The organism is Chryseobacterium vrystaatense, assembly GCF_000737765.1.
GTDB lineage: Bacteria > Bacteroidota > Bacteroidia > Flavobacteriales > Weeksellaceae > Chryseobacterium > Chryseobacterium vrystaatense.
Map to the genome: position 1 here is coordinate 115,344 of NZ_JPRI01000003.1, position 115,343 is coordinate 230,686.

The 115,343-nt window shown below is 36.9% G+C and carries 103 protein-coding genes (2 of these 103 cut by a window edge); 62 read left to right on the forward strand and 41 right to left on the reverse strand.

Features of this window, described 5'->3' with window-relative positions:
* The 5 genes from IW16_RS09795 to IW16_RS09815 all read left to right on the forward strand — a co-directional run.
* A protein-coding gene (locus tag IW16_RS09795) for a T9SS type A sorting domain-containing protein (RefSeq protein WP_034743129.1) crosses the window boundary here: on the forward strand, positions 1-152 show its 3' end. It extends 1,270 nt beyond the left edge of the window; the window shows 152 of its 1,422 coding nt (coding positions 1,271-1,422); its start codon lies off the left edge, out of view; its stop codon occupies positions 150-152.
* Positions 153-292: 140 nt separating this feature from the next.
* A complete protein-coding gene (locus IW16_RS09800; RefSeq protein ID WP_034743131.1) occupies positions 293-1,720 on the forward strand; it encodes a T9SS type A sorting domain-containing protein in 1,428 nt (475 codons plus the stop codon).
* A 531-nt stretch (positions 1,721-2,251) separates the two neighbouring features.
* Positions 2,252-4,879 carry a T9SS-dependent M36 family metallopeptidase gene (locus tag IW16_RS09805; RefSeq protein ID WP_051890076.1) on the forward strand — a complete coding sequence of 876 codons (2,628 nt, stop codon included), beginning with the start codon at positions 2,252-2,254 and terminating at the stop codon, positions 4,877-4,879.
* 128 nt (positions 4,880-5,007) lie between these two features.
* Complete coding sequence (locus IW16_RS09810; RefSeq protein WP_034744173.1) at positions 5,008-5,988, forward strand: EamA family transporter; 981 nt, start codon at positions 5,008-5,010, stop codon at positions 5,986-5,988.
* 85 nt (positions 5,989-6,073) lie between these two features.
* Entirely contained in the window at positions 6,074-7,069 is a 996-nt protein-coding gene (locus IW16_RS09815) for an alpha/beta fold hydrolase (protein ID WP_034743137.1), read from the forward strand.
* A gap of 113 nt (positions 7,070-7,182) precedes the next feature.
* Here the strand turns inward: IW16_RS09815 and rplS are convergent, their stop codons facing one another.
* Positions 7,183-7,539 (reverse strand): 50S ribosomal protein L19, encoded by a 357-nt coding sequence (gene rplS / locus IW16_RS09820; RefSeq protein ID WP_034704964.1) that lies wholly within the window; start codon positions 7,537-7,539, stop codon positions 7,183-7,185.
* 291 nt (positions 7,540-7,830) lie between these two features.
* Here rplS and IW16_RS09825 point away from each other — a divergent pair, with 291 nt between their 5' ends.
* Positions 7,831-10,569 (forward strand): fibronectin type III domain-containing protein, encoded by a 2,739-nt coding sequence (locus tag IW16_RS09825; protein WP_034743140.1) that lies wholly within the window; start codon positions 7,831-7,833, stop codon positions 10,567-10,569.
* Between the two features lie 107 nt (positions 10,570-10,676).
* Here IW16_RS09825 and IW16_RS09830 read toward each other — a convergent pair whose 3' ends face one another.
* From IW16_RS09830 to IW16_RS09845, 3 genes are all read right to left on the reverse strand, one after another.
* Complete coding sequence (locus tag IW16_RS09830) at positions 10,677-11,363, reverse strand: DUF3667 domain-containing protein (RefSeq protein ID WP_034743143.1); 687 nt, start codon at positions 11,361-11,363, stop codon at positions 10,677-10,679.
* Positions 11,364-11,617: 254 nt separating this feature from the next.
* A complete protein-coding gene (locus IW16_RS09840; RefSeq protein ID WP_034743148.1) occupies positions 11,618-13,141 on the reverse strand; it encodes a hypothetical protein in 1,524 nt (507 codons plus the stop codon).
* A 320-nt stretch (positions 13,142-13,461) separates the two neighbouring features.
* The gene (locus IW16_RS09845; protein WP_034743151.1) at positions 13,462-13,959 is read right to left on the reverse strand and encodes a DoxX family membrane protein; all 498 of its coding nucleotides are present in this window, start codon (positions 13,957-13,959) and stop codon (positions 13,462-13,464) included.
* 159 nt (positions 13,960-14,118) lie between these two features.
* Between IW16_RS09845 and IW16_RS09850 the strand changes: the two genes are divergently transcribed.
* Positions 14,119-14,820, forward strand: a complete 702-nt coding sequence (locus IW16_RS09850; RefSeq protein WP_034743154.1) for a CoA transferase subunit A — start codon at positions 14,119-14,121, stop codon at positions 14,818-14,820.
* A gap of 64 nt (positions 14,821-14,884) precedes the next feature.
* On the opposite strand, the gene IW16_RS09855 is transcribed toward IW16_RS09850, so the two are convergent.
* The gene (locus IW16_RS09855; protein WP_034743158.1) at positions 14,885-16,687 is read right to left on the reverse strand and encodes an ABC transporter ATP-binding protein; all 1,803 of its coding nucleotides are present in this window, start codon (positions 16,685-16,687) and stop codon (positions 14,885-14,887) included.
* Between the two features lie 279 nt (positions 16,688-16,966).
* Here IW16_RS09855 and IW16_RS09860 point away from each other — a divergent pair, with 279 nt between their 5' ends.
* Positions 16,967-17,620 carry a CoA transferase subunit B gene (locus IW16_RS09860; RefSeq protein WP_034743161.1) on the forward strand — a complete coding sequence of 218 codons (654 nt, stop codon included), beginning with the start codon at positions 16,967-16,969 and terminating at the stop codon, positions 17,618-17,620.
* Positions 17,621-17,975: 355 nt separating this feature from the next.
* On the opposite strand, the gene IW16_RS09865 is transcribed toward IW16_RS09860, so the two are convergent.
* A complete protein-coding gene (locus IW16_RS09865; RefSeq protein ID WP_034743164.1) occupies positions 17,976-18,794 on the reverse strand; it encodes a DUF4197 domain-containing protein in 819 nt (272 codons plus the stop codon).
* A gap of 47 nt (positions 18,795-18,841) precedes the next feature.
* Here IW16_RS09865 and IW16_RS09870 point away from each other — a divergent pair, with 47 nt between their 5' ends.
* The 8 genes from IW16_RS09870 (at position 18,842) to IW16_RS09905 (ending at position 28,142) form a co-directional block, all read left to right on the forward strand.
* Positions 18,842-21,166, forward strand: a complete 2,325-nt coding sequence (locus IW16_RS09870; RefSeq protein ID WP_316931918.1) for a beta-N-acetylhexosaminidase — start codon at positions 18,842-18,844, stop codon at positions 21,164-21,166.
* A 21-nt stretch (positions 21,167-21,187) separates the two neighbouring features.
* Positions 21,188-21,811 carry a Crp/Fnr family transcriptional regulator gene (locus IW16_RS09875; RefSeq protein WP_034743167.1) on the forward strand — a complete coding sequence of 208 codons (624 nt, stop codon included), beginning with the start codon at positions 21,188-21,190 and terminating at the stop codon, positions 21,809-21,811.
* A gap of 166 nt (positions 21,812-21,977) precedes the next feature.
* Complete coding sequence (locus IW16_RS09880) at positions 21,978-22,541, forward strand: YeeE/YedE family protein (protein WP_034743169.1); 564 nt, start codon at positions 21,978-21,980, stop codon at positions 22,539-22,541.
* A 21-nt stretch (positions 22,542-22,562) separates the two neighbouring features.
* Positions 22,563-23,048 (forward strand): DUF6691 family protein, encoded by a 486-nt coding sequence (locus IW16_RS09885; RefSeq protein ID WP_034743172.1) that lies wholly within the window; start codon positions 22,563-22,565, stop codon positions 23,046-23,048.
* Positions 23,049-23,148: 100 nt separating this feature from the next.
* A complete protein-coding gene (locus IW16_RS09890) occupies positions 23,149-24,141 on the forward strand; it encodes an isoaspartyl peptidase/L-asparaginase family protein (protein WP_034743176.1) in 993 nt (330 codons plus the stop codon).
* 101 nt (positions 24,142-24,242) lie between these two features.
* Positions 24,243-24,905: a copper homeostasis protein CutC gene (locus tag IW16_RS09895; RefSeq protein WP_034743178.1), complete on the forward strand. Its 663-nt coding sequence runs from the start codon at positions 24,243-24,245 to the stop codon at positions 24,903-24,905.
* 374 nt (positions 24,906-25,279) lie between these two features.
* A complete protein-coding gene (locus IW16_RS09900) occupies positions 25,280-25,666 on the forward strand; it encodes a GxxExxY protein (protein WP_034743180.1) in 387 nt (128 codons plus the stop codon).
* Positions 25,659-28,142, forward strand: coding sequence for a beta-mannosidase (locus IW16_RS09905; RefSeq protein WP_034743183.1), 2,484 nt, complete (start codon positions 25,659-25,661; stop codon positions 28,140-28,142). Before IW16_RS09900 ends, IW16_RS09905 begins: the two co-directional genes overlap by 8 nt.
* A gap of 244 nt (positions 28,143-28,386) precedes the next feature.
* Here the strand turns inward: IW16_RS09905 and IW16_RS09910 are convergent, their stop codons facing one another.
* Positions 28,387-29,262: a C1 family peptidase gene (locus tag IW16_RS09910; protein WP_051890078.1), complete on the reverse strand. Its 876-nt coding sequence runs from the start codon at positions 29,260-29,262 to the stop codon at positions 28,387-28,389.
* 275 nt (positions 29,263-29,537) lie between these two features.
* On the opposite strand from IW16_RS09910, the gene IW16_RS09915 reads away from it, so the two are divergent.
* The 6 genes from IW16_RS09915 (at position 29,538) to IW16_RS09940 (ending at position 39,738) form a co-directional block, all read left to right on the forward strand.
* Positions 29,538-30,446, forward strand: coding sequence for an AEC family transporter (locus tag IW16_RS09915; RefSeq protein WP_034743185.1), 909 nt, complete (start codon positions 29,538-29,540; stop codon positions 30,444-30,446).
* Positions 30,447-30,793: 347 nt separating this feature from the next.
* On the forward strand, positions 30,794-33,241 hold the full coding sequence (gene priA / locus IW16_RS09920; RefSeq protein ID WP_034743188.1) for a replication restart helicase PriA: 2,448 nt from the start codon (positions 30,794-30,796) through the stop codon (positions 33,239-33,241).
* Between the two features lie 159 nt (positions 33,242-33,400).
* Positions 33,401-34,870 carry a D-alanyl-D-alanine carboxypeptidase/D-alanyl-D-alanine endopeptidase gene (dacB, locus tag IW16_RS09925; protein WP_051890080.1) on the forward strand — a complete coding sequence of 490 codons (1,470 nt, stop codon included), beginning with the start codon at positions 33,401-33,403 and terminating at the stop codon, positions 34,868-34,870.
* 84 nt (positions 34,871-34,954) lie between these two features.
* Complete coding sequence (locus IW16_RS09930) at positions 34,955-36,880, forward strand: M1 family aminopeptidase (protein WP_034743191.1); 1,926 nt, start codon at positions 34,955-34,957, stop codon at positions 36,878-36,880.
* A 254-nt stretch (positions 36,881-37,134) separates the two neighbouring features.
* Positions 37,135-39,072 carry a M1 family aminopeptidase gene (locus IW16_RS09935; protein ID WP_034743194.1) on the forward strand — a complete coding sequence of 646 codons (1,938 nt, stop codon included), beginning with the start codon at positions 37,135-37,137 and terminating at the stop codon, positions 39,070-39,072.
* A gap of 93 nt (positions 39,073-39,165) precedes the next feature.
* Positions 39,166-39,738, forward strand: a complete 573-nt coding sequence (locus IW16_RS09940; protein WP_034743197.1) for a hypothetical protein — start codon at positions 39,166-39,168, stop codon at positions 39,736-39,738.
* Between the two features lie 31 nt (positions 39,739-39,769).
* Here IW16_RS09940 and IW16_RS09945 read toward each other — a convergent pair whose 3' ends face one another.
* Positions 39,770-40,648 (reverse strand): cupin-like domain-containing protein, encoded by an 879-nt coding sequence (locus tag IW16_RS09945; RefSeq protein WP_034743201.1) that lies wholly within the window; start codon positions 40,646-40,648, stop codon positions 39,770-39,772.
* Between the two features lie 160 nt (positions 40,649-40,808).
* Between IW16_RS09945 and kbl the strand changes: the two genes are divergently transcribed.
* From kbl to gldG, 5 genes are read left to right on the forward strand one after another with little or no spacing between them, the layout of a single operon-like run.
* Entirely contained in the window at positions 40,809-42,005 is a 1,197-nt protein-coding gene (kbl, locus tag IW16_RS09950; protein ID WP_034743204.1) for a glycine C-acetyltransferase, read from the forward strand.
* 31 nt (positions 42,006-42,036) lie between these two features.
* On the forward strand, positions 42,037-42,558 hold the full coding sequence (locus IW16_RS09955; RefSeq protein WP_034743207.1) for a hypothetical protein: 522 nt from the start codon (positions 42,037-42,039) through the stop codon (positions 42,556-42,558).
* Positions 42,559-42,574: 16 nt separating this feature from the next.
* Positions 42,575-43,126, forward strand: coding sequence for a CopD family protein (locus tag IW16_RS09960; RefSeq protein ID WP_034743210.1), 552 nt, complete (start codon positions 42,575-42,577; stop codon positions 43,124-43,126).
* Between the two features lie 60 nt (positions 43,127-43,186).
* Positions 43,187-43,915, forward strand: coding sequence for an ABC transporter permease (locus IW16_RS09965; RefSeq protein ID WP_034743213.1), 729 nt, complete (start codon positions 43,187-43,189; stop codon positions 43,913-43,915).
* Positions 43,916-43,919: 4 nt separating this feature from the next.
* Positions 43,920-45,590: a gliding motility-associated ABC transporter substrate-binding protein GldG gene (gldG, locus tag IW16_RS09970; RefSeq protein ID WP_034743216.1), complete on the forward strand. Its 1,671-nt coding sequence runs from the start codon at positions 43,920-43,922 to the stop codon at positions 45,588-45,590.
* A gap of 65 nt (positions 45,591-45,655) precedes the next feature.
* Here gldG and IW16_RS09975 read toward each other — a convergent pair whose 3' ends face one another.
* The 5 genes from IW16_RS09975 to IW16_RS09995 form a co-directional block, all read right to left on the reverse strand.
* A complete protein-coding gene (locus tag IW16_RS09975; protein ID WP_034743219.1) occupies positions 45,656-45,889 on the reverse strand; it encodes a hypothetical protein in 234 nt (77 codons plus the stop codon).
* Between the two features lie 7 nt (positions 45,890-45,896).
* Positions 45,897-46,685 carry a hypothetical protein gene (locus tag IW16_RS09980; protein WP_034743222.1) on the reverse strand — a complete coding sequence of 263 codons (789 nt, stop codon included), beginning with the start codon at positions 46,683-46,685 and terminating at the stop codon, positions 45,897-45,899.
* Between the two features lie 15 nt (positions 46,686-46,700).
* Positions 46,701-47,501, reverse strand: coding sequence for a carboxypeptidase-like regulatory domain-containing protein (locus IW16_RS09985; RefSeq protein WP_073173414.1), 801 nt, complete (start codon positions 47,499-47,501; stop codon positions 46,701-46,703).
* A gap of 171 nt (positions 47,502-47,672) precedes the next feature.
* Entirely contained in the window at positions 47,673-48,587 is a 915-nt protein-coding gene (locus tag IW16_RS09990; RefSeq protein ID WP_034743229.1) for a helix-turn-helix domain-containing protein, read from the reverse strand.
* Between the two features lie 225 nt (positions 48,588-48,812).
* Entirely contained in the window at positions 48,813-49,652 is an 840-nt protein-coding gene (locus tag IW16_RS09995; RefSeq protein ID WP_034743232.1) for an SDR family NAD(P)-dependent oxidoreductase, read from the reverse strand.
* A gap of 235 nt (positions 49,653-49,887) precedes the next feature.
* Between IW16_RS09995 and IW16_RS10000 the strand changes: the two genes are divergently transcribed.
* Positions 49,888-51,261, forward strand: coding sequence for a hypothetical protein (locus tag IW16_RS10000; protein WP_034744186.1), 1,374 nt, complete (start codon positions 49,888-49,890; stop codon positions 51,259-51,261).
* Positions 51,262-51,656: 395 nt separating this feature from the next.
* Here the strand turns inward: IW16_RS10000 and IW16_RS10005 are convergent, their stop codons facing one another.
* The 3 genes from IW16_RS10005 to IW16_RS10015 all read right to left on the reverse strand — a co-directional run bounded on the left by IW16_RS10005 (position 51,657) and on the right by IW16_RS10015 (position 54,232).
* Positions 51,657-52,475, reverse strand: a complete 819-nt coding sequence (locus IW16_RS10005; RefSeq protein WP_034743235.1) for a DUF2314 domain-containing protein — start codon at positions 52,473-52,475, stop codon at positions 51,657-51,659.
* A 149-nt stretch (positions 52,476-52,624) separates the two neighbouring features.
* Entirely contained in the window at positions 52,625-53,266 is a 642-nt protein-coding gene (locus tag IW16_RS10010; protein WP_034743238.1) for a hypothetical protein, read from the reverse strand.
* Between the two features lie 537 nt (positions 53,267-53,803).
* Positions 53,804-54,232, reverse strand: a complete 429-nt coding sequence (locus tag IW16_RS10015; RefSeq protein ID WP_034743240.1) for a DUF4268 domain-containing protein — start codon at positions 54,230-54,232, stop codon at positions 53,804-53,806.
* A gap of 132 nt (positions 54,233-54,364) precedes the next feature.
* Here IW16_RS10015 and IW16_RS10020 point away from each other — a divergent pair, with 132 nt between their 5' ends.
* From IW16_RS10020 to IW16_RS10030, 3 genes are all read left to right on the forward strand, one after another.
* The gene (locus tag IW16_RS10020) at positions 54,365-54,772 is read left to right on the forward strand and encodes an RrF2 family transcriptional regulator (RefSeq protein ID WP_034743243.1); all 408 of its coding nucleotides are present in this window, start codon (positions 54,365-54,367) and stop codon (positions 54,770-54,772) included.
* Positions 54,773-54,971: 199 nt separating this feature from the next.
* Entirely contained in the window at positions 54,972-55,859 is an 888-nt protein-coding gene (locus tag IW16_RS10025; protein WP_034743248.1) for a sulfite exporter TauE/SafE family protein, read from the forward strand.
* 88 nt (positions 55,860-55,947) lie between these two features.
* Positions 55,948-56,238 (forward strand): putative quinol monooxygenase, encoded by a 291-nt coding sequence (locus IW16_RS10030; protein ID WP_034743250.1) that lies wholly within the window; start codon positions 55,948-55,950, stop codon positions 56,236-56,238.
* A 171-nt stretch (positions 56,239-56,409) separates the two neighbouring features.
* On the opposite strand, the gene IW16_RS10035 is transcribed toward IW16_RS10030, so the two are convergent.
* Entirely contained in the window at positions 56,410-57,702 is a 1,293-nt protein-coding gene (locus IW16_RS10035; protein WP_034743254.1) for a T9SS type A sorting domain-containing protein, read from the reverse strand.
* Between the two features lie 195 nt (positions 57,703-57,897).
* The gene (locus tag IW16_RS10040) at positions 57,898-58,716 is read right to left on the reverse strand and encodes a T9SS-dependent choice-of-anchor J family protein (protein ID WP_034743257.1); all 819 of its coding nucleotides are present in this window, start codon (positions 58,714-58,716) and stop codon (positions 57,898-57,900) included.
* 93 nt (positions 58,717-58,809) lie between these two features.
* On the opposite strand from IW16_RS10040, the gene IW16_RS10045 reads away from it, so the two are divergent.
* From IW16_RS10045 to IW16_RS10085, 9 genes are all read left to right on the forward strand, one after another.
* Positions 58,810-60,912, forward strand: coding sequence for a TonB-dependent receptor plug domain-containing protein (locus tag IW16_RS10045; RefSeq protein ID WP_034743260.1), 2,103 nt, complete (start codon positions 58,810-58,812; stop codon positions 60,910-60,912).
* A 15-nt stretch (positions 60,913-60,927) separates the two neighbouring features.
* Positions 60,928-62,058 (forward strand): HmuY family protein, encoded by a 1,131-nt coding sequence (locus tag IW16_RS10050; RefSeq protein ID WP_051890082.1) that lies wholly within the window; start codon positions 60,928-60,930, stop codon positions 62,056-62,058.
* Between the two features lie 22 nt (positions 62,059-62,080).
* Positions 62,081-62,959, forward strand: coding sequence for a heme/hemin ABC transporter substrate-binding protein (locus tag IW16_RS10055; RefSeq protein WP_034743268.1), 879 nt, complete (start codon positions 62,081-62,083; stop codon positions 62,957-62,959).
* Positions 62,943-63,983 (forward strand): FecCD family ABC transporter permease, encoded by a 1,041-nt coding sequence (locus IW16_RS10060; protein ID WP_034743273.1) that lies wholly within the window; start codon positions 62,943-62,945, stop codon positions 63,981-63,983. Before IW16_RS10055 ends, IW16_RS10060 begins: the two co-directional genes overlap by 17 nt.
* Positions 63,983-64,756: a heme ABC transporter ATP-binding protein gene (locus IW16_RS10065; RefSeq protein ID WP_034743275.1), complete on the forward strand. Its 774-nt coding sequence runs from the start codon at positions 63,983-63,985 to the stop codon at positions 64,754-64,756. The genes IW16_RS10060 and IW16_RS10065 overlap by 1 nt, the downstream gene beginning before the upstream one ends.
* A 2-nt stretch (positions 64,757-64,758) precedes the next feature.
* Positions 64,759-65,409 (forward strand): class I SAM-dependent methyltransferase, encoded by a 651-nt coding sequence (locus IW16_RS10070; protein WP_034743278.1) that lies wholly within the window; start codon positions 64,759-64,761, stop codon positions 65,407-65,409.
* A gap of 4 nt (positions 65,410-65,413) precedes the next feature.
* A complete protein-coding gene (locus IW16_RS10075; RefSeq protein ID WP_034743281.1) occupies positions 65,414-66,442 on the forward strand; it encodes a hemin-degrading factor in 1,029 nt (342 codons plus the stop codon).
* A 243-nt stretch (positions 66,443-66,685) separates the two neighbouring features.
* A complete protein-coding gene (locus IW16_RS10080; protein WP_034743283.1) occupies positions 66,686-67,558 on the forward strand; it encodes a ChaN family lipoprotein in 873 nt (290 codons plus the stop codon).
* Between the two features lie 111 nt (positions 67,559-67,669).
* The gene (locus IW16_RS10085; protein WP_034743286.1) at positions 67,670-68,299 is read left to right on the forward strand and encodes a peptide deformylase; all 630 of its coding nucleotides are present in this window, start codon (positions 67,670-67,672) and stop codon (positions 68,297-68,299) included.
* Positions 68,300-68,384: 85 nt separating this feature from the next.
* Here IW16_RS10085 and IW16_RS10090 read toward each other — a convergent pair whose 3' ends face one another.
* From IW16_RS10090 to IW16_RS10105, 4 genes are all read right to left on the reverse strand, one after another.
* On the reverse strand, positions 68,385-69,107 hold the full coding sequence (locus tag IW16_RS10090; RefSeq protein WP_034743289.1) for an NERD domain-containing protein: 723 nt from the start codon (positions 69,105-69,107) through the stop codon (positions 68,385-68,387).
* A gap of 100 nt (positions 69,108-69,207) precedes the next feature.
* A complete protein-coding gene (locus tag IW16_RS10095; RefSeq protein WP_034743292.1) occupies positions 69,208-69,630 on the reverse strand; it encodes an organic hydroperoxide resistance protein in 423 nt (140 codons plus the stop codon).
* Positions 69,631-70,065: a MarR family winged helix-turn-helix transcriptional regulator gene (locus IW16_RS10100; RefSeq protein ID WP_034743295.1), complete on the reverse strand. Its 435-nt coding sequence runs from the start codon at positions 70,063-70,065 to the stop codon at positions 69,631-69,633.
* Positions 70,066-70,097: 32 nt separating this feature from the next.
* Entirely contained in the window at positions 70,098-70,730 is a 633-nt protein-coding gene (locus IW16_RS10105; protein WP_034743298.1) for an NAD(P)H-dependent oxidoreductase, read from the reverse strand.
* Between the two features lie 242 nt (positions 70,731-70,972).
* Here IW16_RS10105 and IW16_RS10110 point away from each other — a divergent pair, with 242 nt between their 5' ends.
* Complete coding sequence (locus IW16_RS10110) at positions 70,973-71,725, forward strand: SDR family oxidoreductase (protein ID WP_034743300.1); 753 nt, start codon at positions 70,973-70,975, stop codon at positions 71,723-71,725.
* Between the two features lie 112 nt (positions 71,726-71,837).
* Here the strand turns inward: IW16_RS10110 and IW16_RS10115 are convergent, their stop codons facing one another.
* From IW16_RS10115 to IW16_RS10170, 12 genes are all read right to left on the reverse strand, one after another.
* Positions 71,838-72,149 carry a hypothetical protein gene (locus IW16_RS10115; RefSeq protein WP_034743303.1) on the reverse strand — a complete coding sequence of 104 codons (312 nt, stop codon included), beginning with the start codon at positions 72,147-72,149 and terminating at the stop codon, positions 71,838-71,840.
* A gap of 68 nt (positions 72,150-72,217) precedes the next feature.
* A complete protein-coding gene (locus IW16_RS10120) occupies positions 72,218-73,171 on the reverse strand; it encodes a protein-glutamine glutaminase (RefSeq protein WP_131327870.1) in 954 nt (317 codons plus the stop codon).
* Between the two features lie 326 nt (positions 73,172-73,497).
* Positions 73,498-74,229, reverse strand: coding sequence for a lipoyl(octanoyl) transferase LipB (lipB, locus tag IW16_RS10125; RefSeq protein WP_034743309.1), 732 nt, complete (start codon positions 74,227-74,229; stop codon positions 73,498-73,500).
* A gap of 80 nt (positions 74,230-74,309) precedes the next feature.
* On the reverse strand, positions 74,310-75,044 hold the full coding sequence (trpA, locus tag IW16_RS10130; protein ID WP_034743313.1) for a tryptophan synthase subunit alpha: 735 nt from the start codon (positions 75,042-75,044) through the stop codon (positions 74,310-74,312).
* Between the two features lie 67 nt (positions 75,045-75,111).
* Positions 75,112-76,296, reverse strand: coding sequence for a tryptophan synthase subunit beta (trpB, locus tag IW16_RS10135; RefSeq protein ID WP_034744189.1), 1,185 nt, complete (start codon positions 76,294-76,296; stop codon positions 75,112-75,114).
* Positions 76,297-76,828: 532 nt separating this feature from the next.
* A complete protein-coding gene (locus IW16_RS10140) occupies positions 76,829-77,353 on the reverse strand; it encodes a hypothetical protein (RefSeq protein WP_034743315.1) in 525 nt (174 codons plus the stop codon).
* 49 nt (positions 77,354-77,402) lie between these two features.
* Positions 77,403-78,089, reverse strand: a complete 687-nt coding sequence (locus IW16_RS10145) for a phosphoribosylanthranilate isomerase (protein ID WP_051890084.1) — start codon at positions 78,087-78,089, stop codon at positions 77,403-77,405.
* 41 nt (positions 78,090-78,130) lie between these two features.
* The gene (gene trpC, locus IW16_RS10150) at positions 78,131-78,904 is read right to left on the reverse strand and encodes an indole-3-glycerol phosphate synthase TrpC (protein WP_034743318.1); all 774 of its coding nucleotides are present in this window, start codon (positions 78,902-78,904) and stop codon (positions 78,131-78,133) included.
* A gap of 91 nt (positions 78,905-78,995) precedes the next feature.
* Entirely contained in the window at positions 78,996-79,985 is a 990-nt protein-coding gene (gene trpD / locus IW16_RS10155) for an anthranilate phosphoribosyltransferase (protein ID WP_034744195.1), read from the reverse strand.
* A gap of 38 nt (positions 79,986-80,023) precedes the next feature.
* Complete coding sequence (locus IW16_RS10160) at positions 80,024-80,632, reverse strand: anthranilate synthase component II (protein WP_051890086.1); 609 nt, start codon at positions 80,630-80,632, stop codon at positions 80,024-80,026.
* A gap of 62 nt (positions 80,633-80,694) precedes the next feature.
* Entirely contained in the window at positions 80,695-82,119 is a 1,425-nt protein-coding gene (locus IW16_RS10165; protein WP_034743321.1) for an anthranilate synthase component I family protein, read from the reverse strand.
* A gap of 250 nt (positions 82,120-82,369) precedes the next feature.
* The gene (locus tag IW16_RS10170; RefSeq protein WP_034743325.1) at positions 82,370-83,014 is read right to left on the reverse strand and encodes a hypothetical protein; all 645 of its coding nucleotides are present in this window, start codon (positions 83,012-83,014) and stop codon (positions 82,370-82,372) included.
* 139 nt (positions 83,015-83,153) lie between these two features.
* Here IW16_RS10170 and IW16_RS10175 point away from each other — a divergent pair, with 139 nt between their 5' ends.
* The 5 genes from IW16_RS10175 (at position 83,154) to IW16_RS10195 (ending at position 87,074) form a co-directional block, all read left to right on the forward strand.
* Positions 83,154-83,378: a hypothetical protein gene (locus IW16_RS10175; protein ID WP_034743327.1), complete on the forward strand. Its 225-nt coding sequence runs from the start codon at positions 83,154-83,156 to the stop codon at positions 83,376-83,378.
* Positions 83,378-83,752 (forward strand): c-type cytochrome, encoded by a 375-nt coding sequence (locus IW16_RS10180; RefSeq protein WP_034743330.1) that lies wholly within the window; start codon positions 83,378-83,380, stop codon positions 83,750-83,752. Before IW16_RS10175 ends, IW16_RS10180 begins: the two co-directional genes overlap by 1 nt.
* Positions 83,753-83,754: 2 nt before the next feature.
* Positions 83,755-84,681, forward strand: a complete 927-nt coding sequence (gene rlmF / locus IW16_RS10185) for a 23S rRNA (adenine(1618)-N(6))-methyltransferase RlmF (protein WP_034743334.1) — start codon at positions 83,755-83,757, stop codon at positions 84,679-84,681.
* Positions 84,682-85,006: 325 nt separating this feature from the next.
* Positions 85,007-86,701 (forward strand): lysine--tRNA ligase, encoded by a 1,695-nt coding sequence (gene lysS, locus IW16_RS10190; RefSeq protein ID WP_034743338.1) that lies wholly within the window; start codon positions 85,007-85,009, stop codon positions 86,699-86,701.
* 118 nt (positions 86,702-86,819) lie between these two features.
* On the forward strand, positions 86,820-87,074 hold the full coding sequence (locus IW16_RS10195; RefSeq protein ID WP_034743341.1) for a hypothetical protein: 255 nt from the start codon (positions 86,820-86,822) through the stop codon (positions 87,072-87,074).
* Positions 87,075-87,578: 504 nt separating this feature from the next.
* Here IW16_RS10195 and IW16_RS10200 read toward each other — a convergent pair.
* Genes IW16_RS10200 through IW16_RS10210 form a run of 3 tightly spaced genes read right to left on the reverse strand, consistent with a single transcriptional unit; the run spans position 87,579 to position 90,442 of the window.
* The gene (locus tag IW16_RS10200; protein ID WP_034743344.1) at positions 87,579-88,094 is read right to left on the reverse strand and encodes a ClbS/DfsB family four-helix bundle protein; all 516 of its coding nucleotides are present in this window, start codon (positions 88,092-88,094) and stop codon (positions 87,579-87,581) included.
* Between the two features lie 3 nt (positions 88,095-88,097).
* On the reverse strand, positions 88,098-89,102 hold the full coding sequence (locus IW16_RS10205) for a cytochrome d ubiquinol oxidase subunit II (RefSeq protein ID WP_034743348.1): 1,005 nt from the start codon (positions 89,100-89,102) through the stop codon (positions 88,098-88,100).
* On the reverse strand, positions 89,099-90,442 hold the full coding sequence (locus tag IW16_RS10210; protein WP_034744202.1) for a cytochrome ubiquinol oxidase subunit I: 1,344 nt from the start codon (positions 90,440-90,442) through the stop codon (positions 89,099-89,101). Before IW16_RS10210 ends, IW16_RS10205 begins: the two co-directional genes overlap by 4 nt.
* Positions 90,443-90,961: 519 nt before the next feature.
* On the opposite strand from IW16_RS10210, the gene gyrB reads away from it, so the two are divergent.
* From gyrB to IW16_RS10250, 8 genes are all read left to right on the forward strand, one after another.
* Complete coding sequence (gyrB, locus tag IW16_RS10215; RefSeq protein ID WP_034743351.1) at positions 90,962-92,896, forward strand: DNA topoisomerase (ATP-hydrolyzing) subunit B; 1,935 nt, start codon at positions 90,962-90,964, stop codon at positions 92,894-92,896.
* Positions 92,897-92,977: 81 nt separating this feature from the next.
* Entirely contained in the window at positions 92,978-93,403 is a 426-nt protein-coding gene (locus IW16_RS10220) for a DUF5684 domain-containing protein (RefSeq protein WP_034743354.1), read from the forward strand.
* Positions 93,404-93,659: 256 nt separating this feature from the next.
* On the forward strand, positions 93,660-95,555 hold the full coding sequence (locus IW16_RS10225) for a DUF3857 domain-containing protein (protein ID WP_034743356.1): 1,896 nt from the start codon (positions 93,660-93,662) through the stop codon (positions 95,553-95,555).
* Positions 95,556-95,566: 11 nt separating this feature from the next.
* Positions 95,567-97,501, forward strand: a complete 1,935-nt coding sequence (locus tag IW16_RS10230) for a DUF3857 domain-containing protein (RefSeq protein WP_034743358.1) — start codon at positions 95,567-95,569, stop codon at positions 97,499-97,501.
* Between the two features lie 20 nt (positions 97,502-97,521).
* Positions 97,522-99,414 (forward strand): DUF3857 domain-containing protein, encoded by a 1,893-nt coding sequence (locus IW16_RS10235; RefSeq protein ID WP_034743360.1) that lies wholly within the window; start codon positions 97,522-97,524, stop codon positions 99,412-99,414.
* An 8-nt stretch (positions 99,415-99,422) separates the two neighbouring features.
* Complete coding sequence (locus IW16_RS10240; protein WP_034743362.1) at positions 99,423-101,360, forward strand: transglutaminase-like domain-containing protein; 1,938 nt, start codon at positions 99,423-99,425, stop codon at positions 101,358-101,360.
* 98 nt (positions 101,361-101,458) lie between these two features.
* Entirely contained in the window at positions 101,459-102,286 is an 828-nt protein-coding gene (locus IW16_RS10245) for an RsiV family protein (protein WP_034743365.1), read from the forward strand.
* Between the two features lie 43 nt (positions 102,287-102,329).
* On the forward strand, positions 102,330-103,181 hold the full coding sequence (locus IW16_RS10250) for a diacylglycerol/lipid kinase family protein (protein WP_034744205.1): 852 nt from the start codon (positions 102,330-102,332) through the stop codon (positions 103,179-103,181).
* 40 nt (positions 103,182-103,221) lie between these two features.
* On the opposite strand, the gene IW16_RS10255 is transcribed toward IW16_RS10250, so the two are convergent.
* Complete coding sequence (locus tag IW16_RS10255; protein ID WP_034743367.1) at positions 103,222-104,502, reverse strand: dicarboxylate/amino acid:cation symporter; 1,281 nt, start codon at positions 104,500-104,502, stop codon at positions 103,222-103,224.
* A 303-nt stretch (positions 104,503-104,805) separates the two neighbouring features.
* Positions 104,806-106,494 (reverse strand): gamma-glutamyltransferase, encoded by a 1,689-nt coding sequence (gene ggt, locus IW16_RS10260; RefSeq protein WP_034743370.1) that lies wholly within the window; start codon positions 106,492-106,494, stop codon positions 104,806-104,808.
* Positions 106,495-106,767: 273 nt separating this feature from the next.
* Between ggt and IW16_RS10265 the strand changes: the two genes are divergently transcribed.
* Together IW16_RS10265 and IW16_RS10270 are read left to right on the forward strand one after the other, a co-directional pair.
* The gene (locus IW16_RS10265; RefSeq protein WP_034743372.1) at positions 106,768-107,733 is read left to right on the forward strand and encodes an NAD-dependent epimerase/dehydratase family protein; all 966 of its coding nucleotides are present in this window, start codon (positions 106,768-106,770) and stop codon (positions 107,731-107,733) included.
* Positions 107,734-107,817: 84 nt separating this feature from the next.
* Complete coding sequence (locus IW16_RS10270; protein ID WP_034743374.1) at positions 107,818-108,570, forward strand: polysaccharide deacetylase family protein; 753 nt, start codon at positions 107,818-107,820, stop codon at positions 108,568-108,570.
* 222 nt (positions 108,571-108,792) lie between these two features.
* Here IW16_RS10270 and IW16_RS10275 read toward each other — a convergent pair whose 3' ends face one another.
* Both IW16_RS10275 and IW16_RS10280 read right to left on the reverse strand, forming a co-directional pair.
* Entirely contained in the window at positions 108,793-109,998 is a 1,206-nt protein-coding gene (locus tag IW16_RS10275) for a metallophosphoesterase (RefSeq protein WP_034743376.1), read from the reverse strand.
* A 67-nt stretch (positions 109,999-110,065) separates the two neighbouring features.
* A complete protein-coding gene (locus IW16_RS10280) occupies positions 110,066-111,133 on the reverse strand; it encodes a 3-oxoacyl-ACP synthase III family protein (RefSeq protein ID WP_034743378.1) in 1,068 nt (355 codons plus the stop codon).
* A 101-nt stretch (positions 111,134-111,234) separates the two neighbouring features.
* Between IW16_RS10280 and IW16_RS10285 the strand changes: the two genes are divergently transcribed.
* The 6 genes from IW16_RS10285 to rny all read left to right on the forward strand — a co-directional run.
* Entirely contained in the window at positions 111,235-111,804 is a 570-nt protein-coding gene (locus IW16_RS10285) for a hypothetical protein (RefSeq protein ID WP_034743380.1), read from the forward strand.
* Positions 111,805-111,807: 3 nt separating this feature from the next.
* On the forward strand, positions 111,808-112,539 hold the full coding sequence (gene ubiE, locus IW16_RS10290) for a bifunctional demethylmenaquinone methyltransferase/2-methoxy-6-polyprenyl-1,4-benzoquinol methylase UbiE (protein ID WP_034743381.1): 732 nt from the start codon (positions 111,808-111,810) through the stop codon (positions 112,537-112,539).
* 3 nt (positions 112,540-112,542) lie between these two features.
* The gene (gene porT / locus IW16_RS10295; protein WP_034743384.1) at positions 112,543-113,325 is read left to right on the forward strand and encodes a type IX secretion/gliding motility protein PorT/SprT; all 783 of its coding nucleotides are present in this window, start codon (positions 112,543-112,545) and stop codon (positions 113,323-113,325) included.
* 139 nt (positions 113,326-113,464) lie between these two features.
* Positions 113,465-113,767 carry a hypothetical protein gene (locus IW16_RS10300; RefSeq protein WP_034743386.1) on the forward strand — a complete coding sequence of 101 codons (303 nt, stop codon included), beginning with the start codon at positions 113,465-113,467 and terminating at the stop codon, positions 113,765-113,767.
* Complete coding sequence (locus tag IW16_RS10305) at positions 113,767-114,054, forward strand: cell division protein ZapA (RefSeq protein ID WP_034743389.1); 288 nt, start codon at positions 113,767-113,769, stop codon at positions 114,052-114,054. Before IW16_RS10300 ends, IW16_RS10305 begins: the two co-directional genes overlap by 1 nt.
* A 231-nt stretch (positions 114,055-114,285) precedes the next feature.
* On the forward strand, positions 114,286-115,343 hold the 5' portion of the coding sequence (rny, locus tag IW16_RS10310; protein WP_034743392.1) for a ribonuclease Y. Its footprint extends 511 nt past the window's final position; only the first 1,058 of its 1,569 coding nucleotides appear in the window; the start codon lies at positions 114,286-114,288; its stop codon lies beyond the right edge, outside the window.

The window sequence follows — 115,343 nt, forward strand, 5'->3', positions numbered from 1 at the left end:
AAGATATGCATGGCAATACTGTTCTATCGAAAAGGGTAAAAAAGCTTAAAGAGATAGATGCTGATATAAGCAGGCAGAATCAGGGAATATATATCATCAATATAACTTCTGACAAAAACGAAACCTACTCCGGAAAAATAATCAAAAAATAAATAAGGAATAAAGCTGTCACACAAGACAGCTTTATTTTTTTTGTTTGATTTGCATTTATAAGGTATTATTTTAATGTACTTCACTATATAATGATAAAAAAACATTATTTTTAGCATAACTAAAGAATAAACTTTAAACTATGAAAAAATCATTTTTATTTTTGCTTATGGCATTCATGATGTCATGGGGTACTTTCAAAGCACAGGCAGGTGGAAGCGACTACATTATTATGTTGGATAACGGTTCTTCTACCGACGACCAAAGTTTTCTTGAGATGAAAAGAGGAGCCGTAAAGCTGATAGAGCAGCTTTTAATGTGTAATCTCAAAAACAGAGTTGCGGTAGTTCACTATGGTGCCGGAAAATACGGTGATACAAGTGGAATTTATAAGCCTGTAATTTATATTGAATCTGATTTTACAAGTGATCATGCGGTAGCACAGGTGATTGAAAGGCGTCTGGATTTTGGAGATCATTTTAATGAAGCTCTTGGATTTACATCTAATGCTTTAGATGGATTGTCCAGCCCAAGTATCATCAGTCCGCAGGCTACTTTGAACGGCTATCAGCCACTGAAAGTAGTTGTGTTTACTGATGCTGAAAGAAATACGGGTGCGCTTAACGGATCATATCTTGTTAATTATGCGGATACAACACTTAATTCGCCCGCAGCATTTAAAAATGTGTTGGCATTTAAAATTAACAGAGGAGCGCAGTTTACTATGATTCACGCCAATACAAACACTCTGGCTGTGAGAGCAGCAGCTTCCATTTCAAGTACCGGAGGTTTATACGGCGGTGCTCTGGAAACAAATGTTGCAGATCCTGATTATGGTATTTTACCAAGGCTTTATTATAACAGACCCAATGGATTTGGAATGAGCTCGTTTGAGACAGATTACTGGAAAGATATGGTAGGGCACTTATGTAATTCATCAGGTTGGGCAACTATGGATTTTAAATACGAGCCAGGCCAGTGTATTTCCGGTCCGGCTATCATCAATGGCAGTTATAACCTTCCTGCTGGTGCTGTCTTTGAAGACCTTAGGCTGTTTATAGAAAATATAGTAACAGGTGAGCTTTATCCTGTATTATTTACAACTACCATTACAGGAAGTAATTTTAGCAGTGCTTTACAGACTTCGGATTTTGTTTATGCAGTTAGTGCAGGAGCTACAGGGCAGTATAAGCTTAAAACTCTTCTTGTTTATGCTTATGGAGGTGATCATTACAATACCTATAGCTATAACAATTACCCATATTTTGATTATGATATCGATATGGATTGTCCTGTCTTGAAATCAGCGCCCAAAACTTTGGGAAGGGAAGCGTTTTTTAAACTGACTCCAAATCCAACCACAGGATTATTTAAAGTGATCTTAAATAATGCCCCTAAATCAGCAAAATTAAATGTGATGGATCTTGCCGGAAATTCTGTTTACAGCAAGGTGTTGGGCAATGAGAAAGAAATAGATATTGATATAAGTTCCCGAAAAGAAGGAGTATATATTGTTAATATACTGAACGATAAAAACGAAACCTATTCAGAGAAAATAATCAAAAAATAAGAAATTATAAAAGGCTGTCTCGATGTGAGGCAGCCTTTTTTATTTGTGATCAGATGACTAGTCCTGAAAATCCGATAAAGAAAAGAAGTGGAAATAAAATTTTACTCCCGATTTTTAATCGATTTGTGGTGATCATTATGTGTAATTATAAAATGTAATTCAAGATATCCTTGAATGTCTAAAAGAGAAAGACAGGGAATTCTCTCTCTTTTAATTGAAGCAAATGTATGTATTTGAAAATAAATACAACTTTTTCCTGTAAACAGAATCTTCTTATGATTAATTGTTGACGGAACCATTTGATTGAAAATAATCTGAAATTCATTTACTAAAATGATGAAAAATAAAAAAAATCAGCTGTCTGCAAAGGCTGATTTTTTTATACTTTGGCCCGTAGTAGAGGGATTGTGAAACCAATAAAAAGAACTATTGAAATGTTTCCCCTAAAGATGTTTTTATTTTTTAAAATAATTCAAAAAAAAAACAAGTTGATTGTGAATTATTTGTAAATTAGCGACTTTAATAGTAAAAATGAAAAAGATAACTTTACCCCTTTTGTTTGCTGTATTCGCAGTAATTCCTTCTGCTTTATTTTCACAAGATAACGGGAGGCTGATTAAAGATTATATTTCTCAAAATAAAATTAGAGAATATAAAAAGAATGGTCTTACGGACTTTATCATTGATAATGTTGATCCCTCAAAGTCAATGAACGGCGAGGTCGTAAAGTTCTTACAGACCTATAATGGCCTGCCGATATACAGTTCTGTAGGAACAGCTTTGGTTAAGAATAATAAGATTGTTTATTATACAGATAACTTTGTAAAGGATTATCATACCTCTACATCAAACAAAGCGGTCATCACTAAGAGTACAGCGCTTCAGAAAATTGCTGAAGAACTGAAAAATTCTGATATTGCTGATTTTACAATCCTTGAATATCTTGAAAAAAGTAATAAACAGGCGACATCTGCCAATCAAAGATTGGTGTATACAAATGATGCAAGCGGTAATCTGCGTCTGGCATACGAGTATACTTTAGTAGAACCTAAATCTCCTAATTATTGGAATATTTTAGTAGACGCTAACGACGGAAAAATTTTGGAGAAAAATAATCTGACTTTGTCATGTAGTTTCCATCACGATGCATATTCGTCAGATGCCAATTATAACCATGCTGATCATTTTGAGAACACCCTTATGGGCCCTCAGAACAGGGTAGCACAAAACAATGCTCCTTTGCTTGTTCCAGATAATGCATCATATAATGTATTTCCTTTACCAATTGAAGCAGCTACATTTGGAACGAGATCGATACTTACCAATCCCTGGCTGCTGAATGCATCTCCTGAAGGATGGCATTCCGATGGTACGACACATTACACAGTGACAAGAGGAAATAACGTTTTTGCTTACGAAGATGTTGCTGGAACTGCTTTAACGATAGCTCCGGATTATTTACCGGGAACTCCTGCTGATGGAGGAGCAGCGAGAAACTTTGATTTCCCATTCAATATCAATGAACAGCCTGTCAATAACAGAAATGCTTCAATTACCAATCTGTTTTATCTGAACAATAGAATTCATGACGTTTTCTATCAATTTGGATTTACAGAATCGGCAAGAAATTTCCAGCAGAATAATTTTGGAAAAGGGGGAGTAGATGATGATTCAGTATATGCCGAAGCGCAGGATGGCGGTGGTACAAATAATGCCAACTTTGGTTCACCTGCTGATGGTAATAACCCGAGAATGCAGATGTATCTTTGGAATCCTGTAGGAAGATCATTTTTTTATAACGCTCCGGGTACAGCGGTTGCCCGTACACCGGCATCAGGAATTGCCCTGTTTGGAAGTCCTTTAACTTTAGCCGGAACTACAGGCGATATTAAGCTGTCACCAGTTTTGGATGGCTGTACTGCGTTACCGGCAGGATCGCTTACAGAAAAAATAGGTCTGGTTGAAAGAGGAACATGCGCCTTTTCTATTAAAGCAAAAAATCTTCAGGATGCAGGGGCTATTGCTGCTGTAATCTATAATAATCAGGCTAATGGTGCTACTATTGGTAATATGTCGGGATCAGATCCAACCATTACTATTCCATCTGTACTTATTGCCTATGCCGAAGGAGAATACATCAAAACACAGCTTACTGCAAACACTCCCGTTAACGTTACTTTAAAATCTAATACCACACCTGATGGAAGTTTTGATAACGGAATTGTAACTCACGAATATGGTCATGGAATTTCCAACAGAATGACAGGTACAGGATATGCGTGCTTAAATTCAAATGTGAGTAAAGAGCAAATGGGAGAAGGATGGTCTGATTTCTTTGCCTTGATGCTGACTAACAAAGCTGGTGATAATGCAACGGTAGCCAGAGGAATCGGGACTTATGTAGGTGGACAGTCAAATGCTGGATCTGGAATCAGACCGGCAAAGTATTCACCTGATTTTGCAGTTAACAATTTTACGTACTCGAGAACAAATGGTATGGAATATACCAATCAAAATAATGTCGTAGTACCTGATGTTCACTCTATTGGTTTTGTCTGGGCAACAATCCTTTGGGATCTTCACTGGAAATATGTAGAAAAATATGGATATTCTTCAGATGTGTTGGCCAATACAACGAATGGAAGCACAAGAGTATTGCAGCTTGTTACAGATGCTTTGAAACTTCAGGCATGTAATCCTAGCTTTATTGAGGGTAGAAACGCAATACTTGCGGCTGAACAGGCAGTAACTCTTGGAGCGGATAAATGTATGATCTGGAAAGTTTTCGCAAAAAGAGGTTTGGGTGTGGAAGCATCAGCGGGGCTTAAAAATAACATCAATGACCAAACGGAAAGCTTTACAGTGCCAGCTGAATGTATGCTGGCTACCAACGAAGTGAAGTCTTCCAGGGAAAACCAAATTTCGATCTATCCAAACCCTGCAAAAGACGAATTCTACATCAACTTCCCGACCAATACGATTGGAAAAGTAAGCTTGGAGATTTATGATATGTCCGGAAAAATGGTTTCTTCAGAAGATAAAATTTCACCAGATGCTAAGAAGGCTGTTTCTACCAATAATCTAACCAACGGAACCTATATGGTGAAAGTGAAAGGCCTTGGCTTTGAAGCTTCATCTAAAGTAATCGTTAAGAAATAAGTATTATATAAATCAATTTTTTTTTAATCGCCGCAAGCTTGCTTGCGGCGATTTTATTTATCTATCATATTGACGTCTCAGGTTATTTCAATTATTATGTTGTAACTTTGCCGGCTGTTAAAAAAATTATGAAGAAGAAAAATATACTCAAGGGAGTTTTATTCGTAGGGATTGGAGCCAGTATATACGGAATGCTGGCAACGTTTGTGAAAATGGCTTATCATGATGGCTATACCACCTCTGAGGTCACTACTTCCCAATTTTTGCTGGGGCTGGTTGGGCTTTTGATCCTCAACTTTATACAGACCATCACATCAAAGCAAAAACTGGCGTCGCCAAGTTCCAGAGATGTGAGAATGCTGATGATTGCAGGAACCTCTTTAGGTTGCACTAGTTTATTCTATTATATTGCAGTTCAGTATATTAATGTTTCTATAGCAATCGTGCTGCTTATGCAGTCTGTATGGTTTAGTGTGGTTGTAGAAAGTATTATAGCAAAGAAACTTCCCAATGCTAGAAAAGTAATTTCTGTGATCATTGTATTGGTAGGTACTGTACTGGCGACCAATCTGATTAATATGGATATAGAACTTGACTGGCACGGAATCTTCTGGGGTCTGATGGCAGCGGCTTCTTATACCATGACCATGTTTACATCCAATACACTTGCTACACAGCTTCCGGTATTCAGAAAAAGCATTATCATGCTTTCGGGTGGAGCGGTTGTGGTGTTTTTATTTCTGTTTTTTGCTCAGATCGGGCCGATGTATTTCGACGGTTTAAAATCATTTTACCTTAATTTCACTCAGAATACAGAGCATATCCACTCTTTTAATTATTCTATATTTTTGACGTACGGTTTTATTCTGGCTTTGTTTGGAACCATTATTCCGCCCATATTATTCAACGTAGGTTTCCCGAATGCAGGTCTTGGACTGGGAAGTATTGTTTCATCACTGGAACTTCCGGTTTCTGTGACAATGGCTTTTGTGCTTTTGGGTGAAAAAGTTTTGCTGGTACAGTGGGGCGGGATTATTCTTATCCTTTTTGCTATTGTTCTGATGAATCTTCCGGCAAAAAAAGAACTGAAAACTGTAGAAGTGATTTAATAAATAATCAATTAAATATCATTAAAAAACCGTTCCTTTGGATCGGTTTTTTTAATTTTAATAATTCAACATAAATAATCTTTTAATGAAATATTTGAGAAAAACTCTGGCTTTGGTTCTCCTTTCATCGGTACCGTATGTATTGTTTTCACAGGTAAAACCGCTTGATGCTGTATTGTCAGAATATCAATATCCCTATGAAGTTCACTATTTAAATCTTAAGTCTCAGAATAACGACCTTAAAATGGCTTATATGGATGTGCAGCCCAAAAAGTCCAATGGAAAAACAATTATGCTTCTTCATGGAAAAAACTTCAATGGGGCTTATTGGGGAAAGACGGCAAAAGATCTTTCGGACAAGGGTTTCAGAGTAATCATCCCGGATCAGATCGGATTTGGAAAATCCTCAAAACCTCAAAGTTATCAGTTTTCTTTTTCACAGCTGGCTGAAAATACAAAAGCTATATTGGATCAGCTCCGGATCGAAAAAACAATAGTACTGGGACATTCAATGGGGGGAATGGTAGCTGCAAGATTTGCTCTTCTTTATCCCGAAAAAGTTCAGAAACTGATTCTTGAAAATCCTATAGGTCTGGAAGATTATAAAACGTTTGCGTCTTATCAAACCATAGACCAGGCATATCAGGCAGAGTTGAAAAATACAGCTGAAACCTACAAAAATTATCAGCTGAAATTCTATTATGATAATAAATGGAAAGATGAATATCAGCCGTGGCTTGATCTCATTGCCGGATGGACGCTCCATAAAGATTATCCTCAGGTAGCCTGGGATGCTGCCTTAACTTCAGATATGATCTACAACCAGCCTGTGTGCTACGAATTTAAAAATATCAAAACGCCGACACTCCTTATCATAGGTACAAGAGACAGAACCGCAATAGGAAAAGACAGAGCTCCAAAAGAACTTCAGCCTAAAATGGGACAGTATCAGATACTGGGTAAAAAAACACAACAGGAAATTTCCGGATCAAAGCTTGTTGAAATTGAAAATGTGGGTCATCTTCCGCATATAGAAGTCTATCCAGAATTTTTTAATGCCCTGTATGAGTTTATTAAATAGGGTTGGAGTAAAGAATAAGGCAAAGCCGGGAGTTTAAAGCCCTGCTGTTGTATCAAAATAAAAAGAGACTACCTGAATTAGATAGTCTCTTTTTGTATGTATTGTTGTCTGAATTACTTCTTCTTGTAAGCAGCGTCTTTGATTCTAGCTTTTTTACCTCTAAGGTCTCTGAAGTAATAAATTCTAGATCTTCTAACTCTACCTCTTCTGTCAACTTCGATTTTCTGAAGTGCAGGCATGTTGATAGGGAATACTCTTTCTACACCTACATCACCACTCATTTTTCTGATTGTGAATGTTTTTGTAGCGCCAGTACCTCTCAATTGGATAACGGTACCTTTGAAGAACTGAGTTCTAGTTTTTTGTCCTTCTTTAATTTCGTAATACACAGTAATTGTGTCTCCTGCTTTGAATTCAGGGAAATCTTTTTTAGTAATGTACTGGTCTTGTACGTACTTTAATAAATCCATTATTAATAAAATAAAATGTTAAAGCTAAGCAACTTACACGTTCTTCGTCAGAGGTTGAATAACAGGTCGCAAAGATACAAAATAGTTTTTGATTCCACCAAATAATTAATGTACTAAAAACTATAATTTTTTAGCCCGGAATCTGGTGTAAAGTTAACAGTTCCTTTAAGTTCCCAACAGGCCCAGTTTACATAGGAAGTCTACTTTTGCCCGAAATTAAAAAATCAGATCATTATTTTTTTAATGGCCTGATTTACAAATCGAAATAAATCTAAACAAAAGTAAACTATTATGAAACATTATTTCTTCTTTTTCTGTTTTGCCGTCCAGATGGCATTCGGGCAGGCCCTGTTTCCCTACCTGCAGAATCCGACGCCAAACTCGATGATCGTCAACTGGAAAACAGCTTCTGAAAACGAAACAACCGTTATTTACGGGACGTCTCCAACCAGTCTGAACGTAACCGTTACCGGAACTACAAATATTTTTTCTGATACAGGGTACAACAACAACTATTATTATCACACCGCAAAAGTTGCCGGATTACAGCCCAACACCAAATACTATTATAAAATAAAGACCGGAACAACAGAGTCTGCCGTTTATAATTTCAGAACCCTTCCTCTTCCGGGACAGCCTGCTACTGCAGATGGAAAAATCCGTTTCCTGATCATGGGTGACAACCAGATCAAAGCAGAACCAAGGTATGATACCCTTACCCTGAATGCATTTAAAAAATTAAAACAAAAATTTGGAGCAGACTCCGATCCCTCAGATAATATTGCGCTGACCTTTATGGTAGGGGATCAGGTAGATGTGGGAACACTGGATCATTATGAGAATGTCCATTTTAAAAAGAACATCAAATTATCACCGTATCTTCCTATTCAGACAACAGTAGGAAACCATGAAACATATGGAACGCTTGGGATGAATTCCTATTATGCCCATTTCTATATAGATGAAATTAAATATAAAAATATTGCATCAGGAAATGAAAACTATTATGCTCAGCAAGCCGGAAACGTTTTGTTTATAAGCTTAAGTTCTGAACATACAGGTACCGCACAGCAGACCTGGCTTTCCCAAATTCTGAATGAAGCTAATGCTGATCCTACCGTAGACTGGATTATCTCATTAAGCCACAGACCTTATCAGGCTGAACAGTATGTTGGAGATATTTCGACATGGGTGAGAAATAATGCAGTACCATTGTTAACGACTTCCAATAAATATCTAATGCACGTGGGAGCTCACCATCACCTGTACCACAGAGGTCAGCTTAAAGAAACCCCGAATTATCAGATCATTTCCGGAGGAACGGCATGGGATCAGTATTGGGGAATGTCTAATGAACAGGATTTTGACGATGTACAGAAAACGCTTACAGACTGGACTTATCAGATCGTGGAAGTAGATGTACAAACCGGAAAAGTAGATATAGAATGCTATTCAATTGGTGGGGTATACAATAAGAAGTACAACGAATTGGTAGATACATTCCACAGGTATAAAAATCAGCCAAAACCATCGAAACCTTCTGTTACCAATACTTTTGCTGCATCGGTGACATTGCCTTTGACTCTTGACGGAAGTGCTTTCGCATCATCCAACGGAGAACTTCTGAATACAACACAGTTCCAAATCAGTAAAGCAGCCAATTTTTCAGTCATTGAAAAAGAATTTTACCGTGATTACGAAAACTGGTTTGGAAAAGACGGAAACGGAACACCGGATAAAACGAAAAATTTAAATGCCGGAGTGGATATTACTAAGGCTACCATTGCTGCCAATTCTATTTCAAACGGTACTTATTATGTAAAAGTCCGTTACAGAGACAGAAACCTGGAATGGAGCGACTGGAGTGATGTAAAACAGTTTGAGGTGACCGGAAGCGTTGTTTCCAATCCTACATTTACATTAGACAAAACTGAATATACACAAGCTGAGCCTATTACCGCTACTTATACCGGAGGACCCGGAAATCAGCAGGACTGGGTAGGAATCTACAAAAAAGGGCAGACGCCTACGACTACAACTTCTCAGGGCTTTATTTATACAAACGGACAGACAGCAGGAACAGCTGTGTTCACGAATGGTCTTGCCAACAAAGGACAGTATTTTGCAGGTTTCTTTGCGAATGGAGGGTATACCGAAATTACAGGTAGAAAAAACTTCTATGTAGGACCGAAAGTTCTGCTGCAGGCTACAGCAGATACCTATCCTGTAGGAGGAACAGTTGTCGTTAACTTCAGCAACGGGCCCAATTTGGTGAAAGACTGGATCGGGATATATAAAATGGGGCAGACTCCGGGAACCAACACCGCTATCAAATGGAGCTATGTAACGACTCCTTCAGGAACATTGAATTTTACAGGCCTTCCTAAAGGATATTATTATGCGCAGTATCTGCTTGAGGACGGATATACAGGGATTGGAGATAAAGTATTCTTTAAAGTAGGGGACATTGTAACAGATCTGTGGATCAACAAACCTGTATATACATTAGGCGAAAACATTACCGCTTCATGGACGGATTCTCCTGGAATTATCAAAGACTGGCTGGGAATTTATCCGCAGAGTGTTCAGACTCCGGATGACAACTTCGTTTCTTATACGTACTTTGATGGTGTTACTCAGGGAACAAAAACAATCCAGGGAACAGCACTTCCTACAACTCCGGGGAATTATTATATGGTAATGTTTACCAATGACTCTTATACAGAAGTGTCAAACAGAAAACAGTTCCAGGTAACATCCGGAACATTGGGAACCGATGAAGTGAAAAGCACAGAGAAAAATGTAGTTATCTATCCGAATCCAACGAAACCGGGTGAGCCTACCTTCATAAAAAGTGATTATCCGATCGAGAAAATTGAGCTGTTATCAGCATCAGGACAATTGTTGTATGAATCAAAAAATATCAACAATCAACGTTTTTCTCTTGTTAATGAAAACCTTCCGAAAGGAGTATATTTCGTGAAAGTTCATACAAGAAAATTATTTACTTTAAAACTGGTGATCCAGTAATACTCTAACAATATATTGGAAAAAGCGAGAAAATTATTTCTCGCTTTTTCTATTTAATATGAACAGGAAAAGTATAATCAAAATGACAATGATCAGCCCTTTTGTTTTTAGTGAGGCATGATTAAGGTCATTAAAACAGATAAAAGGATCATTGAAATACCAAATGTGAGCATTCCCAATATATAGGAAACAAGAGCTTTTAAATAGCTGCCCAGCTTGGCTTTATCAAAAAATTGCCCTACAGCCCAGGAAAAATAAATGACTACAACCCCTGCGGCAATCGGCATTAAATGATATTGTGTTATTCCTTCAAAAACAGCAAAAACAGAAAACATCAGCATTTCCATTCCAAGGATAAAGCATATCAGGATCAATATTTCAAAAAAATTGTAATCATATTTTTTGAAAAATATCTTTAGCCAAAAAGAAATAAACCCACCCATTATTATATTGGAATACCCATAATGACCCTGAACCCAATCATTGATTGCATTCGATTGTGGACCTTCCGCATCAAATTTGATATAGCTTTGTTCAATGTGAAAAAAATGATTGACCAGTGTATAAATGATCGATGTGACAATAATAAATATAACAGGTTTAACCAGCCTGCTTCTGTTTTCACTGATGAAATTTCTGATATTTTCTCCTGGCCTTACCAGTAATTCTCTTATGGTATATAAAATACCTCTGTCAAAATGCAAAACGTGCTCAATTTCATGGAGTATATAATGTCCGTCTATTCTTTTCGGTTTTATATTCTGTTTACAGTTTGAGCAAAATTCTTCGTTCATAGCAGCTTAAGTTTTAAATGCAAAAAACGATAAATGATTTTAAATCAACTTTACACTTTTGGGTAGTTTTTGGTATTTTTATCCAATCGAAAATGAAAGATAAATATCAGTCTGAAAATGATAATGCATCACAGCTGTTTCTTTTACAAAACGCAGCAGAACTTTTTTGTTGTAAAGAACAATCACATCTATTAAAACGAAAAATCGACCATTACAAACGGTCGATTTTTTATTATTTAAATTGAAAAGATATTTTAGTAATCGTATAGCAGGTCATCCTCCTGTATCGTGGTACTCATAATATTGTAAACATCCTGCTCTTCTACCTCTGCGAGAATCTTCGAATCCTGAACAAGTTTTCCTTCAGTATTATAAACCTTTAGCAGAACCCATTTTCCGCTGCGTTCCAGTTCCTTTAAACCGGATTCTGCTTTATACTTAATTTTTCCGCTTTGAAGCACTCCGTTTTTTACAACAGCCTTATTGCCGGGCTTGCCTTTTACATATTGCACGATTTGTGCGGTGAAACCGGATTCTTCTTCCAGAGGTTGGCTATAAGTGTAGACAATGGCACCTTTTTCATCATAAATAGTTGAATCGTATCCGGTCTGTTTAGTGTTCAGCTTTTTCTCTGACTTTACTTTTTCATCCTCTCTGAAGGACTTGGAAAGCACCAAAACACCATCTTTATATTGCTGTTCACTGAATTCCTCATATAAAGTGCCGCTGTAAGGCATATCCTCTTTATAAGTTAAAGTACCCTTTACTCTTCCATCCGGATAATAATACTTGATTTCCTGTACCATCCCATCCTTCATTACTTTTTCAGAAGATAATTTTCCGTTGTCGTCGAAAGATTTGTTCAGTACAACCGATCCGCTTTTATAAACATCGATAGCTGAAAACCCTGAAAGATCGTAGTTGAACTGGTAATCTTCACCATCCATAGGTTTATAATAATCAGATTCCTTATCGTAAGAATAGATGAGATTTCCTATTTTCTTACCCGTTTCATCATAGGTGGTTTTATATCCGTCCTTTTTGCTTTTCTTATCTTCCTGAAGAATCTTTCCGTTTTTTGAATAGATGATGCTTTCCTTTATCGTTCCATCACTTTTTTGTTTCTCAATTTTAGAGACTCTCATCGGATTATAATAATACTCTACGACGACATTATCGTCCGAACTACCGGCATTGCTTGTGCCAATGTGTTTTCCCTTATCACCGTAATACTTCGTTTCGTACTTTCCTTTGCTGTCTGTAGTAATCTCATAACGGATCCCTTTGATGTCCTCATCATAGGCCACCGTTTTGAAATTCTCGGAATTTTCATAGGTTGTAACACTGTTATAAAAAGATGAAAGCTCCGGATCTTTGTAGCTGTACATTTTTCCTTTAAAAGTGCCGTCGGCTTTATAAATCAGTTCTTCCAAAGGTCTTCCTTTCTCATCAAACGTCTGAGCAGGGCCTATCTGTTTTCCCCCTGAAAATGTTACTGTGTTCAAAACCTTTCCTTCAGGAGTATACCAGGTCACTTTCCCTTCATAGATCTCACTGCCTGGCGTAGTATCTGAAGCAAGGCCTTCCATTTGAAGTTTTCCGTTTTTATAGAAATCTCTGATTAAGGTAAGCTTACCTTTGGCCTCGGTTTCCCTGTAAAATTCCATCTTGTCCTGAGTGGTTTTTTCCCAGTTTTCGTCAAAATACACCTTTTCCTGTGCACCTACGCTGATGCTGAGAATCAGTGCAAGAACTGCCGACGTAAATAATTTTTTCATGTTTTTATTAAAAGTTTAAATGATTCAGTAATGTAATATGAAGTAGGAGTGAAGTCTTCTTTAAATATATGATGGATATAGAAGAAAATTTTTTTCACATAAAATGGTGTCTGATAATTTTTTTAATAAGATCAACAGGTAGAAATGAAAGATATTCATAACCACTGTATTGATTACGCCAAATATAAGTCAATTTACTGAGAAATAAAGAGAATTTAAAGCATAAAACCTCCGTAAAATCACGGAATTTTTTCCGGAAAATTTTACTATTACAACGGAACGAAACAATGAACTGATTGTCTTTTTACCATCAAACGTTTCTACAGGTAAAAAAAGTCCTTTTTTTTCTTTCTGATTAATTGATCGATCCCGAAAGCCCTGTATCCATAGAAGGAAAACATTCCCAATATCATTATAAACAGTACCTGCGGCAGGAAAAAGAAATAGGTAAGCCATGTGAAAGGATCCATTGGATGCGGTCCGGCGGCAGGGTCTACCGGAACAAGTTCGGTGGGAATAGAATGAAGGTCTTTGGTGAATAACGCCACAAGCATGATGACAATTAATGATAGTGAACTGAGCCTCGTCAACAGCCCTAATAATAAAAGAAGCCCCCAAAATGCTTCATTAAAAGCAACAAAATTAGCCATGAACTGTGGGTTGGAGAAACCAAGATTGCTTATGGTTTTCAGCATATAACCCTGAAAAACAGGATGGAAAAGCTTGTTGAAACCAGTAATGAAAAAGAACAGCCCAATGCTTATTCTGCATATTACATAAAATAAATCTCCGGCTTTATTAACAGTATTCTTTTCCATATGACAGTTGTTTAGTTAAAAATTTTGAGTGCTAAGGATTTAGCTTAAACTATGATGACAGAATACCTGAAAAGTTAGATCTGAATTCAAATAAATTCCTGAATAATGTAGATATGAGAAAAATGATTAAATTTAACGGACAGAAAAATCTAATATTTCATGATAGATAAAAGAGTAAAAAATGCAAAGGAAGCCATCGAAGGAATTAAAGATGGAATGACTTTAATGCTGGGCGGGTTTGGTCTGTGCGGTATTCCTGAAAACTCAATAAATGCTTTGGTAGAGAGCGATGTGAAAGACGTTACCTGTATTTCAAATAACGCTGGTGTCGATGATTTTGGACTGGGATTACTGCTTCAGAAAAGACAGATCAAAAAAATGATCTCTTCATATGTAGGAGAAAATGCTGAATTCGAAAGACAGATGCTGTCCGGAGAACTTGAAGTAGAATTGACCCCACAGGGCACTTTAGCGGAAAAATGCAGAGCAGCTCAGGCAGGAATTCCTGCTTTTTATACCCCTGCAGGGTACGGAACTGAGATTGCAGAAGGTAAGGAGGTAAAAGATTTTGATGGAAAACCTCATATTCTGGAACATGCTTTCAAAGCAGATTTTTCAATCGTTAAAGCATGGAAAGGGGATTATCTCGGAAACCTTATTTTTAAAGGTTCCGCAAGGAATTTCAACTTTCCGATGGCAGGTGCTGCCAAGATCACAATTGCTGAAGTGGAAGAACTGGTAGAGCCGGGAGAACTGGATCCTAACGAAATCCACATTCCTGGTATTATGATTCAGAGAATCTTCCAGGGAGAAAAATTTGAAAAAAGAATCGAGCAGAGAACGGTTAGAAAAAAAGACTGATTCCCTTCTGAAAATATAATTTGAAATAAAATAAAAGCGCTGAAATACATTCAGCGCTTTTATTTTATTCCTGTGAAACAGGCATTTTTCTTTCTCCGATCTGTTGTCGCCACATAGCGTAGTACAATCCTTTTTCGGCAATTAAATGACTGTGTGATCCCATTTCTATAACCTGTCCTCGTTCAAGTACATAAATTCGGTCTGCATGCATGATCGTACTTAAACGGTGCGCAATGAGAACCGTAATTTGTTCCTTTTCTTCTGAAATACTTTTTATGGTGGAGGTAATTTCTTCTTCAGTGATACTGTCCAGCGCTGAAGTGGCTTCGTCAAAAATCAGTAAATGAGGTTTTCTTAAAAGGGCACGGGCAATGGCGATTCTTTGTTTCTCTCCGCCACTCAGTTTAAGTCCGCCCTCGCCAATAACGGTTTCGATTCCTTTTTCTGCCCGTTCCAATAAAGCGGTACAGCTTGATTTCTGCAAAGCAATTTCCAGATCAGATTCTGTAGCATTGGGATTCACAAAAAGAAGGTTTTCTTTGATTGTTCCTGCAAAAAGCTGGGTGTCCTGAGTGACAAAACCAATTTGATTTCTCAGTTCGTCAAAATCAAATTCTTTTCCATTAACCTTATTGTAAAAAATATTTCCTTCCTGAGGTCTGTAAAGTCCAACCAATAATTTCACCAATGTACTTTTCCCGGAACCACTTGGTCCTACAAAAGCGATGGTTTCCCCATTTTTTACATCAAAAGAAATATTGTTCAAAGCTTTATACTGAGCAGACTGGTGTTTGAAAGAAACGTGTCTGAATTCCAATTCTTCAATAGCTCCGATTTGTTTTGGATGAAGCGGTTTTTCTTCCACTTCCTTTTTCATTAAGAGATCAAAATTATTAAGAGAAGCTTCAGCTTCACGGTAAGAAATAATGATATTCCCGATTTCCTGCATCGGTCCGAAAATGAAGAAACCATAGAACATCAGAGACAGGTATTGTCCGGGAGTAACAATATTCTTGAAAATCAAAAGTAAAAGAGTCATCGTAATGATCTGTTGAAGAAAATTGACCATCGTTCCCTGAATGAAACTTAAAGAACGGATGCTTTTCACCTTCCTCAATTCAAGACCAAGAATCTTGTATGTATTATTATTTAAACGGATAACCTCCTGATTGGTTAACCCCAAACTTTTGACAATTTCTATATTTCTTAAACTCTCTGTAGTACTTCCGGCTAAAGCTGTTGTTTCAGAAACAATATTTTTCTGAATACTTTTTATTCTTTTGCTTAATAAATTGGTGATAAATGCAATCAGAAAAATCCCGCAAATGTACACAGGCATAATAGACCAGTGTAAACGGATGGCATATACAGAAACGAAAATAATACTGACTAAAATCCCGAAGAAAATATTAATGAAACTGGTAATGAATTTTACAGTATCTTCTCTTACCTTCGTTAAAATCGACAACGTTTCACCACTCCTTTGATCCTCAAATTCCTGATAGGGAAGAGCCATAGAATGTTTTAAACCGTCTGTAAAGATTTTCGCGCCAAACTTTTGAGTAATAACGCTTACTGCATAATCCTGAAAAGCTTTAGCAATTCTGCTGATCATCGCCGTTCCGATAAGTAATCCCAGGAAATAAAAAACACCATGGAAGGCACCGTCACCATATAAATATTGGTTCAGATTTCGGGGTAAGAGTTTTTCTTTATCAAAAAAATTAGGATGCGTGACCAACTGATCCAGGATATTCCCTGTAATGGCCGGCGCAAATAAAGAAAAAACCTGATTAATGGTTGCCAGTAACAAAGAAAGAGCAATCAACCATTGGTAAGGTTTAAGGTATCTTAAAAGTATTTTCATTCTAGTAAATAATGATGCAAAATTAGAGATATTATTTTGACTTATGATATTAACCTGAGCCCGTGTTAAAAAAATTAATATGATTTGTCTGTAAGCTGGAATTTATGAGATGAGGATTACGGGTTTAAGAGTAGCAGTGTTTTATTTCAACCTTAATTTCGTTTCTGAAATACTGATCCAGGCTTTCAATTTCCTGACATCAAAAAAAAGAAATGTCCGAATGACAAAGCCCTTTTGTATTCAAGGGAAAAGAATTAAATTGCAGTTTAAGTTTTTATTATGCTTACAAAAGAACAAATTGCTAAAAGGATTTCAAAAGAACTGAAAGACCGTTATTATGTAAACCTGGGAATTGGGATCCCAACATTGGTGGCCAACTACGTTCCAGAGGGGATTTCCGTAGAATTCCAAAGTGAAAACGGAGTTCTGGGTATGGGACCTTTCCCTTTCGAAGGCGAAGAAGATGCAGATATCATCAATGCCGGAAAACAGACGATCACCATTCTGCCGGGAGGTTCATTCTTCGATTCAGCATTCAGTTTCGGGATGATCCGCGGTCAGAAAGTTGATCTTACCATCCTTGGAGCCATGGAAGTTTCAGAAAACGGAGATATTGCCAACTGGAAAATTCCGGGGAAAATGGTAAAAGGAATGGGTGGTGCAATGGACCTTGTAGCTTCTGCAGAAAATATTATCGTTGCGATGATGCACGTGAACAAAGCTGGAGAAAGCAAAATCCTGAAAAAATGTACTCTCCCGCTTACAGGGGTCAACTGTGTGAAAAGAGTAGTAACCGAACTGGCTGTGCTGGACGTAACTCCTGAAGGATTCAAACTCGTAGAAAGAGCGCCTGGCGTTTCGGTAGAACATATTGTAAAATCTACAGAAGCCGATCTCATCATTGAAGGCGAAATTCCTGAAATGCAATTCTAAATAAAATAAAAACCTTGTCAATGACAAGGTTTTTTTATTGAAATAATTTTTACGTTATTTTAACTGACATAGGAAATCGTAGCGTTAAAAAAAATAAAATCTGTGAACGTTAAGAAAATTCTTCTGTCTGAGTCCGGGACAGATACTGAGCTAAAACAACAATACTGAACTCGCACGAGTTTAGAATTTTTAGTGAACATAATTTATTTTTAGCGAAGAGTTCCAGGTCTTGAATTTTTGCTTCTTTTGTTTCAAGACAAAAGAAAAAATATATCAAAAATAAAATATATTTTAACCTTTGATAAAGCCTCAGGCAAAGGATTATTGACCAGATCGTAGAACTTGATTCTGATATCTATTTCCCATCCTGCGCCCCAAAGACCTTCTGCAAAATAGAAGTTGTTCTCATGGCAGGAGTATTTCTGATTCCGCTTTCTTTGTCTGCCACCATTTTGAATACCCCATTGATCGTTTCGGTGGTTACATATTCATTAAGATCTGTTGTTACAGACTGTCCGGTAAATGTATTGTATTTTGAGATCAGATTTTTCCATACTGTATCTGCACCCACTTTTCCTAATGAAGCTTTTACTTTTGGCTGAAAGGTGGTAAACAATTGACTTTGGGTTTTGGTCTGTAAGTAATTGGTAGCCGCATTATCGCTGCTTAATAAAATATTTTTGGCATCTGTAATGGTCATAGAGGTAATCGCTTTGGTGAAAATAGGAGCAGCTTCTGTTACTGCATCTTCAGCAGCTCTGTTTAATAATTTCACACCTTCATCAGCAAGACTTCCCATTCCCAGAGAACGTAGTGTAGTGTCGATTTTTCTCAGTTTTTCAGGCATTAAGATTTTTACCGCTTCATTTTTCAAAAATCCATCGGTTAAAGCCAGCTTCTTAACCCCATCAGTAACCCCAATGCTTAGCGCTTCTTTTAAGCCGGAAGAAATCTGTGTTGAGGTAAGATTCCCAAGATTGATAGCTGACGTTTTGGTCGGCGTGGCTGTTGTTGCTGTTGGAGTGGTAGTACTTGTAGAACTTTTAGGTTTTGAAGGATTATCAAGATCAACACCTGTTTTGGTTTTAACAGTAGACTTGATGATATCAAAGATCTGTGCCTGTGAAGAAACTGAAAATAATAATCCTGCGGCTAGTAAAATGCTTTTTCTCATCGTATTTTTTTTGCAAATTTAGATGTTTTATTATTTAATAGGTTAAAATGTCCCATAGAGTTTTGGAAAATAATTATCTTAGCTACAACCATAATCATACCTGGATGACACGTTTTCTTTTTTTATTTTCCCTTGTTTTTTTTACTGCATTTCATGCTCAGAAGAAACCCAATTTAATTCCATATCCTCAAAGTGTCGAGATACAGAAAGGTAAATTTGCGATTCCTGAAATGCTGATTCTCAATGATAAACTTCCAAAAGAAGAAACAGAGTATTTCAAAAAACGACTGGGTTCTCAGTTTAAATTTCAATCGAGCAGCAGTACGGAAAAAGTTCATTTGATGCATGTTTTGATCCCACAGCCAAAAATTCCAGTTGATCCCGAAGGTGAAAAAGAAAAATATTCTATTAGTATTTCTCCAAAAGGGATTTTTATAACCTCCTACACCAAACAAGGCTATTTTCTGGCACTTCAGACCCTGCTTCAGCTTTTTGAAGAACACAGAGAAGACCGTGAAATTCCGGCTATGGATATTCAGGACCATCCAAAATTTGCATGGCGCGGGATGCATTTAGATGTCTGCCGTCACTTCTTCAGTGTTGATGAGGTCAAACAGTACATAGATTACCTTGCCATGTACAAACTGAATACCTTTCACTGGCACCTTACAGACGATCAGGGCTGGAGAATTGAAATAAAAAAGTATCCGAAACTCACCGAAATTGGTTCAAAACGTAAAGAATCAATGATTGGTGCTTATGTTGACAATACATTTGACGGAAAACCTTACGGTCCGTATTTTTATACTCAGGAACAGATCAAAGATGTTGTGAAATATGCTCAGCAGAGACATATTACCATAGTTCCGGAAATTGAAATGCCTGGACATGCCTTAGCAGCGTTGTCAGCATATCCTGAACTGGCCTGTACGAAAGGTCCATTTGAAGCTGCCACAAAATGGGGCGTTTTTGACGATGTTTTCTGCCCGAAAGAAGAAACATTCACCTTTCTGGAAAATGTTCTTGATGAAGTCATGAAATTATTCCCGTCCCAGTACATCCATATCGGTGGAGATGAGTGTCCGAAAACAAGATGGAAAGAATGTGCCCACTGTCAGGAACTGATTAAACAAAATAATCTGAAAGATGAGCATGGCTTGCAAAGCTACTTCATCCACAGAATTGAAAAATATGTCAACAGCAAAGGCAGGAAGATCATTGGTTGGGACGAAATCCTGGAAGGTGGCCTTGCACCCAATGCAGCTGTGATGAGCTGGACAGGGGTTAATGGAGGAATTGAAGCCGCCAAATCAGGGCATTTTGCAGTAATGACACCCGGGGCTTATTGCTATTTTGATCATTATCAGGGAGATCCTCAGTCTGAACCCAATGCTTTTGGAGGTTTTACCCCTTTGGATAAAGTGTATTCATATAATCCGGTTCCTGCAGAATTAAACCAAGATCAGGCCAAATATATCCTGGGTGTTCAGGCTAATTTATGGACAGAATATATCACAGACTTTAGCCAGGTACAATATATGATATTCCCAAGACTGATGGCACTTTCTGAAGTAGGATGGGGGACCTCTGATTCCAAAAACTATAAAGAGTTTGAAAACAGAGTGATCAGCCAGTTCAAAGTTCTGGACCGAATGAAAGTTAACTATGCAAAAAGCATCTACAATATTTCAGGAAAAGTCGTTCCTGCCAATGAAGGTATTGCCTATGAGCTTACTGTTTCACAAGATCCAAAAGGTATAAGATATACTACAGATGGTACGGAACCTACTCTGGATTCACAGGTTTACCAGGGACCTGTAAGTGTGGCAAAATCTATGACGGTTAAATCTGCCTATTTTGAGGACGGAAAACTGAAAAGCGCGGTTTCTTCACAGGAATTTACGGTTTCCAAAACCACAGGAAAAAAAATTACATTTGAACAGCAGCCGAGTGAAAATTATTCTTTTGGTGGTGCTTTTACCTTAGTAGACGGAATTATTGGGAATACAAGACAGCTGGGTAAAACCTGGCTGGGCTTTCAGGGTAAAGATGTTGTGGGAGCAATTGATCTTGGCCGGAAGACAGGCTTCTCGGAAGTTTATTTTAATACCCTGGAAAATAAAGGAAGCTGGATCCATCTGGCCAAATCTGCAAAAATATTTGTTTCCGATGACGGTAAGAATTTTAAAATAATCAAAGAGATCGGAAAAGATGAAATTCAGAACCTAAAAGGAAAAATAAAACTCAATGTGGGAAATCAGAGTTCAAAATATATTAAACTTACCATAGAAAATGCAGGTATTATTCCTGCAGGAAATCCCGGAGCCGATTCAAAAGCATGGCTTTTTGTAGATGAAATAGGCGTAAATTAGTCCCAAAGTCGAATATATACAATGCAGAACGATATCCTTTCCTCAGAATTTGCCTCTTCACCGGAACTTGTACAAAAGCTGTATCAATCCGGGATCACCAAAACCTACAGGGAAGGAGATATTATTCTGGATGAAAACAATTCCATACGTTCCATTCCAATCATTATGAAAGGAATGATCAAAGTCATCAGAACAGACGAAGACGGACGGGAAATCCTGCTCTATTATATAAAAAGTGGTGAAAGCTGCATCATGTCATTTCTGGGAGGGATGCACAGTGAGAAAAGTATAGTAAAAGCTGAAGTAGAAGAACATACAGAGATCCTTTTCCTGCCGGTAGATAAAGCTTCATTATTCATAAAAGAATATCCCGAATGGCTGGATTATATTTTTAAACTTTATCACAAACGATTTGAAGAACTGCTGGATATCATCAATGCCATTGCCTTTAAAAAAGTAGATGAGCGACTGCTGGCTCTTCTCCATAAAAAATCTGAACTTACCGGTTCTAAAACTATTGTCACTACCCATGAACAGCTTGCTAATGAACTGGGAACAGTGAGAGTTGTAATATCAAGACTGCTGAAGCAATTGGAAGAAGCCGGAAATTTGAAATTAGGCAGGAATAGAATTATCCTTTTATAAAATAATATTTCTGGGCTGATGTACTCATTCCAATTGGACGGGTTGCAAATTGCATATGTGATGAAGGAATGGTTATAGAAATTAGCCGAAAAATACCTTATGTAACAAAAGTAGCTGTAGATCTTTCCAACTATCCCCATTTTTACAAAGAATTAAATTAAAATCAATGGTAGATATTTTAAAAGAACCATGGCCGTGGTATATAGCCGGACCTTTGATCGGACTTACCGTTCCTGCTTTGTTGATTCTTGGAAATAAATCCTTCGGAATCAGTTCTTCATTACGGGATATCTGTGCGGCATGTATACCGGCCGGGATCAGCTTTTTCAAATACGACTGGAAGAAAGAGTCATGGAATTTATTCTTCGTTTTTGGAATTTTCCTGGGTGGAATGATTGCCTCGCATTTCCTTCTCAACACAGCTGAAATTATCGTTAATCCAAACTTGAAAACTGAATTGGCAGGATATGGAATTACAGATTACAGCAATTTAGTTCCCGTCCAGCTTATGAGCTTTGAAAGCATCCTGACCCTTAGAGGATTTATCATGATGGTCGTCGGAGGGTTTTTGGTAGGTTTCGGAACCAGATATGCAGGGGGCTGCACAAGCGGACATGCGATTATGGGACTTTCCAATCTGCAGTGGCCATCATTGGTTGCTACAATTTGTTTTATGATTGGCGGTTTTATTATGGCTAATCTTATTCTGCCCATTATCCTTTCCCTTTAACCCGATTTTAAATACAATGCAATGATAGATCATAAAGAATCCGATATTTGTCAGCAGGACATCAGCATTAATGAAACAGTTGTGAACAAACCATGGTATTACAATCTGAAATATCTTCTGACCGGAATTATCTTCGGAATCATTTTTGTGAAAGCTGAGGTCATCAGCTGGTTCAGAATTCAGGAAATGTTTCGTTTGCAGTCTTTCCATATGTACGGAATCATCGGCAGTGCCGTTCTTGTTGGAATGATCTCAGTATGGCTGATCAAAAAAATGAATGTGAAAACAATACATGGCGAACCGATTACCCTTTCAGCCAAAAAATTTAATAAAGGCCAGATCTATGGTGGATTGATTTTTGGTTTTGGATGGGCTATTACGGGAGCATGCCCGGGACCTCTTTTTGCACAGATCGGAACAGGCGCTTTAGCGGTGAGCATAACTCTTTTAAGTGCTGTTGCAGGAACCTGGGTATACGGTTATTTACGGGATAAACTCCCTCATTAATCACACAAAAACAAGAAAAAGACCACAGAGAATTGACAGTGGTCTTTTTTCTTTTCTGCTAGCGGGAAAATTGCTAATTTGGAAGCCAAATACATCTCACATGCAAAGTAGACGAAACTTCATTAAAAAAACCGCTGCCGCTTCTCTGGCACTTGCTGTAAATCCATTGGATCTCATTGCTAAAGATCTGCCTGATCATCACAAAACAACAGGGAAACCTATTGTTCTTTCCACATGGAATTTTGGACTGAAAGCCAATGAAGAAGCCTGGACTATTCTTGGGAAAGGTGGAAAAGCTTTGGATGCGGTGGAAAAAGGAGTTCGCCTTGTAGAATTGGATCCTGCTGAAAGAAGCGTAGGCTACGGCGGACGCCCCGACAGAGATGGAAGAGTGACCCTTGATGCCTGTATTATGGATGAGAACTATAATATTGGTTCAGTAGCCTGTTTAGAGCATATTAAAAACCCTATTTCTGTGGCGAGATCGGTTATGGAAAAAACACCACACGTGATGCTGGTTGGAGACGGAGCTCTGCAGTTTGCTTTATCACAGGGCTTTAAAAAGGAAAACCTGCTTACTGCAGAGTCAGAGAAAGAATGGAAGGAATGGCTGAAGACCAGCGAATATAAGCCAGTTGCCAATATTGAAAATCATGATACCATAGGAATGATTGCTCTTGATGCACACGGAAACCTGTCGGGAGCCTGTACAACGAGTGGAATGGCGTTTAAAATGCATGGCAGAGTAGGAGATTCCCCCATCATTGGTGCCGGTTTGTTTGTAGATAACGAAGTGGGGGCAGCTACCGCAACAGGTCATGGAGAGGAAGTGATCCGAACCGTAGGAACCCATCTTGTCGTTGAATTGATGAGACAGGGCAGAAATCCGCAGCAGGCCTGTAAAGAGGCAGTTGAAAGAATTGTCAATATTACTAAAAGAAGAAATAAAAATCTTAAAGATATCCAGGTTGGCTTTATCGCTTTGAATAAAAAAGGGGAGTATGGTTCTTACTGTATTCAGGATGGATTCAATTTTGCAGTTTATGATCAGAAAGGAAACAGGTTAGAAACCCCTGAATTTGCTTTAAAATAGATATACTTTTCTTACAATTCACCAGGAACGGGCTTTAGCCCGTTTTCAAAATTTTAATCATCCAATGGCTCTTGCCAAAATATAAAAATCAGTATCGGAAAATGTCAAAAATAGAAATAGCGTGCTTCAACCCGGAATCAGCAATCACAGCCTTCGAAAACGGAGCTGACAGAATAGAATTATGTGATGGATTAAGTGAAGGTGGAACAACTCCTGATTTCGAAACCGTAAAAGAACTCAGAGCAAAAATAAATATTCCAATTTTTGTAATGATTCGGCCCCGGGGTGGAGATTTCACCTATTCAGATGCCGAATTTGAGCAGATGAAAAAAGAACTGGCTCAGTTGAAATCTTTAGAAGCAGATGGTTTTGTCTTTGGGATCTTAGATGAAAATAATGAAGTAAATTCAGAACAGAATACCGCATTGATCGAACTGGCCCATCCTCTTCCATGTACTTTTCACCGTGCTTTTGACAGAGCAAACGATCTTGAAGGTTCTCTGGAAAAAGTAATCAGCTGTGGTTTTAAGACCATCCTTACTTCCGGGCAGCAACCCAACGTATCAGAAGGTAAGCAAAACCTTAAAAAACTGGTTGAAATTTCTGCGGGAAGAATTGAGATTCTGGTGGGAGGAGGACTTCGTTCTGTCAATATTGGGGAAATCAGAGAATTCACAAAGGCAGGTTATTTTCATTCTTCAGCCATTACTGATGGAGGAGCGTTTGCCAGTGCAGATGAAGTCATTGCTTTGAAAAGTAAATGATTTTTTTTGCAAATATTTTATTTATTGAACTCGAAATATTAGGGTGAAATAGATAACACACGCTAGTCAAATCTATGCTGACTGAATTTCTTTGCAGTCTTAGATGATACAGTATAAAATAAATTTTTGTCAAAATGCATTTTTTCATTAAACGCAAAGTTTTTATTTAGAGGCCACTCAGTTTTAAGGGAAGCAAAGATTGCGACGACGTTGCTGATTAAGCGAAATGGATATAACGTGCGCTTAGTCGAATCAATGGTAATTGATTCTCTCTTTGCAGGCTTAAAGTATACAGTTTAAGAATAAATCTTTGCGTCAAAAAAACGGGAGAACAGAAAATAATTTGTCATGATAATGATCAAAAACACAAATGAATGACAGAAAACGAACTATCTTATAAAATAATAGGAGCTGCAATAGAAGTTCATAGAAATCTTGGTGTTGGGTTATTGGAAAATGCCTATGAATCAGCATTAGCTTATGAGTTGAAGCAACAGGGAATGAATGTAAAACAACAGATATACCTACCTTTAACGTATAAAGAAATTACAGTCGAAAAAGGATATAAAATTGACTTAATTATAGAAGACAAAGTTATTGTAGAAGTAAAAGCTGTACTGGAATTACATCCTGTTTTTTACTCCCAGGTATTGACATATCTAAAACTGACCAATATGAAATTGGGGCTTCTTATCAATTTTAACAGTGAACTCATTAAATATGGAATTCACAGAATTGTAAACAAACTTATTCATGAATAGATCTGTCCTTTTTACTTTCCTTTTTATTCAGAATATTATGTTGGCGCAGCTGGCAGAACGAAATCTGTCTTCGGAGAAGTGGACATTTAAAAATACAAAGGAAAAAAACTGGCTTTCGGCAAAAATTCCGGGTACGGTGCATCTGGATCTGATGGATAATAAGATCATTCCCGATCCTTTTAAAGATGAAAACGAAAAAAAGGTACAATGGATAGAAAATGAAGACTGGGAATATAAAGCAGTTTTTAAGGTGTCATCAAAAGAGTTGAGTAATGATCATATCGATCTTATTTTTAATGGTCTTGATACCTTTTCGGACATTTATCTGAATGGAAAACTGCTGAAGAAAACAAATAATATGTTCAGGAAATGGGAAATTCCGGTAAAAGATTTGTTGAAAGCGGGAGATAACGAACTGAAAATTAGATTCAGATCAGCAGTAAAAGAGGGAAAAGAATTCGCAGAAAAAGTGCCGTTTACCATGCCCGAATCTCCCAGAAGCTTTGTAAGAAAAGCTCAGTATCAGTTTGGCTGGGATTGGGGACCCAGGCTGGTAACTGCCGGAATATGGAAAGATGTGAAATTGGAATTCTGGAATTCCGTAAAGATTCAGACCGTTAAGGATCATTATAACTCTTCACCAGAACTTTTGGATTTCAATTTTGAAGTGGAGATCAATGCTGAAAAGCCGGGGAGTTATACGCTGAATATTAATAAAATAAACAAAACGGTTGCTCTTAAAAAAGGGAGTAACAAAATTAAAATTCCGTATGATATCAGCGGGTTTAAACTTTGGCAGCCCAACGGTTGGGGAGAAGCAAATCTTCACGATTTTAAAATTGAACTTTCTAAAAGCAATAAGGTATTAGATCAAAAAAATATAAGAATAGGACTAAGGACGGTAGAGCTTGTTCAGGAAAAAGACGCACAGGGGAAATCTTTCTATTTTAAAGTCAATGGAAAACCTTTGTATGCAAAAGGAGCAAACTGGATTCCTGCAGACAGTTTTTCACCCCGGCTCACCAGAGAAAAATATCAGAAACTTATCAAAGATGCCAAAGATGCCCACATGAATATGATCCGTATCTGGGGTGGTGGTATCTATGAAGATGATGAGTTTTACAAAGCATGTGATGAAAACGGAATTTTGGTCTGGCAGGATTTCATGTTTGCGGGTAGTTTTTATCCTGCTGATGAAGATTTTTTAACCAATGTAAAAGAAGAGGTCAAAGATCAGGTCAACAGGCTTCAGAATCATCCATCAATGGCTTTGTGGTGTGGAAATAATGAAATTGATGAAGCCATTGTCAACTGGGGCTATCAGAAACAGTTCAAATATTCAAAAGATGATTCCCTTCAGGTTTGGAAAGACTATAAAAAGCTTTTCCATGAAGTCATTCCCAATGCATTACAGGAAAATCTTACGCCTGACAAAAATATCTACTGGCCGAGTTCGCCATCGATAGGTTGGGGGCACAAAGAAAGCCTTACAGAAGGAGATTCTCATTATTGGGGAGTATGGTGGGGCGAACAGCCATTTGAAATCTACAACGAAAAAGTAGGCCGCTTTATGTCCGAGTATGGCTTCCAGGGCATGCCAAGCCTGCAGGCGGTACAATCTATGTTTTCCGGAAAGCCGGATCTCAACCTTCAGAATTCCACGGTAAAAGCTCATGAAAAGCATGGCCGAGGCTGGGAGATTATCAATGAATATATGAAAAGGGATTATAAAATCCCTGCAGACTTTGTACAATACAATTACATTTCCCAATTGCTGCAGGCGAGAGGAATGAAAATTGCTGTTGAGGCCCATCGCCGTGCAAAACCGTACAATATGGGAACCTTATACTGGCAGCTGAATGACTGCTGGCCGGTGGTTTCATGGTCTTCCATTGATTATTCAGGAAACTGGAAGGCGTTGCAGTATCAGATGAAAAGAAGCTTTGAACAACAGGTTATTCTAACTGATGAAAAAGATGGGAATTTACATTTTTACGCTGTTAATGATGGAATTAAGAATTTTATAGATGTCAATGTAGAGATTAAAGTTATAAATTTTGATGGAAAGGTTGTAAAAGAAACAAAGGCTTTTTCAAAAGAAAAAACATTGGAAAGTATTTTACATTTTGATCCCATTGAAACTCAAAATATAATAGCTGAATCCGACAGAAATACAACCTTTTTACAGGTTATATTAAAAGACACAGAAGGAAAAACGATCGCTGTCAATAATCATTTTTTCGCCAAACCTAAAGATCTGCAGCTGAAAAAGCCTACTATAAAGATTAAAAGAACGGCAGCAGACGAGATTGAAATTTCCACAGATGTATTGGCAAAAGATGTTTATCTGATTGGAGACATCCATTTCAGTGATAATTTCTTCGATCTTCTTCCCAATACTTCAAAAAGGATCAAACTGTCAAAACCTCTGAAAAATATTGAAGTAATGAGTCTTTGGGATACATTACAGAATTAAATCAGAAATACAAATCAACAAATATGCATCAGCGTCTGAATTTGCAACAGACAAAACCTACGAGATTTCCAGTATTAAACATCCCATAGCAGCAATCTCATGCATAAAATTTCATCGAAAATAAATCCCTGCGCATTATAACATAAAGCAGAAAAGAATAGAGTCTTTGCGACATTCCAACAAAAAAGCCTTCCGTAATGATTGGAAGGCTTCTTTCTATATAGGATAATGTGGTGCTGGTTGATTACTGAACATAGGCTACATAACACTCATTAATGGCTCCGTTTGAGGTTTTGGCAAAGAATGAATAGTCGATCCAGAAATGTCCGCTGCTTCCCCATGATGATCCCCATGAATTCTGAACTTTAAATGCCTGCTTACTGTCATCATACCCGATAACGCAGATCGCATGTCCTCCATAGTTCTGACCGGAATGGGCTCTCCATACCCATCCTGTGCTTCCCATATTGTAAAAGCTGTCATCCACACTTACCGCAATGATAATAGGAAGGTTCATGCTTAAAAGATTTTTCACACCGGTAATATCCGTTTTATTCACTGTTCCCCAGCTGGTAAATTTGTGTGTACTTGCTGCACTTTTTTGTGTTGCATTGGGTTGGGTAGAACATCCGGCATCCGTATATGGCATCTCATTCCAGCTGCAGACTCCCTGATTTTTAATCAGGTTGAGTCCTGCTGTAACATATGCTCCCTGTGCACAGGTACCTACTTTTATCTGGTTGTACACATACTCCGGGCTTCTGCTTTGCGTCACCCCTTTGAAATTAAGTTCAAGTGAACTCGCTGCCGCATAAGCTGTAGCCCACGCAACGCAGGAACCTTCGGAACCCTGATTGCCAACTGTTGAACTTGGAATAAAATAACTGCTTGGAAGCGTGTTTTTGGCAGCTTCAGAACTTTTACCTTTAAATTTCAGAGTAAGGGCGTTTACATCTGCCTTTTCATAGGAATTAAAGGTTTGCTCATCCACAAGCTTAGCTCCCAAAGAATACTGCTGTTGAGGGCTTTTTTCCGGATTTTCATTAGAGATGTCCTCATTGGAATTACAGGACGAAAGAAATAGCACGCTAAGTGCTAAAGACATTAATTTACTTTTCATATTAAATATTTTTGTGGTTTGTAAATGTAATACTTTATTCAATATTTTGTGATTTATTTTGTAAAAAATATTGAAATTTAACACAAGTCCTTTATCTTATCGGATGATTAGATTGGAATAGAACATTCTGAAAGCTTGATGATTATTAGTTTGATCTCTCCAAATACATTTTTAAATGGTTGCAGAAAAAAATAAATATTTGTGCTTAAAAATTAATTTTTTACAGCAAAAACTGAAAAATCAGCCGTAACTTTGCCTCTCATTTAATAAACATTATGGTAAATTTTGTTCTGATTGCAGTGTGCATTATCGCAGGAATGGTATTCAAAGCAACAAAATCTATCCATCCAGATGCTCACAAAGGTATCAATACCTGGATTCTTTATCTTGCCCTACCTGCAGTTTCCTTTAAGTATCTGCCTAAAGTGAAATGGACCACAGAAATGCTCTTTCCGATTGCAGCTACCTTTCTGATCTCTGTTTTCTGTTTCTTCTTTATCATGTTTTACAGTAAAAGCAAAGGCTATTCAAGACGTTCAAGAAGTACCCTGGAATTGACAAGCGGATACAGCAACACCTCTTTCATAGGTTTTCCCCTAATCAGTGCTTTCTATGGTGAAAGCCTCTTAAGTATAGCCATTATCTGTGATCAGACTATGTTTTTTGCCCTTTCTACATTAGGAATTATTGCAGCAGTGAAAGGTGGAAGCAGATCCGGAAAAGTAAGTGCTCTGTTTATTTTGAAAAGACTGATTACTTTCCCTCCATTAATCGGGTGTATTGCAGCTTTGGTACTGTCGCAGTTCATTGACTTCACTGCCGCAGAGCCCTTTTTCGATAAACTGGCTGCGACGGTAAGTCCATTGGCTTTATTCTCAGTAGGACTTCAGCTGAAATTCAACGGATGGAAAAAACTGATTCCACAGATGTCTGCTTCCATGCTGTACAAATTGATCTTAGCTCCGGCTATTGTTTTGGGATTGGCTTTACTTTTTAATATTAAAGGAGATGTAGCAAAAATTACGGTATTTGAAGCTGCTATGCCCACGGTTGTTACTTCAAGCATCATTGCAGAACAGTTCAGGTTAAATACCAAACTCACCAATCTCATCATAGGTTTCAGTATTCTCGTAGGATTCATGACCTCTGCTGTCTGGTATCAGATCACCGAATGGCTTTTCTAAATTAATGGACTGAACTTTACCAAACAGACCAGGGAACAGTCTCCAGCCAAATGAGTGCCTTTAAAAAACCACATCATATTATATCTGAAGTGACCTTTCACCGATGAATGGTTAATTTTCTCCATCTGAATGAGATCTTCATCCACATTTTGTTGTCCCGAGACCGTAGGTAAAACAAATCTATTCAATAGAAACGGGCTAAAACCCGTTTAATTTTTAATAATAAAGAAAACGGCTTTAACCAGGTTTAAATTTCATCACAGATCCTCACAAAAGCAAAAGACAATCTCAATAAAAAATTGCAGTTCTCTAAAGAAAAATCTAATTTTACACTTTAAATATTTCCCTTGCAGTACGCCCAAATCGTTTTACCGTTGAACTTAAAAGGATCTTTTACATATAAAGTTCCTGAAGAACTGATGTCTGATATAAAGACAGGAATGAGGGTGCTGGTGCCTTTCGGGGGCAAGAAAATTTATACAGGAATTGTTTTTGAACTTCATGACAATGCTCCTGAAAATTTTTCAGCAAAAGAAGTCATCAGTATTTTGGATGACCAGCCGATACTGCCGGAAGAGCAGATCGATTTCTGGAACTGGCTCTCAGATTATTATCTTTGTAAGCTGGGTGAAATCTACCGTTTTGCATTTCCTTCCTCCTTAAAACTGGAAAGTGAAACCTATTTAAAATTAAAGCCTAATACAACAGTTGATTTCGAGAATCTTGACGTTAATGAAATGTACCTTATTCAGGCGCTGGAAGTACGTCAACTGATCAATCTTACGGATATAGAAGCATTTATTCCTAAAAAAGATATCATCAAAACGATCAATTCCCTGATCGATCTGCAGTATATCGAAATTGACGAAAAAATAGCTGAAAAATATAAGGCCAAAGAAGTAGCCTATGTAAAAATCAATGATGAGGTTTTGGGAAATCAGAATCTTACAGAGATTCTTGTGAGACTCAACAGATCCTCGAAGCAGAAAGATCTGTTCCTGGCTATTTTGGAAAAACAGACCGAACATCCTGAAGTTCCTATCAGGAAAGCAGAACTTTTTGAAGACGGATATTTCGGAAGTTCACATTTTAAGGGACTGGCAGATAAGGGTCTCGTCGAAGAATACCTGATGCAAAAGGATAGGATCGAAAGTTATGAAGGCGAAATTGAAGAGCTTGAGGAACTTACCGAACAGCAGAAGGAAGCAAAAAATGAAATCGATGAAGCCTTTGAAGAAGGGAAAAACGTTCTGCTTCATGGCGTGACTTCCTCTGGAAAAACCCATATTTATTTAGAGAAGATAGATGAATGCATACAGGAAGGGAAAAATGTTCTGTTCCTGCTTCCTGAAATTTCTCTCACCAAACAGATTACCCAAAGATTAGAAAAAAAATATGGCAGGCAGCTCGGTTTCTATCATCAGAAACTGACTGATTTTGAGCGGGTAGAAGTATGGAGAAGAATTAAGCATAATGATATCAAAATACTTATAGGGACGCGTAATGCGATGTTTCTTCCATACAGGAATCTTGGACTTATTGTAGTAGATGAAGAACATGATTCTGCGTACAGACCGAGAGAAGCATCTCCTAATTTTAATGCAAAAGATGCTGCGCTTGTTTTGGGAAATATGTACGGAGCCGGAGTGATTCTGGGATCAGCAACTCCCTCTGTAGAAAGTTATTACAATGCCAGAAAAGATAAAATAAAATATGTTTTCCTGAATGAAAGATTTGGGAATGTGAATCTTCCGGAATATGAACTGATCAATTTTAAAGAAGCTCAGGAATCTAAAAAAGTTTCGGGAAACTTCTCCTTACATCTGATTGATGAGATCAAGAAAACCCTGGATGAAAAAAATCAGGCTATTGTCCTTCACAACCGCCGTGGCTATGCCAATGTTATAGAATGCGAAAGCTGTGGCTATGTCAATTACTGTTCAAACTGTGATGTGGTTATGACCTATCACAAGGCTGCCAATGAAATGAAATGCCACTATTGCGGGCAGAGAGCCTCAAAACCGAGAAGCTGTCCGAAGTGTCAATCCGAAAAACTGAATGAAAGGGGAGTGGGCGTGGAGCAGATCCATGAAGAAGTGTCCAAGCTGTTTCCCGATCATGTTGTAGACCGGATGGATGTAGATTCTATGCGTAAAAAATTTGCATACGAAAAACTCTATGAAAAGATTGAAGATGGTGAAACAGACATCGTTGTCGGAACTCAGATGATATCTAAAGGACTTGATTTTGACCATATCGAACTGGTGACTATTCCCAAAGCAGATTCCTTACTGTATGTACAGGATTTCAGGGCAGAGGAAAGAGCCTATCAGCTCATTACACAAGTGTCAGGAAGAGCAGGAAGAGTTTCAGGGAAAGGACGAATTCTGATTCAGACGTACAACCCTGATCATTCCGTTTTTCAGCTGATCAAGATGAATAACCCGGCGAAAATCTATAAATATATCCTTACTGAGCGTCAAAAATTCCATTATCCGCCATTTACCAAGCTGATCATGATCGAGCTGAAACACAGGAAAGAAGATAAAGTAAACAGGGCTTCTCAGTTTTTAGGCTCTATTCTGAGGAAATATCTTCCTGAAGAATGTGTTTTGGGACCCGAAAGAGCTCCGATTGCAAGGCTCAATAATTTGTATCAGTTCCAGATTATGCTCAAACTTCCACGCGGAAAAAAGTATGATGAATTCAAAAAAATGGTTTTGCTGAGTTTGAATGAATTTGATGAAATCACTGCTTATCAAAGTATTAAAAAAGATGTTTTAGTGGATTTTTAACATTTTTTAACAAACTTTAGGCTCTTTTATAAGACATCTGTAGCCCTTTATCTGACAATAATTTCTACTTTTGGTCGTTGATTAAGTGTTTGGCTCTTTAATTGGATGATTTAACTTATCATTTTTTATAGCGTCAAACTATAGAACAAAAAAAGATAGATGGTAAATTACAGAAAATATATTTCAAGTGCAGCGGTATTGGCTTCTGGGTTTTTCCTTGCTCAATCTACCGTTTCTACAGTTCTTTACTCACAGGCATACGACAGTCAAAGAAGTACTTTGAATCTGCCTTCTCCGGTTACTTCAGTAGCAGAGAGGACTATTTTGTCAGCCAAAGAGCTTGTAGACATTAATGTAAACACAATGATGGCGGATCCTGTGCTGAAAAATGCAACGTGGGGATTCGTAGTGTATGACCCGAAAACGAAGAAGGTAATCTCTTCGTACAATGAAAACACTCCCTTAGTACCAGCTTCAACTACCAAATTGTTAACAACGGAAACAGCATTAAACCTTTTAGGTGAAAACTACCGTTGGATGACGCAGCTGGAATATTCAGGGACTGTTGATGAGAATGGAGTTTTAAATGGAAATTTGTATCTGATAGGCAGCGGAGACCCTTCTTTAGGAACCAATAAAGCAGGAGCGTGGTCTTACAGAGACATTATTTCAGACTTCATGGGTGGACTTTCACGCGAGGGAATCAGAAAGGTAAATGGTGATATTATCATACAGACAGCGCTTTTCAAAGGCAATATTGCAGTGCTTCCGGAAAATGTTGTATGGCTTGAAAACAATAATTATTATCTGCCCGTAGGAACTACCCGCGAGATCAATCCGGCTAATGAAAAGCTGATCGTAAAAAAATCGGGATTTTCTTCCGACAAAAAATATTTCTATGTTTCGCCTTATGTAAAACAGATGGTATATGCAGAAAAGTATGAAGGAGATGGGACTTTGACAACAAAACTTCCTGATGCTCCGGCTTATCTCGCCAATACTTTCAGAACAACATTGGTAAAAAGCGGAATTGGAGTGACAGGAAAGGTAATCCCAAAAATGACAGATGCAGCTCCTGAAGCCAGAAAACTGGTAGCAGCATATAAGTCTCCTACATTGGGTGATATTGTATTCTACACGAACCAGCACAGTGATAATTCTCTCGCAGAAGCTTTATTGAAAACAGCTGGTTTCCAGAAAATGGGAGATCAGACTTCAGAATCCGGAAGGATGGTCGTAACAGAACACCTTAGGAATGAAAGCTTCGATATGATGGGGCTGAATTATATGGATGGAAGCGGACTTTCAAGAAGTAATAATGTAACACCGATTTCACAGGTGAAGTTTTTGACTTCTCTAATGGATGAGAAATATTACAAAACGTATTTCACTTCACTTCCGGTAGGCGGACAGTCAGGGACACTGAAAAGGATGTTCATCGGTACCGGAAACGGACAGGTTTTTGCAAAAACAGGAACTTTAAACAAAGTTAAAACCTTAGCAGGATACCTTAAAACCAATTCAGGAAAAACACTGGTGTTCTCTTTAATGGTCAACAACTATTCAGGATCTGTAGACATGGTTAAGAAAAGAATGGAAAAAATTCTTGAGCCTGCTCTCGATCTTTAAACAATATTTATTTTAATTCTAAAAACCTTTTAATCAATGATTAGAAGGTTTTTTTTATCTTTGGTTATATCTAATATACTGTGTATGAGAAAATTTTATCTTCTAATTCTGGGCTTTTTGATCTTCCAGCCATTCCATAGCCAGGTACAGGAACAAAATATTGAAATGAAAGGACTCATCACAAAAGAGATGAATGCCTTTTCAAAGAAAATGATCACCTATAACACCAATCCCAATACTTTAAATTATGATCTTCAGTATCAGAGGATGAATGTTAGTTTAGATCCTGCAGTATACAATATTTCAGGTTCTGTCACTTCTCATTTTAAACCCAATCAGAGTATGGGCAGCATTTATTTTGATCTGTCTGATATTCTGGTGGTATCTCAGGTGGAGTACCACGGAACTAATCTGATATTCCAGCAGCTTCCTACCAAAGAGATTAAAATAGATTTTCCGGCCTCAATTCCAGCCAATACCCTGGATTCGCTAACGATCCATTACTCAGGTGCTCCTTCTGCTGGAAATGCTTTTACCACAACCACCCAGAGCGGAACACCTATTTTGTGTACGTTAAGTGAGCCTTACGGTGCGCAGGATTGGTTTCCCACAAAACAGAGCATGAATGATAAGATCGAAAGATTTGATTTTAAAATCACCACACCATCACAATATAATGTGGCTGCCAACGGAAAACTGATGTCTGAAACAACACTTCCGGGTAGTCAGAAACTAACATTTTGGAGAACGGCCTATCCTACAGCGGCTTATCTGATCGCGCTTTCTATCACCAATTTTGTGAAACTCAATGATACGATGGGTAATCCTCCGTTTCCATTTGTGAATTATATTTATCCTTCCACACAGGCGAATGCAGCAAGTATGGCTAATATCGAATGGACCAAGCAGATCATGAATACTTTCGAAACCTATTTTGGACCTTATCCTTTCCGGAATGAAAAGTACGGACATATGGAGTTCAAGTTCAACGGAGGAATGGAACATCAGACCATGTCTTCTATGGGAAGCTGGAGCAAAGGACTGATCGCCCATGAGCTGGCCCATCAGTGGTTTGGGGACAAGGTGACCTGTGGTGCATGGAACGATATATGGCTGAATGAAGGATTCGCCACATTCGGAGCTGGTCTTGCCAATGAGAAATTACTCATGACCCCTGCGGAATTTAAGAATTTTCTCTTGGGAGAAATCAACAATATTACCTCTGCTTCGGATGGTTCTACCTATGTGCCTGATTCAGAACTTGCCAGCGTAAGCAGGATATTCAGTAACAGGCTTACCTACGCAAAAGGAGCCTATATTTTGAGAATGATCAAGTGGATCCTGGGTGATGATGCCTTTTATCAGGCGGTAAGAGATTATCATGGGAGACCCAATTTAGCATACAGCTATGCGAGAACGGCAGATTTTAATGCCTCACTCCTTCAGTCTACAGGAAAAGATTTTACGGGATTTTTTAATGACTGGCTTTATGGTGAAGGTTATCCAACTTATACCACCAAATGGAAACAGACCGGAAATAATATTTTTTTCAAAGTTTCACAGACGCAGAGCAATGCTTCAGTAAGCTTTTTTGAAATGCCATTACCGGTTAAAGTAAATGGAGCAGGGGGGCAGACTGCTTATTTTGTGTTGAATAATACTTCCAACAATCAGGGTTTTTTAGAAGCTGTTTCCTTTCCTGTTACCAGCGTTGAATTCAATTATGATTATCAAATCCTGGAAAAAAATTCAATAGTTGTTCAGGATAATACGTTAAGCGTATCTTCTGTGGAGAAGGATGATTTTGCTTTATATCCAAACCCTGCAAAAAATGAACTCTATTTAAAAGGTGTTGACAGGTCTGTAGACTATTCAATTCATGCTGTAGATGGTAAACTGGTAAGAAAAGACAAATATGTGCCAGGAAAAGCAATCGGAATTTCAGAACTGGTTCCCGGCACCTATATTTTTTCAGTTAAAGAACAATCTGTTAAATTTATAAAACACTAAATAAATACATTAATTATGTATTTATTTTTAATAAAATGCATAAATAGATTTTAAATTGTTAAAATAAAACATATTTTGTTCTTGCTTATGATTAAATAAAATGATGTATTATTTGAAATAACATGAATTAAATATTATAATATATCACAAATTGATACTATTTTTTAGGTAAATATAATTGTTTATGAAAAAAAACCTTTTAATCAATGATTGAAAGGTTTTTGTTTATATTTATGCGCATAATTTTACCGTAAATGAAAACACTTTATCTTTTGATTCTGAGTCTGTTGCTTCCGCAGGTAGTTTACAGCCAGAATAACCACGATCATAATATTGAGAAGAAAGGATTGGTTGCACAGGAAATGAAATCCTTTGCAAAAAAAATGATCACTTACAACGTGAATCCCAATACTTCAAACTATGATCTTCAATACCAGAGGATGGATATTGCTCTTGATCCTGCAGTCTACAATATTTCAGGGTCTGTGACTTCTCATTTCAAACCAAATCAGATGATGAGCAGTATTTACTTTGATCTTACAGATGATCTTACCGTCTCTCAGGTGAAGTACCACGGAGCAGATTTAACGTTTCAACAGCTCCCTACAAAAGAAGTAAAAATAGATTTTCCAGCTTCTCTTCCGGCCAATACACTGGATTCTCTGACGATTAATTATTCAGGGGCTCCTGCTACTACTTATAATGCTTTTTTTAATGGTAATCAAGGCACACAGCAAACACCAGTTCTTTCTACATTAAGTGAGCCTTATGGCGCGCAGGATTGGTTCCCAACCAAACAGAGTCTTAATGATAAAATTGAAAGATTTGATTTTAAAATCACAACTCCATCACAATATAACGTAGCAGCGAATGGTAAGCTGATGTCCGAAACGACACTTCCGGGAGGAAAGAAACTGACTTTCTGGAGAACGGCTTATCCTACAGCAGCGTATCTTATCGCACTTTCTATTACCAACTTTACAAAATTAAACAGCACCATTGGAAATCCGCCTTTTCCGTTTGTGAATTATGTATTCCCTTCTACGAATTCCAATGCTGCAAAAATGGCCAATATAGAATGGACGAAACAGATCATGACCATATTTGAAGAGTACTTAGGACCTTATCCGTTCCGTAACGAAAAATACGGACATATGGAATTCCAGTGGGGAGGCGGTATGGAACATCAGACCATGTCTTCTATGGGTACCTGGGGAAGGGATATTATTGCCCACGAACTGGCTCATCAGTGGTTTGGAGACAAAGTAACCTGTAAAACCTGGAATGATATCTGGCTGAATGAAGGTTTTGCAACGTTTGGAGAACATTTGGCAAACGAAAAACTGTTGATGACGAATGCTCAGTTTATGAATTATTTGGTTGGTGAGAAAAGCACAATTACAAGTAATCCGGGAGGAAGTACCTATGTTTCAGATGCTGAACTGTCCAATTCAAACACGATCTTCAGCAGCAGACTTTCGTATGCCAAAGGAGGGTATATTGTAAGAATGATCAAATGGATCTTAGGAGATGCAGCTTTCTATCAGGCGGTAAAAGACTATCATGCAAGACCGAATCTGGCCTATGGATATGCAAGTACGGCAGATTTTAAGGCTTCATTTCTACAGTCCAGCGGAAAAGACCTTACCGAATTTTTCAATGACTGGCTTTATGGACAGGGATACCCTACCTATAACATCAAATGGAGACAGACCGGAAACCAGATCTTCTTTAAGGCCGGACAGACACAAAGTAACGCTTCAGTAAGCTTTTTTGAAATGCCGTTACCGATCAAAGTAAACGGAACAGGAGGTCAGGTTGCTTATTATGTTTTGAACCACACCACAAATAATCAGGGTTTCCTTGAAACAGTACCTTTCCCTGTTGCCAGCGTTCAATTCAATTATGAGCATCAGATTTTAGATAAAAATTCAACGGTGGTTCAGGATAATACGTTGAGCGTATCTTCTGTTGAGAAAGACGATTTTGCACTGTATCCGAATCCTGCTACAAATGAATTGTATTTGAAAGGACTTGACAAGCAAGCTGAATATTCAATCCATTCTATTGATGGGAAACTGATCAGGACAGATGTATATCAGCCAGGAAAATCAGTTGGAATTTCAGACCTTGTGCCGGGGACGTATATCTTTACGGTTCAGGAGAAAAATATTAAATTTTTAAAACATTAAAAAATATTTTAAATAATTAATGGAAACGGACTTTAAGTCCGTTTTTGTTATTTTGAAATTAAAACTTTAAACCTATTACAAAAACTAAAATCCATGAAAATCTTACTTGCTTTTTGTCTTTTTGGAAGCACAATGCTGTTCTCGCAACTGGAGAATTGTAATCTGGAAAAATCTGAATTTATAGATGTCCGTGCAGTTGATAAAAATGATATCCTGTGTATTGCTAAAAATTCCGGAAAACCCAATACCGTCTTTTATACGCTGGCCAGCTGGTGTAAACCTTGTATAGAACATTTGCCTGATGCACTGAAACTTGAAAATGATTTCAATACTCAGGTATATATAGTTTTGGTAGAATCTGAAGACAATATGAAAGTGAAATTGGCTATGAGCATTGTTAAAAAAAGATCTGAACTGGCTAATATGTTGGTTTTAAAAAATACAGTGTATGGAGACGCTGTAAAAAAGCGGAACAAAATTTTTGCAAAACAAATTACTCCGCCAAACTTTGAAACCATTCCTGATTTTTCAAAATTTATTGTAGTGAACAATCAGGGAGAGGTAAAGATGGTCACCAACTGGAAAGATTATAGAAAATTGGATAATAAAAATAAGGAGGGTGTTCAGGAGATGCTATCACATACAGTAATTCCATTGTTAAAATAATTTTAAGATTAAACGTATAATGAATCAGCTTTCAGATCAGAAAGCTTTTTTGTTTTCTTACTGCGCGGGCAGCTCTTACTCTCGCGGTTTTTGCTTTATATCTGAACCACCTTTCCTTGAAGATTCTGCGCATGATATTATCAAAATTGCGTGTGACCACCATATTTTTGAAGCCCCGCCATTTTTCAAGAAGACTGGATGGAAGCGCTCTTACAGAAACAGAATATCCTTCAGTTTCATATTGTATATAATGCCACCATCCGGAAGGGATATAAAGGGTTTCGCCAGGCTTTAGTACAGCTTCGTAACCATCTAAATAGAGCAGGGCAGGGAATTCTCTGTAATCAGGATCTTTGATATTAGGGAGACTGTGAAAGTTGTAGGGTAGTTTATACATCAGATCCGACTGTTCCCAGGGGAAAAGCCAGATTCTTTTGATTCCGTGGAACTGGGTGATAAAAACATGGGACATATCAATATCAATATGATTTCTGGTGATGGAACCTTCACCCCCGAAAAACATGAAAGGAAGCCATTTTAGTATTTTTCCATTCGTAACATCATTATAATAAAGGTCTTCTTTAAGTTCCGGTTTTATGGTAAGCAGATTGAATAAAAAAAGGCGGTGTTCCGTTGGAGCTGTGCTTATCAGATCCAGATATTCTGAAAATGTAGTCTGTCCGACAGGACTGCTTGCCACTTTATCAAGAGATTCCAGCTCGCTTCCGTAGATATTCACTTTATGATTGCCTGCGATTTCCTTGAAATACTCATAATTCCATTTTTTGAAAGCAGGACTTTCCGGATCTACAAAATCTTCCATAATAACGGGAAGGCGCGGTTTCATATGTTTACTGATAAAGTTTCTGGAACTTATTCTGTTTACTTTTTCTATCGGAGTCAGTCTCATATTCCTCAGTTTAAAAAGCAAATATAAATAATATCCTACTAAATCAGTAGACTAATAGTGTTAAAACTGAATTTGAATTCTATTTTTAGAATAAAACTTTTAAAAGCTGATATTTTACCGCCTTTTTATTAAATTAGCGCATCTAAAAATTTACTAAAAAATGATCTCTGAAAAATATCTTCAACATTTACAGAACGAACTGCAAAACATTGAAAATGACGGTCTTTATAAAAGAGAAAGAATCATCACTTCCCAGCAGAGTGCAGAAATAGAAGCGAACGGAAAAAAACTTCTGAACTTCTGTGCCAATAATTATCTGGGTCTGTCCAACAATCCGGAGGTGATGAAAGCATCTCAGGACATGATAGCATCTCACGGATACGGAATGTCATCTGTACGTTTTATCTGCGGGACACAGGATATCCACAAGCAGTTAGAGAAAAAGATTGCTGATTTCTTAGGCCTTGAAGACACCATTTTGTATGCTGCGTGTTTTGATGCAAACGGAGGGGTTTTTGAACCTTTGTTTACAGAAGAAGATGCGATTATTTCAGACGAACTGAATCATGCTTCAATCATCGATGGGGTACGTCTATGTAAATCGGCAAGATACCGTTACAAAAACAATAATATGGCAGATCTTGAAGCTCAGTTAATAGCTGCTTCTGAAAAAGATCACCGTTTCAAAATCATCGTTACAGACGGAGTTTTCTCTATGGATGGTATTGTAGCTGATCTGAAAGGTGTATGTGACCTTGCAGATAAATACAATGCTCTGGTAATGGTGGATGACTCTCATGCAACAGGTTTCATCGGGAAAACAGGCCGTGGAACTCATGAAGCCAATGAAGTAATGGGTAGAGTAGATATTATTACTTCTACATTAGGAAAAGCTTTAGGTGGTGCTTTGGGAGGATTTACATCCGGTAAAAAAGAAATCATCGATATGCTGAGACAGCGTTCCCGTCCTTATTTATTCTCCAATTCATTAGCGCCGGGTATTGTAGGTGCTGCCCTGAAAGTATTGGATATGATCTCTGATGATACATCACTTCGTGATCAGGTGATGGAAAATGCAGAGTATTTCAGAAAAGAGATGGTGGCTAAAGGATTTGATATTCCTGAAGGTGATGCTGCGATTGTTCCGGTAATGCTGTATGATGCTCCTCTTGCTCAGAAAATGGCTGAAAAGCTTATGCATGAAGGTATCTACGTGATCGGGTTCTTCTATCCGGTGGTACCGAAAGGAAAAGCCAGAATCAGAGTACAGCTTTCTGCTGCCCATACAAGAGCACACCTTGATAAGGCTATTGTTGCTTTTGAAAAAGTAGGAAAAGAGCTTGGTGTTATCTCTTAATTAAAACCATAAAATTATTTAAAACAGGTTTATGAAAAAAATACTTCTGATTATAGGTTTTGTATGTTTTCAAAGTTTCTCTGCACAGAGCATTATGGATTTCGATCTTAAAAATGTGGAATTGCAGGGGATGAAACCTGCTACAATAAATAAAGAAATGAAAGATATCGGGATTACAAAGACCCCTTTTGTGACTGATAATCCCGATATTATTTCAAAAATTGAAGGCCCGGAAACAGCGGCTACCATAAAAAATTTCTACACCTTTACATATAATAATACAAGAAGAAATGATGGCGGGGTGATGGTTTATGAGTTTAAAACAAAAAATGATCTGGATGCATTTCTTGGCAAAAACTTTGAGCAGTCCAATTCCAGAACTTTAGTAAAAGGTCTGTTCTGCATTACTGTCTGGAGCGATTATGGCCGGCAGATAAAAGGTGAGGAGACCAGCGAAGACCACCTGAATAAACTGGAAAAATACTACGTTAATCTGGGTGCAAAAAAGGTAAAGCTGCAAGAAATGGAGCCTGTGGAGGCTACCGACCAATAATTTTTTATATCTACTGATGCTTTATACAATAATCAAAGCACTGCATATCATCTTTATGGTAAGCTATTTTGCGGGAATTTTTTATCTCGTTAGAATTTTCGTTTACTACAAGGACACGGATGAATTTGCTGACGAAAAAAAGAAGATACTCAGAGAACAGTATACTTTCATGGCCAGAAGACTGTGGAACATTATAACGGTTCCTGCCGGTGTGATTATGGCGGTTTGTGGAATTGTGATGATCTTTCTGAATACCGGACTGATGAAGATGCCGTGGTTTCATCTCAAGCTGACGTTCCTGATTGGTCTGGCTATTTATCATTACTGGTGCTGGAAGAAAGTACTGAAACTGAAAGAACTGAACGGCGAAACGATAGAAACCCCCAATATCAAATTGAGGCAGGCCAACGAGATCGCAACATTCATTCTGTTTCTTGTCGTGTTCACAGTGATTCTGAAATCTTCAGTAATTGAGTATTGGTGGCAATTAATCGGAGGATTTTTCGTTCTTGTATTTCTGATCATGATGACCGTAAAATTGGTTAATAAGAATAAAAAAAACAAATAATTGTGAAACGTAGAGTGTAGACATGAATACATTCTGCTTTTTACATTGTACTAAAAAACTATGATTGCAATTTTAAAGAAGGAACTTTGGAGTTACTTTGGAAACTGGAGCGCGTGGATAATTATCGGTGCATTCAGTCTGATAACAGCTCTTTTCCTGTTTTTTTTCGAAAATGATTCTAATATTTTCGATATCGGGATGGCCTCTCTTCAGAGCTATTTCGTATTGGTTCCGTGGCTGCTGATGTTTATTATTCCTGCACTTTCTATGAAGACTTTTGCGGAAGAACAGCAGACGGGAACGCTAAACTGGCTATTTTCACAACCTTTAAAAGTTTCAGACCTCGTAGCGGGTAAGTTTCTTTCGGTATGGATTGTTGGGGTTTTATGCCTTATCCCATCGCTTATTTATCTTTATACCGTATATGTTTTAGGCGTTCCTGCTGGTAATATTGACCTGGGAATGACCTTCGGCAGTTATATTGGTCTGATCGTATTAATTGCTGCTTTCTCAGGAGTTGGGATATTGGCTTCTTCACTGTCTCAGAACCAGATCATGGCTTACCTTTTGGGGGTTTTCATGTGTTTTATCATGTATTTCGGAATCGAGCAGCTGGCCAGCTATAAGCTGTTGGGAGGTGCAGATTTTATTCTTCAGAATATAGGTTTTTATCAGCATTTTCTAGGCTTTACCAGAGGTCTTATTGACCTTAAAGATGTTGCTTATTTTATTCTGATCATTGGTGCTACGTTATTATTGTCTAACCATTTTATCACTAAAAAGAAGTAGCATTATGAAGAAGTTCAATTTTAAGTCTCCATTAGGAATTTTCTTAATTGCCGTGGTACCTTTGGTTATTCTGCTTACGTATTCCGGAATCAGATTGGATTTAACCAAGGAGAAGCGATATACCCTTTCGGAAAGTACGGTAAAAGTACTGGAATCGGTGAAAAAGCCGCTGACAGTAGATGTTTATCTTGAAGGTGATTTCCCGGCAAGCTTTAAACAGCTTCAGAATGAAACCAGATTTATGCTGGAAGAATTCAGGAAGATCAATCCGAAGATCGATTTCAAATTCATCGATCCTATTAAAACAAAAATGTCTCAGGATACCCTGATGGCAATGGGTATGCAGCCTTCTGTTCTTCCGGATGTCAAAGATGGAAAGATCTCACAGATTACGCTTTTCCCTTATGCCGTGATAAAATATGATAAAAGAGGGGTTTCTATTCCGCTGGTCGTACAGCAGGCAGGAATAGATGCGGACCAGCAGCTGACCAGATCCATAGAAGGACTGGAGTACAGTCTTGTTTCTAACATAAAGAATATTGCAGCCAACAAGAGAAAGAAAGTAGGAATTCTTGTAAACCATGACGAACTGAGCCCTGAAGAGTTTCATGGGTTTGTACAGCTGGCTATGGAAAACTACGATGCGGGTCCTGTGATCCCAAAAAATCAGACAGAACTTACATTGGAAGATCTGCCTTTGCTGAAGCAGATGAGTGCTTTGGTGATTGCAAAACCAAGAAAAGCATTTACCGATAATGAAAAAGTAATTCTTGATCAGTTCATTATGAATGGCGGAAAAACACTTTGGATGATAGATGCCGTCAATGCTGAAATGGATACGCTGACAAGATCACAGAAAGTAATGCCTTTCCCGGTAGATATCAATATGACGGATTTCTTTTTCAATTACGGAATCAGAATCAATCCGGCTTTGGTGAAAGATGTAAAGAAATTTGCATTATTGAAACTTGTAACCGGTGAAGTAGGAGGGAACCCTCAGTATACAAGTCTTCCATGGCCATATTTTCCACTTGGAATAGCTGAGAACAATAATCCGATTACGAAAAACATCAACCCTGTAAAATTTGAATTCCCAACGTCCATCGATACTTTGGGTGGAAGAAAAAATATCAAAACGCAGGTTCTTTTTGAATCCAGCGAAAGAACACTTCTAAAGCAGGTGCCAAATTACGTGGATCTTAAAGAAATCGCCAGCGTAGACAGCCTTGGTCAGATGGAAAAACCAAGCATGCCGAAGATTTTTGCGGTTGCTTTGGAAGGGAAATTTAATTCTGCGTATGCATCAAGAATTGAAAGAAAGGGATATCCGGGCTTCAAAAGCCAGAGCCCTGAGAACAAAATGATCGTCATTGCTGACGGTGATGTCGGAAGAAATAAAATGCACAAAGGCGAGCCCCTTCCTATGGGAATTGACCGCCTGACCAATCAGGAGTTCGGAAACGAACAGTTCCTGAGGAATGCACTGGATTATCTTCTCGATGACAGCAATCTGATGGCACTCCGAAACAGAAACATCGAAGAAAGACTTCTGGACAGAAACCGTATCACAGAAGAGAAAGCAAACTGGCAATGGCTGAATTTACTGTTACCTTTAGTAGTAATTGGCTTGCTGGGAGGATTGTTCTTCTGGATGAGGAAAAGGAAGTTTGGATAAAATATATAAACCACTGCTGAAAGCGGTGGTTTATTATTTATTGGGGCATGGAGCTGTTTATATTTTTATCTCCCAGAGTTTAATTTCTTATTTCCGTCCTTTAAAGCTATCTGCTCTTTTAAAACCTTGGTATAATCCTGAAGATTGTTCAGGACAGCATCATCTGGAATATTAGATTGCTGATTGTAGAAATTAGCAGCATTGGCACGATGTACAAAGCCTGACTTTTTATCCTCTTTTATTTCCTGTACCTGAACATCAAGAGGCTTGGCTCCAAATGACACACTATAAAATAACATCCAGAATCTAAATTGATTTTTTTTGAAGACGCAGCCTGTTTTTAAATTTTACACCAGTCATTTCCAGGCTTAATAAAATTTTTGATGTATTATTTTCTTTCATAGCAGGTTTGATATTCTGATCAATAACTAAAGAAAATTCTAAAAACTCATGGACTCTTTGTATAGGAATACCAATGTCTGTGAAATATTGGGAGGATATGTTTGACTCCAGCCATTGTACATCACTTTGCAGGTCCTGATATTGATAAAGTCTCTTCATCCTTTTGGAATCACCACTTACTACTTTGTATACATCCTCCAGACAAATGTTGGCTCCAAGTAATGGAATAATAACATCTTTCATAAGTTCCGGTGGCCTTTCTCTCGGTTTTTCCGGTGACTTTGGCAAACCAATATCATCCTGTAATTTTTTTATTTTATCATTACTTTTAAATTGTAAAACATCTTTTTTTAGATTTCCCGATATTTTAATCTGTGAAATTTCAACTTCAGGGATAAGATGTACAGAAGTGCGTAAAATAACTTTAAAATTTTGGATGTGGTTTGAGGTGATATTTATCCTTATCACGTCATAGCCGGTTTTTAGAAATGTAATTTCTGACTCAGCCTCTGCTTCAATACTGAATATACCTTCTGAATTGCTATATGATTTGAGGATCCCATTTTGAAAAATGGAGACATCTCCTAACGCTCTTCCTTCTTCAGTGATTATAACGCCACCTAGCTTAACCTGAGCCTTACAAAAACTAAAGACAAGAAGTATTGAAAAATATAGTAATCTGGTGCAGTTCAATATAAAATAATGTTATTATTGTGCTACGGTAACATATATAGACATCGTAAGTCCTTTTTTAGTTTGCCATTTTCCTAAACTCGCATTTCTGGTAATCGACTTTCCAAATAATTTTCCGCTATACCTGAAAGGTTCTGGTTCACCCGGAATCTGCGGAATATATTCTATTGATATAAAAATAGGCTTGTCATATACCAGATGATAGGAACTCACATCGAAAGTATTCCATCCATTTTGCAATTTTTGATCAATAATAATATTCTCTGTATTGATCTTATTATTTGGGAGACCATCTTTTATATCATAAATATTAACTCTAAAGTTTCTTTTATCGGATTCAATAACATTAAAAAGATTCATATGAATGTCCTTAATCTTGGAAGGTTTCTTAATATTAAGTTCTTTTGCAAATTCCTGAATATCTTTATTTTTATCATTATTAACACGGACGTATCCAGCCACCATAGTACTGTAAGAGGTCGTTCCTAATTTTACATCCTGTGTGTTTTTCAGAGTTATGATTACTTCAGGGATCTTTATAGTTTTTGAACTTAACAGGAATTTTCTGTCTTTTGTCTCATCAATATCATTGATCCTGACTTGATAATTCTCAAAGCCAGGTGACGAAAATGTCAAAAGGTGATTAAGTTTGTCGTTATCAATATTAATCTTAAAATAACCGTTAATGTCTGAAACTGTGCCTGTATTTTCATTAATTATACCGATGTTGACATAGCTTATAGGTTCATTGTGTTCAGACAAAACTTGTCCTTCCACTATTTTTTGAGATAATGACCAGTTAAATGCAAGTAGCATTAAGCCTAAAATTAAATTCGAAGATTTCATACATTATATTTTAAAGGAGAAAACTTTTATCCCATCTACCAGCTTCGTTGGTTAAAATAGATTGTAGTGTCAATCATATTCCTATCAATGCGTATTTACCATTTGACAAAAATTAGATGCAAATAAGAATCCATTACTACTTTAATTGAACATTTTCCTAAACTCCACCGGCGACTGATTCGTCTTCTGCTTAAACAGTTTACTGAAAGACTGTGGATGTTCAAACCCCAGTTCATAGGCAATTTCACTTACCGAAAGGTGAGTGGTGCTAAGGCGTTCTTTGGCTCTGTCGATGAGTTTATTCTGGATATGCTGCTGGGTATTTTGCCGGGTATGGATGCGAAGTAAAGATCCTAGATAGTTGGGGGAAATATTCATCTCTCCAGCAATGGTTTTTACAGAGGGAATTCCGTTTTCTACAAGATCTCCGCTGTCAAAATAGCGTGAAAGTACTTCTTCAAATCTTTCCAGAAGCTCATGACTGGATTTCTTACGGGTAAAAAACTGTCTTTCATAAAACCGTTCAGAATAGATAAGAAGGAGTTCGACCTGCGCGGCAATCAGTTCCTGAGAGAATTTATCAATATTCGATTGGTATTCACGTTCTATATTTTTCAGAATATCGAGGATAATTTTTTCTTCTCTGTCCGAAAGGAAGAGTGCCTCACTGACATCATATTTGAAAAAGTCGTATGATTTTATCTTTTTGGCAAATGGCGTATTCCACAGGAAATCAGGATGAATCACCAGCAGCCAGCCTGTAGGCTCTACAACAACCTCCGGTTTTATTTCGAGTTTCAGGAACTGAAGTGGCGAAACAAAGCACAACACTCCGGAATCAAAATCATATTCCTGCTGACCATAATTGAACTTGGCATTCACATTACGCTTCAGGCCAATGGAATAAAAATTCTGAATCCATTTCAGCTCACTGTCGTCCGTAGGGTAGTTGACCTTACTGTAATCAATCAGGCTGATCAGAGGGTGATCAGGATTTGGAAGATTACAGAAGGCATGAAATTCAGAAATAGAATTGAAGCGGAAGGGAGGTTTCATAATGCTAATTTAATTTTTTTTGTAAAATGGACAATATGAGGTAGTGCAATGTAAAATGTAAAAAGTATAACGTAAAAAGTATAATGTATAATTTAAAAAGTACGATGTCTGAAGTATGATGATTGATGAATTACCCTGTTTCGCAAAGCTTCGACTGCACTCAACCTTACAGATAATTCTGAGTGCAGTCAAAGGGTTTTGATTTTGGGGCAGATCAACGGATGCTTATATCACTGTAGACAGCGTGAGTGTTTCCCATTGTTTGGCATCATCGGTAATGATTTTAATTTTATCATTAAGAAAATCAGAAGTACCGCTTCCCAGTAAGAAGTGGACAGGAGGGTTCTGTTCTTCACTGATGGCAATAATCGCTGCTGCACCTTTTTCGGGATCATTAGGCTGATTTCCGTTAATCTCCTGAAGATGCGCCTGCTCGGAATTTCTGGCTGTTTCATAAACCTGAAGTGGCTTTTCCGGTGTTTTTACTGAATCTTTACTTAGAAAATCTGTGCGGAAATATCCTGGGTAAACAACGGTTGCATGAACTCCGAATTCTTTGATTTCTTCAGCCAGAGATTCAGTCAATCCGGCTACCGCAAACTTTGTGGAACAATAGATTCCCCAACCCGGAAAGTTTCCGGAATACCCTCCGATAGAAGAAATGTTGAATATATGACCTGATTTTTGCTCACGGAGATAAGGAACTGCATTCCTGATCACATTCAGGGTGCCAAATACATTGACATCAAAATTGGCTCTGGCTTCGTGGTCTGTAAGCTCTTCCAAAGTACCTATCTGTCCATATCCTGCATTGTTGACCACCACATCAAGCTTCCCGAAATGATCAATGGTTCTTGATACCGCTGATTGTACATCTCCATTATCTGTTAAATTAAGTTCAATCGGTAAAAAGGATTCAGATTGTTCTCCAATCTCAGCAATTAAAGACTGTGCATTTCTTGTTGCTGCCGCTACACGGTAGTTTTTTTCTAATAATTTTTTTACTAAGGCCAATCCCAGACCTTTTGAGGCTCCTGTTACGAACCATACTTTCTTTGTTTCCATTTTTGTTGGGTTTAAATGATGGTACAAAGATCGTAGCATATCAAATGGTGCACGTAGTCCAATCAACGAATGATGTAACCATATCGTGAATTTGGATAAAAGTAAACTGAAAGTTTTGTAAGAAATTTAGATGGAAAAAATGATACATCATTAGCTTGATACGGTTTTTTTAGCTCTGGGTTTCATACATTTGCTGGTTGATCAATGGTTCACATGAACTACCATAATGTATTCTATGAAAAATAAAATTCTGCCTTTTATACTTTTGTTTCTGACCACTTTTGTATGGGGACAAAAGATCACTTTCTATATTAAATACTCCGAACAGCTGGCGGTGTTTGTTTTTATGCAGAACCTTTCTGAAAATTATCCTGAAAATGTTTTTAAGACTGAATTTGAAAAGTCAAAGTACAATAATGAGACGTATAAAAACCTGATCTCAAAATTTGATAAACTGGCTCTTGATTACAGTTATCAATTCGAAGAATTTCCTTATGCTTCCAAAACACCGATGCAGACCAGAGATATCCTGAAAAAAAATCTCATTGAAACAGATAATCTTAATGATTTTAAGCTTCGGTCAGTTGGCATTGTTCCAAATAATATTTTGAATGAGCTGACCGTATATATTTCAAAGTTGACACCCATTTATAGAGAACTGATTTATCAGCCTAATAAAGAAAAATTTGAACAGCAGTTAAAAGAAATTACCGATTATTCCCAGCAACATCAGATCCAAAGCTATTTTGAAACTGGGTTAACATTTTATAATTCAAGCTGGGACCAGTCGATTCCGTTTGAGATTGCCTTTTATCCTTTACCCAATTCAGATTATTTTACGGCACAGGCATTTTATAATAATTTCATAAGTGCTATTCAGACCAACTTAAGAGATTATAAGGACCTGTTCAGTGTGATGCTCCATGAGACCTACCATATTATTTACAACGAGCAATCTCTTGAAGTAAAAACCCAAATCGATGAGAGTTTCAAAAAAAGCCGATCCAAATACAGCAACTATGCCTATCTGCTCTTGAATGAAGTATTGGCCACAGCATTAGGAAACGGCTATGTGTATGAAAATTTAAATGGGAAACCAGAAACCAATAGCTGGTATTTTCATCAGTATATTGATCTGATGGCCCGAAAAATATACCCTTTGGTGAAAGAATATATTGCAGAAAAGAAATCGATTGATAAAAATTTTGTGGATCAGTACATTAATCTTTATGAAACCAATTTTCCCAATTGGATCAATGAACCGGAGAATATCATGACCTACAGGTATGTGATTTCTGAAAACGAAATCGATTTTTCTACCCTGCGAAAAAAGTTCCGCTACCGGTCTATCGAAGAGAATGATACGGAAATCTCTGTGAACAGTATGGCGAAAATGAAGAAAATGCCTCTGACTAAAGTAATCATTGTATCCAAAAACAATCAGCAAAAGCTGAGTATCATCAAAAAAGAATTTTCGGAATTGAAAAACTGGAAATCTACTCCGGATAAGGAGTTTGTCTATAAAATTCTTTTAGAGGATAAAAGCCAGTTAATTATTATCAACCAGAAGAAATCGCCTCTGGAAAAACTTCTTGAATCTTTAAAATAAAGAGGGGATAAGTAGTTACATAGAAATTCGTTTTTTTTCTATCAGTTTAATTACCTCAATTGTTTATCTCCAAAAATCTTAATGAGAATGGGTATTCATTAATATGGTGGAATATTATCGGGAGGTGCTATTATATCTCTGATAAATATATAAGATAGTAGTAAAATGATAAACAGGCCAAACAGTCCTATGAAATAAAGAGGGATAAGTGAAATTTTCATATTTCTTTTATCACCCCGACTTTTGCTTATGCTGAAGTTCAATGTTGAAATGCCCAGACGAATTAATCATTGCATAGAAAATACTTGCAACAGTAAGATAGAATTAAAGGGAATAAAAAAGAGAGAAATTTCAATTCCTCTCTTTATTTTTTGTTCTTAGTTCCTCTCCCTAATTTATCCTTCCAAAACCGGGATCAGATGCTCCCAGTTCAGCTGTTTCGCATAGTCCAGAGCAGATTTTCCGTTATTTGATTTTATATTTTTGTCAGCGCCGGCTTCCAGAATGACCTTTACGGATGTAAGATTTCCTGCAATGGTTTCCTTATGAAGAAGAGTAAGTCCCTTTTCATCAGCATTCGTCAGTTCGTCCGGATATTCCTGAAGAAACTTGATGAATTCGTCCTTCATATTTTTACTCATCGGATGTTCCACAAGATTTTCCGGTTTTTCTTTCTGCTCATTTACCACCAGAATATCATTGAAGTCCCCGAAATCCAGCTGCCATGCATCATCATGTTCTTTTCTTTCATCTTCCGGCATATCGGCACGCATTTTTTGAATCGTGTATCCACCGTAAGCTTTCGGTATTAGTTGTTCCTGGGAAGAAAATAGTTTAGAAAGTCCTTTCGGTTTCTTTTCAAGAGGCGTGATGGCAAAAAGCCAGTCGCTGATCTCGTGAAGTGGAATTTCAAAATAATCTCCGGCCTGTATGTTGGTTAGTGCATTAGGTTCATTGATCAGGAATCCGCTCACGGTATCTCCGTCAAAATCGACTTCATTGATCCACATATGCTCTACAGTTTCTTCTCCTGTTTCGGGATCTTCCTGGCTGAATGAAGCTTTTACGCAGGCAAGATCGAGCCCCGGTATAATTCTTCTGTTTTCCCAGGACTGCTCCCGCCAGAAATATTTAAAGGTTTCTCTTGCTTTTTCATACGCTGCGACCATTTTTGGGTCTTTTCCATCAGTAAAGATAAACGAATTCTCTTCCATTGTGACTGGTTGTTAAAAGTTGATATTCGATACAGATGCCGGCTCTAAAAGTGCCCGTAAACACTTTTAAATCCGGCATTTTTTTATTTTGATTAAAAATACAAAAAATATAAACAAATGTTTGATTTTCTGCAGGGATTTTTAATAATTTAGGATTCCTTATTGGATGTTTTAGGAAGCAGTACAGCTGTTTTGTAATAGCTTATATCTGTCGGGATCTGGCTCTGAAGATTCTTAAAAGTAGAATATTCATATTGTTCCCATTCCATATCATTGTCCGGATTGGGAGTTTTGTCAATGGCCAGCTCAAGTTTTCCGTCTTCCTGATAGCTGAATTCTATTGCGGCATATTTTTCTCCGTTTTCATCTGAAGCATACCAGCATTTTGTTGTTCTTTCCGGTATAGGCTCAAGTGTTTCATTATCCAGAATCTGCGAACAGATAAAGTTTTCGGGATCGTCCTGGTAAAAAACTGTTTTTGAAATCAAAGGTTGTTCATCTACGGCCAGTGAATACATTTTGTTGGTTGCAATAATGAATTTCCCGGCTGATTCTCTTTTTTCAATGTCAAAAAGATCAGATTTCTCTTTCAGATAGTTCACGATTTGCTCTTCATTTTCATCGTGGCTCATAAAATAATTGATGCTGTATATTTCATCTTCAGTGAGAAATTCGATTTCTTTCAGGACATCAGAATCTTTCTCATAATAATACAAATGATAGTCGTCTAGCTTCTCAGCAGCTGCTTTTGAAATAACTTCTCCAAAAATGTTTTTGTATACCTTTTTCATGTTTAGTCGTTTAGTGTGTGTTGTGTTGATCATTGTGTCTGTGTTAAAGAGGAGGTTGAGAATATGTTACACATTCTGAAATCCGCGGCTTTTAGATAGAAATCTTATGCTTTGGTTAAGTTGGCTTTGGGAATTTTATGCAATTTGTGCCGTGTTTTTTTCAGGATCATTATTCCTGAACTTTAAAGCCGTTTTGTATTTACAGTTGTGTAGAAATTCGTTAATAGTGTAACATGCATATATATTGGACGGAATTTTCATCCGCTGCATGAGTTATTGGATTTTCATTCTGGTTGTCTGAATGACATACCATTTGTACTTTTTCCCATAGGCATGAACGCTGTCCACGAGTTTAAAATTCCCACCTCTGTATTCGGTTTTCATGGTTCAGTTTTTTTGTGTCTTCAAATATATTTAAAATCAGAGAATTAAGAAATCAAATCTGCATTTTTATCATAAGGATTTTTTACTAAGAAAAGAGGGGAATATCCTGACAATGGGATAGATGAAAAATATTTTTGATTATACAATTAATGCTTAAACATCCTTAATGAAATCTTCATATTCATAATAAAATCTTTCAAACCCATCCATTTTGTTCCAGAAAAATTCGAAAATTTCCTGCCATGAATTTTTGTTAAAAATTGAAATTCCGTGCTTTTCGATCCAAATTTTACTAATTACTTTCCCATTTTCAAGGGTAAAATATTCTTCTTTTTGAAAATCTCCAATGAAATCTTTCAAAATATCTTCCAAAGACCATATCTTTTCATAATACGCATTCCTGAAAATTTCATCTTTCATTTCTATATCCAATGAGACCTCTGCCTTTTTATTATCTGCATGAAATTTAAATGAAAAATCCTTCACTTTGGTATCATAGAGGATCCATTTTCTGGGAAAAGACTTTCCAAAAGCCGTCCAAAATTCCTTTTTTAGCTGTTGTGCTTCTTGTTTGCTGAACATGTGAGCAAACTTAAGAATTTAATGGGAAAAGGACAACGTTATGAAGGCTAATGTATCAATTGGAGATTTTAGCTTTTTACGATCATCAATCTCCATTTATATAATTCAAACTATTTTCTTATTTTTGCTGTAATGCTTTCAAAAAAATCTCAATATGCTTTTAAAGCGCTTTCATACCTTGTAGAAAAAAGGAATGATGGCCCGGTCCTTATTTCTGAAATTGCGGAACATAAGAAGATCCCTTTAAAGTTTTTAGAAAATATTCTGCTGGAATTAAAAAAGGCGGATATCCTTGACAGTAAAAAAGGGAAGGGAGGAGGATACTTCCTTAGAGAAAATCCTGAAAATGTGAAACTTGCCAAGATCATCCGTCTAGTGAATGGTCCCATCGCCATGCTTCCATGTGTGAGTTTAAATTTCTATGAAAAATGTGAAGACTGCAATGAAGACCACTGCGGGCTGCACGATGTACTCATTGAAGTCCGGGACGCATCGCTGAATATTCTTGAGAAAAAAACTTTGATGGATCTGGTCGACTGACCTGATCCTTTTTTTTTGAATAATTAGTCTACTTTTTTGGTAGGATAATATTTTTATTTGATATTTGCATCAGCCCGAATCATTCAATTTTATTAAAACTGCTGCGGGGCAGATTTTAAAAGTTCTGATATCAGCCCATATAAAGTTGCTGATTGGCGAAGCTGAAGTTGTAGAGTAGGAGCGGTAATGATTGTAAAATATGGTAATTTCAAGAAAAATTCAGATAAGACTTAATGTATTCTTTGTCACAGCTGCCATCCTGCTGGTTACAGTTTTATCCATGTACGAATTGGGCTATATGGATGAGCTGCTTAATATTTTGGCAAAGGACCATTATATTTTTTACTGGATGCTTCTCGTGGGTGTCATTGCAGAGATTGTAGCCGGATCAATGGGAATGGGCTATGGTGTGATTTGCACAACAACACTTTTGTTCCTGAATATTCCACCTCATATTGTGAGTGCCAGTATTCATTCTGCCGAAAGTTTTACGACTGCTGCGGGAAGTATCAGCCATATCAAACTTAAAAATGTAAGCAAGAGCCTTGTTAAAAAACTGGCGATTCCGGCGGTCATCGGAGCCGTGATCGGAGCCGTAAGTCTTACCTACCTCGGGGAGTATTATGCTAAAATTACAAAAACAGTGATTGCTTTTTATACGCTCTATCTCGGTATTCAAATCCTGTCCAATGCTTTTAAAGAAAAACAGAACCGGGCTATGAAAAGAAAAACCAATCTGACAAGACTGGGGATAATCGGAGGTTTCATTGACTCTTTTGCGGGAGGTGGCTGGGGCCCTTTAGTGACCGGAACACTGATCAAAAATGCTTTTACGCCAAGATTTGCGGTCGGAAGTTCTACCGTAGCTAAATTTATACTGACTCTCACTGCAGCAATTACTTTCTTTCTTACACTCGGTATCCAGCATTGGAATATTATTCTCGGCCTTCTGATAGGAGGAATCATTACAGCCCCTTTTTCGGCGATGCTTACAGCAAAGCTTCCTGTGAAAAAAATGTTCGTGGTAATAGGAAGTCTTGTGATCATCATGAGCTGCATAACTATTTACAAATCAGTTTTCAATTAGATTTTGCGTACCTGATAGAAAAATAAATGCTTCAAAAACATTTTTGGGTTTGAAAATATTCTACTTTTACAGCACTAAATAATAGAAAATGAATTTGCATATAGTAGCGCTTTTTAAGTTTAACGAAAACTATCTGATGGATGCCGTTGAACTTTTCCAAAACCTTGTCAAAGAAACAAGAAAAGAGGAAGGATGTCTTCAGTATGATCTTATTGAAGACAAGGATAATAAAGGAACTTTCTTTCTGATTGAGCTTTGGGAAACTGTTGAACACCATAGCAGACACCTTGGACAGGACCACCTTCTGGATTTCCGCAAGGATGCTTCAAAAATGATGGAAAGTTCTGCGGAAGTTTTTAAAGGGTTTAAGATTTATTGATTTTAAAGATGTAAGAATTTGAAAATTCCCGGATGCAGAAAGGTGAATTGCATTCTGTATGAATATTTAAATTTTTTATCCTTCAATTAAAAAGCAACATATAAAAGGCGGCCTTAGAGTACTAAAGCCGCCTTTTGATTAGAAAAAATAGAAAGTATTAAAATTTTGAGTTTATTTTACGATAAGTTTTTTGGTTTCTGTGCTTCCTCCGAACGTAATTTTTACCAGATAATTTCCGGAAGTCAGGTGAGATAAGTTCATATCCTGCTTATAGAAACCTGCCTGATTGGTAAGCTCTGCAGTGTATACTTTTTTGCCTGTAAGATCATAAACTTCTATGCTTCCTTTATTGTCGGTTTTTTCTTTAACATCAAAAAGAACAGTAACTTTTTTGTCAGCCGTTGTAGGGTTTGGATAGATCCCGAAAGATGCCTTTTTGCTAACTTCTGTTATTCCTAAAGTAGCGGTGATCTTTTTGTATTTAAAGAACATATCTCCGGTAGTAGCACCTCCATTAGTAGTGAAGTACATTCTATAGTAATCATTGCCTTTTTTAACGTAATAAACAACATCATTATTGACTGTACTGATCCCTTTCCACGAATGACCAATTGTGGTAAGATTGGAAGAGAAGTTGGTATCTGCCGGTTTCGTGAATGTAGCGGTTGCCTGTGTTTCCTGTACTTTTGCCACTTTTACACTTGGCCCCTGAATGGCTCCGGTAAGCGGATACATCATCATGTTATTGTAGAATGTATAGTATTTGGTAAACATTAAATCCCATGCACTTTTGGATGGTTCCATATTAGGAACTTTAGCTCCTGTTGTGAATGAGAAATAGTTGAAGTAGGCATCATCTGTTCCATTAGCAATGGTTCTTGTTTCAGTAGGTCCCCATGCGGATCCGTCCCATTTGGAGTACTTAAACGTATATCCTGCAAAAGCATCTTCAATGGCAAACTTCACATAGGTATCGGAAGTAGTATATTTTAATACAAAAATTGCTTTTCCTTCAATATGATGACTCATATAGTCATATGTTCCCCAACCAGTTGCCGGAATATTGGGATTTGATGATGTAATTGGGCCCTGTTCAAAAGCTCCCTGACTTATATCAGTAGTTTGATCCGGGTTATATAGTGGTTCGCCCCAACTTGCGATATTACTGATATTAATATTATCCCAATCTGACAAAGTGGTAGAAGCTGCATATACTTCAATACTCATCGCATCATTAATTCTTGTTCCAAATGCAAAATTGGAATTTCTGTAAAAAGCAACATCCCAGGTTTTAGCTGGCTGTGATACAATATTACCATCGGCAATGTTAAAAAACACACGATTTTGGTAGGATGGTCCCATCGTCATATTAGCCTGCGTGTATCCCAGTGCATCAGTTTGTGCAAGAACTGTCTGTTGAACAGAAAGAGCAAGTACCGATGCCAATAATAGTTTTGTTTTCATAACTGATTTTTTAAATTCTTATTTAGAATGATTCCACAAAAGTATATAATTATTTTTAATCATTCTAAATAAAAACATGATTTTTATCGTGTTTACTTTAATTCTGCTTTATTTGCAGGTCTTATAGGGGATAGAAAAAAGCCGGCTGGAAATTTTCCAGCCGGCTTTGTAAAGGTATACTGTCTAATAAACCTCTTATTTTTTAATAAACTTAGATTTAACTGTTGAACCTTCTGCAGTTTCAACAAGTAGATAGTAAGCTCCTGTGTGAAGTCCACTGATGTCAAATTTCTGTCCTTTTAATTTTCCTTCTGCAACTTTTTGCCCTGAAGCGGAGTAAACCTCGATATTTTTAGGTTCTGTTCTTGTGATGAATTCCAAGGCTGTATTATCTGCATTGATAGCAAATTTTAAGTTTTCCTTTGTTTTAGAAGTATCATTAACTCCTAAAGATGTAGAAGTATTATACACTACATCGTCAACCTGGATGGCTACGTGAGTTGCAGTTGGCGTAAATTTGAAAACAAGGTAAGAACCTGTAGATGCAGGGATATTAACACTTATGTTTTGGACTACACCAATTGTACTTACCGTAATAGGATTCCCAACAGGAACAAAAGTCGACATATCTGTAGTACTTGTAGATACTCCGATCTGAATAGTCCCAGGTCCCGGAGAAGGAGATACTAAGGTAGTTTTAAACGTTAAAGTTTTATTTCCTGCCGGAGCTTCGATCTGTGGTGAAATTAAATAAGAAGGAGCTGTTGCATTATTACCAGCATAAGATTGAATAAATCTCTGTGAATTATCAGTATCTAGAGCAGCTACAATCATTCTAGGCGGTACTGGAGGAAATGTACCGGTAATTGGTGCAACTACAGAAGACCAGCCTCCTTGCGGAAAGGTCGTATTTCCAAGAGTAAAATTGTTGAAATTCTCATTAAGCGTCGCTACTTGTGCATTCGCTGTAAAAGCCGTAAACATTAATGTTGCTAAAAGTAGTTTTAATTTCATAACGTTATTTTTATTTAGAATTGTTCCACAAAAATAAGTATTTATTTTTAACTATTCTAAATAAAGCATTATATTTGCCAAAATTTTTACTCTATGAAGAAGAAGGTGCTTTCCGTTCTATCATTATCCATAGCATTTTGGATGAACGCACAAGAAAAAGATTCTCTTAATAAAAACAAAATAGAGGAAGTTGTAATTACAGGACAATACACACAGCAGTCAATTAACAAATCGATATATAAGGTTGAGGTGATTGATGCTGAGCAGATAAAAAATATGGCGGCTACTAATGCAGCTGACGTCCTTAATCAGACTCTTAATATACAAATCACGCCTAATACCAATTCCGGTAATTCTACAGCGAATATTATGGGTCTTGGTGGTAACTATGTAAAAATATTAATCGACAATATTCCTGTGGTAGGGGATACTGGTTTAGGAAGTAATATCGATCTTACTAAGATCAGCTTAAGTAACATCGAAAGAATTGAGATTGTGAAAGGAAGCATGGGAGTTGAGTATGGAAATGGTGCACTTGCAGGAGTGATTAATATCATTACTAAAAAAAATAGCAGTAAGAAATTAAGCATCAGGGCTGCCGTACAGGAAGAAACCGTTAGAGACGGTTATAATATTAAGAAAAAAGGAAAAGGAAGACATATTCAAAACCTGAATGTAGGATATAATCTGGATGATCACTGGTTTACTAATATCAGCTTCAATCATAACCAGTTTATGGGATACGAAGGAGAGAAAGCCGGATATAAATACTTCGGAGAGAAACAAATAAGAGGGTACGAATGGAATCCTAAAGACCAATACGAAGCTACTGCATTGGTGAGATACACTAAAGATAAGACTTCATTTTTTTATAAAGTATCTTATCTGAACGAAAAATTTAATTTTTATAACCCTGTATCAATTCGGGAACCTCTTAATGACGGGCAGGGAGGTGCTACTTATTTGGCATCGGACAGAGAATATAATACAAACAGATGGCTTCATCAATTTAATATTCAGACGAATCTGGGGCATATACGCTATATGGGAGATTTTTCTTACCAGAAGCAGGATAGAAAATTTTTTGACTATAGCTATGATATTCCTAACAGAACTACACTTAGCGAAAAACCTGAAAATTCATATTACAAAACAGATGTAATCTATTCAAGAGGGATGTTCAGTAACTTTTTGGATAGCAAAAAATTTGATTTCCAGTTAGGATATGAATTAGACTATACCAATGGTTATGCTTCGCTTATTGCGGGAAATTTTTTTGAAAAAAGTTTAAAGAGAAAGATTTTTACTTATGGTACATTTCTATCTGCCGAATGGAATGTTTCTGATAAATTTTCCTTAAGACCTGGTGCAAGATTGTCAGTGAGTGAAAATTTTGACAATCAATTCAATTATTCACTTTCCGCCAGGTTGAAAACGTCTGAAAACTCTAATTTAAGAGGAGTTTTCGGAACGGCAAACCGTTACCCGACTTATGATGAATTATATACATATTTTGTTAATCTGAATCATGATATTCAAGGGAATCCTGACTTAAAACCTGAAAACGGATATTCTTTGGGAGTTTTCTGGGACCAAGGATTTTCAATCGGAGACGGATGGAAATTCAATTATAATCTTGAAGCTTTATATGTTGATTTAAAGGACAAAATAGAGATGGTAATGATTCAAAGGCCTTCAACTTACAAATACATGAATATTGATCAGTACAGAAGTCTTTTATTTGGCGCCAATGCAAACATTGTTAAAGACCAGTTTACATTTGGGCTTAGAACTTCGTTAAACGGAATCTCCGTTTCAAAACAGGATATGGATATTAAATCCCCGACAGATTTTCAATATAATTTTCAGGCAGGAGCCAATGTTTCTTATAAATTGAAGAATATCAATACAGGCTTCAACCTTTATTATAAATATACAGGTCCTTCGAGACTGTACGTATTGGAGGCTGATGGTTTCCAGCTTGGAAAAAATGATGGCTTCCATATGATGGATTTCATTGTAAGTCAACCATTTTGGAAAGATCGTTTAGAGCTTTCTGTGGGAGTTAAGAACATTTTTGATGTCACTTCTATCAATAGTTCTACTAATGCAGGGAATGCCCATACTGCAGGAAGCGATCGTCTGAACCTGTACTATGGAAGAAGTTATTTTGCAAGATTAATGTATCAATTCTAAAACAATAAATATATCATGAAGTATTTAAAGATATTTTCATTTCTATTCATAGTTGCGGCTGTACAGTCATGTATTTCTGCTGATGAAGATCCTGTATCGGTACCTCCCTTCACTGGTTCTGTATCGGATCCTGCGGTGGATGGAGCTACACAGCCTAATCAGGTTTGGATTGACTTAAGTGATGTGAATCCAGATACGAAAAAAGTCAATCAGGCTATTAATAAAAGAACAGACTGGGATCTTGGGTTTTATTCAGGAGATGATTACCGTGTGGTTCTTAACGGATCAATTGCAATGGCGGTGAGTAAAATACCCAATGCAACCAATATCAATAACGTGAAGGAAGCAGATGTTAGCAGTCTTATGAATCAGGTTGTGGTAGGACCTTTCGGAACATCTGTATTACAGTATGTTGATAATCCCAACGGTAATTTTCTGACACAGACAACGGGAATCGCCCCTATTAAGGAAAATGATGCAGATAATCCTGTATATTTACTTAGCCTGGGGAAAAATATAGGATCTGCCACAAATGTTTCTCCTGGATCTGTCTCTTTATCAGGAAGTTCCAGAGGGTGGAAGAAAATTCAGATTTTAAGAGCTCCAAACGGATATAAAATCCGATATGCAAACTTGAATGATACCACTTTTAAGGAATATATCATCACAAAAGACGCAGAATATACTTTTAACTTTTTCAGCTTCACTGCAGGTTCAACTCTTCAGATTCAGCCAAAGAAAAAAAATTGGGATCTGGCTTTTACCACTTTTACCAATGAAGTAGTAGACCCTTCAACCGGAGTGAGTGCAGGAAGCTATTTCTTTGCAGATTTTGTATTAACAAATACAGCGAATGGAGTAGGTGCTTATCAGGTAAATGCTGTAGGTAATTTAGACCAGGCTTATAAATCATTCAAATTGAGTGATGTGGATGCAAGTAAATTAATTTCAAATGATCAAAGAGCTATAGGAGATAAATGGAGAACGACAACAGGAACTACTGAGGTGGATGGAGCATTTGTTTACGCAAATCGGTTTTTTGTTCTAAAAGATGCTGAAGGGTTTTATTTTAAACTAAGATTTAACAAAATGAAAAACCAGGATGGGGAACGTGGTCATCCTAACTTCGAATTCGAACCTTTATAATAAATCAAATAAATAGTATATCATGAAAAAAATAATTCTTGCAGCTTCTATTCTGATGGCAGTATATTCTTGCAAAAAAGAAGAAGGCGCTAAAAAAGAAAATACAACAGAAACATCTGCTGAAACTCCAAAAAGCAACAATAAAATTGTGACCCTAAGCGGTGGCGTTACAGAGATTGTAAGTGCGCTGGGCCACGAAAAGGAAATCGTTGGAACTGATGTTACAAGTACCTATCCTGAAACATTAAAGGCTACGGCTAAAGATTTGGGACACGTAAGATCAATGACCATAGAGCCAATCATGGCGGTAAGTCCTACTTTGATTTTGGCTTCAGAAAAAGATATCAATCCGGAATTGATGACGAAGATCAAAGCTTCAGGAATCAAAACTGAGGTTTTCAAACAGGAATACACTGTAGAAGGAACTAAAAAACTGATTGCTGACGTAGCAAAAGCTATTGGAAATACAGATTATCAAAAATTAAATGATAAAATTGATGCTGATCTGAAGCAGGTACAGCCAATTGCTAAAAAACCTAAAGTATTATTCATCTACGCAAGAGGAAATATGCTGATGGTTTCAGGTAAAAATACTCCAATGGCTTCACTTATCGCTCTTGCAGGTGGAGAAAATGCAGTGAATGATTTCGAAGATTTCAAACCATTGACACCGGAAGCAGTAGTAAAAGCTAATCCGGATATTTTATTCTTCTTCTCAACTGGACTTCAGGGTGCAGGAGGAAACGAAGGAGCTCTTAAAATGCCCGGCGTAGCACAGACTAACGCAGGTAAAAATAAAAAGATCATCGCAATGGATGGAGGGTTAGTTTCAGGTTTCGGACCTAGACTAGGAGAAGCAGCAGTAGGATTAAACAAACTTTTAATTGAGAACACAAAGTAAACTATACTTTTATCTAACTATAGGTGCCGTACTGCTTGTCATTATAGCAGTACTGGCACTTAATACAGGAGTCTATGACTTTGGAGGAACATCACCCTTCAAAGTTTTATGGCAATATATAAAAGGTGACCCGGGATTATCATTAAGTGATCAATATGTAATTTGGGATGTAAGAACATCCAGGATTATCATGGCCATTTTAATAGGAAGCATGCTGGCTGTTTCAGGGACAAGCCTGCAAGGGCTGTTCAAAAATCCCCTGGCAACCGGAGAAGCGATAGGTTTAACTTCCGGCGCGACATTACTTGCCGCCATTGCCATTGTTTTAGGAGGGCATTTCAAACAATATCTTCCTGAAGTAGTGCAGTTTTCACTGGTAGGTATTTCTGCTTTTGCTGGAGCTTTATTAGCTATGATGCTGGTGTATAGAATTTCTACAAGCGCAGGAAAAACGAATGTTGTCATGATGCTTTTGAGCGGTGTTGCCATTACATCCATCGGATTTTCAATTACAGGATTTCTTATTTATATTTCGAAGGATGAACAGTTAAGAGATCTTACCTTCTGGAATATGGGAAGTCTTGCAGCTGCAACCTGGACAAAGAATATTGTTTTAACGGTTGTTTTAATCATTTCTTACATAATTTTGCTTCCGAAAGGAAAAGCATTGAATGCGATGATGTTAGGAGAAAGAGATGCTCAGCATTTGGGAATAAATGTTGAGAAACTGAAAAAGCAGATTGTGATCATCACTTCTTTAATGGTGGGAACATGTGTTGCATTTTCAGGAACAATTGGTTTTGTAGGTCTTATCGTACCTTATATTTTAAGGCTTTTATTTAAATCAAATTACGTTTTCATCTTACCGTTGTCGGCTGTTTTGGGGAGTGTTTTACTTTTGATTGCTGATACATTCAGCAGAAGTATTGTAGCACCGTCAGAATTGCCAATAGGTATTTTGACCTCCCTGATCGGAGGACCTATCTTTATCGCTATTTTAATTAAATTTAAAAAATCACTCTAATGATAAAAGCGAATCAGATCAATTATCTTCACAAGAATTTCCATATTCTTGAGGGCGTTGATGTCTCTTTAGATTATGGTGAGTTTTTAGCGATTGTCGGACCCAACGGAGCTGGGAAATCCAGCCTTCTCAGTGTTTTGGCGAATGAAATAAAACAGGGCAAACAGGAAATTTTATTTAAAGACAAATCCATTGCAGACTGGGAAGTAAGGGAATTATCCCAGCATAAATCAAAATTTTCTCAGCATAATTCCAACGAAATTCCTTTGGATGTAAAAGATGTTGTTATGATGGGGCGGTATCCTTATTTCGATTCGCAGCCACGTCAGGAAGATTTTGAAGCGATGAATAAGATGATGTATGAAACAGATGTTTATCACCTGAAAGACAGAGAATACAATACACTTTCCGGAGGAGAAAAGCAGCGGGTTCACTTATCAAGAGTAATGGCCCAACTGGAAAATGAAATTGCACACAAAGTCGTTTTTCTGGATGAACCTCTTAATAACTTAGACATTAAGCATCAGTATAAAGCTCTGGAAATTATCAAGAACTTTACTAAAAAAGCAAACAGTGCTATCGTTGTGTTACATGACCTAAATCTGGCAGCACAGTTTGCAGACAAAATTTTATTAATGAAATCAGGAAAGGTTTCTGCATACGGAACTCCGCAGGAAGTATTCACGGCTGAAACGATCAGTCAGGCATACAATTTTCCGTGCACCATATGCGGACACCCTATTACCAATAACCCAATGATCATTTTTGGATAACCATGGAAAAAGATGAATTAAAAATCCTCGCCCAAAACCTTGCCAATCCACAGGGCGAAAAAGGAATTGAAATTGGCGAAATGATGAATGCTACCAACATCAGCATGACATTGGAAAGCATTAAAACGCTTTTAATAGAAGATGATGAGCACATCCTTGAAATAGGACATGGTAATGCTGCACATCTGAAAAATATTTTAAGCAGAGCCCAAAATCTAAAATATACAGGAGTGGATATTTCCGAAACCATGTATAATGAAGCCAGAAAGCTGAACAAAAAATTTGAAGGCCAGGCCGATTTTGTACTGTATGAAGGAAAAAAACTTCCCTTTGAAGATAAAGCCTTTGACAAAATATTTACCGTCAATACCGTGTATTTCTGGGAGAATCCGGTAGAGTTTCTGAATGAAATCTATAGAGTTTTGAAAAAAGAAGGAACCTTCGTTCTGACGTTCGGACAAAGAGAGTTCATGGAAAAACTCCCTTTTACAGAATATGATTTTACCCTGTACAGCAATAGCGAAATGGAAGAAATCGTTTCTGAAAGCCAATTCAAGAGAATGAAAATTTCTGAAAAAGAAGAAGATATACCAAGCAAATCCGGAAACGAAACCATCCATAGAGTTTATACAGTTTTAACCATAAAAAAATAAAATAATGAGCACGTTAGTTAATGATCTAAAGGAAAAATGGGAGGCTCTGAAAGCAGAAAATCCGCATATAAGAATAAGAAATGCTGCCGCACAGTTAGAAGTAAGCGAAGCTGAGTTATTGGCAACAAACATAGGAGAAGGTGTAACAGTTCTTAATCCTGAATTTCCGGCCATCCTTACCGAAGCTGAAAAACTGGGAAAAGTAATGGCACTTACCCGTAATGACGAATGCGTACATGAAAGAAAAGGAATCTATCAGAATGGTGATTTCAGCAGTCCTCATGCACAGCTTTTTGTAGGAGAAGATATTGACCTTAGAATATTCCTTAACCATTGGAAATCTGCATTTGCAGTCGTAGAAGGAGATAAAAAAAGCCTTCAGTTTTTTGGAAAAGACGGACTTGCTCTTCATAAAATCTATCTGACAAAAAACAGTGATGAAGCAGCTTTTGATGCTATTACGGAAAAATTCAGAGCAGAAGATCAGAATTCAGTCTTAACTGTTGAAGCAGTGGCTCCTAAAGCTCCTGAGAAAGCAGATTCTGAAATTGATGCTGAAGGATTCAAAAAGGCATGGACAGAATTGAAAGATACTCATGATTTCTTCATGATGACCAGAAAGTTCGGAGTAAGCAGAACGCAGGCATTAAGATTGGCACCGGAAGGATTTGCTAAAAAAATTGACAATGCAAAAGTGGTCAATGTTCTTGAAGATGCTTCAGAAAAGAATATCCCGATCATGGTATTTGTTGGAAACAGAGGAATTATTCAGATCCATACCGGAAACGTAAAGAAAACACTTTGGCATCAGCAGTGGTTCAACGTAATGGATCCAGATTTCAATTTACACCTGGATGTTACTAAAATTGCGGAGGCATGGATCGTAAAGAAACCTACCGAAGATGGAGAAGTAACGGCGATTGAAGTATTCAATAAAGAAGGAGATTTCATTGTTCAGTTTTTTGGAAAGAGAAAACCTGGAATCCCTGAATTACAGGAATGGAAAGATCTTGTTGCAGAATTAGAGAAATAATAATTAGATGATTTTGAATGGACCGTTTTGCTTTTTTTAAATCAAGGCGGTCTTTTTTTTAAAGCAGATTGGTAGATTTACAGAAGAATAAATAAACTGCAATTTTTTTTCGATAAAAGTCATTAAAGCTTTTGAGACGAAGTTTTTAAATCAATACAAGTCTTTTGCGGTTTAGAATCAACGTGGAAATTTGTGATATTTGTAAAGAATCATTAAGGTAATTTGTATTTAAATAAAATAAAAATGAAGAATATTTTCATAGCCGTTTTACTGGCAGGTTTCTGCTCTCTAAGCGGGCAGGATTTTAAAGCTTACCAGTTTTATGATAAGAAGGGAAAAGAAGTAAAGACAGACAAACTGATTAAAGAGCTGGCTGAATATGATGTTGTTTTCTTTGGCGAAAATCATAACAGTTCTATCAATCACTGGTTGCAGCTGAAAGTGACCGAAGGTTTGTTTCAAAAGAAAAACGGGCAGATCATTCTTGGGGCAGAGATGTTTGAGAGAGACAATCAGGCGCAGCTGAATCAATATTTAGAAGGGAAATTTGATGCTAAAACATTGAAGGATTCAGCCCGTTTATGGACCAATTATCCGACCGATTATAAACCGCTTGTTGATTTTGCTAAAACAAAAAAGGTGGGTTTCATTGCGACCAATATTCCAAGGAGATATGCTTCCCAAACTTCAAAAGAAGGACTGGAATCTTTAAATAAACTGAGTGAGAAAGATAAAAGCTATATAGCACAGCTTCCGATCAAAGTAACACTCGATACTCCCGGATATCAGGAAATGAAAGCCATGATGGGGGATCATGCAGAAGGAACGAAAGTCATGAATTTTATTTCAGCGCAGGCTACCAAAGATGCTACGATGGCAGAATCTATCCTCAAAAGTATGCAGGCTGGGAAAACTTTTATCCATTACAATGGAAACTATCACAGCAAAGAATTTGGTGGAATCTACTGGTACATCAAGCAGAAGAACCCGAATCTTAAAATGGCGGTGATCTCTGTTTTTGAATCTGAAGATCCAGAGCTGAAAGTACCGGCAAAAGATTATATCCCGACAGATTTCAATCTGATCATTCCGGCAGATATGACGAAAACATTTTAAAATCTATAAGACGGGCTTTAGCCCGTTTTTTTGATAATGCCATTCAAATAGACTTTAGCCCAATTATCTATTTGAAATACAATATCTATCTTTGCATTACAAATAATAAAAATGAAAAAAATACCTTTTCTGTTCATCTTTTTTATCAGCCTTATCCACGCACAGAAGCTCACATCTGCTGAGATTTCACTCATCAATAAAGGAGATGTCAATACAGCGCTTCCCATTTATCAGACCACAGATGACAGTCAGCATAAAACCTTGCTGAATTTATCTTCAGAAATCAACCCCACCGATTCTCATACGGCTGTCCTGGTAAAAAGAATGAAAGAATCTCTTCTTTCAACAGATGGGGGAGTAGGAATTGCCGCACCACAGGTTGGAATCAACAGAAAAGTAATCTGGGTACAGCGTTTTGATAAAGAAGGAAATCCAATAGAGTACTTCATCAATCCTGTGATTGTCTGGAGATCAGAATTACAGAATCTTGGTCCGGAAGGTGATTTATCCATTCCTGAATTCAGGGATCAGTTTTACAGAAGTAAAGTGATTCAATTGGAATATGTTGACTTGAAAGGACAGAAATATTCAGAAATCGTAGAAGGCTTTACCGCCGTTATTTTCCAGCATGAAATCGACCATCTCTTTGGAATTTTGATTTCAGATAAAAAGGAAAAAGAAAAGAATGATTCTTATAAACCGGTAGACGCTTTTAAAAGGAGTGATTCTACAACGAGATAATGGCTTCTTACAGATAACTTTTTAACTTATGCAGTTAATGTAACACTACCTTTGGATTTTTGTAATGCTGTTTTTAATAGAATGGTTACTTTTTATTTCTGGTATATTTACATCTGGGAAAATTATTACAGCCAAAAAAAATTCCATATTTACCATTTCTCTCAATAATATTTCCACCACAGTTTGGGCATGAAATATTATGATTCTTGATAGAATTAACCCTTAGTGCTTTATCTTTATTTCGACTGTTTGTTTTTGCCGTTAGAATTATTGAGACAATTTCGTTCTTCGTTTGTTCGTTAATGTGATACGAATCATATTGTTTAATTGTTTTGACTAATTTATTGATATAAACAACATCAGTATATGTTTTAGTTTTAAGCGTTGCTCTTTTTGTAAATGTAATTATTGAATAATATCTCAAATATTTATAATTTTTCAATAGGTGTTTTAAAGCGTAAATATGACCTTGGTTTTGTAAAATAGGGTTATAAAACTTACGCTTGTATCTATAAATAGACTGGACCCAGGATTGATCTTTTTCATAGCCAAAAATCCAACCTTTGTAATTCTTGGTTTCGATAACAAATATTCCATAATTTGAAACAATGATATGATCTATCTGTGAAGAGGAGCCTTTAATATTTAATTCAATATTATTTAAGACAGTATATTTTTCATTATTTAGTCTTTTTAAAGCTTTTGAAGCTTTATTCTCACCAATAAATCCTTTTATTTTTGGAGTATAGTATTTAATTAATAAGATCGCCAGAACTAATAGAAAGATAATTAAAAAACTATTATCCATGATATATGTATACTGTTTCTGTTAATGTTTTTGGTTTTCGATTAGTTTAAAAAAAATCTGTCTCCAAAGAAACAGATTTTTTATTAAAAAACAATTCATCTTAGTTATTCGTCACTGCAATCTTCACTTCAATATTGCCTCTTGTCGCATTAGAATATGGACAGATCTGGTGAGCCTGATCCGTTAATGCCTGAGCTTCTTCAATAGATATGCCCGGTATATTTACATCCAGTTCCGCAGCCAAACCAAAGCCTCCGTTTTCAATCTGGCCAATGCTTATTTTTGCGGTCACAGTAGTTTCACCTGTTTTTGCTTTTGATAAGCTGATCACTCTGTTAAGGGCACTGTCAAAGCATGCCGAATATCCGGCTGCGAAAAGCATTTCAGGATTGGCAAAATCATCATTACCACCACCTAAAGCTTTAGGCATCCTTACTTCAACATCCAAAACCCCGTTTTCACTTTTTACATGGCCGTTTCTTCCGCCCTGTGCTGTCACTTTTGTTGTATATAACGTTTTCATTTATTTTTCTATTTTGTTTAATATTTTTTGGATAGTTTCTTTGAGATGAATAAGATCTTCTGTTTCCACTCCGATTTTATTCTGGATTTTTCCGGGAATTTCACAAGCCTTCTTTTGAAGTTGCTTCCCAGCTTCTGTTAAAAAGACTTCAACGACTCTTTCATCCTCTTTTTTTCGTTTTCTGTCAATAATTCCCTTAGTCTCCAGCCTCTTTAAAAGGGGGGTTAAAGTTCCACTGTCCAAGAAAAGTTTTTCTCCTATATGGCTGACTCCAAGACCATCGTTTTCCCACAGTACCATCAGGACAAGATATTGCGGATAGGTAATATCGATCTCATCCAGAAATGGGCGGTAAAGTCCGGTGATTTCTTTCGCAATCACATAAAGCGGAAAGCAGATCTGGTTGTCTAATTGTAACGATTTTGAATTTTCCATAAAGGTGAATGTGAAAGATTGTAGTGAATATATTATTTTTTGATGATGAATTCCTCCATAGGAACTCTTACTTTTTTCATCGTTGAAAGCCAGTCATTTGCTGAGTCTCTGTACCCAAGATATAAAAGACTTACACTTTTTAATCCCAATTCCTTAAGATTAAGAATTTGATCAACAGCTTCATTACTGAAACCTTCTGCAGGAGTACTGTCGATCTTTAATTCAGCAGCCTGAGCCATTGCAAGGCCTAATGCGATATACGTTTGACGGGCGGTGTGGGCAAAATGTTCTTCAGGAGTTTGTGCTCCGTACATTTCTTTGATTTTATCCGTATAGCTGCTAAAACGTCCTCTTGGTAATTCTCTTACATCAGTATGATGATCGTAAACTTTATCAATTTTTTCATTAGAATAACTGTCCCACGCAGCAAATACCAAAACATGGGAAGAGTCTCTCATGACTTCCGGATTTAAAGCTCCTGCAGTCATTTTTTCTTTTAATTCCTGATTTTCTACAACAATGATGCGGAAAGGCTGAAGGCCTGATGAAGTAGGAGCAAGTCTGGCTGCTTCCAAAATTGTATTAAGATCTTCCTGTGATACTTTTTTTGACGGATCATAAGCTTTAACTGCATGTCTCCATTGTAAATCTTCTATTAATGACATTTCTATTATTTTAAATTATACTTTTTTTATTTTGGATCATCCTGAAAAATTTCAGTGATGAATTTCTAATGCAAATGTACACTCAATTAAATTGTGTACAATTTAATTTTGATAGATTTAATTTATGACGATTTTAGAAGAAAGCTAAATAGCGGTGAGGAAAGTAAATTCAGCAGGAATCAGATTTTGTAAGAAATCCTTTAATTGAAACTTTGCAGTAGAATTTTAAACAAAAAAAGACAATGCAGAGATTTAAAAACAAAGTAGCAGTGATCACTGGCGGAACCAATGGAATGGGATTCGCAACAGCGCAGCGGTTCATCAATGATGGCGGATATGTGATTATCACAGGCCGAAGCGAAGAGACTTTACGTCAGGCTTTAGAAAAATTGGGCGATCGGGCTTCCGGGATCGTTTCTGACGCTGGCTGTATGAAAGATATAATGAACCTTCAGCATGAAGTGAAAAAATATACAGAAACCATCGATCTCCTTTTTGCCAATGCAGGGTATGGAAAATTTTTCCCTATTGAACAGGTAGATGAAAATCATTTTGATGAACTTTTCAATATGCTTGTAAAAGGACCTTTCTTTACCGTCCAGCAGATGCTGCCGTTGATGGGAAAAGGAAGCTCCGTTATTTTCAACACCTCCGTGGCCACTGAGATCGCCATGCCTAATTTTTCAATTTATTCTGCTGCAAAATCATCTGTACAATCCTTTATCAAGACGTTCGCTGTAGAACTCACAGAACGCGGAATACGGGTAAACGGCATTAGTCCGGGTCACATTAAAACCAATATTTTTAATAACACAGGATTGAATGCAGAACAAATTGAGCGTGCAGTTCTTGATATTATCCCCACTATTCCTTTTAAAAGACAGGGAGAGCCTGAGGAAATTGCAAGTACAGTTTTATTCCTGGCTTCTGAAGAGGCTTCTTACATTCATGGAGCCGAAATTAAAGTCGATGCAGGAATTTCTGTGATACGATAAGCCAAAATCCCCATTATCATTGATAATGGGGGATTTTGAAGGAAGTAATAATTTTTTTCATCGGCCTGCTTTCAGGTGCAGTATGCTGAGCAAAAAGAAAAATTAATTCAGATCATTGAATTTCATTGACCTGTTTGATAATATTGGTCTTGTTTTCAATACCTATATTATAGGATTTTCCTTTTTTGTGGCTCTGGGTTGTTTTCTCCAGAAGCCCTTTATAATCTGCTGATTTTTTAGACAGGTAAAAGATCTGTGGACTTATTCCGATAGATACACGGGTGAATTCTTCCGGTTTTTCCGGATCTTCAGCGACATTCGTAATGACTGAGTTATTATACCAGGTCAGGTTCTGTGAACTTGAGCTGCCGGAACAGGATGTGATCATAAATAATACTAATAATAGGTAAGTCCAGATTTTCATAGAAAAAATATTTAGGCAACTCCTGCAATTTAGTGATTATCAGACATTGCAGGAGTTGTATAAGTTAATTAGAATCCACAGCCTCCAACATTTGGTGCTGGTGACGGAGAACATCCTGAAAGTGAAGAGAATATGGTAAGAACACAATTGGTATTCACTAAATTATTGTCATACAGATAAGAGGCACTGGGGCTTCTGTAGTATACGTTTCCTGCCGTATTCGCATAAGTGGATACCGATGCAGATCCACAGCTGGTATTGATACATGCATTTCTCCAGGCAGTATCTGTAACTGGTCCGCTTGGGAACAGAGATGGATCGATGATTCTTTTTTCTGTAACACCTGCAGCATTTTTATAGCTTACAAGGATCGCAACGTGATAACTCCAGGCAACGCAGCAGGTGCCGGTTGATGCTTTTAAGTTTCCATATACGAACTGTTTTTCACAGTCATAGCCATTGTTGATCAGAATTTGTCTCATTTTGTGAGCTCTTGCATAGCATCCGTCTACAGGATATCGGAATGTGATGCATGGGGAAGAAGCTGTAGACGTACCGCAAGCCTGATTTTTGATCAGGGTAAACATGCTGTTTAGGGTAGCTACATTAGGAAGAACACTTGTTAATTTGCTGCTTTCATTTTTAGCCTCTTTGGTTAAAGCAGATTTAAAAAAGCGGACATCTTCTTCGCTTCCTTTCTCAACTTTTGCAATCTCATGAGTACCCGGCTTAATGAAAACCTGAATAGGAGATTCGTTTTTTAAAGCTTCTCTGATTAAGCTTACATATTTTTCATTTTCCTGAGTAGGTTCAATGGTATAAAACTGTGCGGTAACAATAAATGATACTTTCAGAGTGCCATTTTCCTTTTCGATCCCTACCGGGATGGTTTTTCCGAGATCCGTTAAAGCTTTGTTGCTGGTCTCGTTCTGACCCATCAGCTTTTCGGCGTTGGAGTCTGAGCAGGCATTAAATGACAGAGCTGCCACAAATACCATCATTGATAACAAAAAATTTCTCATAATTCTCATAATTTGGTGGTTAGTAATAAAATGTATTTATCTAAGTTTTGGTGTGTGTCATTTTTTTAACAAAATATTTACAAAAAATAGTTCACTTTAATGTGATATTAAATGTAAGCAAAAATAGGATACTGACAAATTATTTTTACGTAAAAAATCAATTTTCAAGAATATATTTAAATAAATCCTCTGTTTTTAGGCTTTGTAGTCTGTTTTTGATATCAATGTATTGATATCTTTTAAGTAATCATAAAAGTAAAATTCCCGCACATTCAAATGGCGGGATTTATTTTATTTAAAGGAATAATCTTTTTGTTTCCGGAATTTTAAGCTTTGTAAACAAGTTCAGCACCAAACACCTCTGCAAAATGCGTTCTGATTTTTGCTTTCAGATCATTGACTTCCTCAGGAGTAAGCTCTCTTTCAAGCTCTCTTTTTAAAGAGGTCACCTGCTTGTCTTTGATTCCGCAAGGAATAATATATTCGAAATAGCGCATGTCCGTATTGACATTCAGAGCAAAACCATGAAGGGTTACCCATCTTGAAGCTTTTACACCCATCGCGCAGATTTTTCTGGCATAAGGTTTTCCTACATCCAGCCATACTCCCGTTTCTCCCGGTGAGCGTTCGCCTTTAAGACCGAATTCAGCAATGGCTCTGATGATCACCTCTTCAAGATTTCTCATATACAAATGAATATCTGTAAAAAAGTTTTCAAGATCTAAAATAGGGTAGCCCACGATCTGTCCGAAGCCATGATAAGTGATATCTCCACCACGGTTCACTTTTACAAAAGTAGCGTCAATCTCTTTCAGCTTGTCAATACCTGCAAGCATATTTTCTTCGTGACCGCTTTTTCCCAAAGTGTACACGTGAGGATGTTCCACTAATAAAAAATGATTAGGTGTCGTAATGTGTTCTTCTGCCGGCAAATCACGGTTCTTTATTTTGGTATCAATGATATTTTTCATCAGACTCTCCTGATAATCCCAGGCAGGCTGATATTCTTTTATACCCAGATCTTCAAATTCTACTGACTTATTTTGATTTGTATTCATACGCTGATGTCTGTTTTCTTGCAATGGTTTAGGGAATCGCAATTTCCTGCCATTTTTTAGACATACAAATTTAGTGAATTTTAACCTTTTATAGAATGGATAAAATCTATGGCAGCATTCTTCCAGTCTTTATGATTCAACAGCGCATGCACAAAGGCTGTTCCGATAATTCCGCCATCTGCTTTTTCGGTGACATTTTCAAAATCTTCCTTTGATTTTATTCCGAAACCGATCATTACAGGGTTCTTAATGGGAAGGGAAGCAAGCCTTGACAGGTAATTTTCATTTTTCAGGACGGCATTTTCATTTCCGGTGGTGGATGAAGAACTTACTGCATACAGAAATCCTGAGCTTAAAGAATCTAAATACAGAATTCTTTCGTCAGAAGTTTCTGGGGTAACCAGAAACGTAAAATTAAGATTATACTTTTTTAAGATCTGCTGATAATTATTTTCAAATTCAATCGGAGGCAGGTCTGGAATGATCAGCCCTGAAACTCCACTTTCCGAGCATTCACGACAGAATTCTTCAAATCCGAAACTCAAAACAGGATTGATGTACCCCATTAGAATGATAGGAATATGTATTTCTTCTTTTACTGTTTTTAATTGGGAAAACAGTTTCTCAATCGTCATTCCGTTTTGTAAAGCCTGTTCGTGAGCCTGCTGGATCACCGGGCCATCTGCTACCGGATCAGAATAGGGCATTCCGATTTCCATCATATCAGCACCCGACTGCTGAATCAGTTTTATAATGTCACCGGTATCTTCCAGTTGCGGAATTCCTGCTGTGAAATATATGTTTAGTTTTTTCATTGTTATAATATAGATGTTAGAAGTTAGAAGGAGTTATTATAAATTGGAAGTGCTAAAGGACTAATCTCTAACTTCTCATTTCTCTTAAATACGTTTCCATATCCTTATCTCCACGTCCACTCAGGCAGATCACGACAATATCATCTTCCTTAAATTTCTTTTTATCTAAAACCGCCAGGGCATGAGAGCTTTCCAGGGCTGGAATGATTCCTTCCAGTTTTGTCAATTCAAAAGCAGACTGTAAAGCTTCCTCGTCATTGATACTGAAAAATTCAGCCCGTTTTTCCTTAAATAAATGAGCATGGAAAGGCCCGATTCCCGGATAATCAAGTCCTGCAGAGATAGAGTGGGGCTCGATCACCTGTCCGTCCGTGGTCTGCATAACCAAACTTTTGCTTCCATGGAGTACACCCAATGTTCCCAGGAAAGTCGTTGCGGCAGATTTCCCTGAATCAACGCCTAATCCTCCTGCTTCCGCAGCAATGATTTTTACCTCTTTTTCCTCTACAAAATGATAGAAAGTTCCGGCTGCATTACTTCCTCCACCTACGCAGGCAATCACATAATCAGGGTTTTCTCTTCCAATTTTTTCGTGAAGCTGCTCTCTGATTTCTTTTGAAATGATGCTTTGGAATCTCGCTACCAGATCGGGAAAAGGGTGAGGACCAACGACGCTTCCTATTACATAATGGGTTGTCACAGGATTATTGATCCAGTCTCTAAGAGCTTCATTGACTGCGTCTTTCAGTGTTTTTGATCCGGAAGTTGCCGGAATTACTTCTGCACCAAGCATTTTCATTCTTGCTACATTCGGAGCCTGTCGCTGGATGTCTATTTCACCCATATAAACGATACATTCCAGACCCAGCAGGGCACATGCTGTTGCGGTAGCCACACCATGTTGTCCGGCACCAGTTTCTGCGATGATCCGGGTTTTACCTAAACGCTTGGCCAAAAGAACCTGCCCTAAGGCATTGTTAATCTTATGTGCTCCCGTATGGTTGAGATCCTCTCTTTTTAAATAGATTTGAGTATTGTACTTCCGGCTTAGATTTTTAGCAAAATAAAGTGGGGTAGCACGTCCTACATAGTTTTTAAGCAGATCCTGATACTCATTCTGGAATTCTTCAGATTCTATAATCTCCAAGTAGTTTTTCTGCAGTTCCTCTACATTCGGGTAAAGCATTTCAGGGATAAAAGCACCTCCAAATTCACCATAATATCCGTGCTCATCAGGGTTTCTATAATTCATTGTATTTTCTTTAGTCATTAAATAAGCATTGTTTTCCGGGCTAAGCTGTTCAAGAAGTTTCCGGGTTTCTTCCGATGTATTAAAAATTAAAATATCATCGTCTTCAGAGGCAATCCATCCGTTATCTCCGTTTTCAAGAATAGCTTTAGCCCTGTTTTCTAAAATTGTAATAGGGCAGCGTTGGTAAAAAGGTCGAAGATCATTCAAACAGAACCCTATAGTTTCAATATTTCTTTGAATCAGATTGTCTTTAAACGCTGCTGTCAATTGTGATCCATATCCTTGTTTCTTTTGTGCAGAAACCAGTCCAACTGCCTCAGCAAAGGAATACTGTTTGCCTGCGATCTCTAAAACAAAATCAAAATTGAGTCTTATAACAGCCAATATTTTACCTTCTAAATCCTTTAGGAAATGAAATTCCGAATCTTTAAAAAAAGTGCGGAAATCTGAAGGGCTCATTTCGTGCCAGTCGGGGAATTCCCAAAGTCTTATTATATGCGCTGTTTCGTGATCCGTCAGCTCATGTGGTTTTTTAATTTGATAATTCATCAGTTAAAGTGTTGATAAATTGTATATTATGATTGCGCTGTTGTCTTGTGATCAGTTTTTTATGATGCATTAATTCTATTTTGCTGCTGAGATCAATTAATGTAGCGGTGTCTATTTTAGATTCATACATCGTAACTGCAATTTCCAGATTGTCTATTAAAAAATAGGGATCTGAACTTTCATAAAGAAGAAATATTTTTGCATAAATCTTACCGAGATCATATTTGATATTCGCTTTGACATGACTGTCTAAAAATTTATCAGATATAATCACAAGATAATAGCTGTTCCAGAGACTGATTCTTTCAAAGAAATATTGGATGTCATTTTCATCAAAGCTTTTCACAATACCAATAAATTCCTGCAGTTGTCCGTCAATGGTCCAGTATTCGGTATCACTGTCATTCTGCGAAACAAAATTATACAGGGACTGGATTTTTTTATTCCCGAATTTCGGAGGAAATAAGGTTTTGTAGAATGTTTTTTTTAGCAAATGTATATTCATCATCTGGGCGTGTATTTTTTTTGTGTTTTGAAACTCATGAAGACTATTTATTTTATATAACCTCCTTTGTTTCTTTCGAAATGAATTTTTTTATTTTTTCCAGATCTTTATTTCCTGGTGCTATCTCAAATTTTGAATTAATGTCTGCCGCAAAAGGTCTGTGGTTCAAAAAACGGATATTTTCAATATTCTCTTCTGAAATTCCACCACTCAAAAAGTACGGAACCGGAATATTTATTTCATTCAGGATATTCCAGTCAAATTGTTCCCCCGTTCCTCCGAATGCCTTGCTATCGGTATCGAAAAGGAAATAATCAACAATTGAGAGGTGAGAATGGATCATGTCTTCTATTTTCTTTGTGGTTTCCTGATCAGTGCTGCCAATTCTGATGACCTTAATAATCTTAACGTCTGGCCGTAATTTTTGTTTTAGTTCAGTAATAAAATCTTCATTTTCATCACCGTGAAGCTGAATAAGATTCAAGCCAGCTCTGTCTGCAATATCTGTAATAGTATCTGTTTTTTCATTGACAAAAACTCCTGTTTTACCGGTGTGGCTGATCTTAGAAATGTCTTCCAGCTTCAGATGATTCAGAACATACCTTGGAGATTTTTTATAGAAAATAAAGCCAAGAAAATCTGTTTTCAGCGAAATCAACTCCCGGATCTGTTCAGGTTTTGTCAAACCACAGATTTTGAGTTTGTAAGGCAGATGGCAGGTTTCATATTTCAGGTTCATATCCTATTATTTAGCTTTTAATTCGTGCATTTTACTAATCATTACATCATCAAAGTAAATTCTTCAAACGCCCTGGCCGGATCTTCATTCCTCATAAAATATTCTCCCATCAGAAATCCGTCAAATCCTTTTTCCTTCAAGTATTTAAAGTCTTCTATATTGTAAATACCGCTTTCTGCTACAGATAAAACCTCCTTGGGAAGTAAATCTTTTAACTGTACAGAATGCTGAAGGTCAACTTTAAAGTCTTTTAAATTTCTATTGTTAATTCCCACCAGATCAATTTCAGCATTACAATGTCTTAATTCTTCTTCTGTATGGATTTCCAGCAGAACCTCGAGATCAAGATTGTGAGCCAGTTCTGTAAATTCCTGAACCTGACCAGGAGAAAGGCATGCCGCAATCAGCAAAACAGCATCTGATCCGATACTTTTAGCTTCATAAAACTGATACTCATCAACCATAAAATCCTTTCTTAGGATTGGAATATTGATATGCTTTCTTACATTCAGGATATCATCAAAATCTCCTCCAAAAAAATCTCTGTCCGTAAGAATTGAAATTCCTGATGCTCCGAAACGTTCATAGGCAGCCACTACGTCCAACGGTTGAACCTGATCATTGATGATTCCTTTTGAAGGGGATTTCCTTTTAAATTCAGCAATAATGCCGCTTTTATTTTTTACGGATTCTTTCAGTGAAAAACTTTTTCGTGCGAAAAGCTCTGAATTCCTCAGTTGTTCAATAGAAACCTTAGCTTTTGAAACAGTAATTTCCTCTTTTTTCCTTGCAATAATTGTATCGAGTATAGTCATGTTTTTTAGAAGTTAGAAGTTAGAAGTTAGAAGTTAGAAGTGACCGAAAGTATCTAATACTTTTCAACAGCAGTCTTCATCATTAGTAGTATTAGCCATTCATCAATAATTCGAGACTCTTTAATGCTTTTCCGCTTTCCAGACTTTCTTTTGCCATCAGGAGACAGTCTTCATAGGAGCCAAATTTCTGCGTGTGGAAAAGGGCAGTGGATGCATTGGCAAGAACCACAGAATTCTGTTGCTGCGAACCGTTTCCTTCCAGAATATTCCTGAAAATTTTGGCAGACTCCTGAGGTGTTTCTCCACCTTTGATGCTTTCCGGGCTTACAGACTCAAATCCCAGATCCTGCGCAGAATAAATCTCTTCACCACTTTTTGTAATGATCTTACTGTCCTGGGTAAGGCTTATTTCATCATATCCGTCCAGGCCATGCACCAAGATAAACTCCTGTTGTTCTTTTTGCAGAAGATATTGATAGATCCTGGCAATTTCAAGATTATAAACTCCTATTACAGAATATTTAGGTTTCGCAGGGTTTACCAATGGCCCCAAAAGATTGAAAAATGTTCTCAGTCCTAAAGCCTTTCTTAAAGCTCCTACAGATTGAAGGGCCGGATGAAAATACGGTGCATGCAGGAAACAGATATTCGCCTTTTCAAGATCTTCATTCAATTGGTCTGAATTATTTTTGAACTGATAGCCAAGTTCTTCCATAACATTGGATGATCCGGTGGTGGCAGAAGCTCCGTAATTTCCGTGTTTGGCTACTTTCTGTCCTGCTCCGGCTACAACAAAACTTGCCAGAGTTGATATATTGATTGTATTTTTTCCGTCGCCCCCTGTTCCCACAATATCCATTGTGTCTCCGAAGTCAAGACTTACCGGAACAGCCATCTGCAGTAAGGCTTCCCTGAAACCTTCAAGTTCCTTCAGGGTAATATTCCGCATCAGAAAAACGCTGATAAAGGCTGTAACTTCTGCAGTATTAAATTTATTCTGTGCGATCTCGATCATCGTTGCCTTTGCCTCAGATTTGGACAAAGTGTGATGATTGAACAGGTATTGTAATATTTCTTTCATTTGAGGCGTTTTTATGGTGTTGGAAGTCTCTATTGTTTTCAAGGTAAAAGGAAGTTTTTAATGATAACTTCTCCATCGGGAGTTAAAATGCTTTCAGGATGGAACTGTACACCATGTACATCATAGGTTTTGTGCTGCAATGCCATGATCATTCCGTCCTTATCTACGGCCGTAATTTCCAGTTCTTCGGGAAAACCTTCGGGATTAACTGCCCAGCTGTGGTATCTTCCTACTTCTATTCCTGAAGTAAGATTCCTGAAAATTTTTGTATTTTCTTTTACCAGCTCGGCAGAAGTGGCAACTCCATGAAAAATTTCTGAGAGATTGATGAGGTTTCCTCCGAAAGCTTCTGCGATAGCCTGCTGTCCAAGACACACTCCCAGAATACTTTTTGTAGGAGCATATGCTCTGATCACATCCAATAGAATTCCTGCTTCTTCGGGAATTCCGGGACCCGGAGAAAGAATGATTTTATCGTATTTTTCTATTTCTTCCAGAGTAATCTGATCATTCCTTACGACATCCACCTTTTGATTCAGAATTCTTTCAATGATCTGGACAAGGTTGTACGTAAAGCTGTCATAGTTATCAAAAACCAGAACTTTAAGTTGTTCCTGATTTCCTGTCTGATTTATATTGTTATTCATTTTTTGTTTTTTAATTGTTGAGGTAGTGGTACTGGTTGATAGTTATTGTTCACTCATCACTCTTAATTCATCACGATCTTTCCGGCCTTGTCTACCGCTTTTTTTAGGGCATTTAATTTATTATTGACTTCCTGCAGTTCGTTTTCAGGAACTGATTTTGCGACCAACCCCGCCCCGGCCTGATAATAAAGGGTATTGTTTCTGCTTAAAAAAGTACGGATCATTATAGCCTGATTACAGGTTCCGTTTAACCCGATCATACCGATGCATCCCCCATAATAACCACGGGAATCTTTTTCATACTGATCAATAAGTTGAAGAGCTCTGTGTTTGGGAGCACCGCTTAAGGTTCCCTGTGGAAACGTTGCAGAAACCATATCCAGAGGGTTGATGTTTTCAGGAAGATCGGCAGTAACTTCGCTTACCATATGAATCACATGAGAGAAAAGCTGGATCTCCTTAAGTTTGGTAACAGTCACGTTTTTGCCCAGTTTTCCGAGGTCATTTCTTGCTAAATCCACCAGCATGGTATGTTCCGCATTTTCTTTCGGATCATTTTTCAGTGCTTCAATAGATTGAAGGTCCGTTTCCAGATGCCCGGTCCGCTTGAAGGTTCCTGCAATAGGATGGATGATAGCCTTGTTATCTTTGATGATCAGCTGGCTTTCAGGGCTGGATCCGAATAATTTGTAATTTCCGTAATCAAAAAAGAAAAGATAAGGAGAAGGATTGATATTCCTAAGCGCACGGTATACATTGAATTCGTCTCCTTTGAATTTCTGTTCAAACCTTCTGCTTAACACCAGTTGGAATACATCGCCTCTCATGCAGTGTTTCTGAGCGGTTTTTACCAGTTCGATATATTCTTCATCTGTAAGATTAGAGGTTTCGTTACCGATTTTTTCAAAAGGGTAGACCGGGGTATTTTGATTTCTGATCAGATTTTCCAGCAGATAAAGGTCAGATTTTAAACCGGGAATTTGATTTTCAATAATATGCATCTCATCGTTGTAATGGTTGATGGCGATTACATATTGGTATAACCGGTAACGGAGAATAGGAATCTCTACTTCCGGACTCTGCGGTTTTAAGTTGATATTTTCGAAGAACTGTACAGCTTCAAAACTTGTATATCCAAAAAGACTCTGAGCGGTCTGTTCAATAGGATCATGAGTAGTCTCACATTCGAAGATGCTTTGGAATTCATCAAAAATATCCGTGATATTACGTTCTCCGATCAGGTGTTTCACCGGATCTGAACACGGCAGTTTGATTTCAAACTCAGTAAGGTTTTTAACCTCAATTCCTGCAACAGCATTTACTGCAATAAATGAAAAGTTATTGTCAATATTCTTGGAATCTGAGCTTTCCAACAGGATTGTATCCCGGAACCTGTCTCTGATCTGAAGATAGATATTCATAGGAGTATAAAGGTCTCCCAGTGTTTTTTTGGAATCTGTCTTTATTTTTATTTTTTGAATGGACATCTTACTTGTATTTTTTTGTTTTGGATTAAATAAAAAAAGGCTTCAACGGAATCCGTCAAAGCCTATATATTGTGTATTTTAATTATTCTGCTATCACTAGCAACATGACAATACCTCCAGACCCGACGAAGAGTTTGAAAGCCACCACCAAATATTGTTGCTCATATTAAACATGGGACAAATTTAGAAATTTTTTTATTACAAAAACAAGAAAAAAGTCAAAAATTAAAAAACTTAAAATAGAAATCCTTTACTGGAGACGTTTAAGCTCCTTTTTTAATTCTTCAATTTTCATTTTATATTCTTCACTGTCATAGCTTTTTACATAGTCTTCCAAGGCGGAAATATATTCCTGAATGAATTCTTTATTGGTTCTGTCTGCTTCATATTTAATCTTCGCAGATTGTATAGGGGCTATTTTTTCATACTTCAGCAGATTGTTTCCTTCCTCAGATTGATAGTAGAGAATTACAATGTTTTTCTCATATCCCGGAATATATTTTACAGGAAAATGCTGTCCCATCCCTGGAATTCTTATCGCGTTTTCGATAGGGTAGATGGTTGCGCTTGTCGTAGAAAAAAATGTTGAGGTATATTTTCCATCCTTTTTCTTAACAATGGCTTCATAATCATGAATGTACATGTCGTTCAGAGTAGAATTGGTTTCTACATCGGAAGTGATTACAGCGGTGCTTTCCACACCGTATTTGTTTAAAAACCAGGCATTAAGATACTGTCCGGCAAATCCATTCAGAATAGCCAGAGGAATGATGGGAGCAAGGAACCATGCTTTTTTGGTCAGAATAGAAAGTAATATAAAGAATACCAGGAGTATGATCACAGTATAAAAGCCGTGATGACTGGTGAAAAACAGTATTTTGGAGATCCATATCATAGCTTAAATTTAAAATTATTGACGCACATAACCATTATCTAATCATTAATTTTATTGTAAAATATGAGCAATGTGGAGATAAGTCATGAGTTTAAAAGCTTATTTTTTCTATTTTTGTCTAAATTTTATAGAAAAAATAATGAGAAAAGTATTAGCAATTGCATTCATCGGAAGTTTATTCGTAGTAAACTGCTCTAAGAAACCAGATCATACATTACAGGACAGCAACACAATGCTGGAAGAACCTGAAGTTACAACGGTGGTAGATTCTACAGCTAAGAAAGCTGCTCCTGCTGCTGCAACAACTCCTGCAACAGCTGCTCCTGAAGCGGCTAAAACAGACTCTACTGCAGCAAAAAAATAATGAAAAAATTCCTTTTAGCAGGAGCTTTAGGATTTTTAATCCTTTCCTGTTCTAAAAAAGAAAATACGGAAGCATCATCTATGCCTTCTGAAACATCCGCTGTTTCGGAACCGGCAAAGACCAATCTTTCAGGTGACCAGATCATGGAAACATTAGACTGTTCAGGATGCCATTCCGTAAATGAGAGAATGATAGGACCTTCTTATAAGGAGATTGCAGGAAAATATTCTGAAAAGGATATTGAACTGCTTGCTTCTAAGATTATAGAAGGCGGAAGCGGAGTTTGGGGAGGCGTTCCGATGGCTGCCCATCCACAGGTATCTAAAGAAGATGCTAAAAAAATGGTAGAATATATTTTGAGTCAGAAAAAATAAATATGACTACTGAAAAATCCAGTCTGCACACAAGAAATCTGCATCGCAATCCCTATGATTTTGATCAGCTCATTTCTTGTGTGCCAGAACTGAAACACTATGTATTTGTTAATGCTTATCAGACGGCTACCATTAATTTCAGCCTTCCAAAAGCTGTAAAACTTCTTAATCAGGCATTACTCTTACATTTTTATAATATCAAAAACTGGAATATACCTGAGGCAAATCTATGTCCTCCAATTCCCGGAAGAGCAGATTACATCCACTACATTGCTGATCTTTTAGCCGAACAAAGATCAGGAGTTCCCACGGGAAATCCTGTATCAGGTCTGGATATCGGAACAGGGGCAAACCTTGTTTATCCCCTACTGGCTCACAGGTCTTATGGCTGGACAATGATGGGAACGGATATCAATCAGGATTCTTTGGAAAATGCACAGCGTATTTTGGACCATAATCCGGATTTATCGCCTGCGATTCAAGTAAAACATCAGCCAGATCCTGTTCATATTTTCAAAAATATCATAGAAAAGGGAGATCGTTTCATGTTTTCTATGTGTAATCCTCCTTTTCACGATTCTGAGGAATCTGCCCTGAAAGGAAACCTTAGGAAAACAAAAAACATTAACAGATCAAAGTCTAAAAAGCCTCTGCTAAATTTTGGAGGACAACAGTCGGAATTGTGGTGTGAAGGTGGTGAGATAGCTTTTATCTCAAAAATGATTGAGGAAAGCAGCCAATACGCTTCACAAGTCTTATGGTTTACCTGTCTGGTTTCTAAAAAAGATAATTTACCTAAGTTGATTACCCTTTTGAAAAAGGTGAAAGCATTAGATATCAAAACGATAGATATGGCTCAGGGCCAAAAAGTAAGCAGAATGCTGGCTTGGACCTTTATTCCTCAAAAAGACCGCAAAAATTGGCTTTAAAATTTTAAGGGCCAACTTACAACAAAAGTCAATGGTCATCTTTGTGAGTCGTTTCAATGGCTGGATTTAATGTAATAGTCAATTTTATTTCGCAGATGGCTGTCAATATTAATTCATAAAAAATAACTGTGAGGTAGGTCAACAGCTGACCATTGACGCTTAAACTGTTAATTCTCAATGATATCTTCATCTATAAATTCACGGGGAAACCAATTCACGATTCACCATTGCCTCCATATCTTGGACATTTAATAAATTTCTGACAAAAGCCATTGATGATGAATTCAAAAATGCCTAAATTTGTACGCTTTTAGAAAAATAAGAAATGCAATTATCAGAACAAGAAATCATTAGAAGAGAAAAGCTGAATAAGCTTACTGAAATGGGAATTAATGCATTCCCTGCGGAGGAGTATACGATTACAGATACTACAGAATCTATAAAACAGGATTTTTCTGAGAATAAACAGGTGAAGATCGCTGGTAGATTGATGTCCCGCAGAATTCAGGGAAAGGCTTCTTTTGCTGAATTGCAGGACTCTAAGGGGAAGATCCAGGTCTATTTCAACAGAGACGAGATCTGTCCGGGTGAAGATAAAGAACTGTACAATGAAGTGTATAAGCACCTTTTGGACATTGGAGATATTATCGGTATCGAAGGAACTTTATTTACTACTCAGGTCGGAGAAATGACGATCTTAGTAAAGAACTTTACCCTTCTTACTAAAGCTTTACGTCCTCTTCCTCAGCCCAGAACTGATGAAAATGGTGTAGTGCACGATGGATTTACAGATCCTGAATTAAGATACAGACAACGTTATGTGGATTTAACGGTTAATCCGCAGGTGAAGGAGATCTTTGTAAAAAGAACAAAAATGTTCAATGCGATGAGGACTTTCTTCAACGATGCAGGATATTTTGAGGTAGAAACACCTATTTTGCAGTCTATTCCGGGAGGAGCGGCCGCAAAACCGTTTATTACCCATCACAATGCTTTAGATATTCCGTTATACTTGAGAATCGCTAACGAATTATATTTGAAAAGATTGATCGTGGGAGGTTTTGACGGTGTTTATGAGTTCTCTAAAAACTTCAGAAATGAAGGAATGGACAGAACCCACAACCCGGAATTTACAGCCATGGAAATCTATGTAGCCTACAAGGACTACAACTGGATGATGGATTTTACCGAGAAACTTCTGGAATTCTGTGCAGTTCAGGTTAATGGAAGTGCAGAGTCTACTTTCGGAGAACATACAATCAATTGGAAAGCTCCTTATCCTAGGGTTTCCATGACAGAAGCAATTCAAAAGTTTACTGGTTTCGATATCACGGGTAAAACTGAACAGGAACTGTTTGATTTTGCTAAATCTATCGGAATTGATGTGAATGAAACGATGGGGAAAGGAAAATTAATTGATGAAATCTTCGGTGAAAAATGTGAAGGAAACTTCATCCAGCCGACGTTCATCACAGATTATCCGATCGAAATGTCTCCATTGACTAAGAAACACAGAAGCAAAGAAGGTCTTACAGAACGTTTTGAACTAATGGTTTGTGGGAAGGAGATTGCCAATGCATATTCCGAGTTAAATGATCCTATTGATCAGAGAGAACGTTTTGAATCTCAAATGACCTTGTCAGAAAGAGGGGATGATGAAGCGATGTTTATCGACCAGGATTTCTTAAGAGCATTAGAATATGGTATGCCTCCAACTTCCGGATTGGGAATTGGAATGGACAGACTAATCATGTTCCTGACGAACAATGCATCTATCCAGGAAGTGTTATTCTTCCCTCAGATGAGACCGGAGAAAACGGTTCCTCAGATTGAATTGGGTGAAGATGAAAAAGTGATTCTGGAAATTTTAAAATCAGGAGAACAGGTTTCATTAAATGAGGTGAAACAACAAAGTCAGCTTTCCGGTAAAAAATGGGATAAAGCATCTAAAACTTTAACCAAAAATAATTTGGTGAAAGTGGAGAAGATTGATGACAATCTTTTGATGAAATTAGCCTAATATTATCAATATATAGTATAAAAGACTGCCTTTTGGCGGTCTTTTTTTTCTGTTATAAAGAAGGGTATTCTTTGTATATTGACCTCTTCAATAGTTTGAGCTGAAACCTTGATTAGACATGCCCAAACGTATCAAAATTCTTCAGCCTGTTGTACTGTACACAGCTCATGCAGAAAGTTCTAAAACTTCTGACTTTCTGCATGAAGGAGAAATCGTAAAATTTAACCGTGAAAAAAGGCGGAATGGAATGAACTGGATGGAAATCTATTTCCATGGAAAGAAAAATTGTATAAAGAAAGATTTTTCTAAAATGTCCATATTAAGGAAGGTAAAGCTTATTGACGATTCTTGTACTGTCGTTTTCGATACATAGAAAACGACAAAAAATTATGGATTCAATGATTTATTTACTCCACATCAGCTTGACGGTATTGATCAGGGAGTTATAAAGATGAAGAGGATTTATGATGAAGCTCAAAAAAGAAAAATAGGTGAACTTGTATTATAATAAAACAGTCGTAGAGGTTTCAAAAAGAATTTTTTCAAGAGGAGAAGAAATCATTATTACTAACAAAAATGGAATGTTTTTAGAAGTTTTATATGGTAAAAAGTTTGGGTATATTTTATCTGATGTTGTTTAGTATGAAGCAAGAAATTGGTAGGTCACTGTTGTGGTGGTTGTAGTGATTTTAGGAATGACAATTGGGAGCTTTTATGCATTAATAGATAATGGTTGGACAATTACAGGTTTAATAATTTATATTCCTGTAATTATTATTACCGCTATAATTGTGATTGGTATAAAGTTCATTTTATCAATATTCAACATTATATTTCAAAATATAAGAAAGCGTGTATAAACATGAAAGGCACAGAACTATTCTGTGCCTTTTTCTTTTTTCCATTTTCGCAGCTGAGCTCTGAAATTCTTAAACGGTGCTGCGGTATTGATATGTATCCATTTCCAGACCGGCCATTTCGCTGGTGTTGTAGCCCATTGCCTCTGTTCAGGAATGAATAAAGTTTCGTGATCAAGACTTTCAATCCACTTTATAATTTCATTGACCTGCATCTGTAATAATTCTCTCTGTTGATGAAGGCTGTAGCCCTCATACTTGCTGTAAAAGGATTGATACAAACCTCCCAAATTATTCCATTTATATTCTGGTGCCGGAGTTTGTACTTTTAGTCCTTTTTTCTCGTCAGCCTCCCATTGTAATAGGAGGGCAGTCCATCCCAGCTGATACGCTATATTCTGTGAAGGAGTTTTATCGATTCCAGATTTCAGAAGATCTTTTTTATCTTCAGAGATGTCATCAAGCTCCTGGTCATATAAAAGATGATTCTTCTTTATAGCTTCAATAAGTTCGGTTTTGTCCTTATACTGTACCATATATTACTTTCTCAGTCTGCTGAATGAAGCCATCAGGTAAAACAAAAACGGCAGGATAAACAGAGAGCCAAGAATCAGAGCCCAACCTAAAGCAGCTATTGTTTTCGGAGGAGCCATATGTGCGAGCAGTGATAGATGCTGTCCGTTTCCAAGTAAAATAATATCAGGATTATGCTGATAAGTAGCGGCTACAAGAATCATCACCATCTGAAAGCCTGCCAATGCCCGTACAGGAAGCAGTTTTCGAAGATGAAGAGCGCGAAGGATCAATCCTAAAGCTACAGTAGCAAAGGAAATTGCCATAACTCCCAACGGTTTAGAAAATACCCACATCACAAGAGGGATATCAGATAGGTAAGCTGTTAAAAATACAAGCATTCCTGTGATCACAACGAAAATCATCGTTTGTTTTGATTTTTTGATCATCAATGTAAGATCAGCTTTATCGCGGGTTTCTCTTAATGAAAAGATAGAAGCCAGATAAGCACATAAGGCTACAGTAAACAGCCCGACCGAAACACCAAACCAGTTTAACCAGCTGAAAATATATAAGTCCGCAAATCCTACAGCATCAGGATTGATAGAATGAGAAACCGTAGCGGCTGCAATCAATCCTAAGAAAAATGGAGTAAGCAGACTTGCATAGTAAAATATCTGTGTGTACACAATCTGCATATTGTCTTTTACGGCATCATAATGTCTGAAGGTAAAAGCTGTTCCTCTCGCAATAATACCTAAAAGCATCAAGACTAAAGGGATATGAAGGTAAGTGGACATCGTCGTATAAATCTCCGGAAATCCCACAAAAAGAATTACGATTGCAATAATCAGCCACATATGATTAGCCTCCCATACCGGAGCGATGGATTCATACATGATTTCCTGGGTTTTATGACGGGCTTTTTTATGCGTGAAAAGTTCTACAATCCCGGCTCCGAAATCAGCACCGCCCAAAATGATATAGAGGCATATAGAAAGCCATAGAAAACCTATAACAACGTAGATCATGATTTTTTGTTTTTATCGTTAAACTGAGGGTCTGTAGGATCGTAAAGTTTGGGTACCATCTGGATCTGTCTTCTCAATAGAAAGATAATAATCAGAGATAATGATACAAAAATAGCCGTAAAGAAATAGAAGGAATACTGTATTCCCGGCATAGGTGTTACGGCATCTACGGTTTTCATAATTCCGTAGATAATCCAGGGCTGTCTTCCAACCTCGGTCACCGTCCATCCGGCTTCAAGGGCAATATACCCGAAAGGGGTAGCAAACAGAAATGTTTTTAAAAGCCAGTTTTTTTCAAGCCATTCTTTTTTGAAGAAGAAAGCGTACAGATAAACTCCTCCAATACAAATCATGACAACACCGAAGAAGATCATAATTTGGAAAGCGTAATGTACGACCGCTACCGGTGGCCATTCGTCTCTTGGGAAATCATTTAATCCTTTTACTTCATGATTGAAATCATTGCTCACCAGGAAGCTCAGTACTTTAGGGATTTTAATCGCATATTTCACTTCTCCTTTTTCCTGATCAGGAATCCCGCCAATAATAAAGGGTGCTCCTTTTTCGGTTTCAAAGTGAGCTTCCATGGCAGCCAACTTAATAGGTTGTCTTTCTGCCACAGATTTAGCGGCAACATCACCGCTCAATGGTGCTCCGAATGCTCCGATCAATGCAAATCCGGCTGCAATTCTGAATGCTTTGGTATGAAATTCTACATTCTTCCTTTTCATTATTAAAAAAGCGTGAACCCCCGCAACGGCAAATCCTGTAGCACAAAAGGCAGCCACGGTCATATGAAGAGCCTGAGGAAACCAGGCATCATTAAACATCGCTTTAATAGGGTCTATATTTAAATACTGTCCGTTGATATAATCAAAACCTGTTGGTGAATTCATCCATGCATTAGCAGCAACGACAAGTATTCCCGAAGCTAATCCGCTTAATCCTACCAAAAATCCACAGAACCAATGAAACCATTTATTAAATTTTTCCCAGCCATATAAAAAGAATCCAATGGCAATCGCTTCAATAAAAAACGCTGTTCCCTCAAGTGAAAAGGGCATTCCGAAGATCGGCCCAGCATGCTTCATAAATCCGGGCCACAGAAGTCCAAGCTCAAAAGATAGCATGGTTCCAGAAACAGCCCCGGTTGCAAACAGAATAGCAACTCCCTTGCTCCAGGCCTTAGTAAGTCCTTTATAAACTTCATTATTGGTTTTAAGGTATTTCCAGTGAGCAAATGCCATCAGAAAAGGCATCACCATTCCCACACACGCGAAAATGATATGAAAGCCCAGCGATAAGGCCATCTGCGCGCGGGCTGCAATAAAATCATCCATATTATCAACTTTTGAGTAAATAAATTTAAGCATAAAATACGGATGTAGAATATGATTTAACACAGTTGACGTTTAAGAAATAGGTTATAACTTTAAACTTTTTTGGACAGAAGATCCTTGTTTTTCCATGGTGAAAATCAGGTTTTTTATGAAATTTACCGGAGGGCTTCTTACTGGATGACAAAATGGAAACCAATCAATAACACTACTTTATCATTTAATTGAAGAAACTTTACTTTAGTTTTTTATGGCAGGACGGAAGGAGAAGAATGAAATGATGGAAAATTGGAAAAATTTATTGAAAATAAATAGAGGATAGGATTATAGTAAATAAAATGATAAAAAATTGATCCTGAAAAGGATAAAATTTCTGTATAAAGAACCGTTAAGAATCATGCAGGCTGAGGTCTGCTTTTTTATATACAAGACAATACTTTTTTGACATATTTTAACTTTCATAAGTCGAAAAAAATCACGATATTTGTAGGTCTTTGCATTACGCAAAATTATTAATTTTATATGAGTCAAAAACAATATACAGCTAGCAGTATCCAGGCCTTAGAAGGTATGGAACACGTTCGATTAAGACCATCAATGTACATTGGAGATGTAGGAGTAAGAGGTCTTCATCATTTGGTTTATGAAGTAGTAGATAACTCTATTGATGAGGCTTTAGCAGGGTATTGCGATACCATTTTGGTAACCATCCATGAAGGAGAAAGTATCTCCGTAAAAGATAACGGTAGAGGAATTCCTGTAGATTTTCACGAAAAAGAACAAAAATCTGCTTTAGAGGTTGTCATGACTAAAATCGGAGCAGGAGGAAAATTTGATAAAGATTCTTACAAAGTATCCGGAGGTCTTCACGGAGTTGGTGTATCGTGTGTGAACGCACTTTCCACTTTATTGGTGGCTACAGTAAGCCTTAACGGTAAATTATATCAACAGAAATATTCAGAAGGAAAAGCACTGGCAGATGTTGCTGAAATAGGAACTACTGAGGAAAGAGGAACTGAAGTTTTCTTCCAACCCGATGCAACGATCTTTCAGGAAACTGTTTATAATTACGACACCCTTGCAACGAGATTACGTGAATTAGCCTTTCTGAACAAAGGGATTACGATAACGCTTATTGATGAGAGAACCCCTAACGAAGACGGATCATTCCCTACAGAAATTTTTCATTCTGAAGGCGGTCTGAAAGAGTTTGTAGAATATATCGACGGAAACAGAGAGTCTATCATGGAGAATGTGATCTTCATGGAAGCAGAAAGAGATGATATTCCTGTAGAAGTGGCGATGCGTTATAACACGTCATTCAGCGAGAATCTTCACTCTTATGTAAATAATATCAATACGCATGAAGGGGGAACACACCTTGCAGGTTTCAGACGTGCTCTGACGAGAACATTAAAGAAGTATGCTGATGATTTAGGTATTCCGCAAAAAGAAAAAGTGGAAATTACAGGGGATGACTTCCGTGAAGGACTGACTGCCGTAATTTCTGTAAAAGTAATGGAACCTCAGTTTGAAGGACAGACCAAAACGAAATTAGGAAACTCTGAAGTTTCCGGTGCTGTAGATAAAATTGTTGGGGAAATGCTTTCTAATTTCCTTGAAGAAAACCCTAATGAGGCGAAAATTATTGTTCAGAAGGTTGTATTAGCAGCAAAAGCAAGACAGGCAGCTAAGAAAGCCCGTGAAATGGTTCAGAGAAAATCTCCAATGGGTGGTTCTGGACTTCCCGGGAAATTATCTGACTGTTCTTCAAAAGATCCGGCAGAATCTGAACTGTTCCTTGTAGAGGGAGATTCCGCAGGTGGTACGGCTAAGCAAGGTCGAGACAGACATTTTCAGGCTATTTTACCATTGAGAGGTAAAATTCTGAACGTTGAAAAGTCAATGCTTCATAAAGTATATGATAACGAGGAAATTAAGAATATCTATACCGCTCTTGGAGTTTCTGTAGGTACTGAAGAGGACAGCAAGGCCTTAAATATGGCTAAACTGAGATATCATAAAGTAGTAATTATGACCGATGCCGACATTGACGGATCTCACATTTCTACGCTGATTCTTACCTTCTTCTTCAGATTTATGAAGGAACTGATTGAAAATGGATATATCTATATTGCTCAGCCTCCTTTATATTTATTGAAGAAAGGAAACAAGAAAGTATATGCTTATAACGAGAAAGAGCGTGAAGAATTTACTTTAGAAATGTCTCCGGACGGAAAAGGGGTAGAAGTTCAGCGTTATAAAGGTCTAGGAGAAATGAACCCAGAGCAGCTTTGGGAAACCACTCTTAACCCTGAACACAGAATCTTGAAGCAGGTAACGATTGATAATGCAGTAGAGGCGGACAGTATATTCTCAATGTTGATGGGAGATGAGGTTCCACCAAGAAGAGAGTTTATCGAGAAAAATGCAAAATATGCTAAGATCGACGCATAATTATTAAAAATATATTATAAAAAGCTTCTATTTAATAGAAGCTTTTTATATATTTGGTACAAACCAATAAAAAATAATAATATGTTAACTCTTTTACAAACAGACCCTTATGAAGGGGTCGATGCAATGTCTGGTGCTGCAGCGGCAGGGCTGGGAATGGGCTCCATGATATTCGGATTGCTGATTTATATATTTTATGGATACTGTATGTATAAAATATTTCAGAAAGCAGGAAGAGAAGATGCCTGGGCTGCTTTTATCCCGGTTTACAATATCATCGTAATGCTGGATATTGTGAAAAAACCAATTTGGTGGATCATTTTATTTTTGATTCCTTTGGTTAATATTTATGCATCATGGGTAGTCAATGACAGATTGGCGAAGGCCTTTGGAAAGGAAACTCCTGTATATACTATTCTTTTGTTTTTCTTTGGATTTATTTTCGTGCCTGTCCTGGCTTTCAGTAATGATAAGTATGATAGCAGCAGAATTCCAAATGATCAGTAACCATAAAAAAAAGATATTAAAAGACTTCAGAAATGGAGTCTTTTTTTTATGCTATATTTCAATTACAAAAACATTCATGTAAGAAAGAAAATTTTCTGAAAATTACAAAATATCCATATTTGGAGATATAAATTGTTAAAACCCTAACATAAAAAGATTTCTTTAATGGAAGCTTTTCCGTCATATCACTATTTGTGTTAAAATAAAAAATTAACAGTTATTAAGATTTTATTATTTTTGTCCAATTTTAATAACCATGATGAAAATTTTAATTATAGGAGCTTTATCTACCGCCTCTATATATTTCGCACAAAACTATCCTGTTTCTGCTATTCCCGAAAACTTAAAGAAAAATGCAAGCGTCGTTATTCGGAAAGAAACGACAGCTATAGCAATTAATAAAATTGATGATATTGTCTATAAAAAATCATCGGTAATCACCCTTCTAAATAAAGATGCCGTTGGTTATTCTATTCCAAGAATAGCTTACGGAAAAGGAAATAGCGTGTCGGGTGTAAAAGTGGTTATCTATGATGAGAAAGGAGCAAAAGTAAAATCATATTCTAAAAGTGATTTTACCGACATTGCAGCTAATCCGCAGGGCACATTTTATTCTGATAACCGTATGCTTGTCCTTCCATATGATTATTCAAATTTTCCTTATACTGTAGAATTCAGTTATGAAATAGGTGACGAAAATACGGTATTCATTCCTGACTATACACCATTTTATGAAAATAATGTTTCTTTACAGGAAAGTACTTTTAGTATAATCAATAAGTCGGGGATTAATCTCCGTACAAAAATATATGAATCACCTTTCGGTTATGCAACTGTCAATACAAAAACTGAAAATGACAGTCGATTTTATTCTTTCCAGAATATTGCTGCAATCGATACAAAAGACCTTGCTCCGAGTCCTCAGAAAATACTTCCTAAGGTGAGTTTTTCTCTTGATCACTTTAATCTTGTAGGCAAAAAGGGGAGTATTACTTCATGGCAGGATTTTGGAAAATGGTATTATGACAATCTGCTGAATCCTGTTTCAGTTTCTACACCTCAAATCAAAGCTGAAATTGCATCATTAAATTTATCAGGAACTACGGAAGAAAAAGTTAAAAAGATCTACCAATATATGCAAAGCAAAACCAGGTATATTTTTGTGGCTCTGGGAATTGGTGGATGGCAGCCAATGCTTCCTGATGAGGTACAGAAAAAAGGTTACGGAGACTGTAAAGGCTTGAGCAATTATATGAGAACACTTTTAACTGAAGCCGGGATTCAATCATACTATGCTATCATTAATTCTAATTCTTCACCAGTCAGTTTTGATAAAGATTTTCCTAAAATGGCAGGAAATCACGTCATTCTTGTAATTCCTACCGAAAAAGGTAATATCTGGTTGGAGAACACTTCTCAGGAAATCGCTTTTAATCATTTGAGCTTCAGTACAACAGACAGAAATGTGTTGGCTGTAAAATCCGATGGGATAGAAATAATGCAGACTCCCAGTTATTCTGCGGAGCAAAATACAGGAATTCAGCATATTGATATTCAATTAAATACTGATAAAACGGTTTCAGGAAAAGCAAAACTTTCTTATAAGGGCAGTCAGTATGATTTTAATCTTATCTATCTTATGCTTCCGGAAAAAGATAAAATAGATTTTATGAAGAAGAGGCTTTCCACTCTCAACATTGAAAATCTGGATATTAAAAGTATTACAAACAATAAAGATCAGGGGATTATTGATCTTGATATAGACTTTAAAGCTTCCAATTATTCAAAAATGCTGGGGGAGGGATATATCTTCCGTGCTGTCCCGATTTATAATGATGTATTTTATCAGGAAGAAGAAAATAGAAAACTCCCTTTTGAAAGTAAGCTTTCCTATCAGGATGAGTACCATATTGCCTATCAGGTTCCTGCTAATTATTTTATAGAGGAGATTCCCAAAGATGTAAGTCTTAATTCTGAATTCGGAACCTACAGCATTTCCTTTGTAAAGGAAGACGGGAAACTGCTGGTAAAGCGGACTATAAAAATCAATAAGGGATTGTATTCCAAAGAAAAATATAATGAGTACATCGTTTTCAGAAAAAAGATCCTTAATTCTGATAATTCAAAAATTTTAATAACTAAAAAATCATAATAAACAAAGTGATGAAAAACTTCGTAACCACAAATAAACTCAATGTAGCTGTATGTTGTTTAGCATTTAATGTATTATCTGCACAGCATAAATTTCTTGTTCAACCAGCTTTTGAGGAAACAGATTTAAGAAAAGAAAATTCTCTTATAGAAAAGACTGCACCTGCGGAAATATTGTACCGAAGCGTACGATTTAATGTTTTGAGAGATTTTTCTGTTGAAAAAGAGTATTATTCAAAAATTAAAATATTTAATAAAGATAAGGCTGAAGATTGGCTGAATATAGAAATTCCTGTACAGACTGGAGAGTCCCTCGATAAATATGATGTTAAGGTTTATAATATTTCCAACGGAAAAGTTGAAAAAATTTCAATTGATAAAAAAGATCAGCTGAAAGAGAACTTTGTTAAGGGACTTAAATTTTATAAAGTGGCAGTACCTAATATTTTAGATGGATCTGTTATTGAATACAGTTATAGAATTACAACCAACAATGTATTTGGTCTTACCCATTATCTGGAGCAGAATATTCCGGTAGTTTACCAGGAATATAATCTTGAATATCCTGACTCTTTAGCTTATTTTTTTGATAATACAGGTAATGCTATTGTACCAAAGCATCAGGTTGCTACTACGGAAAGCAGAATGGGAGCTTTATACAACATCTATAGATTTGGGTATGAAAATATGAAACCTATCCGAAAAGAACTTTTTACGAAAGATATGAACAGATTCCGGGGAAAAATAAAACCGGAATTAAAGAAATTTACGACAAAGTACTTCTCTTATGAAGAAATAACGGATTGGAATACGGCTGCAAAAAAGCTTGACGAGATAGATAATTTTGGAGGATATTTGAAGAGTAATGTAAAAGATATTGTTCCAGAAAATATCAAAACATATTACGAACCTTCAGAAAGAGCGAATAAAATTTTTGGTTTTGTAAAAGACAACTACAAATGGAACAGAAAGGATGGAATATTTGCTGAGCAGACAGTCAAGCAGCTGGTTAAAACAAAATCTGGTAGTGGTGCTGATATTAACCTGCTTCTGATTATGCTCTTAAGAAATGCTGGAATTGAAGCAAATCCTTTGTTGATTTCTACTGTTGATAATGGGATTTTAAATATTGTCGCTCCAAACATCGGTAATTTAAACTTCGTGCTTGCATCTGCTAAAATTAATAACAAAATGTATATTTATGATGCAACATCCTTTAATTCTAAAGCTGATCTCCTGCCAGAGAGAGACTGGAATGATTTCGGGATTTTGCTTGAAAAAGATAAAGGAATTACCTTATCTCTTAAAAATACCAATGTAAGTAAAAAAGAACAAACCATTAAAGCCAGCTTAGATATAGAGAATTCTATAGTGAAAGGGACATTTTCTCAAAAAGATAACGGAATGTATGGAATCGAATCCTATGATGAATTTGATATCAATAAAGATAAATACAACGAATCCTTTAAGTCAAAATATGGTGCAGAGATGAAAGATGTAGAATCCAAAGTGCTTCAGAATGGTGATTTTGAAACTCAGATGAAATTCTCAGGTAATAGCTTAATCGATGTTGTGGGAAGTAAGATTGTAATGAATCCTCTTCTGTTTCTTAATAAAGAGAATGAGCTATTTGATCAGACAGAAGCCAGGAAGCACCAGATTGATTTTATTTCTGCATTTGACAAAGAAAAAAGAGTAGAATTGGAAATACCAGAAAATTATAAAGTGGTAAGTATTCCTAAGGATAAAAAAATCAGAACTGATGATAAAGAAATATCCTATTCGTATAAAGTAGAAACTGTAGGCAATAAACTCATTATTACATCCAAGATAAGTACTGCGAACAATACTTATCCAAAAGAATATTATCCCGTCTTTAAACAGATATGGAAAGTGATTTCTGATTCTGAAAATCAGGTTGTTAGCTTAGAAAAGAAAGAAGGGTGAAATTTTTATTAATAAAACAAATGACAAAACTTTTGATTCTTGGCGCTTTATCTACCGCCTCTATATATTTCGCACAAAACTATCCTGTTTCTGCTATTCCTGAAAACTTAAAGAAAAATGCAGATGTCGTCATCAGAAGGGATTTTACGACCATCTTAATTAATAAGATTGATGAAATTAAATATCAGTATAATACCGTAACAACAGTTTTAAACAAAGACGGTGATTCTAAAGCACAGGTATATATTCCCTATAAAAAAGGGGATAATATTTCTGATGTAAAAGTTACTGTTTATGATGAATCCGGAAAGAAAGTAAAAAGCTTTTCAAAATCCGATTTTGGGGACTTTGCCAATAATACTCAGGGGGTCTTTTATTCAGACAGAAGGGTTTTGGCATTATCATATACTTCTGCTTATTATCCTTATACGATTGAATTTTCCTATCAGAAAACAGATGAGAATACCATTTTCATTCCTGATTTTGTACCATTTGCGTCAAAAAATATTTCTTTGGTACAGTCCCAGTTTAAAATAATCAACAAATCAGGGATTGATCTTAAAACAAAGACTTATCCGTCAAAATATAATTACACCTCAGTTTCCGAAGCTGATAATGGAAATGAAAAGGTTTATTCTTACACGAGTGTTCCTGCAATAAATGATGTACTGATGCTTCCTCAGCCAGAAAAAATACTGCCTAAAGTAAGTTTTGCCTTGACCCAGTTCAATTTAGAAGGAAAACGGGGAACCTTGAATAGCTGGGCAGATTTCGGCACCTGGTATTATACCAACCTTGTAGAACCTGTGTCCGTATCTACTCCCGCTATTAAGGCAGAAGTGGCTGCTCTGAAATTAGAAGGTTCAACAGAGGAGAAAGTAAAAAAACTTTACCAGTATATGCAGTCAAAAACCAGATATATATTTGTAGGATTGGGGATTGGTGGATGGCTTCCCATGCTTCCGGATGAAGTTCAGAAAAAAGGATATGGAGACTGTAAAGGACTTACCAATTACATGAAAACTTTGCTGAACGAGGCTGGTATTCCATCTCATTACTGTGTGATCAATTCAGGCACATCCCAGATTTCATTTGATCCGGACTTTCCTTTAATGGGAGGAAACCATGCTATTCTGATGGTGCCAACTGAAAAAGGAAATATCTGGCTGGAAAATACATCTCAGCAAGTAGCTTTTAATCACCTGATCGATGGTACTACAGACAGAAATGTTCTGGCAGTTACCAAAAAAGGAATTGAATTGATCAATACACCTACCTATGCCGCCGAACAAAACAGAGAAAAACAGATCTTAAAAATTAACCTTGTAGAGGATAACAGTATCAATGGAGAGATACAGTTTGCCTATACCGGTAGTCAGTATGATAATAATTTGTCTTATAATTATTTATCTCCAAAGGAACGAATTGAAATCTTGAAAAAGAGATTTGATGTTCTGAATTTTGCTAAAGTGGAAATGAAAGATTTTGTGAATGATAAAGATAATGCCGTCATAAAGTTTAGTATAGATTTTAAAGCAGATAATTATTCAAAAACAGCAGGTGAAAGTTTGATTTTCAGAGCTGTACCTATTTTTACGAATAATTATTATAAATCAGATGACAGCAGAGAACTTCCATTTGAGATAGGACAGTCTTTTGAAGATGAATATGAAATTAATTTTTCTGTTCCAAAAAATTATAAAATTGACGAAGTTCCACAGAATATGATTGTGAATTCAGAATTTGGAACCTATACACTGAATTTTGTTAAAAGTGGTGATTTACTAAAAGTTACACGGTTTATTAAAGTGAATAGAGGCATATTTCCAAAAGATAAATACAACGAGTATGTCAGTTTTCGAAAAAAGACATTAAATGGAGATAACTCTAAGATCTTATTGACTAAAATTTAAACATAAGTATGAAAAAAATATTTTTGACAGCATTTTGTTCTGTCATTTTGATCTGTGTAAATGGTCAGAAACATGAATTTCTCAATCCTCCAAAATTTGACGATGCAGATTTGGCCAGGACAAAATCAGCTTTGGATGAAAATGCACCCGCAGAAATCCTCTATAAATCGGTTCACTTTGGTGTCGATACTTCAACAGGAGATCTGCGGAAAAAGGTTTTTTACAGAGTGAAGATCTATGATAAAGATAAAGCGGAAGACTGGCTGACTCTTGAAGTTCCACTGTATAAAGGATCAAGTGGAGGTGAAGAGATTTTAAATAAAATGAAAGGTTTTGTATATAATCTTGAAAATGGAACTACAGCCACTACAAAAGTAGACAAGAGTTCAAAATACAAGAGTAAAGAAAGTAAAAATACAACGATAACCAAATTTGCCTTTCCCAACGTAAAAAACGGTTCCGTCATAGAATATCAGTATGAAGTTTTCTCACCTTTTTTGTATTCGGTTCCACAGATCATCATAGAGTCTGATACACCATCCCGATATGCAGAATATATTCTGGATACTCCTACTTATATCGCTTATAATGTGAATTATACCGGTTCGTTGACTCCGAAGTACCGAACCATTGAGGAAAGAACAATGTACGGTATGCAGTTTAAAACCTATAGATTCGGGTATGAAAACCTGAAAGGGTTTAAAACTGAAAAATTTGTTAAAAACGATAGAAATTACCGTACAAAAATAAGTGCGGAACTTCATTCTACCAATGTGGGACAGCTTAAAATGCATTCCTCTTCCTGGGATCAGATCAAAGACCAACTGTATAAAGATGAAGATTTTGGTGCAGAACTCAAAAAAACTAAACTGGCTAAAGAGAATATGCCTTCATCAGTCTCAGGTTTGAATTCTGATGCTGAAAAAGCAGATGCTATTTTTAATTATGTGAAAAATACATTTACCTGGAATAAAGACTGGGGAATTTATACAGAAGACGGAATAAAAAAGTTGATAGAAACCAAAACAGGGAATGCCGCAGAAATCAACCTTTTCCTTATTATGCTTCTGAGAGAGGCTGGGCTGAAAGCAGATCCACTCATTATTTCTACCGTAAACCATGGTGTGATTAATTTAGTGTCTCCAAGTATAGTCAGTATGAATTTCGTCATCGCTGCCGTTAAAATCAAAGAGGCATTTAATTTATATGATGCAACATCAAAACAGGCATCAGTGAATAATCTTCCTCCGAGAGACTGGAATCAGTATGGGGTTCTTATCAATAAAGAAAAAGCAATGCTGATGCAGATGGCCAATACTACAGCAAGCTTTAATTATCTTACCACAGAAGCGAAGATCAACGGAGATGGAAGTATCTCCGGAACTTACTCCGATAAAGATACCGGCTCATATTCGATGTCGGTTAAAGAAAGCTACGATGAAAATCCCGAAAAGTATAAAAAACAGTATAAAGATAATTATTCTATAGACTTTACTGACATTAATTCTAAAACGCTGGAAAATGGGGATTTTGAAAGTACCATGAAATTTTCGTCAGACAATCTGATTGATAAAATAGGAAAAAAAATGATCATTAATCCCATGTTATTTTTGAGCAGAAACTCAAATGAATTTGATCAGACCGAAGAAAGAAAGTATCCTATTGACTTTATTTCTTCAATTACAAAAGTGAAAAAAGTAGTTTTGGAAATCCCGGAAGGATATGTGATAGAGGCAATGCCTAAAAGCAAAAAGATCATTACACAGGATAAAGAGATAGAATATAGCTATGTAGCTGAGCAAAATGCCAATAAATTAGAGGTTACCTCTACCATGAAAATTGCAAGTCCGGATTATCCCAAAGAGTATTATCCTGCATTCAGACAGATTTGGCAAACGGCTTCAAAAAGTGAAAACCAGGTCATCAGCCTGATCAAGAAATCATAAGCATATATTATACTTAGATTCTTAGATTAAATAAAATAAATTTTTAAAACCATTCATTTTGTGAATGGTTTTTGCATTACCACTAAAAAATTGAAATTATGAAAAATACAGTTGCCGTTTTGGCAATTTCCTCCTTGCTTGCTTTTTCAGCATGTAAAAAGAAGGAAAGCACCGTAAAACCTTCTGATAAAACAGAAATACTACAGCCGGATAAGCTTGTAGTGGATTCTGTCAAAGTAAGTGACTCTACAAAAATTGGAGATTCACTGACTGTAAGTTTTACTTCTAAATTACTTGTTTTTCCATCTCTGAAAGAAAAAAAACTACTGGACAGTATTTATATTTATGATCAAGGAATTAATGACTTTTCTAAAAAAGGACTTGAAACCTACCTGGTTAATCATAAAAATGAATATTTCAAATCGACGGAGAAAGAAAGTAAAGACTGGCTTTCCGATATTACTTATGCGCAGAACTGGTATACAAGCTCTCATATGAATTTGGCATCTAATGAAAATGATTATATGCATATTGAGTATGTCTGGAGTTCATACGAAGGAGGCGCTCATGATAATTTTGGGTTTTCAGAAAGAGTTTTTGATCTTAAAAACAATAAAAAACTTGAACTCAAAGATGTGACTTCAATGCCAAAAGCCAAACTTGAAAGTTTACTGATGAAGAATCTGAATAAGGAGAACAGTGGTACAACAGACAGTAATGGGGATGTTCAAAACTCAGAAATGTTGCTGGTAGAAGTTATTCCTGCTACCAATAATTTCTATTTTGATCAGAAAAACCTGTATTTCCATTACAGTCCCTATGAGATTGCCGCTTTTGCTGCAGGAGACATTGTTATTCCTATTTCGTGGGACGAATTGAAAGGAACTCTGAATGCAGAATTTAAAGAAAGAATGAAAATAAAGTAAATTAATGCTTCCACATCAGGAAGCATTTTCTATTTTTGCGGTAATGGAAAAAGCAGCTTTTATCATTAATCCTTTTTCGGCCAAAAAAAACTATCAGCCTTTTCTTGACGAACTCAAAAAAAAGGTAGATAACCCTTTGTATTATATCTCTGAATCTATACCAGGGACAGATGATTTTATCAGGGCAAATTTTGATAATGTCGATATTTTTGTAGCGATTGGAGGGGATGGAACAATTTCAACCGTAGCAAGAAATCTTATCAATACTGATAAGATCCTGGCAATATTTCCGGCGGGATCTGGTAACGGCTTCTCCAATGAAACTAAATTTAATAAAAATTTAGACGAACTTTTAGAAAAAATCAAAGCCGGATCTTTCAGAAAGATTGATACATTTACGGTTAATGACAAGTTATCCATCAACGTTTCCGGAACCGGTTTTGATGGAAAAGTGGTCAAAGAATTCGAAAAAACCAGCCGGGGATTCAAAAATTACATTAAAGTATCACTCAAAACATTCTTTAATTATAAACCGATCAAGGTTCAGTTTTCTGATGAGGCGTATAAGCAGTACAACGGAAGATACCTCATGCTGAATATTGCCAACACCCGACAGTTTGGAAATAACGCTTATATTGCTCCCAATGCAAGTAAAAGTGATGGATTGGTTGATATGGTTCTTGTAAAAAAATTTCCATTGACTTATTCAGCCCTTTTTGCTTTCAGAATGTTTACCAAAAGACTGAAAGATGATGAATATGTAACCTATCTTCCTGTTTCGGAAATCTCATTTAAAGTAACGACTAAGAACTGGCATCTCGATGGTGAATTTAATAAAATTGAATCACCGGTTCATGTGAAAGTCTTGCCTGCAAGTTTAAATATTCTTGTATAAGTCGGAAGGTATTGTCATCTTAAAAATACCTTCAAAAATATCAGACTTCCAGTTTTTTCTCGATTTCCGCAGGATGATTCAGACAATATTGTAACTGTTCTTTATCTAATTGCTTTTCCCAGTTTGCTACCACTACCGTAGCCACAGAATTTCCAATTACGTTTGTTAAAGCTCTGCATTCGCTCATAAATTTATCGATTCCTAGTATTAATGTCATTCCTGCAATCGGGATTTCGGGAACAACAGCCAGTGTAGCAGCGAGAGTTACAAATCCTGCTCCGGTAACACCTGCTGCCCCTTTTGAACTTAACATCGCTACGAAAAGAAGCATTAGCTGTTTTTCTAAGGAGAGATCAATATTCAGAGCCTGAGCGATAAAGAGAGAAGCCAGCGTCATGTAAATATTGGTTCCATCAAGATTGAAGGAATATCCGGTAGGAACGACCAGTCCAACAATAGCTCTCGAGCAGCCGGCTTTTTCCAGTTTTTCCATAATTCCCGGAAGAGCAGACTCCGAAGAACTCGTTCCCAAAACCAAAAGAAGCTCCTCTTTCAGATAAAACATCAATTTAAAAATACTGAATCCATTGTACCAGGCAACTGCTCCCAAAACCAATACTACAAAAAGAATAGACGTAATATAAAAGGTTCCAACTAAGAATATCAGGTTCAGTACCGAATGAAGGCCATACTTTCCGATGGTGAAAGCCATAGCTCCAAAAGCCCCGATGGGTGCCAGCTTCATCAGCATATGGACAATTTTGAAAATCGGAGTGGACAAATCCTGCAAAAAGTCAGTTACCTTCTGACTTTTCTCTTTGGTTAAAACCAGAGCAACCCCCATTAAAATAGCTACCAGAAGTACCTGAAGTATATTTTCACCGACCAGTGGACTGAAAAGCGTTTCAGGAATAATATTCATGATAAAACCGGTCAGGGTAGTGTCGTGGGCTTTCTGCTGATATTGTGAAACATCGCCGGATAGAGTAGCGGGGTCAATATTTAATCCGTGTCCCGGCTGTAGAATATTTCCTACGATCAGTCCGATGATCAGGGCTAAAGTAGAAAACGTAAAGAAATAGATCATTGCCTTTACGGCAATACGTCCGACTTTTTTAAGATCGGTCATATGAGCAATACCCAGGGTCAGGGTAATAAAGATCACCGGAGCGATGATCATTTTCACCAGTTTGATAAACCCATCACCGAGAGGTTTCATTTTTTCACCAAGTTCAGGATAGAAATTTCCTAAAAGTATACCGGCTACGATGGCAATAATGACCTGAAAATAAAGCTGATGATAGAATTGTTTCGCTTTCAAAGGATTCTTTTTTAGATTTTGAAGCCGGAAAATTAAGAATTTTTATCTTAAAACATGACGAAAGTCAGTTAATTTGATGATTTTGCAAAAAGATGGAAAAAAGAAAGATGAAGTAGGTTATACAGGTTTTCAGTTGTTATTTAAGTTTTGGGATGGAATATGAATTAAGTGAATTCAATAAAATATGATGTTTTATTTTGTATTGGGTGAAAATAAAAATGCTTCAACTCCACTCAGTATGACAGCATTGATAAATACGTGATCATGAGTGGGGTCGAAGCATTCATAGCCCGTGTGGCCAATCTATTCTACGGCAACAGAATCATCCCCGCGGCCATCTGCCACTGCATGAATATTTCCGTTGTCATCCATCAGGATCAGTTCTGTTTTTCCGATGTATTTTATTTTTTCAATCACATAATTTTTACTCTTGAGCGCTGCAATAGTGCTTTCAGGAAAATTATTTTCCACGGTAATTTTTTCCGGAAGCCACTGGTGATGAAACTTCGGGGCATTCACGGAGATATTCGCATTCAGTTTGAAATCTACCACGTTTACTATTGACTGATACACAGACGTAGGGATGGTAGTCCCTCCGGGAGTTCCGACAACCATATAAGGTTTTCCATTTTTAAGCAAAATAGTAGGTGTCATTGATGAAAGCATCCTTTTGTTAGGTTGGATAGAATTGGCTTCTCCACCTACGGCTCCAAACATATTCGGAACTCCCGGTTTAATAGAGAAGTCATCCATTTCGTTGTTTAAAAAGAATCCTGCTCCGGAAACGACCACTTTGCTCCCGTAATATCCATTAAGGGTAGTCGTTACAGAAGCCGCATTTCCGTCTTTATCTATCACTGATATGTGGGTAGTCTGTGTTGATTCATTGGGTTGGCTGATAATTTTTCCGACCTCTGAGCTTGGGGTAGCTTTGCTGAAGCTGAAACTTTTCCACCTGTTTTTTAAATAAGCATCAGAAGTCAGATAAGCGGTTTTATCTTCAATGAAATCAGGATCACCCATGTATTCTGCGCGATCCGCAAAAGCTCTTCTTTCAGCTTCTGTCATGATCTGAACAGCCTCCGTTGAATTCTGCTGGTACTTTTCAAGGTTTTCATATCCGGCCATTGTCAGCATCTGGGCAAGCAATACACCACCGCTTGATGGAAGAGGCATTGTTACCACTCGGTTTCCTTTGTAATCAAACTCCAAAGGTTTTCTTTCGGCCGTCTTGTAATTTTTAAGATCTTCCAAAGTGATAATTCCATTCCCTTTTTTCATTTCTGAAATCATAAGCTGGGCTGTCTTTCCTTCATAAAAACCTTTTGCTCCCTGTTTCTGAATTAGCCTCAATGTGGCAGCCAGTTCTTTCTGAACCAAAATATCACCGGCTTTCCAGGGAATATCTTTTACAAATACGATGGAAGACGTATTGTGTTTAAGGAATTTTTCTTTGTGTGTATTCAGCATATCGGCTTCCATTTCGGTGATGGCAAACCCCTTTTCAGCCAGATCAATGGCAGGCTGAATAATTTTGTCCATCGGAAGTTTACAGTATTTTAAAGTCGCAAAAAATCCTGCGATACTTCCCGGTATGCCCACTGCCAGTCTTCCATATTGAGAGAGATCGGTATCGGCCTTTCCGTTTTTGTCAACATACATATCTCTGGATGCTTTCTTCGGAGCTGTTTCCCGGTAGTCGAGTGTGAATTTTTCTCCATTGTTTTTAACCCCCACTAAAAATCCACCGCCGCCGATATTTCCAGCCTGAGGATACACTACGGCAAGTGCATATTGTGTAGCTACAACAGCGTCGTAGGCATTTCCTCCCATCTTCATGATTGTAGCACCCGCTTCACTGGCAAGCGGATGTGCAGACACTACTGCGCCTTTATTTTTGACTTTTACTTCTTTTATAATATTGAAATCAGTGAACTGTGCCCAGTAAGCATTACCCGCAAACAGTATTGCTGCAATAAAAAACTTCTTCATAAGATTTTGTTTAAAACAAAAATAGATATTTTTTTAATGTAAACAGTTGCAGATTAAACAAATGGAATGGTTGTGTATGATATGATTGATAGAGATATTTCAGGGTAAGATGGTGAATTGTTAATGAGTTTTTAGGGAATGATGGATATTATTGATTTCTTACAAATATTATTTTTTTTCTGATGCAGATTGGATTCTGTTTTTAAGCCCTTCTTTATTCTTATGATTAGCATGATTTTTTTACTTTTGTACAACTCTAAAAAATATCTAAAAATGGAATCCTATACGGAAAGAATATTGATTACGGGTGCTCTGGGACAGATCGGCACCGAATTGACGAACAGACTTGTTGAAATTCATGGAGCTGACAATGTAGTAGCATCAGGACTGGACAGATGGCAGAAAGGAATTACTGCTGCAGGACACTATGAAAGAATGGATGTTACCAATACACAGCTGGTAAGACAGGTGGTCAAAGATTATGAAATCACTACTGTTTACCACTTAGCATCACTTTTGTCAGGAACTTCAGAAAAGCAGCCTATTTTCGCTTGGAAGCTTAATCTTGAACCTCTTCTTCATTTTTGCGAACTGGCAAAGGAAGGGCTTCTTAAAAAGATCTTCTGGCCAAGTTCAATCGCTGTATTTGGAAAAGGAATTCCAAAACAGAATGTAGGGCAGGATGTCGTTTTAAATCCTACTACGGTATATGGAATTTCTAAAATGGCTGGAGAAAAATGGTGCGAATATTATTTTGATAAATATGGAGTGGATGTAAGAAGTATCAGATATCCCGGTCTTATTTCATGGAAGACACCTGCAGGAGGTGGTACTACAGATTATGCTGTTGAGATTTTTTATGAAGCGATCGAGGAAGGGAAATACACCAGTTTTATTTCTGAAGATACAGGAATGCCTATGCTTTATATGGATGATGCAATCAATGCCACTTTGAAATTAATGGATGCTCCGAAAGAAAGTCTTACAGTTCGTTCGTCTTATAATTTAGGAGGAATGTCATTTACACCGAAAGAACTGGCAGAAGAAATCAAGAAAGAAATACCTGCTTTTTCAATCGATTATAAGCCAGATTTCAGACAGGCAATCGCAGATTCATGGCCAGCTTCAATTGATGATTCTGTAGCTAAAAAAGACTGGGGATTGACTTATGATTTCGGAATTTCTGAAATGACGAAGGATATGATCAAGAATCTTAAAGTAAAATTGGAGAAAAAGTAATTATTTAAAGTTTAAGTTTAAATAATTGTTATTTTAACATCTGATTTTTAATATATTATATATTTTATCTAAAATTTAATTTAAATGATTTTATTGACTTTTAACATCTTGAATATCGAGGCTGCAGACCAAAAGACTGTAGAAATTTCTGATGTCGAAAGATTAAAGATCACTGTAGATAATACCAAAGCAATTCTTCGTATTTTAGATATTCATGATATAAAAGCCAGTTTTTTTGTAGAGATTTCTATCGCAGAAAAACTGCAGAATTTAATAAAAGCAATTTCATCCAAAGGGCATGAAATTGCTTTTTATAATAAAGATTCAAGTCTTCAACAAATTGAAGAAACAAAAAAAAATATACAGGCTCTTTTGGAAAAACAGATTCGGGGAATCCGCCAAAAAGATTTTAAGCAACCTCAGGATAGTTTAAAACTTTTGGAATTTAACTACGTGTCCAATATCGACAATGCAAATATTCTCTTTCCCTTTAAACGTTTAAAAAGGAATACTGAGATCACAGAAGAAGATGGATTAAGTATTGTTCCGGAAAGTATTTCTCCCTACTTTCAATTGCCTTATAATGATTTTATGTTTCAGATCTTACCGATGAAATATTACAGGAATATGGTCTTTGAAACATTGAAAAATGATGACTTTGTTTTGGTTTATATTAATTCCTGGCAGTTCACGGATTTCAAAAAATATAAATTTGACATTCCATACTACAGAAGTTTATTTTCGGGCAAAAAAATGGAGGACAAATTAGATGCCCTCCTTACCTGGATCAACGAGAATGACATGGCGACTTCCCGTATGAAAGATTATATTTTTTAGACTGGTGCTGCAGTTTGAAACCTGATCTTTTTCAATTGTGAATTCTGCTTCGCAAGTGAATAGTATTTTTTTTAAGAGCCACGAACTAAGAACAAAGATTATAGAGTTTGTTTACTAATGGTCAATCCCGTTAGAATTGTTTAACAACAGAAAACATGATTTTCATCTTAAACTCAGCTGCTATCTCCTTCACTTCAAAATTCTTTCACCTTAGAACCGCAACTAGCTAAGCTCAAATAACGTGATTTCCGGTAATACACCCACTCTTCCCGGGTATCCCAGTACTCCAAAGCCTCTGTTTACATACAGGAACTTACCTTCACTTTCATACAAATCAGCCCATTTTGGATAGCGGTACTGTACCGGAGACCATTTTACGTTTTTCAGATCAATGCCAAATTGCATTCCATGGGTATGTCCTGAAAGAGTCAGGTGGATGTTTCCTGGGTGCTTTTTGACAACATAATCGAAATGAGTAGGATCATGGCTCATGAGAATCTTTGGAGCAGATTCCGGTACGCCTTTCAGAGCGTCATCTATTTTCCCGAATTGAGGGAATGGTTTCAGTCCCCAGTTTTCCACACCAAGAATGTAAAGCTTCTCTCCATCTCTGTCGATCACTCTGTTTTCATTTCTCAGCATGTCAAAACCTGCCTGTTTTTCATATTCGATAAGCGTGTCGAGATTTTTCTTTTTAGCATCAAGAGACGTCCATGTCACGTAATCACCATAGTCGTGATTTCCAAGCACTGCCAGTTTCCCGTCTTTTGCTTTAATCTTTGAGAACAATGGAATGAACGGTTTGAATTCATCGGCAATATTATTCACCATATCTCCCGTGAAAAGAACAAGGTCCGGATTCTGTTCATTGATCAGATCGACAGCGTGTTGCAGCTTAGATGGATCTGAAAAACTGCCGCTGTGGACATCAGAGATCTGGATTACCTTATAGCCTTTGAATTTTTTTGAAAGTCCCGGAATTTTTACTTTTATTCTTCTTACCGTATGCCTGTATTTTCCGAATGTGATCCCATCGATGAAAAGAGCAGAAAGAACACCACCAAGACCCAGTCCTACAATGCTTAGAAACTTACGTCTTTCGGGGAAGAAATTTTCTTTCGGCTGTGTTAATCCGATCAGATATCCTCCGGTTCTGAAAATATCATCAATTAATAAAAACAGAACGATGAAAACTTTAGGAAGAATAAAAATCAGGAATAATGAAATGGCGATCTGAGCCCTCATTGAACTTCTGTCTGACCGTTGGAAATGAGTTACCTCATACGCGAAGATTCCGTAAACAGCCAAAGATACCATCCAATATCCAAGTCTTATCCAGAAATTGTCAGTTAAGGTCCTTATAGCCTGATAGATATAAATCTCCAGTACGAGGAAGATAGCGGCAATGATTAAAAAATTTCTCTGCATGATAAAATCTAAAAAAAGCACAAAGAATATGTTTCCCTGTGCTTAATATTTTTATTTATTAATATTTTTAAGGAAATCTGTAAACGATAGCATTGATGTTCATTCCGGCACCTACCGAAGTCATCACAATGTTACCTTTATCTTTAAACGTTTGACCTTCCATTTTTCCTTTAATTATTAAATCATACATGGTAGGAATGGTTGCTACAGATGTATTTCCAAGGTTCTGGATCGTCATAGGGGAAATGGCATGGTCGTAATCTTTCACATCGTAAAGTTTGTGAAGTCTTTCGATCATTGCGTAATCCATCTTGGCATTAGCCTGGTGGATAAGGATTTTATCAATATCTTCAATAGAAAGCCCTGCGTCTCCAATAGTTTCCTTGATTGCAGAAGGGACATTTTTAAGTGCATATTCATAGATTTTTCTACCCTGCATTCTTACGTAAAGGCGTCTCTGGTCTACATTTTCATTAATAGATGGAGCGTTTTCCAGATAGCATAATTCAGGACCGTTGTCGCAGATGGTGTTGTGGGCAATAATACCTACGTTTTCCTGATCTGTAGCCTGTACAATCACTGCACCTGCACCATCAGCAAAGATCATTCTGTTTCTGTCGTGCGGGTCTGTAACACGGCTTAACGTTTCTGCTCCTACTACAAGAATAGTTTTTGCTGCTTTTGCTTTGATCAGATTGTCTGCAAGGATCATCGCTTCTACCCATCCCGGACATCCGAAAATCATATCATAAGTGACACATTTTCTGTTTTTAATACCCAGTTTGTTTTTCACTCTTGCTGCCATATTGGGCATGAAATTCACATATCCGTCTACAGTAACTTCTCCAAAGTTGCTTGCGTAAATAATATAGTCAAGTTCTTCGCCGTCTGTTTTAGCGTCCTCCAAGGCCGCTTTTGCAGCTTCGTAACCGATCTGTGAGTTGGAAAGATCGTCTTCTATAAATCTCCTGTTTTCTATTTCTGTGATTTCTACAAACTTTGCAATGGTTTCTTCTGCAGGTTTATCAATCTTAACTCCGTCTTCAGTGTAGAATTCAGAATCCATGAAATAGTCTCTACCAATAACTCTGTTAGGAATATAGGATCCGGAACCAATAATGATCGTATTCGGCATTCGTTTAAATGATTTTTTAAAGATGCAAAGTTAATAATTAATATTAATAACAGAGAATTAAAAATATTATTAAATTTGCAAAAATTGTACTTTACAAGCGTATGAAAAACAACTCGTCCTTAAAAGGCTTACTTATTGCAGCTGTGGTGTTTATCGTTGCCTTTGGGGTCTACTTCTTTTTTTTGGCAAAGAAAAATTATTTTCTGGTAGACAACCCTACTCCCAATACTTATTATTTTAAGATCAATAACGGTTCTGAAGGAATTATTTCGGCGGGGCAATTCGTTCATGTGGATGTTAAACAGGGAAAAAATTCGATCAAGGTATTTGATCAGAACAAAAAAATGCTTTATGATTCTGCATTTGAGGTGAATAAGATCCGTGGTCTGATAAACATTGCCCATCAGGATTATTATATTAATGATCAATATTATGGATACAATCTTAAAAAAGATTCATTACTTTTGACCCTGAACAAAATCACAATTGACGGAAAAGTTTATTTTGGGGGAGCAAGATACTTCAACAAGCTGTACACCGAAGATTTTTACTACAATGTAGATGAAGATTACGATCAGTTGATCAAGAATATTCAAAAAGTAGAATCAAGATCAAAGATCTTCAGAAAGCAGGATTTCCTAAATTATTACAAAGAATATTACAAGTTTTAAGTTTTGACAAAAGATATTACCAAAGTTACTCCCTACAATTCTGAGGCTACCAAAAAGAGCCAGGTAGAGGATATGTTCGACAATATTGCACCGAAGTATGACCTTCTGAATCATGTTTTATCTATGAAAATTGATGTTTTATGGAGAAATACATTGGTGAAAATGATGAAAAAAGACAACCCGCAGGAAGTGCTGGATGTCGCTACAGGAACGGGAGATTTAGCAATCACAATTGAAAAAGGAACCGATGCAAAAGTAATTGGTTTGGATTTATCACAACAAATGCTGAATGTTGGCGTTATTAAAATAAAAAAACTTAAATTAGACGGCAAAATTTCCATGCAAAAAGGGGATGCAGAAAATTTACCTTTCGAGGACAATAGATTTGATGCTGTTTCCGTTGCATTTGGAGTGAGGAATTTTGAAAACCTTACCAAAGGTTTAGCAGAATTAAGAAGAGTAGTTAAAGATAACAAGAGTGTTTATATACTGGAGTTTTCAAAGGTTGAGGGGTTCTTAGGTCCATTTTATATGTTTTATTTCAGAAACATATTACCTGCCATCGGCAGATTGGTATCCAAAGATAATAGGGCGTATACATACCTTCCGGATTCTGTAAATGCTTTTCCTTTCGGGGAAAAGATGAAGCAAATTCTTTTAGATACAGGATTTAAGAAAGTAGAATATAAAAAGCTAAGTTTAGGTATAGCCACAATTTATAAAGCAACAAAGTAACCTATGAATAAATTTCTATTAAGAGCACTGGTTTTAGCCTCAGTTAACATTGCAGTTTTTGCAGATGCACAATTCAGAACCCGAAACAGAATGGATAAGTTGGAAGACTTTGACGAGCAAAAATTCAGTTGGGGTTTTTATTTGAACGGCAACAGGCTAGACTACCGTATCGTCCTTCATCCAAGATATGGTGCGGAAGGTAATCAGAATCTTGTTAAATCTAGAGAAAGCTACAGTTTCGGGGCAGGTTTGATCGCCAAGTGGAGACTGAATGACTATCTGGATTTAAGATTGGAGCCAGGCTTGCAATTTGCTCAAAGGCAGTTGACTTTTAATACCCAGTCCAACGACCAGTATGCAGCTGGAACACTAACTAATCCGCCTTTTTTCCCAATTGCTTTAACAGAGAAAGATAAAGTAAGAGAAATTAAATCTACCCTGGTTGATGTGCCCGTATTATTGGAACTTCACGGTCAGAGATGGTACAATTCAAGACCTTATATTGCGGCAGGGGTAAATTATATTGTGAACCTTCAGTCTAATTCAGATTCTGAAGATGACAACATGCAGCAGGTTTTCAGATCCACGACACATAATTTTGCATGGTCGGCGGAAGTGGGAATCCAGTTTTATTTCAATAAATTTAAACTGACTCCAGCGGTGAGAGGAACTTTCTTCATGAACAATGAGAAAGTGGCTGATAACGCGACTACACCTCCTTACTGGGCAACGGCAATGTCTACGCTTCAGACGAGAGCGGTTATGTTTGTTCTGAAATTTGAATAAAATATATTCAATAAAAATACAAAAGGAGGTGCATCTGCATCTCCTTTTTTGTAACCAAATCAAAATATAGAGACATTTATTTTTGTTACTGTTATTATTTTTTTATTTTTGCTACTAGTTAGAATATAGAAAACCTGAAATGCTTCAAGATTTAGAAAACAATTTTTCAGAATTAGAAAGAAAGATTTTCCTTTTACAAAAGAATTATAAAAATCTTACTGAAAGATTATCAGACCTAAGTGTGGAGCATGAAGAACTGAAAACGAAATATGATGAGGAAAGGAGAAGAAATCAGGTATTAGCAGAAGAACAAAAAAATATAAAACTTTATTCAGCAATATCAGGGAATCCTGAACACAACAGGTTAATGAAAAACCATATCAACAGATTGGTAAAAGAAATTGACTTCTGTATTGCACAGCTTCAAAACAGTGGATTATAATGGATGTAAGAAGAATAACCATCAACATTGCAGGAAGGGTATATCCGCTGAACGTACCGGCAGCAGAGGAGGAAACTCTGCGTAAGGTAGGAAAGCAGATCGAAAATATGATTAAAGATTTTGAACAGAACTTCGATGTAAGAGACAAACAAGATGCTTTGGCTATGTGTGCCCTTAAATTGGGAACCAACGCTGAAGTCGTTTCTCTGAACTACGAAAAAAATATAAATTCTACCAACGAAAGATTAGTGAAGATTAATCAGTCGTTGAATGAAATTGGGAAATAGATTTTTTTTCCCATCAGACTGCCTACAATAATTCTAACACATTTAAGGTAAACTCAACGCTAAACAATTACCGAGCAAATGTCCGCTGAATGGCGTGCCGGGTCTTCCCGGATTACAGACAGAGGAAATCAGTTCAAATCGTGTTGATTAGGAGTTTACTCTCAATCCCTGAATTGTTGTAGGTTTTTTTTATTTAGATAAGTGTAAGACAATTAAAACTCAATATATATTATGACAACAGCCATTATAGTCGGCGTTATTTGCTTAGTTATTGGCGCGGTGATAGGGATTCTTTTCTCTAAGAGCTCGCTGAATACAAAGGCAAAATTTATTGTAGATGATGCAAAGAAAAATGCCGAAAACCTTATAGAAAAAGCAAATGTTCAAGCTGAATCCATAAAGAAAGAAAAGAACCTACAGGCCAAAGAAAAATTCCTGGAACTGAAATCTCAGCACGATGCAGATATCCAATCTCGTGAGAGAAAAATGCAGGAAGTAGAAAAAAGAACCAAAGACAAAGAACACAAGCTTAATGACGAGCTCAGCAAAACTGGAAAACTTGAAAAAGATCTGGACAAGCAGATTGCAGATTATGCCAAGAAAAACGAAATCCTGGAGAGAAAACAGCAGGAACTTGATGTAGCTACGACGAAGAAAGTGGAGATTCTGGAAAAAATTTCCAATTACACGGCAGAAGAAGCCAAAGCAGAATTGGTAGAAACCATGAAAGCTGAAGCTAAAACAAGAGCCCAGGCACACGTTCAGGGGATCATGGAAGAAGCGCAATTAAATGCTAAGAATGAAGCCAGAAAAATCGTTATCCAAACCATTCAGAGAATAGGAACAGAACAGGCTATTGAAAATTCAGTATCTGTTTTCAATATTGAGTCTGATGAAGTAAAAGGAAGGATTATTGGTAGAGAAGGTAGAAATATCCGTGCTTTAGAAGCTATGACAGGAGTGGAAATCATCGTTGATGATACCCCGGAAGCTATCCTTCTTTCATGTTTTGATCCAGTGAGAAGAGAGATCGCAAGATTATCCCTTCACAGATTGGTAACGGATGGTAGAATCCACCCGGCAAGAATCGAGGAAGTAGTAGAAAAAACTAAAAAGCAGATCGAAGAAGAGATCATTGAAGTAGGAAAAAGAACGATCATTGATTTAGGTATCCACGGATTACACCCGGAACTGATCAAGATCATCGGTAGAATGAAATACCGTTCTTCTTATGGGCAAAACCTATTGCAGCACTCAAGAGAAGTAGCAAATATTGCTGCGACCATGGC

What these genes read in the sequence shown, in the direction of transcription:
- IW16_RS10230 (WP_034743358.1), top strand. Translation starts at nt 95,567, where the DNA reads ATGAAAAACTTCGTAACCACAAATAAACTCAATGTAGCTGTATGTTGT.
- IW16_RS09845 (WP_034743151.1), bottom strand. Translation starts at nt 13,959, where the DNA reads ATGGAAAAGAATACTGTTAATAAAGCCGGAGATTTATTTTATGTAATA.
- IW16_RS10235 (WP_034743360.1), top strand. Translation starts at nt 97,522, where the DNA reads ATGACAAAACTTTTGATTCTTGGCGCTTTATCTACCGCCTCTATATAT.
- IW16_RS09935 (WP_034743194.1), top strand. Translation starts at nt 37,135, where the DNA reads ATGAAAACACTTTATCTTTTGATTCTGAGTCTGTTGCTTCCGCAGGTA.
- IW16_RS09995 (WP_034743232.1), bottom strand. Translation starts at nt 49,652, where the DNA reads ATGGAAACAAAGAAAGTATGGTTCGTAACAGGAGCCTCAAAAGGTCTG.
- IW16_RS10220 (WP_034743354.1), top strand. Translation starts at nt 92,978, where the DNA reads ATGTTAACTCTTTTACAAACAGACCCTTATGAAGGGGTCGATGCAATG.
- dacB (WP_051890080.1), top strand. Translation starts at nt 33,401, where the DNA reads ATGGTAAATTACAGAAAATATATTTCAAGTGCAGCGGTATTGGCTTCT.
- IW16_RS09825 (WP_034743140.1), top strand. Translation starts at nt 7,831, where the DNA reads ATGAAACATTATTTCTTCTTTTTCTGTTTTGCCGTCCAGATGGCATTC.
- IW16_RS09975 (WP_034743219.1), bottom strand. Translation starts at nt 45,889, where the DNA reads ATGTTATTTTATAGTGTGTCATTTGGAGCCAAGCCTCTTGATGTTCAG.
- IW16_RS09810 (WP_034744173.1), top strand. Translation starts at nt 5,008, where the DNA reads ATGAAGAAGAAAAATATACTCAAGGGAGTTTTATTCGTAGGGATTGGA.
- IW16_RS10035 (WP_034743254.1), bottom strand. Translation starts at nt 57,702, where the DNA reads ATGAAAACAAAACTATTATTGGCATCGGTACTTGCTCTTTCTGTTCAA.
- IW16_RS10040 (WP_034743257.1), bottom strand. Translation starts at nt 58,716, where the DNA reads ATGAAATTAAAACTACTTTTAGCAACATTAATGTTTACGGCTTTTACA.
- IW16_RS10305 (WP_034743389.1), top strand. Translation starts at nt 113,767, where the DNA reads ATGGATGTAAGAAGAATAACCATCAACATTGCAGGAAGGGTATATCCG.
- IW16_RS09990 (WP_034743229.1), bottom strand. Translation starts at nt 48,587, where the DNA reads ATGAAACCTCCCTTCCGCTTCAATTCTATTTCTGAATTTCATGCCTTC.
- IW16_RS10085 (WP_034743286.1), top strand. Translation starts at nt 67,670, where the DNA reads ATGAAAAAAATACCTTTTCTGTTCATCTTTTTTATCAGCCTTATCCAC.
- IW16_RS09940 (WP_034743197.1), top strand. Translation starts at nt 39,166, where the DNA reads ATGAAAATCTTACTTGCTTTTTGTCTTTTTGGAAGCACAATGCTGTTC.
- rlmF (WP_034743334.1), top strand. Translation starts at nt 83,755, where the DNA reads ATGACTACTGAAAAATCCAGTCTGCACACAAGAAATCTGCATCGCAAT.
- IW16_RS09830 (WP_034743143.1), bottom strand. Translation starts at nt 11,363, where the DNA reads ATGAACGAAGAATTTTGCTCAAACTGTAAACAGAATATAAAACCGAAA.
- IW16_RS10195 (WP_034743341.1), top strand. Translation starts at nt 86,820, where the DNA reads ATGCCCAAACGTATCAAAATTCTTCAGCCTGTTGTACTGTACACAGCT.
- trpC (WP_034743318.1), bottom strand. Translation starts at nt 78,904, where the DNA reads ATGACTATACTCGATACAATTATTGCAAGGAAAAAAGAGGAAATTACT.
- IW16_RS09965 (WP_034743213.1), top strand. Translation starts at nt 43,187, where the DNA reads ATGATTGCAATTTTAAAGAAGGAACTTTGGAGTTACTTTGGAAACTGG.
- trpD (WP_034744195.1), bottom strand. Translation starts at nt 79,985, where the DNA reads ATGAAAGAAATATTACAATACCTGTTCAATCATCACACTTTGTCCAAA.
- IW16_RS10110 (WP_034743300.1), top strand. Translation starts at nt 70,973, where the DNA reads ATGCAGAGATTTAAAAACAAAGTAGCAGTGATCACTGGCGGAACCAAT.
- IW16_RS10025 (WP_034743248.1), top strand. Translation starts at nt 54,972, where the DNA reads ATGGTAATTTCAAGAAAAATTCAGATAAGACTTAATGTATTCTTTGTC.
- IW16_RS09805 (WP_051890076.1), top strand. Translation starts at nt 2,252, where the DNA reads ATGAAAAAGATAACTTTACCCCTTTTGTTTGCTGTATTCGCAGTAATT.
- IW16_RS10080 (WP_034743283.1), top strand. Translation starts at nt 66,686, where the DNA reads ATGAAGAATATTTTCATAGCCGTTTTACTGGCAGGTTTCTGCTCTCTA.
- IW16_RS09860 (WP_034743161.1), top strand. Translation starts at nt 16,967, where the DNA reads ATGCTTACAAAAGAACAAATTGCTAAAAGGATTTCAAAAGAACTGAAA.
- IW16_RS10050 (WP_051890082.1), top strand. Translation starts at nt 60,928, where the DNA reads ATGAAGTATTTAAAGATATTTTCATTTCTATTCATAGTTGCGGCTGTA.
- IW16_RS10170 (WP_034743325.1), bottom strand. Translation starts at nt 83,014, where the DNA reads ATGATATGGATCTCCAAAATACTGTTTTTCACCAGTCATCACGGCTTT.
- IW16_RS10075 (WP_034743281.1), top strand. Translation starts at nt 65,414, where the DNA reads ATGAGCACGTTAGTTAATGATCTAAAGGAAAAATGGGAGGCTCTGAAA.
- IW16_RS10045 (WP_034743260.1), top strand. Translation starts at nt 58,810, where the DNA reads ATGAAGAAGAAGGTGCTTTCCGTTCTATCATTATCCATAGCATTTTGG.
- IW16_RS09905 (WP_034743183.1), top strand. Translation starts at nt 25,659, where the DNA reads ATGAATAGATCTGTCCTTTTTACTTTCCTTTTTATTCAGAATATTATG.
- IW16_RS10065 (WP_034743275.1), top strand. Translation starts at nt 63,983, where the DNA reads ATGATAAAAGCGAATCAGATCAATTATCTTCACAAGAATTTCCATATT.
- IW16_RS10105 (WP_034743298.1), bottom strand. Translation starts at nt 70,730, where the DNA reads ATGTCATTAATAGAAGATTTACAATGGAGACATGCAGTTAAAGCTTAT.
- ggt (WP_034743370.1), bottom strand. Translation starts at nt 106,494, where the DNA reads ATGAAGAAGTTTTTTATTGCAGCAATACTGTTTGCGGGTAATGCTTAC.
- IW16_RS10240 (WP_034743362.1), top strand. Translation starts at nt 99,423, where the DNA reads ATGAAAAAAATATTTTTGACAGCATTTTGTTCTGTCATTTTGATCTGT.
- IW16_RS10200 (WP_034743344.1), bottom strand. Translation starts at nt 88,094, where the DNA reads ATGGTACAGTATAAGGACAAAACCGAACTTATTGAAGCTATAAAGAAG.
- rplS (WP_034704964.1), bottom strand. Translation starts at nt 7,539, where the DNA reads ATGGATTTATTAAAGTACGTACAAGACCAGTACATTACTAAAAAAGAT.
- IW16_RS09945 (WP_034743201.1), bottom strand. Translation starts at nt 40,648, where the DNA reads ATGAGACTGACTCCGATAGAAAAAGTAAACAGAATAAGTTCCAGAAAC.
- IW16_RS09840 (WP_034743148.1), bottom strand. Translation starts at nt 13,141, where the DNA reads ATGAAAAAATTATTTACGTCGGCAGTTCTTGCACTGATTCTCAGCATC.
- IW16_RS09885 (WP_034743172.1), top strand. Translation starts at nt 22,563, where the DNA reads ATGATAGATCATAAAGAATCCGATATTTGTCAGCAGGACATCAGCATT.
- IW16_RS10280 (WP_034743378.1), bottom strand. Translation starts at nt 111,133, where the DNA reads ATGCCGAATACGATCATTATTGGTTCCGGATCCTATATTCCTAACAGA.
- IW16_RS09850 (WP_034743154.1), top strand. Translation starts at nt 14,119, where the DNA reads ATGATAGATAAAAGAGTAAAAAATGCAAAGGAAGCCATCGAAGGAATT.
- IW16_RS09900 (WP_034743180.1), top strand. Translation starts at nt 25,280, where the DNA reads ATGACAGAAAACGAACTATCTTATAAAATAATAGGAGCTGCAATAGAA.
- IW16_RS09870 (WP_316931918.1), top strand. Translation starts at nt 18,842, where the DNA reads ATGTCCCATAGAGTTTTGGAAAATAATTATCTTAGCTACAACCATAAT.
- IW16_RS10210 (WP_034744202.1), bottom strand. Translation starts at nt 90,442, where the DNA reads ATGGATGATTTTATTGCAGCCCGCGCGCAGATGGCCTTATCGCTGGGC.
- IW16_RS10180 (WP_034743330.1), top strand. Translation starts at nt 83,378, where the DNA reads ATGAAAAAATTCCTTTTAGCAGGAGCTTTAGGATTTTTAATCCTTTCC.
- IW16_RS09915 (WP_034743185.1), top strand. Translation starts at nt 29,538, where the DNA reads ATGGTAAATTTTGTTCTGATTGCAGTGTGCATTATCGCAGGAATGGTA.
- IW16_RS10270 (WP_034743374.1), top strand. Translation starts at nt 107,818, where the DNA reads ATGATTTTATTGACTTTTAACATCTTGAATATCGAGGCTGCAGACCAA.
- IW16_RS10020 (WP_034743243.1), top strand. Translation starts at nt 54,365, where the DNA reads ATGCTTTCAAAAAAATCTCAATATGCTTTTAAAGCGCTTTCATACCTT.
- IW16_RS09815 (WP_034743137.1), top strand. Translation starts at nt 6,074, where the DNA reads ATGAAATATTTGAGAAAAACTCTGGCTTTGGTTCTCCTTTCATCGGTA.
- IW16_RS09955 (WP_034743207.1), top strand. Translation starts at nt 42,037, where the DNA reads ATGAAAAAAATACTTCTGATTATAGGTTTTGTATGTTTTCAAAGTTTC.
- porT (WP_034743384.1), top strand. Translation starts at nt 112,543, where the DNA reads ATGAATAAATTTCTATTAAGAGCACTGGTTTTAGCCTCAGTTAACATT.
- IW16_RS10265 (WP_034743372.1), top strand. Translation starts at nt 106,768, where the DNA reads ATGGAATCCTATACGGAAAGAATATTGATTACGGGTGCTCTGGGACAG.
- IW16_RS10055 (WP_034743268.1), top strand. Translation starts at nt 62,081, where the DNA reads ATGAAAAAAATAATTCTTGCAGCTTCTATTCTGATGGCAGTATATTCT.
- kbl (WP_034743204.1), top strand. Translation starts at nt 40,809, where the DNA reads ATGATCTCTGAAAAATATCTTCAACATTTACAGAACGAACTGCAAAAC.
- IW16_RS10175 (WP_034743327.1), top strand. Translation starts at nt 83,154, where the DNA reads ATGAGAAAAGTATTAGCAATTGCATTCATCGGAAGTTTATTCGTAGTA.
- IW16_RS10070 (WP_034743278.1), top strand. Translation starts at nt 64,759, where the DNA reads ATGGAAAAAGATGAATTAAAAATCCTCGCCCAAAACCTTGCCAATCCA.
- IW16_RS09985 (WP_073173414.1), bottom strand. Translation starts at nt 47,501, where the DNA reads ATGCTACTTGCATTTAACTGGTCATTATCTCAAAAAATAGTGGAAGGA.
- IW16_RS09875 (WP_034743167.1), top strand. Translation starts at nt 21,188, where the DNA reads ATGCAGAACGATATCCTTTCCTCAGAATTTGCCTCTTCACCGGAACTT.
- lipB (WP_034743309.1), bottom strand. Translation starts at nt 74,229, where the DNA reads ATGAATACAAATCAAAATAAGTCAGTAGAATTTGAAGATCTGGGTATA.
- IW16_RS10100 (WP_034743295.1), bottom strand. Translation starts at nt 70,065, where the DNA reads ATGGAAAATTCAAAATCGTTACAATTAGACAACCAGATCTGCTTTCCG.
- IW16_RS10245 (WP_034743365.1), top strand. Translation starts at nt 101,459, where the DNA reads ATGAAAAATACAGTTGCCGTTTTGGCAATTTCCTCCTTGCTTGCTTTT.
- IW16_RS09880 (WP_034743169.1), top strand. Translation starts at nt 21,978, where the DNA reads ATGGTAGATATTTTAAAAGAACCATGGCCGTGGTATATAGCCGGACCT.
- IW16_RS09890 (WP_034743176.1), top strand. Translation starts at nt 23,149, where the DNA reads ATGCAAAGTAGACGAAACTTCATTAAAAAAACCGCTGCCGCTTCTCTG.
- lysS (WP_034743338.1), top strand. Translation starts at nt 85,007, where the DNA reads ATGCAATTATCAGAACAAGAAATCATTAGAAGAGAAAAGCTGAATAAG.
- IW16_RS10005 (WP_034743235.1), bottom strand. Translation starts at nt 52,475, where the DNA reads ATGGAAGAGAATTCGTTTATCTTTACTGATGGAAAAGACCCAAAAATG.
- IW16_RS10275 (WP_034743376.1), bottom strand. Translation starts at nt 109,998, where the DNA reads ATGCAGAGAAATTTTTTAATCATTGCCGCTATCTTCCTCGTACTGGAG.
- IW16_RS10010 (WP_034743238.1), bottom strand. Translation starts at nt 53,266, where the DNA reads ATGAAAAAGGTATACAAAAACATTTTTGGAGAAGTTATTTCAAAAGCA.
- IW16_RS10090 (WP_034743289.1), bottom strand. Translation starts at nt 69,107, where the DNA reads ATGGATAATAGTTTTTTAATTATCTTTCTATTAGTTCTGGCGATCTTA.
- IW16_RS10015 (WP_034743240.1), bottom strand. Translation starts at nt 54,232, where the DNA reads ATGTTCAGCAAACAAGAAGCACAACAGCTAAAAAAGGAATTTTGGACG.
- IW16_RS09910 (WP_051890078.1), bottom strand. Translation starts at nt 29,262, where the DNA reads ATGAAAAGTAAATTAATGTCTTTAGCACTTAGCGTGCTATTTCTTTCG.
- IW16_RS09865 (WP_034743164.1), bottom strand. Translation starts at nt 18,794, where the DNA reads ATGAGAAAAAGCATTTTACTAGCCGCAGGATTATTATTTTCAGTTTCT.
- gldG (WP_034743216.1), top strand. Translation starts at nt 43,920, where the DNA reads ATGAAGAAGTTCAATTTTAAGTCTCCATTAGGAATTTTCTTAATTGCC.
- IW16_RS10095 (WP_034743292.1), bottom strand. Translation starts at nt 69,630, where the DNA reads ATGAAAACGTTATATACAACAAAAGTGACAGCACAGGGCGGAAGAAAC.
- IW16_RS09960 (WP_034743210.1), top strand. Translation starts at nt 42,575, where the DNA reads ATGCTTTATACAATAATCAAAGCACTGCATATCATCTTTATGGTAAGC.
- IW16_RS10160 (WP_051890086.1), bottom strand. Translation starts at nt 80,632, where the DNA reads ATGAATAACAATATAAATCAGACAGGAAATCAGGAACAACTTAAAGTT.
- IW16_RS10250 (WP_034744205.1), top strand. Translation starts at nt 102,330, where the DNA reads ATGGAAAAAGCAGCTTTTATCATTAATCCTTTTTCGGCCAAAAAAAAC.
- trpB (WP_034744189.1), bottom strand. Translation starts at nt 76,296, where the DNA reads ATGAATTATAGAAACCCTGATGAGCACGGATATTATGGTGAATTTGGA.
- IW16_RS09855 (WP_034743158.1), bottom strand. Translation starts at nt 16,687, where the DNA reads ATGAAAATACTTTTAAGATACCTTAAACCTTACCAATGGTTGATTGCT.
- IW16_RS10205 (WP_034743348.1), bottom strand. Translation starts at nt 89,102, where the DNA reads ATGATCTACGTTGTTATAGGTTTTCTATGGCTTTCTATATGCCTCTAT.
- IW16_RS10300 (WP_034743386.1), top strand. Translation starts at nt 113,465, where the DNA reads ATGCTTCAAGATTTAGAAAACAATTTTTCAGAATTAGAAAGAAAGATT.
- IW16_RS10145 (WP_051890084.1), bottom strand. Translation starts at nt 78,089, where the DNA reads ATGAACCTGAAATATGAAACCTGCCATCTGCCTTACAAACTCAAAATC.
- IW16_RS10030 (WP_034743250.1), top strand. Translation starts at nt 55,948, where the DNA reads ATGAATTTGCATATAGTAGCGCTTTTTAAGTTTAACGAAAACTATCTG.
- IW16_RS10140 (WP_034743315.1), bottom strand. Translation starts at nt 77,353, where the DNA reads ATGATGAATATACATTTGCTAAAAAAAACATTCTACAAAACCTTATTT.
- IW16_RS09895 (WP_034743178.1), top strand. Translation starts at nt 24,243, where the DNA reads ATGTCAAAAATAGAAATAGCGTGCTTCAACCCGGAATCAGCAATCACA.
- IW16_RS10285 (WP_034743380.1), top strand. Translation starts at nt 111,235, where the DNA reads ATGAAAAACAACTCGTCCTTAAAAGGCTTACTTATTGCAGCTGTGGTG.
- IW16_RS10120 (WP_131327870.1), bottom strand. Translation starts at nt 73,171, where the DNA reads ATGAGAAATTTTTTGTTATCAATGATGGTATTTGTGGCAGCTCTGTCA.
- IW16_RS10165 (WP_034743321.1), bottom strand. Translation starts at nt 82,119, where the DNA reads ATGTCCATTCAAAAAATAAAAATAAAGACAGATTCCAAAAAAACACTG.
- IW16_RS09800 (WP_034743131.1), top strand. Translation starts at nt 293, where the DNA reads ATGAAAAAATCATTTTTATTTTTGCTTATGGCATTCATGATGTCATGG.
- IW16_RS09930 (WP_034743191.1), top strand. Translation starts at nt 34,955, where the DNA reads ATGAGAAAATTTTATCTTCTAATTCTGGGCTTTTTGATCTTCCAGCCA.
- IW16_RS10000 (WP_034744186.1), top strand. Translation starts at nt 49,888, where the DNA reads ATGAAAAATAAAATTCTGCCTTTTATACTTTTGTTTCTGACCACTTTT.
- IW16_RS10225 (WP_034743356.1), top strand. Translation starts at nt 93,660, where the DNA reads ATGATGAAAATTTTAATTATAGGAGCTTTATCTACCGCCTCTATATAT.
- IW16_RS10115 (WP_034743303.1), bottom strand. Translation starts at nt 72,149, where the DNA reads ATGAAAATCTGGACTTACCTATTATTAGTATTATTTATGATCACATCC.
- trpA (WP_034743313.1), bottom strand. Translation starts at nt 75,044, where the DNA reads ATGAAAAAACTAAACATATATTTCACAGCAGGAATTCCGCAACTGGAA.
- gyrB (WP_034743351.1), top strand. Translation starts at nt 90,962, where the DNA reads ATGAGTCAAAAACAATATACAGCTAGCAGTATCCAGGCCTTAGAAGGT.